Annotated in this window: 99 protein-coding genes (1 of these 99 running past the window's edge); 44 read left to right on the plus strand and 55 right to left on the minus strand. The window is 71.7% G+C overall.

The annotated features are described in order from the left end of the window. The 11 genes from ABFX54_RS10605 to ABFX54_RS10655 all read right to left on the minus strand — a co-directional run. On the minus strand, positions 1–1,068 hold a 1,068-nt coding region (locus ABFX54_RS10605), incomplete at its 3' end, for a DUF58 domain-containing protein (RefSeq protein WP_346103667.1). Next, the gene (locus ABFX54_RS10610) at positions 1,065–3,257 is read right to left on the minus strand and encodes an NHL repeat-containing protein (protein WP_346103669.1); all 2,193 of its coding nucleotides are present in this window, start codon (positions 3,255–3,257) and stop codon (positions 1,065–1,067) included. The genes ABFX54_RS10605 and ABFX54_RS10610, both read right to left, overlap by 4 nt. A 104-nt stretch (positions 3,258–3,361) precedes the next feature. Beyond that, positions 3,362–3,796 (minus strand): YbaB/EbfC family nucleoid-associated protein, encoded by a 435-nt coding sequence (locus tag ABFX54_RS10615; RefSeq protein WP_346103671.1) that lies wholly within the window; start codon positions 3,794–3,796, stop codon positions 3,362–3,364. An 85-nt stretch (positions 3,797–3,881) separates the two neighbouring features. Next, the gene (locus ABFX54_RS10620; protein WP_346103673.1) at positions 3,882–4,022 is read right to left on the minus strand and encodes a hypothetical protein; all 141 of its coding nucleotides are present in this window, start codon (positions 4,020–4,022) and stop codon (positions 3,882–3,884) included. A gap of 5 nt (positions 4,023–4,027) precedes the next feature. Continuing rightward, complete coding sequence (locus tag ABFX54_RS10625) at positions 4,028–4,804, minus strand: type II toxin-antitoxin system HipA family toxin (RefSeq protein WP_346103674.1); 777 nt, start codon at positions 4,802–4,804, stop codon at positions 4,028–4,030. A 176-nt stretch (positions 4,805–4,980) separates the two neighbouring features. After that, positions 4,981–5,697 carry a class I SAM-dependent methyltransferase gene (locus ABFX54_RS10630; RefSeq protein WP_346103676.1) on the minus strand — a complete coding sequence of 239 codons (717 nt, stop codon included), beginning with the start codon at positions 5,695–5,697 and terminating at the stop codon, positions 4,981–4,983. A 41-nt stretch (positions 5,698–5,738) separates the two neighbouring features. Next, positions 5,739–6,812 (minus strand): LacI family DNA-binding transcriptional regulator, encoded by a 1,074-nt coding sequence (locus tag ABFX54_RS10635; RefSeq protein ID WP_346103678.1) that lies wholly within the window; start codon positions 6,810–6,812, stop codon positions 5,739–5,741. 49 nt (positions 6,813–6,861) lie between these two features. Further along, positions 6,862–7,626 carry a cupin domain-containing protein gene (locus tag ABFX54_RS10640; protein ID WP_346103680.1) on the minus strand — a complete coding sequence of 255 codons (765 nt, stop codon included), beginning with the start codon at positions 7,624–7,626 and terminating at the stop codon, positions 6,862–6,864. Next, positions 7,623–8,525, minus strand: a complete 903-nt coding sequence (locus ABFX54_RS10645) for a DUF6807 domain-containing protein (protein ID WP_346103682.1) — start codon at positions 8,523–8,525, stop codon at positions 7,623–7,625. Before ABFX54_RS10645 ends, ABFX54_RS10640 begins: the two co-directional genes overlap by 4 nt. Continuing rightward, on the minus strand, positions 8,522–9,703 hold the full coding sequence (locus ABFX54_RS10650; RefSeq protein ID WP_346103684.1) for a Gfo/Idh/MocA family protein: 1,182 nt from the start codon (positions 9,701–9,703) through the stop codon (positions 8,522–8,524). Before ABFX54_RS10650 ends, ABFX54_RS10645 begins: the two co-directional genes overlap by 4 nt. A gap of 180 nt (positions 9,704–9,883) precedes the next feature. Continuing rightward, positions 9,884–10,915 (minus strand): LacI family DNA-binding transcriptional regulator, encoded by a 1,032-nt coding sequence (locus ABFX54_RS10655; protein ID WP_346103686.1) that lies wholly within the window; start codon positions 10,913–10,915, stop codon positions 9,884–9,886. A 238-nt stretch (positions 10,916–11,153) separates the two neighbouring features. Between ABFX54_RS10655 and ABFX54_RS10660 the strand changes: the two genes are divergently transcribed. Then, positions 11,154–11,585: a hypothetical protein gene (locus tag ABFX54_RS10660; protein ID WP_346103688.1), complete on the plus strand. Its 432-nt coding sequence runs from the start codon at positions 11,154–11,156 to the stop codon at positions 11,583–11,585. Positions 11,586–11,738: 153 nt separating this feature from the next. On the opposite strand, the gene ABFX54_RS10665 is transcribed toward ABFX54_RS10660, so the two are convergent. From ABFX54_RS10665 to ABFX54_RS10695, 7 genes are all read right to left on the minus strand, one after another. Then, positions 11,739–12,788, minus strand: coding sequence for a phosphotransferase enzyme family protein (locus ABFX54_RS10665; protein ID WP_346103690.1), 1,050 nt, complete (start codon positions 12,786–12,788; stop codon positions 11,739–11,741). A 105-nt stretch (positions 12,789–12,893) separates the two neighbouring features. Beyond that, a complete protein-coding gene (locus tag ABFX54_RS10670) occupies positions 12,894–14,111 on the minus strand; it encodes an amidohydrolase family protein (protein WP_346103692.1) in 1,218 nt (405 codons plus the stop codon). A 123-nt stretch (positions 14,112–14,234) separates the two neighbouring features. Further along, positions 14,235–17,135, minus strand: coding sequence for a M36 family metallopeptidase (locus ABFX54_RS10675; protein WP_346103694.1), 2,901 nt, complete (start codon positions 17,133–17,135; stop codon positions 14,235–14,237). 294 nt (positions 17,136–17,429) lie between these two features. Continuing rightward, entirely contained in the window at positions 17,430–18,380 is a 951-nt protein-coding gene (locus tag ABFX54_RS10680) for an ARPP-1 family domain-containing protein (protein WP_346103696.1), read from the minus strand. Next, on the minus strand, positions 18,377–19,738 hold the full coding sequence (locus ABFX54_RS10685) for a vWA domain-containing protein (protein WP_346103698.1): 1,362 nt from the start codon (positions 19,736–19,738) through the stop codon (positions 18,377–18,379). Before ABFX54_RS10685 ends, ABFX54_RS10680 begins: the two co-directional genes overlap by 4 nt. Positions 19,739–19,828: 90 nt before the next feature. Continuing rightward, entirely contained in the window at positions 19,829–20,254 is a 426-nt protein-coding gene (locus tag ABFX54_RS10690) for an NADPH-dependent FMN reductase (protein WP_346103700.1), read from the minus strand. Positions 20,255–20,486: 232 nt separating this feature from the next. Further along, on the minus strand, positions 20,487–20,636 hold the full coding sequence (locus ABFX54_RS10695) for a hypothetical protein (protein WP_346103702.1): 150 nt from the start codon (positions 20,634–20,636) through the stop codon (positions 20,487–20,489). A gap of 267 nt (positions 20,637–20,903) precedes the next feature. Between ABFX54_RS10695 and ABFX54_RS10700 the strand changes: the two genes are divergently transcribed. From ABFX54_RS10700 to ABFX54_RS10740, 9 genes are all read left to right on the plus strand, one after another. Next, positions 20,904–21,236 (plus strand): putative quinol monooxygenase, encoded by a 333-nt coding sequence (locus ABFX54_RS10700; protein ID WP_346103704.1) that lies wholly within the window; start codon positions 20,904–20,906, stop codon positions 21,234–21,236. A gap of 201 nt (positions 21,237–21,437) precedes the next feature. Continuing rightward, positions 21,438–22,694 carry an ROK family protein gene (locus ABFX54_RS10705; protein ID WP_346103706.1) on the plus strand — a complete coding sequence of 419 codons (1,257 nt, stop codon included), beginning with the start codon at positions 21,438–21,440 and terminating at the stop codon, positions 22,692–22,694. Beyond that, positions 22,691–23,500: an ABC transporter permease gene (locus ABFX54_RS10710; RefSeq protein ID WP_346103708.1), complete on the plus strand. Its 810-nt coding sequence runs from the start codon at positions 22,691–22,693 to the stop codon at positions 23,498–23,500. The genes ABFX54_RS10705 and ABFX54_RS10710 overlap by 4 nt, the downstream gene beginning before the upstream one ends. Then, positions 23,497–24,276: an ABC transporter ATP-binding protein gene (locus ABFX54_RS10715; protein WP_346103710.1), complete on the plus strand. Its 780-nt coding sequence runs from the start codon at positions 23,497–23,499 to the stop codon at positions 24,274–24,276. The genes ABFX54_RS10710 and ABFX54_RS10715 overlap by 4 nt, the downstream gene beginning before the upstream one ends. 30 nt (positions 24,277–24,306) lie before the next feature. Next, on the plus strand, positions 24,307–25,275 hold the full coding sequence (locus ABFX54_RS10720; protein ID WP_346103712.1) for an aliphatic sulfonate ABC transporter substrate-binding protein: 969 nt from the start codon (positions 24,307–24,309) through the stop codon (positions 25,273–25,275). Beyond that, positions 25,272–26,741 (plus strand): sulfatase family protein, encoded by a 1,470-nt coding sequence (locus tag ABFX54_RS10725; protein ID WP_346103714.1) that lies wholly within the window; start codon positions 25,272–25,274, stop codon positions 26,739–26,741. Before ABFX54_RS10720 ends, ABFX54_RS10725 begins: the two co-directional genes overlap by 4 nt. 146 nt (positions 26,742–26,887) lie before the next feature. Further along, complete coding sequence (locus ABFX54_RS10730; protein WP_346103715.1) at positions 26,888–27,844, plus strand: hypothetical protein; 957 nt, start codon at positions 26,888–26,890, stop codon at positions 27,842–27,844. A 2-nt stretch (positions 27,845–27,846) separates the two neighbouring features. Continuing rightward, entirely contained in the window at positions 27,847–28,161 is a 315-nt protein-coding gene (locus ABFX54_RS10735; protein ID WP_346103717.1) for a hypothetical protein, read from the plus strand. Between the two features lie 138 nt (positions 28,162–28,299). Then, positions 28,300–30,321, plus strand: a complete 2,022-nt coding sequence (locus ABFX54_RS10740) for a glycosyl hydrolase family 28-related protein (RefSeq protein WP_346103719.1) — start codon at positions 28,300–28,302, stop codon at positions 30,319–30,321. Positions 30,322–30,406: 85 nt separating this feature from the next. Here ABFX54_RS10740 and ABFX54_RS10745 read toward each other — a convergent pair whose 3' ends face one another. The 3 genes from ABFX54_RS10745 to ABFX54_RS10755 form a co-directional block, all read right to left on the minus strand. Continuing rightward, positions 30,407–31,273 (minus strand): fumarylacetoacetate hydrolase family protein, encoded by an 867-nt coding sequence (locus ABFX54_RS10745; RefSeq protein ID WP_346103721.1) that lies wholly within the window; start codon positions 31,271–31,273, stop codon positions 30,407–30,409. A gap of 115 nt (positions 31,274–31,388) precedes the next feature. Continuing rightward, complete coding sequence (locus tag ABFX54_RS10750) at positions 31,389–32,957, minus strand: multicopper oxidase family protein (protein ID WP_346103723.1); 1,569 nt, start codon at positions 32,955–32,957, stop codon at positions 31,389–31,391. Next, the gene (locus ABFX54_RS10755; protein WP_346103725.1) at positions 32,954–33,409 is read right to left on the minus strand and encodes a hypothetical protein; all 456 of its coding nucleotides are present in this window, start codon (positions 33,407–33,409) and stop codon (positions 32,954–32,956) included. The genes ABFX54_RS10750 and ABFX54_RS10755 overlap by 4 nt, the downstream gene beginning before the upstream one ends. A 152-nt stretch (positions 33,410–33,561) precedes the next feature. On the opposite strand from ABFX54_RS10755, the gene ABFX54_RS10760 reads away from it, so the two are divergent. The 5 genes from ABFX54_RS10760 to ABFX54_RS10780 all read left to right on the plus strand — a co-directional run bounded on the left by ABFX54_RS10760 (position 33,562) and on the right by ABFX54_RS10780 (position 42,162). After that, positions 33,562–34,800: a sensor histidine kinase gene (locus tag ABFX54_RS10760; RefSeq protein WP_346103727.1), complete on the plus strand. Its 1,239-nt coding sequence runs from the start codon at positions 33,562–33,564 to the stop codon at positions 34,798–34,800. Next, on the plus strand, positions 34,797–35,465 hold the full coding sequence (locus ABFX54_RS10765; protein WP_346103729.1) for a response regulator: 669 nt from the start codon (positions 34,797–34,799) through the stop codon (positions 35,463–35,465). Before ABFX54_RS10760 ends, ABFX54_RS10765 begins: the two co-directional genes overlap by 4 nt. A gap of 330 nt (positions 35,466–35,795) precedes the next feature. After that, positions 35,796–37,034, plus strand: coding sequence for a KAP family P-loop NTPase fold protein (locus tag ABFX54_RS10770; protein ID WP_346103731.1), 1,239 nt, complete (start codon positions 35,796–35,798; stop codon positions 37,032–37,034). 2 nt (positions 37,035–37,036) lie between these two features. Then, positions 37,037–37,996 (plus strand): hypothetical protein, encoded by a 960-nt coding sequence (locus ABFX54_RS10775; protein ID WP_346103733.1) that lies wholly within the window; start codon positions 37,037–37,039, stop codon positions 37,994–37,996. Then, complete coding sequence (locus ABFX54_RS10780; RefSeq protein ID WP_346103735.1) at positions 37,993–42,162, plus strand: nSTAND1 domain-containing NTPase; 4,170 nt, start codon at positions 37,993–37,995, stop codon at positions 42,160–42,162. The genes ABFX54_RS10775 and ABFX54_RS10780 overlap by 4 nt, the downstream gene beginning before the upstream one ends. A 30-nt stretch (positions 42,163–42,192) precedes the next feature. Here the strand turns inward: ABFX54_RS10780 and ABFX54_RS10785 are convergent, their stop codons facing one another. Then, positions 42,193–43,377 carry a L,D-transpeptidase gene (locus ABFX54_RS10785; protein WP_346103737.1) on the minus strand — a complete coding sequence of 395 codons (1,185 nt, stop codon included), beginning with the start codon at positions 43,375–43,377 and terminating at the stop codon, positions 42,193–42,195. A 163-nt stretch (positions 43,378–43,540) separates the two neighbouring features. On the opposite strand from ABFX54_RS10785, the gene ABFX54_RS10790 reads away from it, so the two are divergent. Both ABFX54_RS10790 and qcrB read left to right on the plus strand, forming a co-directional pair. Next, positions 43,541–44,191: a hypothetical protein gene (locus ABFX54_RS10790; protein ID WP_346103739.1), complete on the plus strand. Its 651-nt coding sequence runs from the start codon at positions 43,541–43,543 to the stop codon at positions 44,189–44,191. 91 nt (positions 44,192–44,282) lie between these two features. Beyond that, a complete protein-coding gene (qcrB, locus tag ABFX54_RS10795; RefSeq protein WP_346103741.1) occupies positions 44,283–45,800 on the plus strand; it encodes a cytochrome bc1 complex cytochrome b subunit in 1,518 nt (505 codons plus the stop codon). Between the two features lie 116 nt (positions 45,801–45,916). Here the strand turns inward: qcrB and ABFX54_RS10800 are convergent, their stop codons facing one another. The 4 genes from ABFX54_RS10800 to ABFX54_RS10815 all read right to left on the minus strand — a co-directional run bounded on the left by ABFX54_RS10800 (position 45,917) and on the right by ABFX54_RS10815 (position 51,247). After that, on the minus strand, positions 45,917–49,183 hold the full coding sequence (locus tag ABFX54_RS10800) for a glucodextranase DOMON-like domain-containing protein (RefSeq protein ID WP_346103742.1): 3,267 nt from the start codon (positions 49,181–49,183) through the stop codon (positions 45,917–45,919). Continuing rightward, positions 49,129–49,578 carry an MFS transporter gene (locus ABFX54_RS10805; RefSeq protein WP_346103744.1) on the minus strand — a complete coding sequence of 150 codons (450 nt, stop codon included), beginning with the start codon at positions 49,576–49,578 and terminating at the stop codon, positions 49,129–49,131. The genes ABFX54_RS10800 and ABFX54_RS10805 overlap by 55 nt, the downstream gene beginning before the upstream one ends. A gap of 8 nt (positions 49,579–49,586) precedes the next feature. After that, positions 49,587–50,534: an RNA-guided endonuclease InsQ/TnpB family protein gene (locus ABFX54_RS10810; protein ID WP_346103873.1), complete on the minus strand. Its 948-nt coding sequence runs from the start codon at positions 50,532–50,534 to the stop codon at positions 49,587–49,589. Between the two features lie 119 nt (positions 50,535–50,653). Further along, positions 50,654–51,247, minus strand: coding sequence for a TetR/AcrR family transcriptional regulator (locus ABFX54_RS10815; RefSeq protein WP_346103746.1), 594 nt, complete (start codon positions 51,245–51,247; stop codon positions 50,654–50,656). 95 nt (positions 51,248–51,342) lie between these two features. Here ABFX54_RS10815 and ABFX54_RS10820 point away from each other — a divergent pair, with 95 nt between their 5' ends. The 4 genes from ABFX54_RS10820 (at position 51,343) to ABFX54_RS10835 (ending at position 55,794) form a co-directional block, all read left to right on the plus strand. After that, entirely contained in the window at positions 51,343–52,089 is a 747-nt protein-coding gene (locus ABFX54_RS10820) for an SDR family NAD(P)-dependent oxidoreductase (RefSeq protein ID WP_346103747.1), read from the plus strand. Positions 52,090–52,251: 162 nt separating this feature from the next. After that, complete coding sequence (locus ABFX54_RS10825) at positions 52,252–53,256, plus strand: polysaccharide deacetylase family protein (RefSeq protein ID WP_346103749.1); 1,005 nt, start codon at positions 52,252–52,254, stop codon at positions 53,254–53,256. Positions 53,257–53,388: 132 nt separating this feature from the next. Beyond that, positions 53,389–54,045 carry a hypothetical protein gene (locus tag ABFX54_RS10830; RefSeq protein WP_346103750.1) on the plus strand — a complete coding sequence of 219 codons (657 nt, stop codon included), beginning with the start codon at positions 53,389–53,391 and terminating at the stop codon, positions 54,043–54,045. Between the two features lie 282 nt (positions 54,046–54,327). Continuing rightward, positions 54,328–55,794 carry a PepSY-associated TM helix domain-containing protein gene (locus ABFX54_RS10835; protein ID WP_346103751.1) on the plus strand — a complete coding sequence of 489 codons (1,467 nt, stop codon included), beginning with the start codon at positions 54,328–54,330 and terminating at the stop codon, positions 55,792–55,794. A gap of 141 nt (positions 55,795–55,935) precedes the next feature. On the opposite strand, the gene ABFX54_RS10840 is transcribed toward ABFX54_RS10835, so the two are convergent. Genes ABFX54_RS10840 through ABFX54_RS10860 form a run of 5 tightly spaced genes read right to left on the minus strand, consistent with a single transcriptional unit; the run spans position 55,936 to position 63,034 of the window. Beyond that, positions 55,936–58,713, minus strand: a complete 2,778-nt coding sequence (locus tag ABFX54_RS10840; RefSeq protein ID WP_346103752.1) for a DUF5682 family protein — start codon at positions 58,711–58,713, stop codon at positions 55,936–55,938. After that, on the minus strand, positions 58,710–59,825 hold the full coding sequence (locus ABFX54_RS10845) for an ATP-binding protein (protein ID WP_106235806.1): 1,116 nt from the start codon (positions 59,823–59,825) through the stop codon (positions 58,710–58,712). The genes ABFX54_RS10840 and ABFX54_RS10845 overlap by 4 nt, the downstream gene beginning before the upstream one ends. A 10-nt stretch (positions 59,826–59,835) precedes the next feature. Then, positions 59,836–61,161: a VWA domain-containing protein gene (locus ABFX54_RS10850; RefSeq protein WP_346103755.1), complete on the minus strand. Its 1,326-nt coding sequence runs from the start codon at positions 61,159–61,161 to the stop codon at positions 59,836–59,838. Beyond that, positions 61,158–62,543 (minus strand): hypothetical protein, encoded by a 1,386-nt coding sequence (locus ABFX54_RS10855; protein ID WP_346103757.1) that lies wholly within the window; start codon positions 62,541–62,543, stop codon positions 61,158–61,160. Before ABFX54_RS10855 ends, ABFX54_RS10850 begins: the two co-directional genes overlap by 4 nt. Further along, entirely contained in the window at positions 62,543–63,034 is a 492-nt protein-coding gene (locus ABFX54_RS10860) for a hypothetical protein (RefSeq protein ID WP_346103759.1), read from the minus strand. Before ABFX54_RS10860 ends, ABFX54_RS10855 begins: the two co-directional genes overlap by 1 nt. A 232-nt stretch (positions 63,035–63,266) precedes the next feature. On the opposite strand from ABFX54_RS10860, the gene ABFX54_RS10865 reads away from it, so the two are divergent. Further along, on the plus strand, positions 63,267–63,908 hold the full coding sequence (locus tag ABFX54_RS10865; protein ID WP_346103761.1) for a GntR family transcriptional regulator: 642 nt from the start codon (positions 63,267–63,269) through the stop codon (positions 63,906–63,908). A gap of 19 nt (positions 63,909–63,927) precedes the next feature. Here ABFX54_RS10865 and ABFX54_RS10870 read toward each other — a convergent pair whose 3' ends face one another. After that, on the minus strand, positions 63,928–64,731 hold the full coding sequence (locus tag ABFX54_RS10870) for an NAD(P)-dependent oxidoreductase (RefSeq protein WP_346103763.1): 804 nt from the start codon (positions 64,729–64,731) through the stop codon (positions 63,928–63,930). Positions 64,732–64,876: 145 nt separating this feature from the next. Here ABFX54_RS10870 and ABFX54_RS10875 point away from each other — a divergent pair, with 145 nt between their 5' ends. Genes ABFX54_RS10875 through ABFX54_RS10885 form a run of 3 tightly spaced genes read left to right on the plus strand, consistent with a single transcriptional unit; the run spans position 64,877 to position 67,427 of the window. Then, positions 64,877–65,620, plus strand: coding sequence for a PIG-L deacetylase family protein (locus ABFX54_RS10875; protein WP_346103764.1), 744 nt, complete (start codon positions 64,877–64,879; stop codon positions 65,618–65,620). Next, the gene (locus ABFX54_RS10880) at positions 65,617–66,315 is read left to right on the plus strand and encodes a 4-carboxy-4-hydroxy-2-oxoadipate aldolase/oxaloacetate decarboxylase (protein ID WP_346103766.1); all 699 of its coding nucleotides are present in this window, start codon (positions 65,617–65,619) and stop codon (positions 66,313–66,315) included. Before ABFX54_RS10875 ends, ABFX54_RS10880 begins: the two co-directional genes overlap by 4 nt. A gap of 44 nt (positions 66,316–66,359) precedes the next feature. Continuing rightward, positions 66,360–67,427, plus strand: coding sequence for a 4-oxalomesaconate tautomerase (locus tag ABFX54_RS10885; protein WP_346103768.1), 1,068 nt, complete (start codon positions 66,360–66,362; stop codon positions 67,425–67,427). 24 nt (positions 67,428–67,451) lie between these two features. Here ABFX54_RS10885 and ABFX54_RS10890 read toward each other — a convergent pair whose 3' ends face one another. The 3 genes from ABFX54_RS10890 to ABFX54_RS10900 form a co-directional block, all read right to left on the minus strand. Continuing rightward, the gene (locus ABFX54_RS10890) at positions 67,452–67,868 is read right to left on the minus strand and encodes a cupin domain-containing protein (protein WP_346103770.1); all 417 of its coding nucleotides are present in this window, start codon (positions 67,866–67,868) and stop codon (positions 67,452–67,454) included. Between the two features lie 11 nt (positions 67,869–67,879). Further along, complete coding sequence (locus ABFX54_RS10895; RefSeq protein ID WP_346103771.1) at positions 67,880–68,338, minus strand: phosphoenolpyruvate hydrolase family protein; 459 nt, start codon at positions 68,336–68,338, stop codon at positions 67,880–67,882. 113 nt (positions 68,339–68,451) lie between these two features. After that, positions 68,452–69,096 (minus strand): helix-turn-helix domain-containing protein, encoded by a 645-nt coding sequence (locus ABFX54_RS10900; RefSeq protein ID WP_346103773.1) that lies wholly within the window; start codon positions 69,094–69,096, stop codon positions 68,452–68,454. A 124-nt stretch (positions 69,097–69,220) separates the two neighbouring features. Between ABFX54_RS10900 and ABFX54_RS10905 the strand changes: the two genes are divergently transcribed. The 3 genes from ABFX54_RS10905 to ABFX54_RS10915 all read left to right on the plus strand — a co-directional run bounded on the left by ABFX54_RS10905 (position 69,221) and on the right by ABFX54_RS10915 (position 73,473). Continuing rightward, positions 69,221–70,687, plus strand: a complete 1,467-nt coding sequence (locus tag ABFX54_RS10905; RefSeq protein ID WP_346103774.1) for an NCS1 family nucleobase:cation symporter-1 — start codon at positions 69,221–69,223, stop codon at positions 70,685–70,687. Next, entirely contained in the window at positions 70,684–71,412 is a 729-nt protein-coding gene (locus ABFX54_RS10910; protein WP_346103775.1) for an aspartate/glutamate racemase family protein, read from the plus strand. The genes ABFX54_RS10905 and ABFX54_RS10910 overlap by 4 nt, the downstream gene beginning before the upstream one ends. Before the next feature lie 108 nt (positions 71,413–71,520). Continuing rightward, a complete protein-coding gene (locus ABFX54_RS10915; protein ID WP_346103777.1) occupies positions 71,521–73,473 on the plus strand; it encodes a glycosyl hydrolase family 18 protein in 1,953 nt (650 codons plus the stop codon). A gap of 105 nt (positions 73,474–73,578) precedes the next feature. Here ABFX54_RS10915 and ABFX54_RS10920 read toward each other — a convergent pair whose 3' ends face one another. Beyond that, positions 73,579–74,424: an aldo/keto reductase gene (locus ABFX54_RS10920; RefSeq protein WP_346103779.1), complete on the minus strand. Its 846-nt coding sequence runs from the start codon at positions 74,422–74,424 to the stop codon at positions 73,579–73,581. A 145-nt stretch (positions 74,425–74,569) separates the two neighbouring features. Between ABFX54_RS10920 and ABFX54_RS10925 the strand changes: the two genes are divergently transcribed. Next, positions 74,570–76,141: a M28 family metallopeptidase gene (locus ABFX54_RS10925; RefSeq protein WP_346103781.1), complete on the plus strand. Its 1,572-nt coding sequence runs from the start codon at positions 74,570–74,572 to the stop codon at positions 76,139–76,141. A gap of 94 nt (positions 76,142–76,235) precedes the next feature. Here ABFX54_RS10925 and ABFX54_RS10930 read toward each other — a convergent pair whose 3' ends face one another. The 5 genes from ABFX54_RS10930 to ABFX54_RS10950 are packed head-to-tail and all read right to left on the minus strand — an operon-like array spanning position 76,236 to position 81,604. Beyond that, complete coding sequence (locus ABFX54_RS10930; protein ID WP_346103782.1) at positions 76,236–77,597, minus strand: sulfatase family protein; 1,362 nt, start codon at positions 77,595–77,597, stop codon at positions 76,236–76,238. 22 nt (positions 77,598–77,619) lie between these two features. Next, positions 77,620–78,426 (minus strand): carbohydrate ABC transporter permease, encoded by an 807-nt coding sequence (locus tag ABFX54_RS10935; protein WP_346103784.1) that lies wholly within the window; start codon positions 78,424–78,426, stop codon positions 77,620–77,622. Next, on the minus strand, positions 78,426–79,325 hold the full coding sequence (locus ABFX54_RS10940; RefSeq protein WP_346103786.1) for a carbohydrate ABC transporter permease: 900 nt from the start codon (positions 79,323–79,325) through the stop codon (positions 78,426–78,428). The genes ABFX54_RS10935 and ABFX54_RS10940 overlap by 1 nt, the downstream gene beginning before the upstream one ends. Next, positions 79,322–80,587, minus strand: a complete 1,266-nt coding sequence (locus ABFX54_RS10945) for an ABC transporter substrate-binding protein (RefSeq protein WP_346103787.1) — start codon at positions 80,585–80,587, stop codon at positions 79,322–79,324. Before ABFX54_RS10945 ends, ABFX54_RS10940 begins: the two co-directional genes overlap by 4 nt. Before the next feature lie 15 nt (positions 80,588–80,602). Further along, the gene (locus ABFX54_RS10950) at positions 80,603–81,604 is read right to left on the minus strand and encodes a LacI family DNA-binding transcriptional regulator (protein ID WP_346103789.1); all 1,002 of its coding nucleotides are present in this window, start codon (positions 81,602–81,604) and stop codon (positions 80,603–80,605) included. Between the two features lie 334 nt (positions 81,605–81,938). Between ABFX54_RS10950 and ABFX54_RS10955 the strand changes: the two genes are divergently transcribed. The 4 genes from ABFX54_RS10955 to ABFX54_RS10970 all read left to right on the plus strand — a co-directional run bounded on the left by ABFX54_RS10955 (position 81,939) and on the right by ABFX54_RS10970 (position 86,937). Continuing rightward, positions 81,939–83,681, plus strand: a complete 1,743-nt coding sequence (locus tag ABFX54_RS10955; protein WP_346103791.1) for a multicopper oxidase family protein — start codon at positions 81,939–81,941, stop codon at positions 83,679–83,681. 166 nt (positions 83,682–83,847) lie between these two features. Then, on the plus strand, positions 83,848–84,786 hold the full coding sequence (locus ABFX54_RS10960; RefSeq protein WP_346103793.1) for a thermonuclease family protein: 939 nt from the start codon (positions 83,848–83,850) through the stop codon (positions 84,784–84,786). 76 nt (positions 84,787–84,862) lie between these two features. Further along, positions 84,863–85,459, plus strand: a complete 597-nt coding sequence (locus ABFX54_RS10965) for an SRPBCC family protein (protein ID WP_346103794.1) — start codon at positions 84,863–84,865, stop codon at positions 85,457–85,459. A 146-nt stretch (positions 85,460–85,605) separates the two neighbouring features. Continuing rightward, a complete protein-coding gene (locus tag ABFX54_RS10970) occupies positions 85,606–86,937 on the plus strand; it encodes a glycoside hydrolase family 30 protein (RefSeq protein ID WP_346103796.1) in 1,332 nt (443 codons plus the stop codon). A 29-nt stretch (positions 86,938–86,966) separates the two neighbouring features. Here ABFX54_RS10970 and ABFX54_RS10975 read toward each other — a convergent pair whose 3' ends face one another. The 4 genes from ABFX54_RS10975 to ABFX54_RS10990 all read right to left on the minus strand — a co-directional run bounded on the left by ABFX54_RS10975 (position 86,967) and on the right by ABFX54_RS10990 (position 91,191). After that, the gene (locus tag ABFX54_RS10975; RefSeq protein WP_346103797.1) at positions 86,967–87,782 is read right to left on the minus strand and encodes a carbohydrate ABC transporter permease; all 816 of its coding nucleotides are present in this window, start codon (positions 87,780–87,782) and stop codon (positions 86,967–86,969) included. Next, the gene (locus ABFX54_RS10980) at positions 87,775–88,734 is read right to left on the minus strand and encodes a carbohydrate ABC transporter permease (RefSeq protein ID WP_346103798.1); all 960 of its coding nucleotides are present in this window, start codon (positions 88,732–88,734) and stop codon (positions 87,775–87,777) included. Before ABFX54_RS10980 ends, ABFX54_RS10975 begins: the two co-directional genes overlap by 8 nt. 1 nt (position 88,735) lies before the next feature. Beyond that, the gene (locus ABFX54_RS10985; RefSeq protein WP_346103800.1) at positions 88,736–89,992 is read right to left on the minus strand and encodes an ABC transporter substrate-binding protein; all 1,257 of its coding nucleotides are present in this window, start codon (positions 89,990–89,992) and stop codon (positions 88,736–88,738) included. A gap of 71 nt (positions 89,993–90,063) precedes the next feature. Further along, positions 90,064–91,191 carry an ROK family transcriptional regulator gene (locus ABFX54_RS10990; RefSeq protein ID WP_346103802.1) on the minus strand — a complete coding sequence of 376 codons (1,128 nt, stop codon included), beginning with the start codon at positions 91,189–91,191 and terminating at the stop codon, positions 90,064–90,066. Between the two features lie 76 nt (positions 91,192–91,267). Between ABFX54_RS10990 and ABFX54_RS10995 the strand changes: the two genes are divergently transcribed. After that, a complete protein-coding gene (locus tag ABFX54_RS10995; RefSeq protein WP_346103803.1) occupies positions 91,268–92,515 on the plus strand; it encodes a Gfo/Idh/MocA family protein in 1,248 nt (415 codons plus the stop codon). On the opposite strand, the gene ABFX54_RS11000 is transcribed toward ABFX54_RS10995, so the two are convergent. The 3 genes from ABFX54_RS11000 to ABFX54_RS11010 are packed head-to-tail and all read right to left on the minus strand — an operon-like array spanning position 92,512 to position 95,952. Further along, on the minus strand, positions 92,512–93,621 hold the full coding sequence (locus ABFX54_RS11000) for a 5-methyltetrahydropteroyltriglutamate--homocysteine S-methyltransferase (RefSeq protein ID WP_346103805.1): 1,110 nt from the start codon (positions 93,619–93,621) through the stop codon (positions 92,512–92,514). The genes ABFX54_RS10995 and ABFX54_RS11000 overlap by 4 nt on opposite strands. Before the next feature lie 6 nt (positions 93,622–93,627). Next, the gene (locus ABFX54_RS11005) at positions 93,628–95,109 is read right to left on the minus strand and encodes an acyl-CoA synthetase (RefSeq protein ID WP_346103807.1); all 1,482 of its coding nucleotides are present in this window, start codon (positions 95,107–95,109) and stop codon (positions 93,628–93,630) included. 51 nt (positions 95,110–95,160) lie between these two features. Continuing rightward, a complete protein-coding gene (locus ABFX54_RS11010) occupies positions 95,161–95,952 on the minus strand; it encodes a PaaX family transcriptional regulator (protein WP_346103809.1) in 792 nt (263 codons plus the stop codon). A 107-nt stretch (positions 95,953–96,059) separates the two neighbouring features. Here ABFX54_RS11010 and ABFX54_RS11015 point away from each other — a divergent pair, with 107 nt between their 5' ends. From ABFX54_RS11015 to ABFX54_RS11035, 5 genes are read left to right on the plus strand one after another with little or no spacing between them, the layout of a single operon-like run. Beyond that, positions 96,060–97,253 (plus strand): ABC transporter substrate-binding protein, encoded by a 1,194-nt coding sequence (locus tag ABFX54_RS11015; RefSeq protein ID WP_346103810.1) that lies wholly within the window; start codon positions 96,060–96,062, stop codon positions 97,251–97,253. 3 nt (positions 97,254–97,256) lie between these two features. Continuing rightward, a complete protein-coding gene (locus tag ABFX54_RS11020) occupies positions 97,257–98,027 on the plus strand; it encodes an ABC transporter ATP-binding protein (protein WP_346103811.1) in 771 nt (256 codons plus the stop codon). Further along, positions 98,024–98,683 carry an ABC transporter ATP-binding protein gene (locus ABFX54_RS11025; RefSeq protein ID WP_346103813.1) on the plus strand — a complete coding sequence of 220 codons (660 nt, stop codon included), beginning with the start codon at positions 98,024–98,026 and terminating at the stop codon, positions 98,681–98,683. The genes ABFX54_RS11020 and ABFX54_RS11025 overlap by 4 nt, the downstream gene beginning before the upstream one ends. After that, positions 98,680–99,540: a branched-chain amino acid ABC transporter permease gene (locus ABFX54_RS11030; RefSeq protein WP_346103815.1), complete on the plus strand. Its 861-nt coding sequence runs from the start codon at positions 98,680–98,682 to the stop codon at positions 99,538–99,540. Before ABFX54_RS11025 ends, ABFX54_RS11030 begins: the two co-directional genes overlap by 4 nt. Further along, a complete protein-coding gene (locus ABFX54_RS11035) occupies positions 99,537–100,505 on the plus strand; it encodes a branched-chain amino acid ABC transporter permease (RefSeq protein ID WP_346103816.1) in 969 nt (322 codons plus the stop codon). The genes ABFX54_RS11030 and ABFX54_RS11035 overlap by 4 nt, the downstream gene beginning before the upstream one ends. On the opposite strand, the gene ABFX54_RS11040 is transcribed toward ABFX54_RS11035, so the two are convergent. Continuing rightward, on the minus strand, positions 100,473–101,213 hold the full coding sequence (locus ABFX54_RS11040) for a class I SAM-dependent methyltransferase (RefSeq protein WP_346103818.1): 741 nt from the start codon (positions 101,211–101,213) through the stop codon (positions 100,473–100,475). The genes ABFX54_RS11035 and ABFX54_RS11040 overlap by 33 nt on opposite strands. A 177-nt stretch (positions 101,214–101,390) precedes the next feature. On the opposite strand from ABFX54_RS11040, the gene ABFX54_RS11045 reads away from it, so the two are divergent. Continuing rightward, positions 101,391–102,731 carry a COG1361 family protein gene (locus ABFX54_RS11045; RefSeq protein ID WP_346103819.1) on the plus strand — a complete coding sequence of 447 codons (1,341 nt, stop codon included), beginning with the start codon at positions 101,391–101,393 and terminating at the stop codon, positions 102,729–102,731. Positions 102,732–102,757: 26 nt separating this feature from the next. Here ABFX54_RS11045 and ABFX54_RS11050 read toward each other — a convergent pair whose 3' ends face one another. Then, positions 102,758–103,207, minus strand: a complete 450-nt coding sequence (locus tag ABFX54_RS11050; protein ID WP_106236084.1) for an Lrp/AsnC family transcriptional regulator — start codon at positions 103,205–103,207, stop codon at positions 102,758–102,760. A 172-nt stretch (positions 103,208–103,379) separates the two neighbouring features. Here ABFX54_RS11050 and ABFX54_RS11055 point away from each other — a divergent pair, with 172 nt between their 5' ends. The 3 genes from ABFX54_RS11055 to ABFX54_RS11065 all read left to right on the plus strand — a co-directional run bounded on the left by ABFX54_RS11055 (position 103,380) and on the right by ABFX54_RS11065 (position 109,061). Next, positions 103,380–106,730 carry an indolepyruvate ferredoxin oxidoreductase family protein gene (locus ABFX54_RS11055; RefSeq protein ID WP_346103821.1) on the plus strand — a complete coding sequence of 1,117 codons (3,351 nt, stop codon included), beginning with the start codon at positions 103,380–103,382 and terminating at the stop codon, positions 106,728–106,730. Between the two features lie 142 nt (positions 106,731–106,872). Then, positions 106,873–108,012 carry an acyl-CoA dehydrogenase family protein gene (locus ABFX54_RS11060; protein WP_346103823.1) on the plus strand — a complete coding sequence of 380 codons (1,140 nt, stop codon included), beginning with the start codon at positions 106,873–106,875 and terminating at the stop codon, positions 108,010–108,012. 269 nt (positions 108,013–108,281) lie between these two features. Then, positions 108,282–109,061 carry a neutral zinc metallopeptidase gene (locus ABFX54_RS11065; RefSeq protein ID WP_346103825.1) on the plus strand — a complete coding sequence of 260 codons (780 nt, stop codon included), beginning with the start codon at positions 108,282–108,284 and terminating at the stop codon, positions 109,059–109,061. Between the two features lie 164 nt (positions 109,062–109,225). Here ABFX54_RS11065 and ABFX54_RS11070 read toward each other — a convergent pair whose 3' ends face one another. The 5 genes from ABFX54_RS11070 to ABFX54_RS11090 all read right to left on the minus strand — a co-directional run bounded on the left by ABFX54_RS11070 (position 109,226) and on the right by ABFX54_RS11090 (position 111,592). Continuing rightward, the gene (locus ABFX54_RS11070; RefSeq protein ID WP_346103827.1) at positions 109,226–109,852 is read right to left on the minus strand and encodes a hypothetical protein; all 627 of its coding nucleotides are present in this window, start codon (positions 109,850–109,852) and stop codon (positions 109,226–109,228) included. Then, a complete protein-coding gene (locus ABFX54_RS11075) occupies positions 109,849–110,016 on the minus strand; it encodes a hypothetical protein (RefSeq protein ID WP_346103829.1) in 168 nt (55 codons plus the stop codon). The genes ABFX54_RS11070 and ABFX54_RS11075 overlap by 4 nt, the downstream gene beginning before the upstream one ends. A gap of 223 nt (positions 110,017–110,239) precedes the next feature. After that, positions 110,240–110,521, minus strand: coding sequence for an antibiotic biosynthesis monooxygenase family protein (locus tag ABFX54_RS11080; protein ID WP_346103831.1), 282 nt, complete (start codon positions 110,519–110,521; stop codon positions 110,240–110,242). Then, positions 110,518–110,685, minus strand: coding sequence for an antibiotic biosynthesis monooxygenase family protein (locus ABFX54_RS11085; protein WP_346103832.1), 168 nt, complete (start codon positions 110,683–110,685; stop codon positions 110,518–110,520). The genes ABFX54_RS11080 and ABFX54_RS11085 overlap by 4 nt, the downstream gene beginning before the upstream one ends. Before the next feature lie 49 nt (positions 110,686–110,734). Continuing rightward, positions 110,735–111,592, minus strand: a complete 858-nt coding sequence (locus tag ABFX54_RS11090; RefSeq protein ID WP_346103834.1) for an SDR family oxidoreductase — start codon at positions 111,590–111,592, stop codon at positions 110,735–110,737. A 418-nt stretch (positions 111,593–112,010) separates the two neighbouring features. Between ABFX54_RS11090 and ABFX54_RS11095 the strand changes: the two genes are divergently transcribed. Next, a protein-coding gene (locus tag ABFX54_RS11095; protein ID WP_346103836.1) for a M20/M25/M40 family metallo-hydrolase crosses the window boundary here: on the plus strand, positions 112,011–113,327 show its 5' portion. 978 nt of this gene lie beyond the right edge of the window; only the first 1,317 of its 2,295 coding nucleotides appear in the window; the start codon lies at positions 112,011–112,013; its stop codon lies off the right edge, out of view.

A 113,327-nucleotide genomic window follows, 5' to 3' on the forward strand; every position in this document is an offset into this window, starting at 1 on the left:
CGCCGCCGCCCGCGGCACCCCGCCCGGCGACGCCGCCCCCACCCGGACGGACAGCACCTGGTCGGACCCCCGCCGCACCGCCGCCTCCCCCGCCCCAGCCGCGTACGTGCCGCTGACCAGCACCAGCGCCCCGCCCGCCCCCGCCTGCCTGAGCGCCCGGGCGGGCGGCTCGGCCGCGTCGGAAAGCTCCACCAGCGCCAGCCGGTCGAGCACCTCCTCATCCTCCCCCGTCCCGCCCCTGACGTGCACCAGCTCCCCGGCCCCGGTGAACACCCGCACCGGGAACCGGTCACGCGTCACCGCGCAGGCCGCCGACGCCGCCACGTCGACGGCCAGCTCGAACTCGTCGTCGCCCTCGTACGACGAGGTCCGGGTGTCGAGGACGGTGACGGTGGCCGGCAGGTTGACGTCGGTCAGCTCCTTGACCATGAGAATCCCGGTCCTGGCGGTGGACCGCCAGTGGACGTGACGCAGGTCGTCGCCGATGACGTACTCGCGCAGCCCGTTGAAGCTGCTCGTCCCGGCCGGCGCCGAGCGCGACGCCAGCCCGTCGAGGTGCCGCTGCCGCCCCGCGTGCAGCGGCGGCAGCGGGACGGTGCGGGGCCGGACGAGGAGCAGGTCGGCCCGCCCGTACGCGACCGAGCGGCGCGCGAGCCCGAACGGATCGCCCCGGTCCAGCAGCAGCGGCCCCACCGGCGTCTCCCCCCTGCGGCGCGTGGGCAGCCGGTACGACACCGTCCGCGCCGTGTTCCCGGCCAGCGCGGGCACCTCGACGGTCACGGTCGTGTCCCGGCACGTGTCCCTGGCGACCAGCCCCGAGCGCCGCCACCGGCCGGCGTTGCGCACGTGCAGCACGGCGATGGCCGGCTCCCCGCGCGTCACCTTCACGGGCGTCACCTCGCGCCGCACCTCCAGCGACGCCCCCATGAGCGTCCACAGCGCGCCGGCCCCCACTGCGGCGAGCCCGGCCACGGCCAGCACCGCCGCCTGGGCGTACCCGAACGGTGCCCCCGCCGCGTACACGAGCACCGAGAAGGCCGCCAGGCCCCAGCCCGCCCTGGTGATCACTCACACTCCCAGAGCGGGGCCGCGGGGAAGCCCCCCTTCGGGGTGTCCATGAGCACGTCGTTGAGCCAGCCGTTGCCGTTGGCGGACTCGACCTTGTTCCAGACGTCGCTGCTCATGCCCGTGTCGGTGTCGGTGAAGCTGGCGCCCTTCTGCTGGCAGAGCACGGTCATCGTGATGTACGCGCCCTTCGGGATCCGGCCCACCTCGGCGCCCGCGCTCGGCCCCGAGCGGATGAGCGTGTCGCGGTGGTCGTTGTTGGCGTTCCTGAACTGGGCGGACGGCGGGCGCAGCTCGGCGGTGGCCTCCGCGCGGTCCTGGCTCTCGCCGGCCTCGTTCTTGGCGCGCAGCGTCCAGGTGTAGGACTGGCCGTTCTTCAGGCCCGTCACCTCCGCGCTCGTCCCGTCGGGGGCGGTGGGGTGGGTGCCGGGGCCGTCCAGGAGGTACGTGACGCCGTCCTTGGCGTTCTCGGGCGGCGACCAGGTGAGGTCGGCGCCGTGGTTCTTGCCCTTGGCGGCGAAGCCGGCCGGGCTGCCGGGGGCAACGCAGGGACGTACCGGGATGGAGGGGGCCGATTCCACCTCGCCACCGGCGTACTGGGCGGCTACGCGGAACGTGTACTCCTGGCCGCAGCTGCCTCCCGTCACCCGGAACTGGAACGGGCCGTCGGCCCGGACCCGGTTCGGGCTGACGTCGGCCCCGCCGGGCGCGCCCTTGAGCGTGTAGCCGGTGACGTCGCCCTTGCCCGACGGCGTGAAGACGATCTCCATCCAGCCGGGCCCGGAGTTCGCGGTGACCGTGCCCGGCGGGTCGGGGGTGACCGTCGGGGTCGGGGTGGGCGTCCGCGTGGGCGTGGGGCTCTGGGTGGGCGTCTGGGTCGGGGTCGCGGTGACGGTGACGGTCGGCGCGGCGGTCCTCGTCTGTGTGGGTACGGATGTCTGTGTGGGTGCGGACGTCGGCACGGAGGTCGGCTGCCTGGTCGTGCGGGTCGGCACGGTCGTGGGCCGCACCACCGTGGGCCGCACCACCGTGGGCACGCTGGTGGGCACGGGCAGCGGCGTCGGGCTGTCCTTCTGGCCGAGCGCCTCGTCGTACTTGCCGACCCGGTGCCCCCTGCCGTCCTGCTCGATGACCAGGGCGGTCTCGCTGAACTGGTCGTTGACCCAGAGCAGCCCGTCCTTGACGAACACCTCCAGCGGCCCCGCCTTCCCCGTGACCACCTTGTCGGCCTCGAACCGTTTGGCCACGGTGTCGTACACGATGAGCTTGCCCGTGCTCTCGTCGGCGATGTAGACGCGCCGCCCGAGCGCCTGCGGCGCGCCGAGCTTGCCGCCCTTCACCGAGACCGTCGTCAGCGCGCCACTGGCGGTGTCGACGAGGACGAGCGCGCCCTGCTTGGGCGCCAGGAGCGGCACCACCTGGCTCTCGGCCACGGCGGGCACCCGCAGCCCCGCACTGCCGGCCTCGGTGACCGTGCTGGGCAGGCTCACCTGCAGCCGGGTGCCGGTCGCGCCGATCACCACGGCGCTGGCGGCGGCGGAGTTGGTGACCAGGGGGACGCCGTTCGCGATCGTCAGCGTGAGCGGGTCGCCGGGCTCGCCGACCGTGACCGCCTTGCCCTTCTGCGCGCCGGCCACCTGGACGAGCGTGCCCTCCTCCGGCACGGGCACCCAGAGCGTGCCGCTCTTGTCGATGCCCGCCTGCCCGAGCGGCGGCTTGAGCGTGATGGGGGCGCCGATCGTGTCCACGGTCAGCGGGTCGAGCTGCTGCACGGTGCCGCCGCGCGGGTCGATCCCGTACGCCTTGCCCGCGCCCATCACGATCTGCATGCCGCCCGCGCCGATCGTGCCGGTCTGCGCCACCTCCAGCTGAGTGGGGTCGATGCGGCTGACCTTGCCGGTGGACTCGTCGACGACGAGCACGTTGTCGCCGTCCTGCACCACCGTGAGCGCCTGACCGCCGGCGGAGGCCAGGTCCACCCGGCCGTCCACCTGCCCGGACAGGCCGTTGGCGTGCACCACCTCGCCGTTGAGCGCGCTGGCCAGCCACGCGCCGACGTCGGCGAGCTTGGGGCGCGCGCTGGAGACGCCCGTGCCCAGGAACAGGCCGGCTCCGACCAGCACGGCCGTCAGCACGCCCGCGACGATCCCCGCCGCCCGCCGCCCCGCCGCGCTCCGCCACCGAAAGGCCACCGATTCACATCCCGCGAGATCCCATGCGTATACGCGTCCGCGGACACACTAGGGCGGGTCACCCGGGTCCCGATGTTCCTTCAAATAACCTAGAAATATCCGGCTCAGCGCTCGTCTCGGCGCTGGTCATCGGCCTTCGGAAACCGCTCGGCGTTCGGGAGCCGCTCGGCCATCGACGCCTCGAAGGACTCCAGCATGGCGGCGAAGCGCGCCTCGTCGTCCACCACGCTCCCAGGTCCCGGGGACCCACCGGCCATGATCTCGTCCACCTTCCCGGCCACCTCGTCCTGAGCCTCCTGCGCCGCCCGCAACACCGCCTCGGCCAGCTTCCGGCTGTCCATGCTCAGGACGCGCGGCGAGAGTACGACGTCGATGAGCCGCCCCGAGGCCCCGGCCGTCACCCGCACCTGCCCGTCCGCCGCCTCACCCCGTCCGACGACCACGTCCAGCTCGTCCTTGAGCTGCTCGACGTGAGCCAGCATCTCCTCGGCCCGCGCGGTGATCCGTCCCAGGTCTTCCGGCTGAAATCCGCTCAACATACCTCCCGGCTCTCCTCCGGGGAGGGTAAGGGCCGAACACCTCACTTCGGAAAAAGTCGAAGCGTGCGGCTGGTGTCGGCCGTGCTCAGTGACCGCGTACGTCAGAGATCAGGGGAAGCGACCTCAGCCGCTGCTCGACGTGCGCGGCCACGAAGGAGGGGATGGTCGGCTCCGCCCTGACCTGTGGCCAGGTGTCGGCCATCGCCGCCACGGTGTCACGGACCACCTCGGTCACCTGGTCGGCTTCGAGATGGGCGCGCCGGGCGACGCGACGGCTACCTCTCTGACCTGCGCGAAATCCTCCTGATGCACCCGGCCTCCGGCGAGCCGGTCGAAGCGCCGCACCGCGAACACCATCTCATCGGGACGAACCAGGCCGTCGGGCAACCCGGTGAGATGCGTTCCTTCGATGAGCCGGATCTCCGGCACGTCGATCCCGACGAGCTTGGCCCAGGTCAAGATCGCGTGCTCGTTCGCGGGAACCTCGGGAAAGCGCCGGTCGGGGAGCTTGACGATCCAGTCGCCGCCTTGCCCCGACATCGGCAGGACCAGGCCTTTGCCCTCCCACCGCATGGAGAACTCCGCCTGCACTCCGGCCAGGGAGAACCGCACCATCCCCAGACCGTCATCATGCGGCTCGACGGCCGACTCCGGGATCACCGGAGTGTCGGATTCCAGCACCACCCGGACGTTTCCCGGCAGGTCCTCCCCGAGGTACAGGAGAACCTGGAAGTCGTGCGGGCTCGACCGGCCGAGCTCGCGTCCCACCAGGTTGCGCAATCCGCTGCCCTGCTCCGGCAGCGAGATGAAAACCTCGCGAGCCAAGTCGAAATAGACGCGGAAACGAGGGTCCACGGTATCGTCGCCGGCCGTCAAAGCACCTACCAGACTGGTGCCGCGTTGCTGACCGTCCACGACCCAGAAGGCGTCCCCGACCGCGTCCGCCTCGATCCGCAGATGACCGATCTCCACCGTTCCGGCAGGGGCGGGCCGCCGCCGGACGAGCACGTTTCCGATCGGGTGACCACGCAGGATGCTGTCGACCTTCGGCCGAGTCACTGCAGCCACCACGGTCTCCCCTCGCTCCTACCTTGTGGCTTTCGCCGCGGATCTCCGCTGCGTCTCGCCCGTGGCCGCCCGCGCCGTCAGCACGTGCGGCGTTGATCTTACGAGTACGTGAGCCGTCAGCGGGTGGCCAGCAGGGCGAAGCGGTGGGCTGTGGCTTGGAGGGGGTGGCCGTGTCGCATGGACTCGTGCAGGGCGCGGAGTCTGGGCTCGTACGTGTGGATGTCGAAGTCGGGCACCTGCCAGGGGATGACGCGCAGGAACAGGACGAGGACGCCGATGTCGTGGAACGTCGTGGTGAACGTGCCCTTCCGGCTCCATGTGACGTTCAGGTCGGTGGCGGCCTGGTCGAGGTTCCAGGAGCGGTCCTCGTGGGGTGGGGCGGCGAGGGCTGTGTTGATCTCCTCCAGGTCGCGGCCCCCGACCTGCTGGGTGAGGAACGTGCCGCCTGGGGTCAGGAGGCGGTGCAGTTCGTGGGGGTCGTACGACTCGTGCCGGTTGATGATCAGGTCGAAGGAGGCGTCGGGGAACGCGCGGGTGTCCTCGGCTACCTCTACTCCCAGGGGCTCCAGGCAGGTGCGGGCGAGAGGGAGGTTGGGCGGGTGGGCCTCCGTTGCCGCGGTGCGGGGTGGGAGCGGGGTCAGGGAGGACAGGAACTCGCCGCCTCCCGTTCCCAGGTCGAGCAGGGCGGAGGAGCGGGCGAGATGGTCGTGGACCAGGCCCTCGTAGTCCCATGGCAGGGTGCCGTCGTAGGTGACGCGGTCGCCGAAGACCGAGAAGTCCCAGCCTTCGAACGGCGTGGTCAGCGCCTCGTCGATCAGTGCTTCGTAGCGCATGGGGGCGATCATGCCCGGTGGATGCGGTGCCGTGCATCCGGTTATGGCGCGGGCTTCTGGGGTGTGCTGGCGCGGAGGGTCACCTGGGCCGGGAGGGGGACGTGGGCGGTCGTGTCGTCCGACAGGGCCAGGCGCATCGCGTTCAGGCCGGCCTCCCGCAGCGGCACGGCCACCGACGTGAGCGCCGGCACGACGTCCACCGCCGGGCCGATGTCGTCGAAGCCGGCCACCCCGATGTCCCGTCCCGGGAGCACGCCGGCCTCGCGAAAGGCGGCCAGCGCCCCCACCGCCATCACGTCGTTGACCGCGAACACCGCCTCCACGTCCCCGGCCCCCCGCTCCACCAGCCGCCGCGCCGCCTCGTAACCGCCGTCGCGGGTGAAGCCGGTCTCGAACGCCAGCGGCGCGGGCGTGCCGGACCCGTACAGGCCGGACAGGAAGCCCTCGTGCCGGTCACGGGACGTGCGCAGCGACGGCGCGGCGTGGAAGACGGCGAAGCGGCGGTAGCCGCGGGCGAGCAGCGCGCGGGCGAGCGCGGCCGAGCCGCCGCGGTCGTCGATGGTGACGGTGCCGAACGGCAGGTCCCGCTGGCTGATCAGCACCACCCGCCCGCCTGCCGTACGGTACTGGCTCAGCTCCTCGATGAGCGTGTCCCTGGTGGCGGTCCCCTCGATGCGGCTGCCGGTGACGATGATGATGCGCGGGCGCTGACCGCGCAGGGTTCTGACGATCTCCAGCTCGCGTTCCGGCGAGCCGTCGGCCACCGCCATGGTGACGATGAGGCCGGCCTCCGTCGCGGCCTGGGTGACGCCGGACGCGATGGAGGAGAAGTAGGGGTCGGCGACGTCGCGGACCACCAGTGCGACGGTCCTGGTCGAGCCCTTGGCGATGGCCTGGGCCGACAGGTGCGGCTCGTAGTCGAGCTTGGCGGCGGCCGCACGCACCCGGGCGACGTTCTCCGCTCTGACGTTGCGTGCGCTGCCGTTGAGTGCGCGGGAGGCGGTGGCGATGGAGACGCCCGCCTCCCTGGCGACGTCATGCAGGGTCGCCGCGACTACCGGCGCTGTGGGAGACGCCGGGGTTGTGGGAGGCGGCGGCTCTTCCATGGCGGTCATCTTGTCACCGCCGTCAGCGGTTCGCCTCCGGTTGCGGTGGTCTCGTCCGTCAACGAGACGGCGTGTGCACGATGGGGTGGGCGACGTCGTGGGCGCGCAGGTTGCCGCACATCCCCCACCGCTCGTCCGGCGGGCTCTCCATCAGCGCCGACTCCATGAGGTGCGCGCCGTCGCCGCGCTCCAGCGCGTCCAGGACCGCGGCCGTGCGGCCGGTCTCCGCCGCGACCGTGCTCTCCCAGATCTTCCGCCAGGCCGCGGCCTTGGGCCTGACCAGGGCGATCGCGCTGTCGTAGAACGTGCGCAGCGCCTCCGGACCGCCCTCGGTGAGGCGGTGGAAGCCCTCCACGGCCAGGTCCCTGCGCCGCCGTACCGCCTCCTCGACGCCGTCGGCGGGCAGGGTCGCGGCCTCGCGGTAGCGCTCCGGGTCCGCCACGATCTCGGGCGGGAACGTCATGACCGCGTCGCCGGCCTCGGGCAGGCCGGCGTTCGACATGACGACCACCACCTCCAGGCCGCCGTGGTTGACGGCCCGGTGGATGGTGCCGGGCGTGAACCACACGGTCGAGCCCGCGCTCAGCGCGGTCTCCCTGAGGCCGTGCGCGTCCAGCGTCTGCAGCGCGCCGTGGCCCGCGATCACCACGTACGCCTCCGTCGAGGCCGTGTGCAGGTGCGGGGTGCCGCCTTCCAGCCCGTCGGCGCACGCCCAGCCTGAATAGACCGTCAGCCGGCTGATCGACGTGCCGCCGGGAAAGGCCCCATGGCTGGACGCTTCTGGGGAGGAGGTGCTCCCGTGGGCGGCGCCGGGGGACGTCATCGCAACGCGTTCCTTCCGTGTTCCGCCAGCAGGGCCGTGCCCGCCTCGCCCCGGTCCCCGTCGGCGATGACGACCGCGTACCGGAAGCCGAGCGTCTCCCCGTCAGCCAGCGGCACCTCCTCGCTGAAGAACGGCGCGGGGTTGAGGCAGGCGAAGTTCTCGGTGCGGGCGAACCACTGCGGCGGATGCCGCGGATTGGCCGCGTCGTCCACCATGACGACGGTGGAGTGGCCGCCGCTCTCGTCGTGCCGGCCGCGGAAGCCGAACCACTCGGCGCGCCGCCCGCGCAGCTCGTCGCCGCCCGCCCCGTCGGGCGACTGGATGACGCCGTCGGTGAACGAGCGGGGGCCGCGCCAGAACAGGCCGCCGTAGCCGGCGTTCTCCCTGCCCTTGGTGGTCGGCGAGCCGAAGTCGATCGTGGCGCCGGACACGTTCGTCATGGCCGTCTCGAAGACCAGCGCCCAGGTCGCCTCGTCGATCAGGGTGACGGCGAGCGAGCGCCGCTCCTCGATGACCGGATCGCCGCTCTGCGCGGTCCAGTCGAGCGTGTGGCCGAGCTCGACCCGGTCGCCGGTGGCCGCCAGCGTGGTCATCTCGCGGTGGACGGCACTGCCGTTGTTGTCGCGCTGGACGTACCGGCCGTCGGTGTACGTGGGCCCGCCCCAGAAGTTGTGCTCGCCCACGTGCGGCAGCGACCAGGCGATGCCCTTGTGCCAGACGTGGTCGTGCGGCCGGTAGAGCGACACGAGCGCGCCGCCACGGGTGCGGATCGGGTGCAGGTACGGCTTGGGCGACTCCAGCACCGGCGTGTCCGGGCGATAGACGTAGGTGAACAGCTCGGTGGCGCCGGCGCTGACGGCGACCGACCGGCCGAGCTCGTGGGTGGCCCGCAACGTCACGTGGTCCTCCAGGGGGCGCCCGTGCCGTCCATGCGGTGGGCGAACGGGCTGTCTGCGGTGATCTGACCGGCCCGTACGCGTTCGCCGGTGAAGGCGGAGGCGTACAGGGCGGCGATGAACTCCATGGTCCTGCGGGCGTCGGCGGCCGTGACCGGCGGCGCCTGACCCTGGTCGAGCGCGTCGAGCACGGCCGTGAACCAGTCGCCGTGGCCGCTGGACCCGCTGCCTGGGTCGGCCTTCCACAGGGAGCTCACGCCGTCGTGGCCGGGGGCGGGGGTGACGGTCCAGTCGTCGTCGGTGTAGCCGTACAGGTGCTCGACCTCGACCGTGGCGCGTTCGAAGTCGAAGCGCAGCTCGGAGGTCTGTCTCGGGGACAGGACGGAGTTCACCACCGTCGCCGTCGCGCCACTCTCGAACGTCACCAGCGCCATCGACACGTCCTCGGTGTCCACCGGGCGGGCCTGGCGGGCGGCCACGGCGGTGACCTCGCGCCAGGGGCCGAGCACCGACAGCAGCAGGTCGAACTGGTGGATCCCGTGGCCCATCGTGGGCCCGCCGCCTTCCGACTCCCACGTGCCGCGCCACGGGACGGCGTAGTAGTCGTCGTCGCGGTACCACTGGGTCAGGCACGTGGCCAGCAGCGGGCGGCCCAGCTCGCCGGCCCGCGCCAGCCGCCGCAGCCGGACGGCGCCGGCGCCGAAGCGGTGCTGCAGGACGGTCGCGACGTGCCCGGCCGAGCGCCGCTCCGCCTCGATCAGGGTGTCGAACTCGGCGAGCGACAGCGTGGGCGGCTTCTCCACCAGCGCCGTCACCCCGGCCTCCAGGCAGGCCAGGGCCAGCGGGGCGTGCTGCTGGGGCGGGGTGCACAGGTGCGCGACGTCCAGCCGCTCCTCGCGCAGCAGCTCCTCGGCGCTCGCGTAGGCGTGCGGGATGCCGTACGTGGCGGCGAACTCGCGCGCCCGCCCGGCGTCCACGTCGGCCACGGCGACCAGCTCGGCCCGGCCACGCGAGGCGCCGCCGTTCGAGGCCCCGCCAGCCGAAGTGCCGTCGTCCGAGGCCCGGCCGTCTGAGGTCCCGCTGTCCAAGGTCCGCTCGGCCGAGGCCAGCACGGCTTTGGCGTGCGCGTGGGCGATCCCGCCGGTGCCGATGATGGCGGCCCGGTACGTGCGTTCAGGCATGTGTTCCTTCGCGATTCGGTGGGGGCCGGGCGCCGTCGATCTCGGCTCGGCGCTCGGGGACGAACGACGTGACCGGCCTGCTCCGGCGTCCGCCGGTCGGGCCGCACCTCTTCCGTACGCCACGGGAAAACGTATTCCGCAGTTTGCCCGCCCATGACCTGGAGCGTCAAGACACCCGCGTCACGGACGGGGCCGGACGCTGTCCCTGACGATCAGCCGTCCCTCCAGGACCAGCCGCCTGGCCGGCCCCCGCTCCCCCACCGCGAACCGGATCGCCTCGGCCCCCGCCCGCGCCAGCGGCAGCGCCACCGTCGTCAGCCGCGGCGTCACGTCGGAGGCGAGCGGGATGTCGTCGATCCCCGTCACCGAGACGTCCCCGGGCACGCTGAGACCGGCCGCGCGGAAGGCCGACATCGCGCCGATCGCGATGGCGTCGTTGCCGGCGAGCACCGCCTGCCTGCCGTCCATTCCCGCCTCGGCCAGCTCGCGCGCGGCGGCGAACCCGCCGTCCCTGCCGGCCCGGCAGGGCACGAGCTCGATGTCGCTCTCACGGACGCCTTCCGCGCGCAGGCCCGCCACGAATCCGGCCGCGCGGTCGCTCATGTTCCGCCGGTCACCCGCGCCCACGAAGATCGCCACCCGCCGGTGCCCGGCGCGCCCGACGAAGGCACCCATCGCGCGGGCGGCACCGGCGTTGTCGAAGGCGATCGTGTCGAACGTCAGGTCCGTCTCGCCGACGACCGTGACCCGGCCGCCCTCCCGTTCGTACGCGAGCAGCTCCTTCACCAGCCGGTCCTCCGCCGCGGCGGCCAGCAGCCGGTTGGAGGTGAGCACGAGGGCGCGCGGGCGCAGCGACCTCAGCACGCGGACGGTCTCCGACTGGCGCTCCGGATCGCCCATCGTGGACGACACCGTGACAAATGCCCCCTCGGTACGGGCCTCACGTTCCATCGCCGCCACCACCAGGCCCATGCTCGGGGTCGTGAGATCGTCGGCGACGAGCGCGATCGAGTCGCTGGCCCGGCGCATCGCCCTGGCCGAGACGTCCACCGTGTAGCGCAGGGCCGCCGCCGCGGCCAGCACGCGGGCCTGGAACTCAGGGGCGACCTTCCTGGCGCTGCCGCCGAGGACCCGGGACGCGGTGGCGACCGAGACGCCCGCCGCCGCGGCCACGTCGTGCAGCGTGACCGTGGGCCTGGCCGCGTGGGGCATCCGCTGCGTCCTCTCCTCAGGGGAACGACCGGCAAACGACCTACACCGCAGCGTAGCGCCTGCCACCCGCCTGAACCGACCCGTACGACGCGGCCGGTCGCGCGGTGGCCGGTCGAGCGGCGAGGTGTGTCGGCGGTCACTCTTGGTGTGTGGATTCCTCCGCGGTTGGGCGGCGCGGATCTCCGTACTGTCCTGTTTGCCGGACCACCCGGCAGCACCGACAGGGGAGGACATCCACATGCGTAAGCTCTTCGCGATCGCCGCCATAGCGGGCTCGACGGCCCTCACCGGCCTCGCCCTCGGCCCGGCCACCGCCCAGGCGAGCACCAGCGCCGCCACCGGCTCCGCGACGGCCACCGTCAGCAGCACCGCGGACTTCGGCAACTGGGGCAAGTACTTCTCCAGCGACCGCAAGGCCTACACCTTCGGCAAGACCTGGAAGTCGCACGGCAAGGTCTACACGAAGTGGTACGGCGTGGAGAAGCGCGGTGGCAAGAAGGGCTGGATCTGGTTCGAGTTCTACCAGAACGGCGGCTGGCACAAGTTCAACCGGTCCTGGGACGGCAAGACCGTCGGCAGCTGGAACGGCAAGGGGATCAAGAAGGTCTACACCTTCACCTGCTGGGGCGGCAAGTTCGACCACTGCGGCAGCAAGCACCGCATCTACTGAGCGTGATCTCCTGGCCCTGACCCACGGCGCCCGATCTTCTGCGCCGGATCTTCTGCGCCGGATCTTCTGGGCCGGATCCTCTCGGCCGGATCCTCTCGGCCGGATCCTCTCGGCCGGATCCTCTCGGCCCGACTTATCGGGCGTGATCCCAGGTCAGGCGAGCCCCCGGGCCCGGCGGTCGTCCGCCGGGCCCCGGCCCTGTTCCAGCGCCTCCAGCACGGCGGCCAGCTGGGCGGGGGCCGGCATGATGCGCAGCGCCTCGTCGATCTCGCGCTCCGCCCACGCGCGGTGCCGGGGCTCGGCATCCGGGTCGATCGCGATGCGCGTCTGGAGCAGCAGGAAGTTCAGCCGGGAGGCGACGAGCATGGAGAAGTCGGCCGGGCCGGCGATCCGGCCGGGCCCGCCCTCCCGCAGGTAGCCCCGGTACATGCGGCGCATGGCGTCCAGGTCGGGCGCCGGGTCGCAGAACCAGTCGAACAGGGCCATGGCCAGTTCCCGCCCCGGCTCGGCGGGGCCGAGGCGGTCCCAGTCCACGACCACGAGCGCGCCGCCTGGGCCGGCCAGGACGTTCTCCGGGTGCAGGTCGCGATGGCAGAGGATCAGAGCGGCCGGCTCGGGCGGGACGGCCACGGCACTCAACTCGGGCACCACGGCCAGCAGCTCCCGCAGCCGATCACCCCACGGAACATCCGCCGTGCTGAGGGCGAGCGCCCGTTCAGCGGCGCCGGCCTCGCCCGCCTCCCCCCGCCCCCACGCGCCGGCGGCGGGCGGGCGGTGGTACCAGGGGTCGGGGGCCTGGCCGTCGGGTTCGGTGGTGACGGCGGGTGCGCAGCGGTGCAGCCGGGCGAACAGCGCTCCCAGGTCCTCCGGGCTGGCCGGGGCCGCCGGGTCGAGCGGGCTCAGGTCGATCCAGTCGTACAGCCGCAGCCACGTCCCACCAGGCGTCTCGACCAGGTGGCGGCCGTCGCGGCTCGGGTGGCTCGCCGGGAGCCGCACCCCGTGCGCCGCCGCCCGCCCGGTGAAGGCGAGTTCGGCCGCGACCAGCGCCTCCGCCGGCGGCTCGCCGAAGATCTCCTTCAGCGCGTACGACGCCGTCCCCGTCTCCACCCGCCAGACCTGGCCCAGCGCGCCCCGCCGCCCCTCGGACACCACGACGCCGTCATCCCACCCGAACGCCGCCCGCGCGCACGCCATCAGGTCCATGCCCCCAGAGTGCCGCACGCACCCCGGCCGCCGCCCCCATCGCCGCCCCCATCGCCCCGGCCACCATCGCCCCGGCCACCATCGCCAGAGCCACCGCCGCCCCGATCACCCGTGCGACTGGCGTACGCCGGCCCGCCACACGTCCGCGATGGCCCTGGTCGCCGCGATGTCGGTGGTCGGGTCGCCGTCCACGAGCAGCAGGTCGGCCCGGAGCCCCGGCGCGATCCGGCCCCGGTCGGACAGGCCGAAGCAGCGCGCCGTGAGGCTGGTCGCCGCGCTCAGCGCCTGCTCGGGCGTCAGCCCGGCCTCGGTGAGCATGAGCAGTTCGTGGTGCAGACCCGCCCCGTGCACGGGCCCGAACGGCGTCGCGTCCGTTCCGGCGAGGAGCGGCACGCCCGCCCGCAGCAGCGCGGACGCCGCGTGCGAGGCGTTGACGACGCCCCGCGCGTGCATGGGGATGCCGGTGAACTCCCGGCTGAAGGTGGCCTTCGACCGCTCCGACATCCGCGCCGCGACGCGCGGGTCACGCAGCAGCTCGGCTCCGTAGGGGTCGCCTGAGACGGCCTCGATGTAGGTGATCGTGCTGGCCACGAACACGTCGTACGCGGCGACCCTGGCCGCCATGTCCTCGGCGCCCTCCTCGTCCACGTCCGTGTAGAGATGCGCCAGCCCGTCCACGCCGGCGTCCAGCGCGATCAGCGCCTCCCTGGCCGTCACGGTGTGGGCGATGACCTTGAGCCCGGCGGAGTGCCCGGCCTCCACCAGCACGGCGGCCAGCTCGGGGCTGATGACCGGCAGCCGCATGCCGGAGACCGCCCCGTCGTCCACGGCGATCTTCAGGTAGTCGGCGCCCTCGTCCACCCGCGCCGCCACGAACGCCTTGGCCTGGTCGGCGTCGGCGACCGTGTCGAGACCGGTGTCGCCGCCGAAGGCGCGCAGCACGTCCTCGGTCATGATCTGGGTCGGGTGCCCGCCTGGCGCGGTCGCGACCATGCCGGAGCTGCGCAGGTCGGCCACGTCGTCGCGCTCTGCGGCCAGGCGGCGCTGCACGGCCAGGGTGGGCGGCAGGTTGTTCATGTCCAGCTCGGTCGTGACGCCGAATTTCAGCGCCTCGGCCAGGTCGCCGTCGAAGGCGTGCGCGTGGGCGTCGATCAGGCCGGGCAGCAGCGTCTTGCCCGTGCCGTCCACCTCCGCGTCCACCTTCACGTCCGCCGGCACCGGCGCGTCCGGCTCCGCGATGCGGTCGCCGTCGACCAGGACGTCGGCGCCGGTCACGGTCCGCTCTCCGTCGAAGACCCGGACGTTTCTGATCAGAGTACGCATGCCTCTTCCCGTCGATAGTTCGATGCCTGACTAGCTTGCCCTCAGATAGTAAGACTTCTAACTATCAACCGCAAAAGAGGGCCCGCGCCCCGGTTCGGGACGCGGGCCGTACCGCGGAGCGGATCAGTGGGAGAAGGCCTGGAACTCGGCCGCCCTGACCTGGTCCCGCTGCGGGCTGGCCGTGGCGCAGTCCGTCGCGGAGTTCGGGTCGGCGTCCTGCTCACCGGCGTAGAGCGAGTTGCCGGTGCACTGCGTGCTGAGCGCGCGCAGCATCAGGTGCGTGGCGTTCGTGTCCTTGACGTCGAACGACTTGATCAGCATGTCGGCGCCCCTCGGCCTGGGCAGGGAGGCGTCGAACGCGTTCGTCCGGCTGGTGTGGATCTTCCGGAAACTGGCCGGGTCGGCGCAGTTCGCGCTGCAGGCCAGCACCTCGAACGAGCGCAGGCTGGAGAAGCGGTTCTGCGCGCCCGGGTCGGCCGGGTCGCCGACGTTCGGCCGGAGCAGGGCGCTGACCTGCACCCGGCGGATCTTGACCGGACTGTCGCCGGCCAGGTCCACCACGACCGACTTGCCCGCCGGCGCGCCGGTGAGCGAGGCCCAGTTCGTGGCCTCGGTGTCGTCGATCAGCCTGGCCTGGTTGACGCCGTCGCCCGTCGCCGCCGCCCCGTTCGCCGCCGAGGCGTGGTTGCGGGTCAGCGGGAGCGGCAGCGGCAGCTTCACGCCCGGGAGGACCGCGTACTTCAGCCGCTTGTGGCCGAAGCCGGCGCCGACGACGACGAAGTCGTACTGGCCGGGGGTCATCTCGACCGTGTCACCGAGCGGGGTGGCCGGGTCGGTGTCGGCCACGGGGACCACGCGGCCCTCGTAGTCGCCCACGTACAGCCGCAGCGCCGCGTCCTTCGCCTCGCCCAGGGGCTTGAGCTGCAGCGAGCCGTTCCTGCCCGCCGGGTTGACGAAGCTCGGCGTCGCGTCGGCGTCGTTCGCGCCGTTGCTCGCCGCGCCCTCGCCCAGGCCGTGCTCGGCGAACGCGCGCCACATGATGTCCTGGTTCGCGCCGCCGAAACGGATCGCGTCGGCCGCCAGCAGCGCGTCACGGTGGTCGACGTAGCTGACCGCGCCGGTCGCCATGAGCAGCAGCGCGTCGAACGAGAGCTGCGCCCAGCGCCGGTTGCCCGGGCACTTCTCGACCGGAGTCCGGCCGTCCGCGCACGCCTTCTGCTGCTTGGCCGAGCCCTGGCCGTACCGCTTGACGAAGGCCGCGCGCACGTCGAACTGCGTGGCCGACCAGATCTCGCCGTCCGCGTGCGGCTGGGTGCCGACGATGTCGTAGGCCAGGTCGCTGTAGTTGAGCGGCGACTTCGACATGTCGTAGTTCCTGATGCCGCGCCCCTTGTCGCCGGTGACGTAGCCGCCGGTGACGTACGGGGTCTGGCCCGAGGGGCGGAAGCCGTACTCGTAGAGGTACTCCGTGGCGAACAGGTCGGAGGTGCTCTCGTTCATGGCCCCGGGCTGGGTGCCGCTCCAGCCGGCGTTGGGCCCGCCGATCATGCGGCCCGAGATGGCGTGCGTGTACTCGTGCCCGATGACCGACATGTCGTAGTCGCCGTCCACGCACGGCGCGTAGAAGGAGCCGGCGATCGGCTGCCACAGGTACATGTTCGTGATCGGCGCGACCCCGTCGGGGCCGGTGATCTGGTTGGCGTTGTCGCGCACGGACAGCACCCGCGCGCCCGCCTGGGCGTTGCCCTGCTCGGGGTCGTTGCCGAGCCCGCCGCGCGTGCCGTTGTCCACCTGCATGTTCCAGGCGGTCTCGGTGAAGCCGAGCCGGTAGGACCAGTCGTGCATGCGGTTGTGCATGGCGTTGAGGTTGGCGATGGCGGCCTCAAGGTCGTTCTCGCCGGGCCGGTCGAGCTCCGCCGGGTCACACTTGGCCTTGTACCAGGCGTTCTTCCACGGGTAGGCGTAGTTCCTGCTCGGGGTGGCCACGTTGGAGCGGGTGCCGACCGAGAACGGGTCGCCGTTCGCCCGGTTCTCGAAGGTCTTGGCCGCGTTGCCGAGGCTGGTGTTCGTCGGCTCGTTCGTGGCGTGGTCCACGTCCCACGCCTTGCCCGTGCCCGGGTCGCCGCCGCTGACGTAGTCGCAGCCGGGGCCGGGCGCGTAGCACCAGGTCTGGCGGGTGTCCTTCGAGCTGTAGTCGTCGCGCGGGTTGGACGGGAACGCCTCCCAGTGCGGGTTCTCCGGGTCGAAGTGGTCGACCAGGTTCTCCCGGGTCAGGATCGCGCCGCTGACCGCGTCCACGTGCGTCGTGTACCCCGCCTCGGCGCCCTGCGCGCCGCCGATCAGGACCACCTGGAACGCGTTGTGCACGCCGTCGGGCGCCGGCACCGCCACCGGGGTGGCCTGCTTGGTGATCGCCGTGGCCAGGTCGATGCCGCCGTCGGCGGCCGCGATCTCCATGGCCCGCTCCGCGGTGATCGCGGCGGCCGGAGGCGCTTCCGTGCTGCGTGACAGCGTGGACGTCACGTGCCTGATCTGGCCGCCGGAGACGCCGACGGCGACGAGGCCGTCCACGCCGGCGGGCAGGTCGCCGAAGCGCTGGCGCAGCAGTACGGCCGCGCCCGCCCCGATCGGGTTGACCGCGACCGTCTCCAGGGCGTCCACGGACTCGGCCGTCAGCCCGAAGATGCTCTCGTTGTCCTTCAAGTAGGTCTTGGCGGCCTGGACGGGGTCGGAGCCCAGCCCCTCGGCCAGCGGCTTCGCGCTGACCACGGCGGCGGGGGTGCCGAGAGCGTTCCAGGTGATGCGCGCGTCCGGGGCCGCGCCGCGCCGGTTGGCCGCCGCCGGGGGCGGCACCCGGCCCTGGCGGTTGTCCACATCGGGTACGCCGTGGTTCTCCGCCTGGAAGTCGTGGACGACGGCGGCCTGCCCGCCGGGTTCTCCCCGGGCCGCCCCCGCTACGGGTAAAGCCGACGCTGTGAGCGCGGCGACGATGAGTGTGCTGCGTAACCAGGGCTTGGTCGACACGTTTTCCCTCCTGCGTGTCAGGGATGCGCAGCTTTCGCGCATCTCCCGACAGAGGTAACATCACCGACCCTGGCTGACAAGATCTTGTAAAACGAGAAATATCAGCGTATAAGCAGTTGAAAAGTGCGGGACAGGTGTCCGGCGCCTCGGCGACACGAAGAGTCGTCCATGCGACCATCCCTTACGTGGAATGAGGGTTTTTGCCGCCGCGCCCGGAGCAGTTCCCGCACTGATCATTCAACGCCGCCCCCGCGAGCGTCGCAACCGGTTTTACGCTGTGGCGAAGGCACCGGTTCACGCTGTGGCGAAGACGGAGGCGTACACCGGCCGCCCGTGCTCGGTGACCACCTGCCCGGCCAGCCCGTCGGCGGTGAGCGTGGACAGCCGCAGGTCGAGATAGCGCTCCTCCTCGGCCATCCGCACGTCGCGGGCCGGCCCCGGCATCCAGGACGCCACCTCGGCCAGCCGCACCGCCCGGTCGCGCGCCAGCTCGGCGCGCAGCTCGGCCAGGCTCTCCGCCTCGTACGGCCGCGCCTCCTCCGGCTCGGGCTCGGCCCGCCAGGCCGCCACTCCGTACGCGAAGCACACCAGAGCCGTCCACACCTCGGCGAAGTAGGCGGAGTCGGGCGCCAGCTCCAGCCCCGCGAACCGGTCACCGACGAAGAACAGCGCGCCGAGCTGCCCCGGCATCAGCTCCAGCCGGCTCTGGAACTGCGTCAGCGTGGCCCGCCTGCGCGACAGGATCTGCTCCAGGTGGCCCCTTCCCGGCAGCCCGCACGCGCGGTTGAGCTCGCTGATCTCGTCCCACAGTTTCGCGTAGTCGTGCTGCCCGCGCTTCACCAGCGCACTGGCGCGCAGCTCGGCCGGCAGCACGAAGAACCACTGGTCGCGGCCCTCCAGGTAGCCGCCCTGGGCGGCCTGGACGCAGCAGGCGTCGTCGAAGCGCCTGGTCTGCCCGGCGCCCAGCAGCGCCGAGGCGCACAGGGCGTGGTTCTGGGCGGCGTCCTGGATGTAGCCGATGTGCAGCGGCACGATCGCCACGCCCTCGCGGGCGCCGTTCGACAGCTCCACCTGGCCGTAGCCGACGACCCGCTTGAGCTTCAGCCCGGAGCGGGGCGGCACGATGCCGGGACGGGCCGGCCCGTAGACCGGCACCATGGTCAGCGCGCCCGCGCGCTGCGGGGTACCCGCCCGGTAGCCGCCCAGGTCGAGCGGCTCGGGCAGGAGTGAGGCAAGGCTTGTCATGTCCTTCCTCCTTCCAGTCGGCCGAGCATCGTCGCGCGGAGCCATTCCACGCCGGGCGCGCAGTGGGCGAACATCCACGCCAGCAGCCCGGCGAAGTCGTCCTGGTGCCAGAACGCCTGCCCGGGCAGGCCGGGCGCGGGTTCGCGCAGGGTCAGGTCGTGCCCCCTGGTGAACGCCGCCAGGCAGCGCACCACGGGCGTGGTGACGCCGGCGCGGGGCAGCGTGGCCGCCACCCGCGCCAGGTCGCCCGGCAGGTGGTTCTCGTAGCCGTCGGTGACGATCACCACCAGGTCGGGGCCGGTGCCGAGCGCGTCGAGCAGCCCGCCGGCCAGGTCGGCCGAGCCCATCGGGGCCCGCTCGCTCCCGCCGGTCTCGACGACCGTGAACCGGTCGCAGATCTCGGCCAGCACCAGCCGCAGCGCGACGGCCTGCGACATGACGGCCCACTCGCGCTCGCCGTACCCGCGCATGGAGCCGGACGTGTCCAGCACCATGGCCACGCTCGCGTCCAGCCCGGGCAGCCCGCGCGTCGCCGCCGCCACGTAGCCGGCCAGGGCCGGGCGCAGCTCGGCGGCCGGTCCTCCCTGGTAGAGGTGGACCAGCGTGGCGGCGATGTCGCCCCGGTTGGTGGGGGTGACGATCGGCGGGTACTCCCTGACCGGGTCGAGCGGCGCGGGCGCCTCCTGCGGGGCCGGCACGCCGTACGTGCCGGGGGCGTAGAGCGCGCGCAGCCGCTTGGTCGCGAGCACGGGGTCGGCGGTGAAGCGCAGCAGGCTCCTGCGCAGGTACCGGCCGCCGTCGCCACCGGCCGTTTCCGTGTTTTCGGCGGTTCGGGCGGTTCGGGCGGTTCCGGCAGCTTCGGCGGTTTCGGTGGCTTCGGCGATCAGGCGGGCGCAGGCGCGGGCGGTCGTCTTCCCGAGCGCGTGCTCGAAGCAGTCGACCAGCGCGGGACGGCGCGCCTCGATCAGCGTGTCCGCCTCCGGGTGCTCCAGGACGAACGCGACGACGGCCCGGGTGACGTGCTTGTGGTTGGCGCGCAGCCGCCGCAGCGCCAGCAGGGCGGTGAGCGCGTACGCGGGCGGCAGGCCGAACATGAGCGCCCTGGTGACCTTGGCCAGCGTGGCGCGGGTCCGCTCGTCCAGGCCGTCCTGCGTGGCGGCCAGCGTCCGCAGCAGCACGCGGGCGCGCTGCCACGGGAGCGCACCGGGCACCAGCGCGAGCAGCGCGTACCCCTCCGGGTCGCTCAGCTGGGCAGTCCGGTGGAGCTCCGCGTCGTCCCAGACCGGCTCGCCGCTCCTGGACAGAACCAGCGGAACGTCATGCGTCCGGAAATGCTGGAGAAGAGTTGGGGTGTCCACGAAATTCGAGTTTAGAAATGAAGATCGGGAAAAGAAACCGATTTTTCACCACGCCATTTACGGCCACTTACTCGAATAACGCGCGGACGACTATGCGCCGCTCCGGGAAACGGCGGCCACGTTCCTGAGTGCGCTGATCGCCCGCACCTGGGGCGCGATCCGGTCGGCCCAGGCCGCCACAGTCTCTTCCAGCCGGGAAAAGTCCGATTCCAGGAACGCCAGGCCCGGCGTGGGCACGCTCGCGCCCAGCTCCACCAGCAGCGGGCGCAGGTGCACCTCCACCGCCAGGGCGTGCTTGGCGTCCCCCATGACCAGCAGCGGCAGCGCCGCCGTGCCCGCCAGCGCCTGCGGGGGCAGCCGGTCGAGGAACGACTTGAGCAGGCCGGTGTAGGTGCCCTTGTAGGTCGGGCTGGCCACCACGAGCACGCTCGCCTCCCGTACCAGCTCCAGCGCCACCTCGACGCCGGGGTGGGCGCCGGGGGCGAGCAGGTGGGGTCCGAGCGCCGACAGATCCACCACCTCGTACGGCCGTCCAGCGTGCGGATCCGCGGCCCCCCGCCCCCGCGGACCCGCCCGCCCGCCGCCCCGTTCCCGGATGCCCCGTTCCCGGACGCGCCGTTCCCGGACGCGCCGAGCGGCGAACCGGGCTTGTCCGTCGTGAGGCGCAGGGCGACGGCGCGGGCCGCCTCGGTGGCCGCGGTCAGGGTCCTGGAGCCTTCGCGGGGGTTGCCGACCAGGGCGACCACGGTCATCGGGGCGCCGCCTCCTCACTCTCCACGACAGCACTCTCCACGACGGCGGGGAACAGCTCCTCCGCCTCGTCGTCCGGCAGGTCGTACCAGTGGACGTCGCCCTCGCGCGCGTCCGGCGCCGCGTACCGGCGTGTCGTCTCAGCCATGGCAGGCCCCCACCTTCCGTTCCCTCGCGACGAAGGCGATGGTTGAGCCGGTGTGCCGCCGGACGCGGGCGAGGGTCTCCTGCAGCCTCTCGCGCGTCCGCGCGTCCAGCCCGGCGAACGATTCGTCCCATGACAGCACACCGGAGTCCTCATGCGTACGAAGCTACGAGTCCCGCGCGACAAAGTCAACATTTCCTACATGAGATATAGAGAATTATCCGTCGCTAGGCTCGTCCGGTAACGCCGCCGATCAAGGGAGCCGATTCGATGATCTTCATCACCGCGAAGTTCCGCGCCCTGCCCGAATACGCCGAGCGCTGGGCCGAGATCACCGCCGAGTTCACCGCCGCGACCCGCGCCGAGCCGGGCTGCCTGTGGTTCGACTGGTCGCGCAGCCTCGACGACCCGGCAGAATACGTGCTGGTGGAGGCGTTCAGGGACGGTGAGGCGGGGGCGGCGCACGTCCAGTCGGCGCACTTCAAGCAGGCCCAGCAGACGCTGCCGCGGCACCTCGCGGAGACGCCCCGCATCGTCAACACCACCCTCGACCAGGACGGCTGGTCCGAGCTGGGCGAGATGGCGGTCCCCGAGCGCGACTGATCCCACCGCACCCGAGCCCGAGCCCGGCCCACGCGCCGCTCGGGCTCGGAGCCTCACAGAGCTCCCGTTACGCGAACGTTACGATCGTCGCAAACCGCCCTAGATTCCCCGTCATCCCAGCTCACAGCGCCCACGCCCGAGATGTAAATGTTTTTTCCGGGTTATTGACGAAAAAGCTCGGGCGTCGGCAGACTCAGCGTCATGGCACAACCCCATGGCCCCTTGTCGCAACTCCGGCGCGGGCACGAAGAGCTCGTGCTCGGGCTGCTGCGCAAGCACGGCCCGCTCAGCCGGGGCGAGCTGGGCAAGCACTGCGGGCTGTCCCGCACGACCCTCTACGACATCCTCGCGGAGCTGGTCGCCGAGGGCGCCGTCGTCACCGCCACCTCGCAGGACGCGCCGCGCGGACGCGGCAGGCCGGCCGAGACGCTGACCCTCAACCCGGACGCCGGGCAGGCCATCGGCATCGACTTCGCCCGCCGCGGGCTGCACGTGGCGGCCGTCAACGTGGCCCACGAGATCGTCGGCTCGGCCAGCGAGCCGCACGACGCCGACCTGCCGTGGGAGGAGCGGGTCGCGCTGGCCGAGCGGCTGGTCGGCTCGCTCACCGGGGCCGGCTCGGGGGCGCTGCGGCTGGGCGCGCTCTCCGCGATCGGCGTCGGCGTGGTCGGCGCCCAGGTCGAGGACCGCCGGGAACAGCACGGCGAGCACGGCCAACAGGACGAGCAGGACGAGCCGGACCCCGCGCCGCATCCCGCGCAACTGCTGCTGCGCCGGCGGTTCGGTGTCCCCGTGCTGCTCGACAACAACACCCGGCTGGCCGCGCTGGGCGAGGCCATCTGGGGCGCGGCCGCGGGCGGCCAGGACGTGCTCTACCTGCGCCTGTCCCACGGCGTCGGCGGCGGGCTGGTGGTCGGCGGATCGCTGCACCGCGGCGCGTACGGGCTGTCCGGCGAGTTCGGCCACATCACGGTCGAGCCTGGCGGCGCCCGCTGCGACTGCGGCGGCACCGGCTGCCTGGAGACGGTCGCGTCGATCAGGGCCGTGCTGGACGCCTACCGCGGCGCCGGCGGCCGGGCCGCGGACATCCCCGAGCTGGTCAAGGCCGTCAGGGCGGGCGAGACGGCCGCGCTGACCCTGCTCAGCGGGGTCGGCGCCAGGATCGGCGAGGTGCTCGCCGCCGTCTGCAACGCCATCGGCCCCAGCGTGATCGTGATCGGCGGCGAGCTCACGGAGACCGGCCCCGCGCTGATCGGCCCGATAGAGCGGGCGCTGCACGACCACGTCATGCCGGTCTCCCGGCACCGCGTGAGCCTGCGCCGCGCCACGCTCGGCGAGGTGGCCGGCGCTCTCGGCGGCATCGCCCTCGTCCTGCACGAATCCCCCTTGCTCTCCCGCTATCCGGCCGGGCCCGACCTGGCGGAGGTCCCCTCCATGACGCAAACGAGGCACCCATGACCCAGCTGACCGCGCTGGGCAAGTCGTCGCCGGCCCCGGTCGCGCGGCGCGGCCCCAGACGCTCGCGTCGCGCCGTCGCGCTCAACCTGATCGCGGTCGTCATCGGCCTGGCCGTCTGGACGCTGCTGGCCGGCATCGGCGTGCAGGGCCTGCCGGGGCCGGTGGAGGTGGCGGGCAAGGCCGCCGAGCTGCTCTCGGACGGCACCCTCCCGCTCGACGCCCTGGCCAGCCTGCGCAGGGTGCTGCTCGGCTTCCTGCTCGGCACGCTGCTGGCGGTCCCGATCGGCTTCCTGATGGGCTGGTACGCCACCGCGCGCGGTCTGCTGGAGCCGTACGTGCAGTTCTTCCGCACCATCCCGCCGCTGGCGATCATCCCGCTGGCCATCGTGCTCATGGGCATCGGCGAGGTGCCGAAGGTCTTCGTGATCTTCCTGGCGTCGTTCCTGTCCAGCGTCGTGGCCACGTTCCAGGGCGTGGTGGACGTGGACAGGACGCTGATCAACGCCGCCAGGGTGCTCGGCGCGTCCGACCGCACGATCTTCCTCAAGGTCGTGGTGCCGGCCTCGACGCCGTTCATCCTGGTCGGGATGCGGGTCGGGCTCGGCTCGGCCTGGGGCACGCTGGTCGCCGCCGAGCTGATCGCGGCCCAGGAGGGCCTGGGCTTCCGGATGCAGCAGGCCCAGCTCTACTACGACCTGTCCACGATCTTCGTGGGCCTGATCGCCATCGGCGTGCTCGGCCTGCTGATGGACCGGCTGCTGCTGCTCGCCGAGCGCCGCCTCACCGACTGGCAGGAGCGACGATGAACGCCAAGATCTCGTTCAGGGACGTGGTCAAGACCTACCCGATGAAGGACGGCACCTTCACGGCCCTGGACCACGTGTCGCTGGACATCGCCGACCGCGAGTTCGTCACGGTCGTGGGCCCGTCGGGGTGCGGTAAGAGCACGCTGATGAGCATGGCAGCCGGGCTGGTCGAGCCCAGCGCGGGCGAGACGCTGGTGGACGGCAGGCCCGTCACCGGCCCCGGCCCGGACCGGGGGGTGATCTTCCAGCAGTACGCGTTGTTCCCATGGCTGACCGTGCGCAAGAACGTCGAGTTCGGGCTGAAGCTCATGGAGCTGCCGGCCGAGGAGCGCAGGCGGCGGGCCAAGCGGGCGATCGAGCTGGTCGGGCTGTCCGACTTCGCCGACGCGCTGCCGAAGACGCTGTCCGGCGGGATGAAGCAGCGCTGCGCCATCGCCCGCGCGTACGCGGTGAACCCGCAGGTGCTGCTCATGGACGAGCCGTTCGGCGCCCTGGACGCGCTCACCCGGGTGCAGCTGCAGGACCAGCTGCTCGACACCTGGAGCCAGGACCAGCGCACGGTCATGTTCATCACCCACGACGTGGACGAGGCCGTCTACCTGGCCAGCCGGGTGATCGTGATGGCGGCCAGGCCCGGCCGCATCCAGCGGATCATCGACGTGGACCTGCCCTACCCGAGGACCGAGGAGATGCGGCTCTCGCCCGAGTTCGGGCGGATCCGCAACGAGGTCTGGCACGCCGTCTACCACCAGGCACCCGCCGCGTCAGCGGCCTGAACGACCCCCCCGAGAAAGGACTGATCCGCCATGCGTTCTCTTCGCCGCGCTCTGACGGCCGCCACGGCGGTGAGCCTGTTGACACTGTCCGTGACCGCCTGCTCCGACGACGGCTCCACGGTCAGGTTCGGCTACATCAGCGACTACAACGGCGCGAGCCTGCTCGCCATCGCCGACAAGCAGGGCCTGTGGGACAAGCAGGGCCTCACCCCCGAGATCAAGGTCTTCACCAACGGGCCGCTGCAGATCCAGGCGCTCGGCGCCGGCGACCTCGACTTCGGCTACATCGGCCCGGGCGCGATGTGGCTGCCCGCCACCGGCAAGGCCAAGGTCGTCGCGATCAACACGCTCGCCTACGCCGACCGCGTCATCGGCCGGCCCGGCATCAAGTCGATCCAGGACCTGAAGGGCAAGAAAGTCGGCGTGCCCGAGGGCACGTCCGGCGACATGGTGCTCAACCTGGCGTTGCAGAAGGCCGGCATGACGGTCAAGGACATCCAGAAGGTGCCGATGGACCCGGCCACCGTGGTCTCGGCGTTCGCGGCCGGGCAGATCGACGGGGCGGGCATCTGGTATCCGCTGATCGACAACATCAAGCGGCAGGTGCCGGACATGGTGGAGCTGGCCGGCACCAAGGAGTGGCCCGACAGCTCGTTCCCGACCGCGTTCGTGGGCGGCACGAAGGTGGACGACGCGCTCACCAGCAAGGTGATCAAGGTGCTGCAGGAGGCGAACGACTGGCGCGCCGCGCATCCCGAGGAGGCGATCACCGAGTCGGCCGCGCTGCTCAAGCTCGACCCGGCCAAGGTCAAGGCCGACGCGGCGAACGTCCAGACGATGACGACCGAGGACCTGGTCGCCAAGACCAAGGACGGCACCGTCGCCAGGTGGCTGAACAGCCTGGGCGACTTCTTCGTCAGCACCGGCCAGCTCAAGTCGAGGCCCGACCCCGCGACGTACTACACCGGCGATCTCTACACGAAGGCCTTCACGAAGTGAACCTGCTGTTCCTGATGACCGACCAGCACCGGGTCGACACCCTCGGCTGCTACGGCAACCCGCACGTCGCCACGCCGAACCTGGACCGGCTGGCCGCCACCGGCACCCGCTTCGACCGGTTCTACACGCCGACGGCCATCTGCACGCCGGCGCGGGCCAGCCTGCTCACCGGGCAGGCGCCGTTCCGGCACCGGCTGCTGGCGAACTACGAGCGCAACGTCGGCTACCTGGAGGACCTGCGGGAGGACGCGTTCACCTTCCCCGAGGCGCTGAAGGAGCGCGGCTACCAACTCGGGCTGATCGGCAAGTGGCACGGGGGCACCACGCGCAACGCCGCCTCGTACGGCTTCGACGGCCCCGACCTGCCCGGCTGGCACAACCCGGTCGACCACCCCGACTACCTGGCCTATCTGGAGGAGCGGGGGCTGCCGCCGTACCGGATCTCGGACCTGATCCGGGGCACCACGCCCAACGGCAACCAGGGCAACCTGCTGGCGGCGCGGCTGCACCAGCCGGTGGAGGCCACGTTCGAGCACTACCTGGCGACCAGGGCGATCGAGCACCTGGAGCGGTACGCGGCCGACGGGCGGCCGTTCTTCCTGGCCACCCACTTCTTCGGGCCGCATCTGCCGTACCTGCTGCCGGACGAGTACTTCGACATGTACGACCCCGAGTTGGTGGAGCTGCCGCCGTCGATCGCGGAGACGTTCGAGGGCAAGCCTCCGGTGCAGCGGAACTACAGCGCGCACTGGACGTTCGACACGATCCCGATCGAGGTCAGCCGCAAGCTGATCGCGGTCTACTGGGGTTACGTCACGCTCATCGATCAGCAGATAGGCCGCATCCTCGACCGCATGGACGAGCTGGGGCTGACCGATCGGACGTCGGTGTTCTTCACCTCCGACCACGGCGAGTTCACCGGCGCGCACCGGCTGCACGACAAGGGGCCGGCGATGTACGAGGACATCTACCGCATCGCCGGCGTCGTCCGGATCCCGGGTGCGCCGCCGCAGGTCAGGGACGAGTTCGTGTCGCTCACCGACTGCACGGCGACGATCCTGGAGCTGGCCGGCTGCGACACGGGGCCGGCCGTGGACAGCCGCAGCCTGGTGCCGCTGGTGCGCGGCGAACGCCCCGAGTGGCCGGGCGAGCTGCTCGCCGAGTATCACGGCCACCACTTCCCGTACCCGCAGCGCATGATCAGGGACGACCGCTACAAGCTCGTCGTCAACCCGGAGTCGGTCAACGAGCTGTACGACCTGCACACCGACCCGCACGAGCTGAGCAACCGGTACACCCATCCCGAGCTGGCTCCGGTCCGGCGGCGCATGATGCGGCGGCTGTACGACCTGCTGCGGGAACGCGGGGACAACTTCTACCACTGGATGACCCCGATGTACGACATCGGTGCCCTCGACTACGACCCCACGCTGAGCTCGTTCGAGAAGGAGAGCGCATCGGGATGAGCACGGGCGTCCGGAGACGCGGCTCGGCGCGGTCCGCTCGGTGCGTGATCTGAGGGCGGCGATTCCCGTTCTGTGAAACGCGTGTCGTGCGGCGCCTCTGATGTGCTTGACTCCCGCCTGGCAAATAACCCCCTCTGGGAGGGTTCATGGGGGAGTTCGTAGGGATCGACCCCCGCTGGGCACAAGAGCTGATCCGCCGGATGGAGGCGGGAAAGGGGGTCCTGGGCCGGACGCGACCCGGGCTGGACGCCGCCATCGCCGAGGCGGGCCAGGACTGGGCCGGTCACCGGGGCACCACGGCCATGCGCCGCGCCTGGGAGTTCTACCACGAGTCCCAGCAGGACCTGAAGTGGCGCGTCGACACGTTGGAGCAGCTTGTGCCGGTGCGGGAAAGAGGCATGCTCACCGGCACGTTCCCGTTCGGCAGCGAGACCGAGGCGGTGCTGGCCGCGGAACGGACCGCGCGCGCCGTCCTCCAGGCCCTGGACCGACCGGAGACCGGGGCTGAAGCGAGCGGCGAGGAGGCGGGCGGCGTGGTCGATCGAGCCTTGGCCGGAGCCGAGGGCAGGACCGGTGATCCCGCCTACGCGGCGGCGCTGCTGGCGGCCATCGGACCGGACGCCTTCACCCGCCTGCTGTCGGGCCACGCCGCCCCGGACAGCGACGGGCGGGTGCTGGCTGAGGCGTTCGCGAGTGCGGAGCGGACCGGGCGACTTGGGGACGAATGGTATGAGCTGGTGGACAGTGCCCCTCCCGGTGTCCTGACGAACCTGGTCACCCTCGCGGGACAGTCGGGCGCGATGCTGAACCGGGTGGCGACGGGCCTGCTCGGCCGGCCGCCCGCCCCCGGCTGGAGCCCGCGTGCGCTGGTGCGGGCGTACGAGGGCGATCCGCTGGCGTTCCAGCAACTGCTGGCCGAGCACCAGGACGAGGCCCGCGTCCTGCTGGACGCCGCGGCCGGCGACCCCGGCTGCGCGGAGCCGCTGGCGAGCGCGGTGCACGAGGCGCTTAAACCGGGCGCCGGCGTGGACGGGCTGCGGGAGCGGGCCTGGCGCACCGTCGTCCGCGGGCTCGGCGCGGCGCTGGAGATCGAGGACCGCTGAGCATGCTCACCAAGCACCAACTGCTGCGCGACGCGGCCGAGAAGGAGTCGCTCGCGGCTGCCTTCACCCGCTACGCGCGCGGGCTGGCGGACGCCTTCGAGGGGATCCCGGCCGAGCCCGCCGACTGCGAGCCGTATTGGAAGGGGCCCGCGGCGCAGCGGTTCCTCACGCGGGCGCGCTCGCTCCGCCGTGAGCTGGGCGAGCTGGAGGACTCGTGCCTGGCCACCGCCGAGAACCTGCGCGACCGCGCGGGACGGTTGCGTGAGGAGGCGGCGCAGTTCCGTCCCTCGTCCGAGAACGATCCGTGGGGCTGGTAGTTCGACGCAATTTCCGCAAGCCGCTTACATCATGGACGCAAGAATTTGAGGCGTCGTCGAAAGTAGTTCACAGGGTCTTGTCGAGGGGTGTGCGAGCGGCCTACTGTCGCCTCACCCCCCGAGAGAAACGAGGACGCGATGCGTCGCACCCTCACCGCGGCCGCCGTCGCCGCCCTGACCCTGGGTCTCACCAGCCCCGTCGCGGCCGGCCCGATCGCCGCCGAGTCCGCCGCCGAGTCCGCCGCCGAGTCCGCAGCGCCTGCGCCCGTCGTCACCCGGGCGGGACTCGATCCCGCCCTGGTCGCGGGCCGGGGTGCCCGGGTGGCCTTCGCCGAGCAGGAGGCGGAGAACGCGGCGACGAACGGCACCGTCATCGGGCCGGGCCGCGACGCGTACACGCTGCCCGCCGAGGCGTCGGGGCGCAGGGCGGTCCGGCTGGAGCCGGGCCGGCACGTGGAGTTCACCCTGCCGGCCAGGGCGAACGCGATCACCGTGCGCTACAGCATCCCCGACGCGCCCGGCGGAGGCGGCATCACCGCGCCGCTCGACGTCACGGTCAACGGCCGCGACCGCACCACGATGACGCTCACGTCGCAGTACGCCTGGCTCTACAACCAGTACCCGTTCTCCAACGATCCCGGCGCCGGCCTGCTGCATCCCGACTGGTGGATCACCGAGTGCTCGTGCGTGCCCGCCGCCACCACCCCGCCGCCCGTGATCCCCAAGCCGTTCCGGCCCAGCCACTTCTACGACGAGCAGCGGCTGCTGCTGAAGCGTGCGTACCGGGCGGGCGACAAGGTGCGGCTGACCGCCCCGGCCGGGAGCGCGGCCGCGTGGACGGTCATCGACCTGCTCGACTCCGAGCTCGTCGGCCCGCCCCGGGTCGAGCTGCTCGCGGCCAACATGCTGGCCTTCGGCGCCGACCCCACGGGCCGGCGGGACGCGGCCGGGGCGTTCGACCGGGCCATCGCCTTCGCCAAGCGCAAGCGGCTGAAGGTGTACGTGCCGCCGGGGACCTACCAGATCAACCGGCACATCATCGTCGACGACGTGACCATCACCGGCGCGGGCAGCTGGTACACGATCATCAAGGGCCGCGAGACCGCCCTGCCCGGCCCGGCCCCCGACGGCTCCACGCACACCGGCGTCGGTTTCTACGGCCGGGACGCCGCCGACGGCGGCAGCCGGAACGTGCACCTGTCGGGGTTCGCGATCGAGGGCGACGTGCGCGAGCGCATCGACACCGACCAGGTCAACGGCATCGGCGGCGCGATGAGCGACTCCACGATCGACGGCCTGCACCTGCGCCACACCAAGGTCGGCATGTGGTTCGACGGCCCGATGAGCAACGTGCGGATCACGAACAACGTCATCGTCGACCAGATCGCCGACGCGATCAACTTCCACACCGGCGTGACGAACTCGCTCGTGGCGGACAACTTCCTCCGCAACACCGGTGACGACGCCCTGGCCATGTGGTCGGAGAAGATCCAGAACACCGGCAACACGTTCGCCCGCAACACCGTGCAGAGCCCCGTGCTGGCCAACGGCATCGCCGTCTACGGCGGCGGCGACAACACGATCTCCGGCAACCTGATCGCCGACCCGGTCAGGGAGGGCAGCGCCCTCCAGGTGGGCTCCCGCTTCGGCGCGGAGCCGTTCACCGGCCGGCTCGACATCACCGGCAACACGACGGTCAGGTCCGGCACCTACGAGCTCAACTGGAACATCGGCCTGGGCGCCATCTGGTTCTACGCGCTGGAGCGGGACATCGCCGCCGACGTCCGGGTGACCGGCAACGACTTCCTCGACAACACCTACAACGCGATCATGCTGGTCAGCGAGTGGTCGGTGAAGGATCTGTACGCGATCACGAACGTGCGCTTCAAGGACATCCGGGTGGACGGCACCGGGACCTCCGTGGTCAGCGCCCGGGTGAAGGGGTCGGCCTCGTTCGAGAACGTCGACGCGCGCAACGTCGGGGCGGTCGGGGTGAACAACTGCGGCTCGTTCGGCTTCCCCGCCACCGGGTCGGAGTTCGCGCTGACGGATCGGGGCGGGAACGACGGGGGCTGGCTGGCGCCCTGGCTGCTGCCGAACACCATCACCTGCGACGACCGCCCGCCGGTGGCCCCGCCCCCGGCCCCGTCACCCTGGTGAGAGGCCACGTTCCCGTCACCGGAGGCGGGAGCCGCGTGAGCCGGCTCCCGCCCCGAACCGGGGCCGCCGGTGAACCGGCCCGCGCTCAGCTCATGGCGGCCAGGCCCTTGACCACGGTGGTGGTCAAGGTGCCGATCTCGCCGATGCCGATGCTCACCGTGTCGCCGTCCTGGAGCGTGAAGGGCAGGTCGGGCACCAGGCACGTCCCGGTGGCGAGCACCGCGCCGTCGGGGAAGGAGTCGGCGCGGAACAGGTAGCCGGCCAGGTCGTCGAGGCGCCGGTTGAGCTGGGAGGTGCTCGCCTTGCCGTCCCACACCGTCTCCCCCGCCCTGGCGATGCTCAGCGAGATGTCCAGCGCGTACGGGTCCGTGACCTCCCACGCGGGCCTGATCGCCGGCCCCACCGCGCACGCGCCCAGGTAGATCTTGGCCTGCGGCAGGTAGAGCGGGTTGACCCCTTCGATGGTGCGCGAGCTGACGTCGTCCACGACCGTGTAGCCGACGATCTCCCCGTGCGCGTTCAGCACCAGCCCGAGCTCCGGCTCCGGCACGTCGATGCCCGAGTCCTCGCGGACCGAGATGCGCCCGCCGTCGCCGGACACCTTCCACGCCACCGACTTGAAGAACAGCTCGGGCCGCTCGGCGTCGTAGACCAGCTCGTACACGTCGGCGGCCCGCTCGCTCTCCAGCACCCTGGCCTCGCGCGAGCGCCGGTAGGTGACACCGGCCGCCCACACCTCCATCCGCCCGTCCACGGGAGCCAGCCGCGGCACCGACCCGGACGGGTGCCGTGGCCCGTCCGCCTCCGCGCAGCGCCGGCGCAGCTCATCGGAGGACAAGCGGAGCAGCTCGCCCACGGTGGTGATCCCGGCCGGCTCCACCACCTGCTCGCCGTCATCGAACCCGACAGCGTCGGCGCCGGTCAGAGGGCTGGTGAACCGTACGATCTGCATGCCTGCTCCTAGCTCCATCAGACGAGGGGGGGTTGGTCATCCGATGAATAGTCCCCTATGGGATCAACTTAGTAGTTCGACGGGTTGATCGGGAGGGGCCCCTCGTCAGATCAGCTCAGATCACCTCGAAGTCGGCCATCATCGCCATGTCCTCGTGTTCGAGGTTGTGGCAGTGCAGCATGTACGTGCCGCGGTGGCCGTCGAAGCGGGCGAGCACGTCCACGACCTCGTACGGGCGCACGTCCACGGTGTCCTTCCAGCCCGCGTCCGTGGCGGCCGGCGACCGGCCGTTCCTGGCCAGCACCTGGAAGTGGGCCAGGTGCACGTGCACCGGATGGCGGAAGTCGCCGGTCAGCCGCCAGATCTCGGCGGTGCCCAGGCGGGGGCGGGCCAGCGGCACGCCGGGGCGGTAGCGCTGCCCGTTGATCGTCCACGCGCCGTCCGTCGCGCGGAAGTCGAAACGGCGGGTGGTCACGGGGCGCACCCGCCGCGGGGGACGGGACAGGACGGCCGGCACGGCGCTGTCGTCGGGCGCCCGCCGGGTGACGACGAAGCGCATGACGTTCCCGGCCGGCCCGTCGGCCAGGGCGTTGACCAGGGTGACGGCGGTGCCGACCGGGTAGGCGGAGAAGTCGACGACGACGTCGTACCGTTCGCCGGGAGAGATCGGGATCGCGTCGTGCGCCACCGGGGCGGCGAGCAGCCCGGAGTCGCTGCCGATCTGCGTGAACCGGCCGCCGGGGGTCAGCCGGAGCAGGAACCTGCGGGCGTTGGAGGCGTTCAGCAGGCGCAGGCGGTAGCGGGTGGCCGTGACCTCGGCGACCGGCCAGGGGGCGCCGTTCACCAGGATCACGTCCCCTTCGACCCCCTCCATGTAGTCACCGCCGAGCTTCCCCCAGCCGCCGGGCGGGCCATGCCGTCCGTGCCCGCCGTTCGCGCTGTGTTCGGGCGGCGGGCCGTGCCCGGTCGGCGGGGTGTCGAACGGCTGCGGGTAGTGGAACGAGCCGTCCTCCTCGAAGGCCCGGTCGCAGATCATCAGCGGCAGCTCCCGCTCGCCACGCGGCAGCGGCAGGGCGTCCTCCTCGTCGTCCCGCACCAGCGCCATCCCGGCCAGCCCCCGCCACACCTGCGGCGCGGTGAAGTCCATCCGGTGGTCGTGGTACCAGAGCGTGGCGGCGCGCTGGCCGACCGGGTAGCGGTACTCCTTGACCAGCGGGTGGTGCACCTCCCCGGGATGAGCCGGGCGGAGCGCGGAGCCGGCGGGCACGACGAGGTCGGTCGGGTAGCCGTCGGAGCCGGGCGGGGTGACGCCCCCGTGCAGGTGGGTGGAGGTGGGCACGGGCAGCTCGTTGCGCACCGCGACCGTGACGGGCTCCCCGCGCCGCAGCTCGAACGTGGGCCCGGGGAAGGTGCCGCCGTACCCCCACACCTCGGTACGCAGCCCTGGCAGGATCTCGGCCGCCGCCACCCGCTGCGTCACCTCGTACCGGCCGGGAGCCACCGGCCTGACCACGTCCGGGATCGGCAGCGGCACCGTGAACGGCTTGGGCAGCCGCGCCCCGCTCCGCAGCAGTTGCCCGGCCACCTCGGCCGTCGCCCGGCACCCGGCGACGCCCAACGAGGCCCCGCCCAGCACTCCCAGGAACGCCCGCCGCGAGAACCCTCCGGCCCCGACCCGGCTCATGCGCCACCCCCGGCATCGCTACGCCCGCCCGCAGCGCCACCGGCCCCCGCAGGCGCGGAGCGGCGGAACGCTCGCCACGCCCACGCGGTGAAGACGGCCGACAGCCCGAAGATGGCCATGCCGAGCGGGAAGTGCCCCGCGATGATCCGCGCCTGCCCCAGCCCCACCTGCGCCGTCTCCAGCGCCACGAGCCCCACGCCGGCCAGCGCCGGCCATCCGGGGCCGCGTCCCGGCCGCCACAGCAGCACGGCGGCCACCAGTTGCAGGTAGAGCAGCGCGTGCGTGTAGCCGGCGTTGTCGCGGTGCCAGGCCAGCAGATCGACGTCGCCGGTGACGAACAGCCCGGCGAGCGCCGCCTGGACGAGCACCCCGGCCAGGTGCCCGGTGGCCGTCACCCGCAACGACCAGACGATCCAGCCGCGCGGTCGCGGAACGGAGTTCGAGGAGGTCATGCCGGGAATGCTCCTCGGATCACCCCTCCGCCCACATCCCGCACCGGACGACTCTGTTCCGTACTCCCGGGGTCGTACGCGGGGCGCCGGGTACACGAAACGTACGCCCCCGGGATGACGCCCCGTCCGAGCCGGTCCCCTACCTTGGGTGCATGGACACCCGCGGGAAGGACGCGCTGATCGCGGCGGGCGCGCTGGCGGCGATCGTGGCGGGCACGTACGCGAACCTGTCGTGGTCGGGCCCGCAGGAGCGGCCGCTCGACCCGGCGGGCCTGGCGCTGATCGTGGTCGCGGCGTTGTCGCTGGCCTTCCGGCGCACCGCCCCGCTGGCGGCCGGGATCGTCGCGGCGGCCTCCGGGGTCGTGTACTACGCCGCCCACTACCCGGGTGTGTTCACCGCCGCGCCCGCGCTGGCCTCGATCTACACCCTCGTCGTGCTCGGCCGGCGCAAGGCGGCGATCTGGCTGGCGGCGGCGCTGGCCGTGTCGATGTACGGCCTCATGGCCCTGGCGCCCGAGGACCCGCCGCCGGGCAGCTGGATGGCACTGCTGAGCGGCTGGCTGGTGGCGATGGTGCTGGTGGGCGAGGTGACCAGGAGCGGCAGGGCGTACCTGCGGGCGGTGGAGCAGCGCGCGCAGGCGATGGAGCAGCGGGCGGAGGCCGTGGAGCAGCGGGCGCTGGAGGCCGAGCGCACGCGTGAGGAGGCGGCGCTGCGCCAGGCGGGTGAGGAGCGGCTGTGGATCGCGCAGGAGCTGCACGACTCGCTCACGCACAGCATCTCCGTGGTCAACGTGCAGACCGCCCTGGCCCTTGAGCTGCTGGAACGCCGGCCCGAGCGGGTCAGGGAGGCACTGCTGGCGATCAAGGAGTCGGGGCACGAGGCGATGAACGAGCTGCGTGCCACCCTCGGCGTGCTGCGTGCTCCCGAGGAGGTCGAGGCGGGGCTGTCCGGGCTGCCGCGCCTGGTCGCCAGGGCCGAGGGGGCGGGGCTGCGGGTGACGCACACCGTACGCGGCGTCCCGTACGCGCCGTCGCCCGAGGTCGATCGGGCCGCGTACCGGATCGCCCAGGAGGCGCTGACCAACGTGCTGCGGCACGCGGGCGCGGCGGCGGTCACGGTGAGCGTCGACTACACCCCCTCGGCGATCGTGCTGCGGGTGGAGAACGACGGCGAGCCCGGCGTGGCCGGGCCGGGGATGGGGCTGATCGGGATGCGCGAACGCGCGGTCGCCGCAGGCGGCTCACTGACGGCGGGCCCCGGCGAAACCGGCGGCTTCGCGGTACACGCGGAACTCCCCGGAGGACAGCCGGCCGAGCCGCACGGCCGGACCGGACGAGAGCCGGCCGAGCGCCACGCCCAGGTCCGCGCCCAGGCCGGGGAGGGGGCGTGATCCGGGTGCTGCTGGCCGACGACCAGCCGCTGATCAGGGCCGGCTTCAGGGCCCTGCTCGAACTCACCGACGACATCGCCGTGGTCGGCGAGGCGGGCGACGGCGCGCAGGCGGTGGCGCTGGCCGAGCGGCTGCGGCCGGACGTCGCGCTGCTCGACGTGCGCATGCCGCTGATGGACGGCATCCAGGCCACCCGCAGGATCGGCGCCACCCCGGAGCTGAACGACGTCCGCGTGGTGATCCTCACCAACTACGCCCTCGACGACTACGTCTTCGCCGCGCTGCGGGCCGGCGCCAGCGGCTTCCTGCTGAAGGACATCGAGCCGGGCGACCTGCTGCAGTCGGTGCGGGTGGCGGCCAGGGGCGAGGCGCTGCTGTCGCCGTCGGTGACGCGCCGCCTGATCGAGGAGTACGTGAGCACCCCGCCCCGCCCGGCGCTCTCCGCCCCGGGGCTCGACCGGCTGACCGGCCGCGAACGCGAGATCGTCGCCCTGGTCGGCAGGGGCCTGTCGAACGAGGAGATCGCCGAGCACCTGGTGATCAGCGGCGCCACCGCCAAGACCCACGTGAGCAGGTCGATGATCAAGCTCGGCGTCCGCGACCGGGCCCAGCTGGTCGTCTTCGCGTACGAGTCGGGCCTGGTGGTCCCGGGGGCGAGCGCCTGACCACCGAGCCGCGGAGGCTCAGAAGGCGAGCAGGAATTCGTAGCAGTCGAGCAGCCAGATCAGCAGCCACAGGGCGACGGCGGGCAGCCGGGCCGGCCCGCGCCACCTTCCGTCAGTCGGCACCTGATATCACAACGCCTTTCATGAACGGCGATGTCGTCCTCCCAGTCTGCGTCTTCATCGCCGCCGGCGCGCATTTCCCGCGCACCGGAGAACAGGCGAAGGAACGGGCGGCGCCCGACAAAGGATTTCCCGAATTCGCTCCTTCCCGGGAGCCGGTTTATATGCTCCGTTGCACAGCCGACCGCGCGAGCCCGCAAAGGAGCATTCATGGACAACGACATTCCGGTCCTGTCCGACGCTCCGGTCGGGCTGGAGCAGGACGAGCTGGGCTTCGGCCGCTACGTCGGCCCCCTGGTCCGGGTGATCACCGACGCGGCGACCGAGACCCCGTTCACGATCGGCGTGTACGGCCCCTGGGGTAGCGGGAAGTCGAGCCTGCTGCGCATGGTGGACCAGCGCCTGGCTGAAGATCATCCGGGCCGCACGATCAGGGTGCACTTCAACCCGTGGGTGCACCGGGGCGAGCCCCACCTGCTGCTGCCGCTGCTGCACGCGCTGCAGGACACCCTGGAGCAGGACGGACGCCACCGCCTGCGCGAGGCGGCGGGCCGGCTCGGCCACGTGATCGCCGGGCTGACCTCCGACACGCTGCTGCGCAAGGTCTCGGGCGGCGCGGTCACGCTCGACCGGATCGGCGAGCTGTCCAGACAGTACGCCGAACAGCGCGGCAAGGTGCACAGCGAGCTGCGCAACCTGCGGCGCACGCTGCAGGAGCAGGCCGACCGCGCCGCGGCCGACGGCGCCCGGCTGGTGATCTTCATCGACGACCTCGACCGCTGCCAGCCGCACGAGATCGTCGATCTCCTGGAGTCGGTCAAGCTGTTCCTCGATCTGCGCCACGTCGTCGTCATTCTGGCCGTCGCCAAGAATGTGGTCGATCAGGGCATTGCCGTGAAATATCGGGAATTCGGATTCGATGCCGCCCGAGTCGTGGAAATTGGCGACGAATATCTGGACAAGATTGTTCAGCTGCCGCTCACGCTGATGCCGATCGACCCCGGTTCCTTCCTCGACCGGCTGCCGCTGCCCGGCGCGCTGGCCGCGTACCGGGAACTGCTGGCCGGGATCGTCGCCCCCAACCCGCGCCGGATCAAGCGGGTGCTCAACACCTGCGCCGTCATGAGCGTCGTCGGCGGCCCGCCGCTGCGCGCCGACATCGTCATCAGGCTCGTCGTCCTGCGCGTCCAGAGCCCCGACCTGTACGACGCCATCGTGGCCCGCCCCCGCCTGGCCGCGGCCCTGGAGGACATGTACGCCGGGCGCCTGCCCCTCGACCGCCCCGACCGTCTCGTCGAACGCTACGGCCAGGCCGAGGCCGAACCGATGGCGGCGGCCGTACGCAGGTTCCACCGGTCGCAGGACTACCTCGGCGGCGTCTTCGGCGGCACGGCGTTCACGGAGGTGAAGGACGAGCTCCCCGGCTATCTCACGATGCTGGGCCGCTGACCATGTTGTCGGAGCCGCTGCGCTACGAGCTGTACGGGCTGCGCCACGGCAACCCGTACCGGATCGAGCCGCTGGACCCGCTGGCCCGCGCGGGCGACCGCTCGCTGCTGGTCGACATCGACGGGTTCGTCTCGACGGACGCGCTGCGGGCGTACCTGCGCCGGACCGTGGAGGCGGGCGAGTCGGCGTTCGTGGTGGTGAGCGGCCGTGACTACACCGGCCGTACGACGATCGCCAACCACGTGCTCGACGTCTACCGGCAGGTCAGCGAGCTCGACGACCGGCTGCTGGTCAGCCGGATCAAGGTGGGCCACAACCGCGACTTCGAGTGGGTGAAGGAGGCGATGGTGGAGCTGCAGAACGAGATCGAGGAGGCCGACCTGACGCTCTCCCCCGCGTTGACCGAGTCGCTCAACACGATCGAGGGCATCGACGAGGGCGTCTACCAGAGCCGCTATCGGGGGCTCGCCCGGCGGTTGCACGGGGAGCTGGCCGGGCAGGCCAGAGGACGGTGCTCGTTCGGGGTGGTGTTCGAGGGCCTGCGGCAGACGAGCCTGGTGGACGCGATGCGGAAGGTGTTCAAGAGCAGCCGGTCGATCGCGGTGTTCACGCACGGCGACTACAAGCACGCCAACACGCCCTCGTACGAGGAGCTGAGCCGGTTGGACGTCCATCTGATCAAGCTGGAGCCGCTGAAGGGCGAGCAGGTCCGCTGCCTGGCCGAGGAGCGCTGGCGGGCGGCCTCGGCGCTGCCGAGCCCGTTCCCGCCCGACAGCCTGGAGACGGCCTGGCCCGCGCCGACGCCGATCAAGTCGGTGGTCAAGACGCTGAGCCTGCTGCTGGACATCCGGCTCGGCTCGGCCGCCGACCACGGCCCCTGGCCGGACAACACCGAGCTGGAGATCCCGCACCGGTTCATGTTCTTCATGATCAGGATGCTGAACGAGCTGGGGGCGTCATGAGGACGGCCACCGGCAACCCGTTCCCCGCGCGCGGCACCATGAGCATGGAGGAGCAGGTCAGGGACGCCGACATCCTCGACGCCCAGATCACGGGGCCGACCGTCGAACTGCCCGCCGTGGCCGCCCTGACCGCGCTGGTCCGGCAGTACCTGGAGCATCCGTCCTGCGGGCAGGTGGCGTTCCTGCACGGCGAGCACGGCACCGGCAAGACCCACACGATCAGGTACGCGCTCGGCGGCGAGACCGGCGCGCTCCGGCTCTACGCCAAGGCCCAGGACGGCGACTTCCGTGCCCTCTACCAGCGGCTCATGAGCCAGGTGGGCCGCGACAGGCTGCGAGAGCTGAGCCGGGGCTTCCAGGCGGTGCTGGCCGGCGAGGAGGCGGGCCTGCGCCGGCCGCCCGATCCCGGGCGGGCGGAGCTGCTGTTCACGGAGCTGCTGGTGGAGCCGGGCGCGGTGCTGGAGGCGCAGGCCGACGAGCTGGGCCGGGTGACCGACGACGGGCAGGAGTTCCAGCGGGCGCTGACGTCGCTGCTGGAGCCCGCGATGGAGGAGGCGGCGTTCGCGTGGCTGGCCGGGCGGGAGATCACGCCGACGGACGCGGCGCGGCTGGGCGTGTCCGGCCCGATGACCGACCCCAACCAGTGCCGGCACGGGCTGCAGCTGCTGACCGCGCTGTGTGCCAGGGTCGGGCGGCCCGTGATCATCGTGGTGGACCAGTGCGAACGGCTCGTCCTCGGGCGGCCGTCGAACCTGGGAGTGCTGCACTCGCTGGTGGAGCGGGTCCCGCAGGAGGGCGGGATGCTGCTGCTGTCGGGGAGCGGGGCGGGGTGGGAGGCGCTGCCTGACGACCTGCGGCAGCGCTTCGGGGCCAACCACCTGGCGACGGGCGTGCTCAGCCCCGATCAGGCATTCGCCCTGCTCGGCGCGTACCTGCAACAGGCTCGCGTCACCGGTGCCCGGCCGGCCAGGTGGGGCGGCCGGCCGGGCGGTTCGGTCCTCTCCGGCGGTTCGGTCGGCTCGGGGGCTTCGGCCGGCTCGGGGAGCGGCGTCGGGCCGTTCACGGAGGAGGGGGTGCGGGCGCTGCTGCGGCTGAGCGGCGGCAACGTGCGGGCCTTCCTGCAGCTGGCCTGGCGGGCGTTCCGGCTGGCCACGGCGGGGGGTGAGCGTGGCACGATCGACGGCCGCTTCGCCGACCGCGTCCTCGGCACGGGAGCCGCCGCCCGGCGGGCCGCGGACCGGGCGGTGGAGGCGTGGCTGCTGGACGAGCGGGCCGGATACCGGCGCGACTGGCGGGACGGCGACGTCGCGGCCGACTACGCGGTCCTGTCGGCATCCGGACCCCGGCTGCTGGTGCGGATCGTGGACGCCGTCTTCACGGCACGGGAGGCGGCGGACCTGGCCGGCCTCATGGAACGGGTGCGGGCACGGGGCTGGCCGGCCAGGATCGTGCTGGTCGTCGCCGGATACGCCGCCCCCGAGGCGCTGGCGCTGCTGGAGCGGGCCGCCCACGAGGTCGTGGTGATGCGCGGAGACCGGGACCTGGACCGGCTGCGCGGGACGGTCAGGCCGCTGGTGCCCGACGCGGGCGAGGTGTTCGACGGGCTGCCCTATCCGGGCGCCGAGCCGTTCTCCGAACGGGACGCGAGGGTGTTCTTCGGCCGCGAGGATGCCGTCAGGGAACTGGCCGGTCTGCTGTCGGAGGCACGGGAGCCGGTGGTGGTGACCGGGCCCACCGGCGTGGGGGTCTCTTCGCTGGTCCGCGCCGGCCTCCTGCCCGCCCTGGCCGAGAACGGACCACGGGGCACGCGATGGCACGGCCTGGTCCTCACCCCCGGCACCGCCCCGCTGAACGAGCTCGCCGCGTCACTGGCCGGCCTGGTCGATGGCCTGGACACCGCGACCGTGCTCGCCTCACTCCGCGAACGCCCAGCAAGCGCCCGCTCGGTCGTCACCCAAGCCATCGCCGCCCTCCCGAGCACCGCCCCGCCAGGCAACCGACTCCCAGGCGACACGCCTCCAGGTGGCAGACTGCCGGGCGATGGCCGGCCGGGCAACGGACCGACGGGCAGGGGACTGCCTGGCGAGCTGCCGTCGGGTGGCGAGCCGTCCGGCCGCCAGGGGCTGGTGCTGGTTGTGGAGCGGTTCGAGGAGGTGCTGGCCGGGGCCGTGCCCGATGATCCCGACACGGCCGCGTTCGTCGCCGCGCTGCACGCCGTCGCCACCGGCCCGCAGGCAGCGCTGGTCGTGGTCGTGGTGAGCGCGCCGTTCGCCGGCCGGTGCGCGGCCTTCCCCGAGCTGACCGGCCCCACATACGTGGTCGGGCCGATGAGGCGCGGCGAGCTGCGGCGGGCGATCACCGGACCGGCGGAGGTGGCGGGGCTGGCACTGGAAGAGGGGCTGGTCGACGCGGTGCTCGACGACCTGCGCACCCCGCGCGGCGCGCCGGAGCCGGGCGCGCTGCCGCTGCTGGCCAGGGCGATGCGCACGACCTGGTTCCACCGCGACGGCCACCGGCTCACCCTGCGCGGTTACGCCCGGACGGGCGGCATCCGCAGGGCGGTGGTCGACGCCGCCGAGTCCGCCTACCTCGCGCTGGACGGCCCGCGCCAGGCCGTCGCCCGTACGGTGCTGCGCCGGCTGGCGGCGATCTCCCGCGACGGCCGGATCCTGCCCCGGCGGGCCACCCTCGAAGGGCTGCGGGCCGAGCACGCGGGCGCGCCCGGCGACTTCGACGCGGTGCTGCGAGCGCTGGCCGCCGCTCGGGTGGTCGTGGTGGACGCGGACGCGGTGCGGATGGCACACGGGTGCCTGGCCGAGGACTGGCCCCGGCTGCGGGAGTGGTTCGAGGAGGACCTGTCGGGCCAGATCCTGTACGACCAGTTGCTGGACGACGCCGCCGCCTGGATGGACAACCGGCGCAATCCGGCGTTCCTGTACCGGGGCACCAGGCTGGCCACGGTGATGAAGGCACGCGGGCGGTGGGAGGAGAGCGGCGAGCTGCCCCTGGACGACCGGGCCCGCCTCTTCCTCGAGGCCGGCGACCGGGCCCGCAGGAGGCGCAGGACGGTGCGCGGGACCGCGCTGCTGGCGTTGCTGGTGACGGTGCTGGTGGCGGGCCTCAACGTGGCCAGCCTGACCACGGCTGAGCGCCGGTTGCGGATCGTGCGGGACGACGAGGTGTCCCAGAGCCTCGCCGAGCAGAGCGCGCTGGTCAGCGATCCCGCGCTCTCGGCGCTGCTGGCCGCGCTGGCCTGGCGGGTCAGCCCCACCCCCGAGGCGCGTTCCGGGCTGCTGCGGGTGCTCGGCTGGCCGGCCAGGAGGTCGTCCTACCGCCTGGGCGAGCAGGCGCTGGCGCTGGCGTTCGACCGGGCGGGTGACATCGTCGCGGCCGAGGCGGGCAAGGACGGCGTCCGGCTCACCGGGGTGCAGGTCCGGCGTAAGCCGGCCAGGATCGGCGGCGCCGGCTCGGTGGCGGCGTTCAGTCCCGACGGGCGCACGCTGGTGGTCGGCGGCGGCGCGGGCGTGCGCGTCGTCGACCGCCGCTCCCTGGACGTGCGCGACCGCATCGCCACCCGCGCGAAGCCGTCGTCGCTGGCGCTCAGCCCCGACGGGCGCACGCTGGCGCTCGCCGTCGCCGGCGGGGTGCAGTTGGTGGATCTGGGCACGAAGGAGGTCTCGATGCGCCTGAACGACAACGAGCCCGTGCTCGCGTCGGCCTTCAGCCCCGACGGCAGGACGCTGGCGACCGGCAACGCGGCCGGCGTGGTGCGCCTGTGGCACGTCCGTGGCGGCGACCAGCCCAGCGCGGCGCTGCTCGGCCACGTGAACCCGGTCACCTCGCTGACCTTCAGCCCCGACGGCAGGACGCTGGCGACCGGCGGCGCGGACGCCACCGTCCGGCTCTGGGACCTGGCGAGCAACCGTGCGATCAGCGTCTCCCCCACCGGCGAGCGCAGGACGGTGACCGCGCTGGCCTTCGCCCTCGACGCCCGGACCCTGGCCGGCGCCGACGACGGGGGCCGCGTACGACTGTGGGACGTCGAACCGCCGGCCGACCTCGTCGGCGGGGCCTGCGCCCTCGCCCGCCGCGACCTCACGCCCGTGGAATGGGCGAAGTACGTCCCCGCCGAGGTCGAACGCCGCAAAGCCTGCCCTGCCCGCTGACGTCCGCGTGCCCGCGAAGCGGCGCGGCGTCTACCCGTTGATCGGCTTGCCCAGGGCGCTGCCCGCCAGCCACGCCTGCCACGACTTGGCCCACGGCGTCGGCCCGTTGCCGAAGCGCAGCTTCCTGGAGGTGCCGGTGACCTCGATGATGTCGCCGCGCTGGGTGAACTCGTAGAACCACCGGGCGTTGGCGGGGCTGGCGTTGACGCAGCCGTGACTGACGTTCGAGCTGCCCTGCGCGCCGGTGGACCAGGGGGCGGCGTGGAAGAAGGTGCCGCTGTAGGTCATCCGGACGTTCCACTTCGTCTTGATGCGGTACTCGCCCGGCTCGCCGATGGTGGCCGAGTCCATGACGATGTCGGCGGCCTTCTCCTGCGCGATCATGACGCCGGAGTAGCTGTCGTCACCGGGCCTGCCCAGGCTGACCGGGATGGTCTTCACGACCTCGCCGTCCTCGCGTACGACCGCCCGGTGCGTCTTCGCGTCGACCTTGGTGATGTGCTCAGGCCCGACGGTGAAGCTCAGCCTGCGGTCCTTCGTGCCCCACACGCCAGGACCCGCGCGCAGCCCGGCCAGGTGCGCCACGACCGTCACCTTCTGCCCGACCGGCCAGTACTCGCGCGGCCTGAACTGGACCTCACGGTCGCTCACCCAGCTCCACGCGCCCTCGACGGGCCGTGACATCGTGACGACCAGCGACCGCTCGACGGCGGCCCGCTCCTTCTGGCCGGGGATCGGCCGCGACAGCAGCAGCTGCACGGGCATCCCGACGCCCACCTTCTCGCCTTCGAGCGGCGACATGCCGCTCTCCAGCACCCGTCTCGGCTTGAGCGTGGTGAACGTGGAGCGCCCCGTCACCTGCTTGCCGTCGGTGCTGGTCGCCTGGGCGCTGACCGTGTACGCCGTCGAGGGCCGCAGCGGCCACCGGGGCCGCCACAGGCCGTCCGCGCCGACGGCGCCCTTGACCGGCCGCCCCCTGGCGTCGGCGACGGCCAGCGCACCCAGCTTGCCGCCGGTGACCTTGACGCCGATCGCGGTGTCGGGGGCGACCTTCTTCGTGCCGTCGGCGGGCGTGATCGCCAGCTTGGCCACCGGGGCGCTGACCTGCGGGGGCCGGTCCGGTGACCCGCCGCCCGACGAGGTGCATCCCGCGGTGACGAGCAGCGCCGCCGCGATGATGCTCGCGAGTGTCTCTCTGGTCCGGCCGTTCCGCATCCCTGATGCCTCCCGCGCCTGACATATAGGCAGTTATCCACATTAGTTCGTTATCGGAGATCCGGCGGACTCCTGCCCGTATCGGCTTCAGCCATGCGGACCGGGGGCGCGGCGCGTGTCAATGATCTTGATCCGGTGTTCGGCCGCCTACAATCATGGGCCGGTGGACTACTACCTGATCTCCCCGACGGCGGGCGACCCCTCGCCCGCGGCCCTCCTGGTGGAGGAGTTCGTCCTGTGCGACGACTACACGGCGGCCGGCATCGACGGCGCCGAGTGGCAACCGGAGATCGGTGCCTGGTCCGCCTCCGCGGAGCTGAGCCGGGCCATCAGGGCCGACAGCTCCCTGCGGGGGCGGGTGACCCCGGTGAGCAGGCAGGAGGCCAGCGCCGCCTTCGCCCGCCTCGGCGGCGGCGGGCTGCCGGAGGAGGCCGGGCTGCGCACCCTCTTCCAGGAGCGCCGGCACCTGCCGACCACGGCCCCGCTCAACCTCGGCTCCGGCTCGGGAGCGCGCCGCTACCGGATCCTGTTCGCCGGGGAGCTGGGCGAGGACGGCCTGGCCAACGCCCGCACGGCCCTGCGCCTCGAACCCACCGACCATCCCCGCGTGGTCGGCAAGGCCAGCGCCAGCGCCGGCGGCCACGGCTTCACCTGGGAGCTGCGCCGCATCGGCGCGGGCATCGCCTGGTGCGTGGACGTGACCGCGCGGCTCGGCTCCGGCCCGGTCACCGCGCTCGGGGCGCTGCTGCACCATCACCGGCAGGTGGTGCGCGAGCAGGGCCTCATCCCCGTCACGGTCGAGCGGTTCGCCTGAGCGGAAACATCACCGGCTGGTGAGTGTCACATTCGCGGCGTCTATCCCGTCTTGTTGCTGAAGGAGCAATCAAGTCGTATGCGGGGTAACGATGAAGGGCAGCTCACTGGCCGGAGCCTTGGACGACCGGCTCGGCGGAGCCGGATTCCTGAAGAAGGCGATGCGGAAGGTCTTTCCCGACCACTGGACGTTCCTGCTGGGCGAGATCGCACTGTACGCGTTCGTGGTCATCCTGCTCACGGGCGTCTTCCTGACGTTCTTCTTCAAGCCGTCCATGCAGGAGGTCGTCTACAACGGCAGCTACGTGCCGCTGCGCGGCGTGACGATGAGCGAGGCGTACGCGTCGTCGCTGGAGATCAGCTTCGAGGTGCGCGGCGGCCTGCTGATGCGGCAGATGCACCACTGGGCCACGCTCATCTTCCTGGCCGCGATCGTCGTGCACATGCTGCGCAACTTCTTCACCGGGGCCTTCCGCAAGCCGCGTGACCTCAACTGGCTGATCGGCGTGGCCCTGTTCGCACTGGTGCTGCTCAACGGACTGTTCGGCTACTCGCTGCCGGACGACCTGCTGTCCGGGGCCGGGCTGCGCATCCTGCACGGCGTGATCATCTCGGTGCCGCTGGTGGGCACGTACGTGGCGACGTTCCTGTTCGGCGGGGAGTTCCCCGGCGAGGACATCGTCTCCCGCCTCTACAGCCTGCACGTGCTGCTGATCCCCGCCCTGCTGCTCGTGCTGCTGCCGCTGCACGCGGTGATCCTGACGTGGCGGCAGACGCACACGCAGTTCCGGGCCAAGGGGCTGCGGAACGAGCAGGTGCGCGGCGCGCCGTTCTTCCCCGCGTTCCTGGCGAAGACGACGGTGTTCTTCCTGTGGGTGACCGGGGTGGTCGCGCTGCTCGCCACCGTGTTCCAGATCAACCCGATCTGGCTGTACGGGCCGTACCTGCCGAGCACGGTCAGCGCCGGCTCCCAGCCCGACTGGTACATGGGCTTCCTGGAGGGCGCGCTGCGGATCATGCCGCCGTGGGAGTTCACCGTCTTCGGCTCCACGGTGACGATGAGCGTGCTGATCCCCGCGCTCGGCGCGCCGGGCCTGCTGTTCACCGTGCTGGCGCTCTACCCGTTCGCCGAGCGGTGGATCACCCGCGACCACGCCGTGCACCACCTGCTCGACCGGCCGCGCGACGTGCCCAAGCGGGCGGGGCTCGGGGTCGCGGGGATCATGTACTACGGCGTGCTGTGGCTGGCCGGGGGCAACGACCTGATCGCCTCGAACTTCCACATCTCGCTCAACGCGACCACCTGGATCTTCCGCGTCCTCATCGTCGCCGGGCCTGTGCTGGGGTACGTCGTCACCCGGCGGATCTGCCTGGGGCTGCAGCTACGCGACCGGCACACCGTCGCGCACGGGGTGGAGACCGGGGTGATCGTCCGGGGGCCGGAGGGCGGCTTCACCGAGATCGAGCGGCCGGTGACCGAGGAGGAGTCGGCGGTGCTGGTGCCCGCGGCCCTGCCCGCGCTGCCGCCCACCCCGTCCGCCGACGGCGACGTGCCGCCCCCGGCCGGGGAACGCGTCCGCCGCACGCTCCAGCGCTCCTGGCCCGGCTGACCATCTGGGACCGGCCACCGGCGTTCCGGACCACCGGTCCCGTGAGACGCCCCCGGGCGGCAGTCCCGGCCGCCGCCCGGGGGCCAGGCCGGTCCCGGGCGGCGATCCCAGGCGGCTCAGGGCACGGTGACGGCGGGCACCTCGACCGGGCCCGCGAGCGGGTTCAGCACGTCGGCCTGTGACCGCCCGTCCGGTACGAGCACGTCGAGCGCCTTCGGCACCGTCCCTGGATCGACCGCGCACAGCGGATCCGTGCCGCCCTCCGCGCAGACCCCGAACTGGAACGGCTGCGGCGTGGCGGCGAACCCCCTGGCCTGGTCGGCGCTGAACCCGTCCTGCCCGGTGAGCACCACGGCGAAGCGCCACCCGGGCCCCGGCGTGCCGAAGACGGCCCTGGGCAGGGCGATCGTGATCGTCCGCGTCGTGCCGGAGGCGCGGACCGCGGCCCCGGCCCGCGCCACGCCGTCGGCCGTCACCCAGACGGGGGCGGCGAAGCCCTGCGCCTCCACCCGCTGCGTCCACGCGTCAGGCCCGGCGATGCGGTGGTTACGCTGCGGGAAGGCCGGATCCGTCGAGCGCGCGGCCACCGCCGGGTCCTGGGCGTACACGTCGAGGAGCTGGGCCCCCATCTGGTTGCCGAAGGTGGCGGTCAGGTCGCGCAGCCCGGCCCGCAGGTAGACGGTGGTGTCGTCGGTGATGACCTGGAATCTGCGCAGGTCGAACGCGCCGTCGTGGAAGTCGGCGGCCGTCGGGTAGGCGTACGTGCCCGGGCCGTCGTCGTCCCCTTCCGGATCGCTGACGTCGAGCACCGTCGTGGCGCCCGCGATGTCGCCGACGACCGAGCGCCGCGCGTAGGCGTTCCCGCCGTCCTGCGCGGCGGCCGTCACGGTGAGCACGACCTCCCCGAACGAGACCGGCGCCGCCACGCTGAAGGCGCCGTCGGAGCCCGCGCGAGCCGAGACCACCTGCGTCGGCGCGCCCGTGTCGACGGGCGTGGCGGCCACCTCGACCCGCGCGCCGGGCGCCGTGGTGCCCTCGACCTGCACGGACGTGCCGGCGACCGCGGTGCCGTCGGCCGGGGCGGTGACGGTCAGCGGGACGGTCCGCGGCATGGTCGCGTAACGCTCGCGGACGACGCCGGGCTGCTCGACCGGCCTGCTCGACCCGAGTGACAGGATCAGCCGCACGGCCTGCGCCTGCGCCCACGTCAGCGGGGAGGCCGAGCCCGCCGGGCCGCCGTCGCGGAAGCCGATCGAGGCCACGGCCGGATCGCGCCCGTACGGGGAGGCGGGCAGGTCCTGGTTCTCCCACGCCTGCTCGGGGATCAGGCCGGTGCCCGAGGCCATGGCGCGCATGGCCGTCAGCAGTGCGGAGGCGGTGCGCTGGTCGCGGGTCTGCAGCGCCTGCTCGGCCCGCTCACCGGCCAGCACCGGCCACACGTGCCCCGAGCCGGCGTTCCCGGTCGGCCATGGTTTGCCCGACGGCGCGCAGGAGGTGGGGTCGGGCTCGTGGCAGTCGCCGTAGCCGTCCTCGGTGCCGGGAGTGTCGGATCCGTACCGGTACCACCCGGGGCCGCGGGCGGTGTCGCGTTTGATCACCCGGTCCACGACAGGCAGGCCGGCCAGCACGTCCGGATCGCCGGGCGGCAGGATGCCGAGGCGGGTCAGCTCCAGGAAGCCCGCGTCCACCACCCGGCGCTGGTCCTCGGTGGGGCCGCCGTTGCCCAGGTTGTACGGCGCCGCCGCGTCCGGATCGCCGGTGCGCGACAGGCGCAGGAAGTAGCGCGGCGCGTACGGACCGGTCGTGGTGACCGTCCACGCCTTGACCGAGCGGGCGAAATGGTCGGCGGTCGACCGGTAGAGGGCGGCCCTGGCCCGGTCGCCCTGCCTCGCGGCGATCTCCCCCGCCGCGACCAGCCCGGCGATCTCGGCCGCGATCGTGGACGGCGAATAGCCCGACTGCTCCTCCCAGCGCTCCACCCCGAACGCGGGCCCGCGCGAGAGCACGAAGTCGGCCGCCGCCCGCACCCTCGGCCAGAGCTTGGCGTCGCCCGCCAGCCCCGCCTGATAGGCCATCAGCAGCGGATAGGCGGTCTCGTCGAGCTGGTCGCCGCCCGAGTCGGGGGCCGGCTCGCCGTTGAGCAGGGAGTTGCGCGGCAGCCGTCCGTCCGGCAGTTGCTGGCGCTCCAGCAGGAAACGGACGGTGTCGCGGGCGGTCGCCACGTCGCCGGCGGCGAGGAAGCCGGTGAACGCCTCGTACAGGTCGCGGGCGAACACCTCGCGGTAGGAGCCGAAGTAGATCGCCTTGCCCCCGACCAGTTCGCCCGCCGAGATCGCCTGGCCCCACGGGCTGGCCAGCGAGGCCACGACCGCGCCGGGGAACGTCTTGTCCTCGCTGGCCTTGAGCACGTTGGCCGACAGCCGGTAGAAGTCGCCGAGCGCGTTCGGCGGCCTGCGCAGCCCGGCGTCGTAGGCGGCCCAGCCGGACTCGTAGCGGGCGCGGGTGGCGTCGAACGAGCGGCCGGCCGCCTCGCCGGCGGTGCGCAGCGCGGCGGCCCTGGTGCGGCCGAAGCCGAGCGCGAACGTCACCTCGCCCCTGCCGTCGATGGGCAGGCGGGCGGTGGCGACCACGTTGCCGGCCGGGGCGTCGGTGTAGGGGGTGAGCCGGCGGTCCGTGTCGAGCTGGGCGGCGCCGTCGCCGGGAGTGCCGGCGTACGCGACGCTCGCCTCCGGCAGCCGGCGTTCGGCCCGCAGCGCCAGGTGGGTGGGCACGGCGTAGTCGCGGGCCGGGGCCGAGGTCTCGGTGGCGTCGTCCCAGATCACGGGCGCGCCGGTGGCGCCGTCGATCGTGCCGCTGTCGGCGCCGCCGTTCGGCCGGCCGCCGCCACCGTTGCCGTTGACGCTCGCGTCGAGCCGGACGTAGAGCCGCAGCGAGGCGGGCTGGAGCCGGGTGCGCACCACGACGGCGTCGCTTCCAGGATCGGTGACGTAGGTGGTGGTCAGGCGGTAGCGGCCGTTCCCGCTGACCGAGGTGATCGTGCAGGTCATGCCGGAGCGGTCGGTGCTCACCTGGTAGGTGGTGTCGCGGGCCTGCAGCTCGGTGAACGTCCTGCCGTCGGTGACGACGAACTGCATGGTCTCGACGTTGGTGTTGTCGATCGTCGGCTCGTACACGTCGGACAGGACGCCGCCCGCGACCGTGTACCAGACCTTGGAGGCCCGGCCGGTGGCGGTGCCCACACAGTCCTTCCTGGCCAGGCCGTAGTGGGAGCCCGCACCCGGCCCGCCCGGCGCGGGGGCCCGGGCGAGCACGGGCTCGACGGGGATCGTCACGAGGGTGGCGGTGACGAGCAGGGCAAGGACGGTGCGGCGGATCGCGAGCATGCCAGGGCTCCCCTCCCGACCCCGATGGAACGAGACAAGACCAGCCCCGGTCCCCTGTCAAGCCCGCACGCCGCCGTGTACCCGATCGCCGACCCGCTCGCCCGCACCTTCGCGGGGAACATCTCCACCAGCGCGGGCACGTTCGACGTCCCTATCACCGACACCAGCATCGCCGGCACCGACGTGCCAACCAGCGCCCCGCCCAGCCAGGAGCCCATGAGCCAGAACGCGGGCAGCGGCAGCACGAACCCCGAGCACGCCGCGATCAGCATCGGCCGCCGCCCGAACCGGTCGCCGGCCACGGCCGCGAAGACGCAGGCGACGCTGTAGGCGAGCATCGACACGACGTTCGTGAGCTGCGCCCGCGCCCTGGAGTAGCCCAGTTCCCCCGACATGTACGCGATCATGTAGCTACTACCCGACGGCGTTGGTGATGCTGTGACCTCCTCCCCGGCTTGAAGGCCGAGGGTTCTCCCGTCGCGTCGCGGTCAAGCGGCGCGCGGGGGTTGACGCTTCGCAGACCGGGTGAGGCTGAGGTCTCCACGTCCTGACACCGCAGGCCCCGCGGCGTTGTTGATGTTGATCGCGGCGTTGGCGTCGGCATGGCCGACCCGCACACGGGATTGACGCAGGCCGGCACGGTGCCGTTGCGGCTGGCCGGGTCGCGGTGCCCGCACCGGTGGCAGGTCTGTGAGGTACCCGGCGCGGGAACCTTCACGACCTGCCCGCCCCGGTCGGCGCTCTCGTACACGAGCAGGGTGACGGTCCGGCCCCACGCCTGGCCGCTGATCGACCGGTTCAGGCCCGCCTTCTGGGCGACGTTCCTGCCAGGGGCCTCGATGGTGCCCTTGGCTGATTCGACCATGTTGAGGATGGCGAGTTTCTCCACCTTGATCACAGAGAACGTGCCGACGAGTTCGGTGGTGGTCTGGTGCTGCCAGTCGACGGCTCTGCGCTCGGCTTTCGCGCGGAGCCGGGCGATCTGGTCGTAGGTGCGCTGTTCGCGTCCCGAGGGGCGGGTCTTGCTGGGCCGGGCCGCGCGCTGACGGGCCGGCTCCTTCTCCAGGCGGCGCAGGTGTTCGGCCTCACGGCCGGTGAGCCAGGGGCCGTGCTCACGCATGGTCCCATCCGACAGGGCCGGCGCGACCGTGACGCCCCGGTCGATCCCGACCTGCTCGCCCTGGTGCGGGGCAGCGGGCTGGACCAGAGTTTCGGCGCGGAACACGATGCTCCACCCGAACACGTCCTTGACCAGGCGGGCTCCGGCCACCTGCCCCGCGGGGAAGTTCTTCGCGACGCCGGGTAGGTCTTCGGTCCACTTAAACCGGACCCGGCCCACCATCGGGAGGATGAGCTGTCCGCGCGTCCGCGCGCGTTCGAGCTGTTAGGGACGTCCACGGACGAACGGACGGCCTTCGCCGAGGCGGCCCTGGCGGGGCTGCGCGAGGTCGGCCACACCTGAAGCGGGTTTCAGTCGCCGGACGGGTCCGGCAGGAGCTGGGCCGCGAGCGATCGTGCCGTGGCCAGGAGCGTGTCCGTGTCCATCCCGGTCCTGCTCATGAACACGAGCCCCTGCTGCGCGGCGAGCAGGGCCCGCGCCAGGGCGATCGGATCCGCGTCGGCCGGCAGGTCGCCCTCGCGCTGGGCGCGGGCGACGCAGCCGGCGATCAGCGCGGTGGACGTCTCGTAGGTGCGGTGGGCGTGGTCGAGGACGTCCTGATCGTGGTTGCCGAGCTCGCAGGTGCTGTTGGCCATCAGGCAGCCACGCCGTGTGCCGGCCGGGTCGTCGATCGGTGACTCGAAGAGCATGCGCAGGGCGTCCAGGGCCCGTGGCGTCTCGGCGAGGGCGCGGCGCAGGTAGCCATGGCTTTCCTCGGTGTAGCCGCGCAGCGTCCTGAGGAAGAGCTGACGTTTGTCACCGAAGGCCGCGTAAAGGCTGCCTTTGCCCAGGCCGCTGACCCGCATCAGGTCTTCGAGGGAGGTCTCGGCGTAACCGGCGTCCCAGAACTGATCACGGATCGCGTCGAGCACCTGTTTCTCGTCGAACGATCGCGGACGTGCCATGTGAACAGGATACGAGTTCTTGACCGCACGGTCCACCATCCTTATTGTGGACCGCACAGTCAATAACACCGTCGCTTGCGGAAAGGCGAAAGCACATGGGGAAGCTGGACAACAAAGTGGCCGTCGTGACCGGCGGATCGCGGGGGATCGGGGCGGCGTCGGCACTGGCGCTGGCCGACGAGGGAGCCGACGTCGCGATCAGCTACTCGTCCTCGGCGGATCGGGCCAAGGCCGTGGTCGCCGAGCTGGAGGCCAAGGGCGTCCGCGCGGCGGCCTTCCAGGCGGACCAGTCGGACCCGGCCAAGGCGGCGGGTCTGGTCCACAGCGTGGTTGAGCGGTTCGGCAGGCTGGACATTCTGGTCAACAACGCCGGCGTTGGCGTGGGCGTCCCGATCGACAGCGAACTCGCCGACGAGTCCGCCTTCGACCGCCAGCTCGCCGTCAACTACACCAGCGTGGTGGCCGCGATCCGGGCGGCGTTCCCACTGCTGCCCGACGGCGGGCGGATCATCAGCATCGGCTCGGGCGTGGGAACCCGGGTGGGCTTCATCGGGATGGCCGACTACGCCGGCACCAAGTCGGCCCTTGAGGGCTACAGCCAGGGCGCGGCGCGCGATCTGGCCCACCGGGGCATCACGGTCAACGTCATCCAGTCCGGGTTCATCGACACCGAGATGAACCCCGCCGACGGCCCGACCGCGCCCATCTTCCTGCCGACGACGGCGATGGGGCGCTACGGCAGGCCGGAGGAGATCGCCGCGGGCGTCGTCTTCCTCGCCGGCCCGCAGGCCAGCTACATCACCGGGGCGGTGCTGCGAATCGACGGCGGATACGGCGCCTAGCCCGGCCGCGACGCCGATGGCCTCCCCGGCCGCTTCATCCGGAAAGCGGCTTTCCGCGAACCAGGTGCGAACGGCGGCAGTCCAACACCTTGGAACGATCCTGGCACTCGCCGGGGTCGTCGCTCAGGGAGCGCACCGGGGGCGGTGCGCGAGGGGGCAAAAATGAACATCGGCACGAAGCCGCGCCCGCCCGCAGAGGCCGGGGCGCGACGGGGGACGGTCCGGCGGAGGCCGGCTCGGCAGGGGCCCGCACGACGGGGGACGGCGCGGCTGCTCGCCACGACCGCCCTGGTGACGGTGGCCTGCGGTCACCTGGCCACCACCCCGGCCCCGGCACCGGCCGCATCGGGAGCGCGGCCCACGTCCGGGACGGCACAAGCCACCGCCGGAGCGGCACGGACCACGCCCGGAGCGGCGCAGGCCGGGGCCGGGGTGGCGGCCGCGGCCTTATCGGTTACTGTGCGGGAGGCGTGGGCGAAGGCGACGGGGGCGGTGGAGGTGGTGGGGGCGGCCTCGCTGACGCCGGTGCTGGCCGCGATCAACGGCGCCACCGCCGAGCAGGCCAGGCCGGTCGACTGCCGCCGGGCCAAGTGCGTGGCGCTCACGTTCGACGACGGGCCGGGCAAGTACACGGACGCGCTGCTGCGCCACCTGGCCGCCTACCGGGCGCGGGCCACGTTCTTCGTCGTCGGCCAGAACGTCGCCGCGAGCCCGGGCGTCGTGCGCAGGACGTACGCGGCGGGGCACGAGATCGGCAGCCACACCTGGTCGCACCCGGACCTGACGAAGCTGTCCGCCGTCCGGGTGCGGTCGCAGCTCGCCCGCACCGACCAGGCGATCAAGGCGGCCATCGGGGTCCGGCCGAAACTCCTCCGGCCGCCGTACGGAGCCTTCAACACGGCCGTCCGCCTGCAGACGAGGCGGCCCATCGTGATGTGGAGCCTGGACACCCTGGACTGGCGCCTGCGCGACAGCGCCAAGGTGGCCCGCAAGACGCTGCGGTCGGTGCGGCCGGGCAGCGTCATCCTGTTCCACGACATCCACCCGTCGACGGTCCGGGCGATGCCACGGGTGCTGCGCGGCCTGTCCAAGCGCGGCTACCGCTTCGTCACCGTCAGTCAGCTCTACGGAGGCCACCCGCCCAGGCTGGTGTACGGCGCCCAGTGAGCAAACGGGATCCCACCTGCGGCTTCGATCCACCGGCCGCGCCGTGGGCGGGAGCTGGCCCGAAAGTTCGTCGCGTTCGGTGAACCGCACCCGCGAACCCGCCGTATCTGTCGGTGTGAGCGGTGAACGCGCATGAGCCCCGACCAGAAAGGACGCGGCACCGGCAGCAGGGACACCGCGCAGGCCGGCCGGCCCGGCCTGCGCGGGCTGCGGGCGGCGGTGTTCGCGGCCGTGTGCGTGCTCGCGGCCCTGGGCATGCACGTGCTGGCCGGAGGCCCGATCGCCGGTCTCGGGACCATGCTGGCGGCCACGGCGGTGACGGCGGCGGGCGCGTACGTGCTGGCCCGTCGCAGACGCTCCCCCGGCACGCTGCTCACCGCCTCCTTCGCCGCCCAGTACGGGATGCACCAGCTGTTCACGGCGGGTGAGGCCTCCCTTTCCTCCGTGCTGTCCTCCGGCGGCGCCGAGCACGACTCGCACCTGTTCGCCGGCCATCACGAGGACGGCCTGTTCGCCTGGGCGGGCATGGTGCTGGCCCACGCCCTGGTCGCGGCGGTGTCGGCGTGGTGGCTCGATCGCGGTGAGACGGCGCTGGCCGCGCTGCTGCTGTTGCTCGGCTGCTCGCTGCGTGAGCTGCTGTGGGCGCTGCTGATCGCCCGCGCCGCCGCGCCCCCGGCGCACTCCCGCATCGCCCGCCCGATCGCGACAGACCGGGCGAACGTCCGCGACTCCCAGGTGCTGGCCTGGGCTCTGTGCCGCAGGGGACCGCCCTGCCCGGGACTGGACTGACCCGACCTCCTCATCGGTGCCCGGCCGCATCTTCTCGCCGGGTACGTCCGTCGGCGGCGCAGGCACGAGCCGGTGTGCGCGCCGCACGGTTCCCCTGCCTGGATTCGGCGCATTTGCCGGCTCCGCGCGACCCCTGTCGCCCAGTTCCGGCGTGCCCGCCAGTTCCGCGCGGCCCTCTTGTCGCCCGGTTCCGGGGCATACGCCCCTTCCACGCGGTCCCCCCTTGCCCGATCTCGGCGTGCCCTCGTTCAGCCACGCGCGCCGGACGGAACGGAGCCCTTCATGACCTCGGTCGAAACACGTACGGAAGCCACCGCGCCCATCCCCTCGCCCCCGCCCACGTCGTCCGCCTCCCAGCGCTACCGGGTCGTCTGGCGCTGGCACTTCTACGCCGGCGTCTTCGTCGCCCCCGTCCTGCTGGTGCTGGCGGTCACCGGCTCGATCTACCTGTTCAAGGAGCCCTTCGAGGAGTGGCGCTACCAGGACGTACGCACGCTGGCCGAACCCGCCGCCAGCGCGCGTCCCCTGTCGGAGCAGATCGCCGCCGCCCAGCAGATACGTCCGGGCACGCCCGTCATGTCCGTCATCCCGCCCACGTCTCCCGATCGCACCACCCGCGTCATCCTCCAGGGCGCCGACACCGGCCCGTTCGCCCAGGGCATCTCGGTGTACGTGAATCCGGGCACGGCGCAGGTGGTCGGGGAGATCGACGACGCGGCCACGTTCATGCGCGTCGTGCGCACGATCCACGGCGAGCTGATGTCAGGGACGGTCGGTGACCGGGTGGTGGAGATCGCCGCCTGCTGGGCCCTGATCCTGGCCGCGACCGGCACGTACCTGTGGTGGGGCGGCCGGCGCAAGCGGGTCAAGGGGGCGCCGGTCAGGAAGGTGCGGACCGGTCGGGCGAAGCTGCGCCGGCTGCACGTCACGGCCGGGATCGGCGGAGGCGCGGTGGTCGTGTTCCTCGTGCTCTCCGGCCTGCCGTGGTCGGGCGTGTGGGGCGACGGGCTCCAGCGCATCCAGGACAGCACCGGCTCGACGGCCCCGAGCGCCGACGACTACCCCCACACCTCGACGCCGCTGTCCGGCGACCTGTCGGCCAACCCCGACGCCAAGGTGCCGTGGGCGGCCGAGCGGCTGCCCGTGCCTCCCTCCGACGACGCGCACGCCGGGCACGGCGCGACGCACGGCGGGCTGCAGCCGGGAGCGCTGCCCGTCGAGAACGCGCTGGCCGCCGCCAGGCCGGCGATCCGGAGGTGCCCGCCGAGCGAATGTGACGTCAAGGTCCTGCTGCCGGACGGCCCCAAGGGCGTCTACACGATCGTGACCGACCCGCGCCGCGACCCCGCCGACGCGCAGACCCTCCACGTCGACCAGTACAGCGGGAAGGTGCTGACCTCGTACGGCTGGGACGAGTACGGCGTGCTGGCCAAGGCCGTCGAGCAGGGCGTCGCGCTGCACGAGGGCCGCAGGTACGGCGTGGTGAACCTGCTGGTGATGCTGGGAGCCTGCCTGACGATCATCACGCTGGTGATCACCGGGACGTGGATGTGGTGGAAGCGCCGCCCGCGCGGCCGCGCCGGCGCCCCCGCCCGCGCCACGGACCGGCGCTCGGCCTACGGGGTGATGGTCATCATGGCGTTGCTGGGGCTGCTGTTCCCGCTGGCCGGGATGACGATGATCGTGGTGCTGCTGGTGGACTGGCTCCTGGTACGCCGGATCCCCAGGCTGTCCCGCGTCTTCGGCTGACGCCGCAGGCCGGCCTCCCGGGCTGACGGCTTCAGGCCCCGGGCAGCGGACAACCCCCAAAGCCCCTACCGGCCCGTCATGATGCCGGGCGCGGACCCGTCCGGAACGGGACCGCGCCCGGCGGTCGTGCGGTGCGGCGGGTCAGGAGAGCAGACCGGCCAGCGCCAGCGCCGCCTCCGGATGCCCGGCCAGCAGCGCGCCCACCTCGGGATTCCCGACCGGGCCGCCGTCGGCGCCGGGCGTGACCCACTCATCCGTACACCCGAGCACCCCGGCCACCGCGTCACACGCGGCCGGATGCGCCAGGAGCAGCTCCGCCACCGGCCCCGACGCCACCGGAGCGGCGCCGCCGGCGGCGGGCTTGGGACGGGCCTCCCAGGGCGGCGTCCAGGTGTCGGCGGCGGTCAGCGAGCCGGGGAACGTGCGCCCGGCCTCGCGGACCAGCACCGGCACCAGCTCCGCCGCCCCGTCGCGCAGCGTGGTGATCAGCTTGGGCAGCCAGGGCAGCAGCACGCCGTCGGGCAGCCGTCCGAACGCCTTGGAGATCACCTCCACCACGAACCCCGACAACTGCGGCACCGGCTCCATGGCCTGCACGAACCCGATGATGTACTGCGGGAACGACGGGATGACCAGCGGATTGGCCAGCAGGTCGTCGGCGCGGGAGCGCAGCTCGGCCAGCGGCAGCAGCCCGAGCTGGTGCCGGGCCGCCCACAGCAGCGCCACCTTGGCCGGCGCCTCCGGATGCGACTGCTGCACGGCCAGCTCCAGCTGGGCCCGGTCGCAGCCGAGCGCCAGCGCGAGGCTCTCCATCGAGAACAGGAACCCGAGCATGGCCGACACCTGCCGCACCCCGGTGTCGTCGTCCACGAAGGCCGTCGGCAGCAGGGTGCAGTAATGTGCGTATCCGCTGGTCGCGAACGCCTCGCACCAGGCGGGCAGCTCCGGCTCGGCCGTCCGGTAGTAGGCCATCAGCCGCCGGATCCGGCGCAGCACCTCCGGCGCGCCGTCCACGGTGCGCTCGGCCGCGAGCAGCTCCACCGCCCGCGCGCCGAGCTCGTCGGCGAAGCGCCGGCTGCCGAGGAACAGGATCGCGTCCTCGACCGCCGCCAGCGCGACGGCCGCGGTGGCCTTCTGGTCCCACACCGAGCGCCGCAGCCGCTGCTCCAGCACCTGCTCGATGGTGACGCCCTCGTAGCCGAGCTCGATGATCGAGCGCTGGTGTTTGCCGAACGACAGGTCCCAGCTCTCCTGGATCGAACGTTCGCCCAGCTTGCGCTCGCCCATGATGGGCCGTACCGCGTCGTCGGGCAGCAGGTGACGCAGCATCCACAGCAGGTCGGAGCAGGGCACCAGGTCGGGCTCCGCCTGCAGGTTGAGCAGCGCCCGCTGGATCGTGCGCTTCTCCAGGTCGAGCCCGAGCGGCGCGAGCCGGTCGTAGACGTTCCTGGCCAGCGGCGGCAGCGCGTCGTAGCCGACCTCGCCGACGCGGTCGCCGCCGAGCAGGATCTCGCACAGCCGCCGCACGTCGCGCCGCCCCGGCACGGAGTCCTTCTCGATGCAGGTGACGGCGGCGTCCTGGAAGTCGTACGGCGTCGGCCTGGCCCGGTTGCGCATGCCCGCCAGCAGGATCGCGGTCTCGTAGACCGCGATGGCGTCGGCGGTGCTGGCCAGGTAGCCGTTGCGCCGGGCCAGCCGGACGATGTCCACCGACCAGCCGAGCAGCTCGGCCTCGTCGAGCGCGTCGAGCGCCGGCGGGCTGGACAGGAACACGGTCAGCTTGTCGGCCACGTCACCCTGCGGGACGGGCGCGGGCAGCTTGGCCGGGCGCTTGCGCGCGCTCTTCTTCTGGCCCTGGAGCTGGAACGGGGTCAGCTTGCCCCGGGTGAGCGCCTTGGCCCAGGTCGCCGCCGCGATCGACACCGAGCCGGGGGCCAGCCCGAACTGCGCCTCGATGGCCGAGTGGCTGGACGGGATGAGGCCGTACAGCCACTTGGTCTCGGTGCGCGGGCTGATCTCGAACGGCGCCTCGGACCTGACGCCGAACTGCTCGACGTGGCTGGCGGCGTGGAAGGCGCCGCACACGTACAGGCAGTCGGCGGGGTCGGCACCCGAGGCGGACAGGTGCTCGCGCATCCTGGTCCACATGTAGCGCTCGCGGTCCTCGTCGACCGCCAGCCGGTCGCCGCCGGGGCCGAGCCGGCGGAACAGGCTGCCGATCAGCACCATGACCTGGCGGTAGGTGTCGTAGTCCGCCCCGGACAGGGGCTGCTCGACGTACTGGTCCCACCACTCCGACCAGTGGCGCACCTTGCCGTGGTGCAGCAGGTGCTCCTCCAGCTCGGCGAAGCGGGGGCGCAGGTCGCCGATCTCGACGCCGACCGCGTCGCCGTGCAGGCCCGCCTCCTCCTCCTTCTTGCCGGCGGCCTGCGGCTCCTCCCCGGGAGCCCACTGGAAGACGTGGTCGGTCGAGCGGTCCACCAGCACCAGCTCGACGCCCGGGGTCTCCAGCGCGTACGAGATGGCCTGGTATTCGGCGGACGCCTCCGTGATGGGCGCCACCACGCTGAGCGGCGCCCACGACTGCGGGAAGCCGTCGATGTCGGTCGCGAACGCCTGCAGCGCCACCGGCAGCCGGCAGTTGCGCAGCTCGGTCAGCAGCGGCTGCAGGTCCTCGCAGAGCTCCAGGTAGATGACCTTCGGCTGCTTCTCCCTGAGCCTGCGCACCATCGCCAGCGCCGAGGCCGGCGAATGGTGGCAGACCGGGAAGATCTCCAGCTCCTCGCGCAGCGCCCGGTCCACGTCGTCCACCAGGCCAGACAGGATGCCGGACACGGCGACGGGACCCTCGGCGAACTGCTCGGCCGCGCCGAGCAGCTGGTCGCGGAGCGAGCCGAAGGGGCTCGGCTGGCCGATCATGAGAGCGTGGCGATGGCCTCGCGGCCGCCCTCGAGGAACTCCGGCCACTCGCCGCCGTCCTTCTTGCTGCGCGGCTCGACCACCCCGTGCCAGTACTTGTTGAGGATCGCCAGGTCCTCGGGGCTGCGCCGGGCCAGCGAGCCGACCAGCGACCCGGCCAGCGTCTGCGCGCGCAGCACGCGGTCGCCGAAGAAGTGGCTGTGCAGGATGGCGTCCTCCAGCACGCCGATCTGCTCGGCCGTGGACAGCGCCGACTCCAGCTTGTCGTCGTCGCTGGTGGCCGAGGAGGCCGCCGAGCGCAGGTCGGCGAAGCTCTGCAGCAGGATGTCCAGCAGTGTGGGCGGCAGGTCCAGCTCGATCCGGTGCCTGCGCAGCAGCTCTTCGGTACGGAAGCGGACGATCTCCGCCTCGCTCTTCTTGTTCGTCACGACCGGGATGCGGACGAAGTTGAAGCGGCGCTTGAGCGCGGAGGACAGGTCGTTGACGCCCCGGTCGCGGCTGTTGGCGGTGGCGATGATGGAGAAGCCGGGCTGGGCGAAGACGATGTTGTCGTCGTCGAGTTCGGGGATGGAGACGTACTTCTCCGACAGGATCGAGATGAGCGCGTCCTGGACGTCGCTGGTGGAGCGGGTCAGCTCCTCGAAGCGGCCGATCACGCCGCCCTCCATCGCCGTCATGATCGGCGAGGGGATCATCGACTCGCGCGACTGCCCCTTGGCGATGACCATGGAGACGTTCCACGAGTATTTGATGTGGTCTTCCGTGGTGCCGGCGGTGCCCTGGACGACGAGCGTGGAGTTGCGGCAGATGGCCGCGGACAGCAGCTCGGCCAGCCAGCTCTTGCCGGTGCCCGGATCGCCGATCAGCAGCAGGCCCCGGTCGGAGGCCAGCGTCACGATGCTGCGCTCGACGAAGCTGCGGTCACCGAACCACTTCTGCGGGATCTCCCTGTCGATCCCGTCGGCGCGCTCGGAGCCGAGGACGAACATCCGGATCATGCGCGGGCTGAGCCGCCACGAGAACGGCTTGGGGCCGTCGTCGATCGACTCGAGGTAGTCGAGCTCCTCGGCGTACTTCACCTCTGCGGGGGCACGCAGCATATCGTCACTCATTCGCGGTCTCCTAGGCGAGGAAGTTCTTGAGCTCGAACACGAGCTTGCGGACATGGCCGGAGAGCACAGGCGTGCCCATGGCCTTGAGTTTCTGGCGGTACCACGGGTCGACGCTCTGACTGCCCGAGCTGTTGACCGAGCCGACGGGGATGAACTTGACCCCCGAGCGGTGGATCGCCTCGAAGTCGGTGATCAGTGAGCGGTTGTCGTAGAAGTCGGAGATCCACACCATCGCGGTGTTGCGCGGATCGGCGATCTTCGGTCTGGCCAGCGCCATCGCGACCGTGCCGTTGGTGCCGCCGCCCAGCGTGGTGCGCAGCAGCACCTCGAACGGGTCGCTCACCCACGGGGTCAGGTCGAGTGCCCTGGTGTCGTAGGCGATCAGGTGCACGTCGACCTTCGGCAGGCCGGCGAAGATCGAGGCCAGGATCGTGCAGTTGACCATGGCGTCCACCATCGAGCCCGACTGGTCGACGACCACGATCACGCGGGCCGGGGTGGTGCGGCGGGCGGTCTGCTTGTAGAAGAGCCGGTCAACGTAGAGCCGCTGGTCGTCGGGGCTCCAGTTGGTGAGGTTCTTCCAGATCGTCCGTTCGATGTCGAGGTTGCGGTAGACCCGCTTCGGCGGCACCGACCGGTCGATGACGCCCGCGCTGGCCTTCTCCACCTGGGTGCGCAGCACCTCGGCGACCTCGTCCACGAACCTGCGGATCAGCGCCTTGGCGTTGGCCAGTGCGACGCCCGACAGGTTGGACTTGTCGTGCAGGAGTTGCTCGATGAGCGACATGCTCGGCGTCAGCTGCTTGGCCAGGGCCGGATCGGCCAGCACCTCGCGCAGGCGCATGCGCTTGACCAGGTCGCCCTCCAGGCCGGCGAGGACCTTGGCCAGCTCTTCGTCGCCGACGCGGTGGCGCAGCCCGCCGGGCTCGCAGCCCATGCCGCGCTCGAACCAGCCCGCGTCCTGCTTCCAGCTCTGCAACTGGCTCGCGCTGACGTTGCCCGAGCCGGTCGCGAACACGTTGAGCAGCAGCTTGGAGACGAGGGCCGCGCGGCGGACCTCGTCGCCCTCCTCGTGCTCCCGCTCGGTCATCAGGCCGTCGAACTGTGCGGCCAGCTCGGGGAAGCGCTGCACCAGGTTGTCGACCGACACTCCTGGGTCGAGCAGCGCGGGCGGCAGGCCCAGCTCCCCGACGATGCCGACGCTGGCGTTCTCCAGCGAGGGCTGCTCGTCGGGGCTGAACAGCCGCGACAGCAGCCGCCAGTAGAGCACCTGGCGCTTGGTCTGGTCGGCGCTCTGCGCCTCGGGCGTCGCGGGAGTCGCTGTCGTCTCGGTCATTTCCGCAACAGCCGTCCCGCTCGTTCCCGCAGTACGGCGACCACGTCACCGTTCCTGGTCTCGGCCTTGGCCGCCTTCGGGTCGGTCGGGCCCTTGGCCCAGTCGCCGTTGTGCGCCGCGACCGGCTCCTTCTTGACCACCGACTGCACCGCGAGCGGCTGGAGCGACCACTGCCCGCCGTCCCAGCGCAGCAGGCCCACGCAGGCGGTGGAGGCCTTGAGCAGCGCGGGGGTGAGCGGGCCGCAGGACGGCAGCCGGTCGAGGTCGAACGCGAGCTTGCCGCCGCCCAGGGTCAGCGTGCGCCCGTCGGTCTTGTAGCCCTCGACGAAGACGGGCTCGGCGATGCGCACCGGATGGCGGTCGAGCGGCGTCACCGGCGCCGCCGTGGCCCCGCCGAGCTGGAGCCGGGCCGTGGCGAACGGGTCGGCCTCCGCGCCGGGACGGGCCCGGTCGTCGTGCCACACCAGGTCGCCGCCGGGCAGCAGCGGCATGTCGGTGATCTCCAAACTGCGGTGCTCGGCCAGCGCGGCCAGCAGCGCGGGGTGGCCGCCGAGCAGCCGCCACACGGTCGGGCCGACGATCGTGTCGACCTTGGCGGCGGCCACGCTCGTACGGACGAGCCTGGCGGGCGCGCCTCCTGACGGCTCCAGCACGGCGTGCACCTGGACGCGGACGACGGTCGCGTGCTCGTGCACGTCGGCGCCCAGGATCAGCAGCCGGCCCGACACCTGCTCGGAGCCGCCCGGCCACGGGCCCCGCTGCGCCAGCAGCATGGCGCGCGTCCACAGGTCGGCCCAGCGGCGGGCGGGCAGCCGGTCCATCGTGGCGATCGGGCTGGAGGCCCGCAGCTCTGTCGCCAGGCCGTCGAGCAGCACCGCCAGCCCGCGCAGGCCCGGCACGGCCAGCAGCGCCTCGATGGTCTGGTCGGCGGAGGCGACCAGGTCGTGATCGACGCCACGCCAGCCCACGATGGCCAGCTCGCGCAGCCAGATGCGGCACCCGGCGAGCAGGTTGGCCGGCGCCTCGCTCTCGCCCGCGACCGGCTCCCAGGCGGCACGGGTGCGGCCAAGCGCCGTGTCCAGGCGGGCGAGCAGCGCGTCGTGCACCGCGCCGAACAGCGCGGCCCGGCCGCCGGCCAGCGCCGCCAGATGCTCGTCCGCGACGGAGCCCGCGCTCACCTTCTCCACGGCCTCGCTCACGCGCCCGGCCAGCGGGGTGGCCACCAGCGCGCCGGCCAGCGCGGCCAGCGCCGCCGCCGGCTCCTCGCCGATCCTGGCGAACCCGTGGGTGAGCGCCGCGTCGAACCCCGCCACCACGTCGAGCGCCGCGCCGGCCCCCGCGGGGCCGTCAGCGATCAGCTCGCTCAGCTGTACGTCGAGCATCAGCGCACCGCCCCCGTCGCCGGGAACCAGTGGAGCTCGGTCAGCGGGTCGGTGCTGTCGGGCACCTCCAGGTAGGCCAGGTGGCGCAGGAACCGGCTGAACACGACGGCCGCCGGGGTGCGCTCGACGTGACCGTTGATGTGCTCCATCAGCCGCTCCCCCTCAGGGACCTCGACCCGCAGGTAACGGGCCACCCGGTCGAGCCCGTACTGCACGACCGCCTCGTCGGCCAGCGACCTGATGTGCTTGCACGCGTAACCGTGCAGCGCGCCGCACGGCCGGTTGTTGTTGGTGCTGCAGCTCAGCGCGTGATCACCGGCGCTGATCGACGAGACGTAGACCCGCTCGATGTCGGATCCGCTCGACACGACGCCCTGCAGCCGGCCGTCGGCCAGCTCGACGAAGGGCACTTTCGCGAGCTTGCGCGGCTCGACGGGTGGCACCACCCGGAGCACGCTGCGCTCTTCCCACGCGGCATTGTCCGCGTCCACGGCCTCAGAACCTCCCGCCCCTGCCGGCTCGCGGGCACGGGCGGACATGCCCGTGCTCTCCGCGACCGGCTGATCGAATGATCCGGGAACTTACTAGAGGGCACCGACAGATCGGGGCCAAACGATCAAAGCGCCAGGCCCGCGCGGCGACGGTCCTGGCCAGCACGACCACAGGTGGATTGTTCATAATATTGTCGAACCAGATCTGTCCGTACGGCACCGGGAGAACGTCGTGACCGCAGGGTCCCCGCAGGAGGAGACACTGACCGACCGGGTCAGGTCGGCCATACTCGACGGGGACTTCGTGCCCAACCAGCGGCTGGTCGAGGCCGACGTGTGCGAGCAGTTCGGCGCCGCGCGGGCGGCGGTGCGCGAGACGTTCAAGGAGCTCGCGGGGGAAGGTCTCGTCGAGATCCTGCGCAACAAGGGCGCCCGCGTCCGGGCGATCTCGCGCGAGGAGGCCGTCGAGATCACCGAGGTGCGGATGGTGCTGGAGGGCCTGTCCGCGGCCAAGGCCGCCGAGCGGGTCACGCCCGAGCAGGCCGCGCGGCTGCGCGAGATCGTGGGCGACATGCGGCAGGCCGTGACGGCCAACGACCTCGACCGCTATTCGGAGCTGAACGCCGCCCTGCACGCCGAGATCCGCGCCATCGCCGGGCACCGCACGTCGGCGGCGATCATCGAACGGCTGGGGGCGCAGGTGGTGCGGCACAAGTTCCGCCTGGCCCGGCAGCCGGGGCGGGCGGCGATCTCGCTGCCGCAGCACGAGCTGATCGTGGCGGCGATCGTGGCCCGCGATCCCGAGGCCGCGCAGACGGCCATGCAGCAGCACCTGCGCAGCGTCACCAAGGCTCTGGAAGCCGGCCCAACCTGACCCCCTTCCCAGGCAGCCGTTACGGTGCTTTGTCCGGGGTGGGTGGGACGCCGGCGCGGGTGGCGTGGTCGAGGGTCGCGGTGGTGGCCTCGGTCATGGTGGCGGGCACCCCGAGCTCCGTCAGCATCCGCGTGGCCGCCTCCATCTCGTGCACCCGCCGCACGCCGTGCTGCCCCGCTCCCTGAAGCAGCCGCACCATGAAAGCCTCGTCGGCGTTCTGCACGGTCTCCAGCAGATGCCCCCAGAACCACTCCCCCAGCCCGGCCGCCTCGGCCGCCCGCCGCGACTCGATGAGCAGGGCACTGAGCCCTTTCACCAGCACGCTGCGCAGCAGTTTGCGGGCCGCGGCGTCGCCGGGCGCGCCGCCGATCGCCGTCACGGTCACGCCGTACGCGCCGGCGAACGCGGCGAACCGCTCCGCCTGCTCCCCGCTGGCCAGGACCGGCGTGGCCAGGCCGCGCAGCGGGATCGGCGCCATGATCGCCCCGTCCACGACGGCCGCGCCGCCCGGCTCCAGCACCTCGGCCAGGCGCCGCTTGTCGCCGGGCGCGCCCGTGGACAGGTCGGCGTACAGGGCGCCGGGCTTGAGGTGGGGCAGCGACTCGGTGCCCGCCGTGAGACTGTCGGCCCCGGTGGTGACCGCGATGACGACGTCGGCCCCGCGTACGGCGGCGGCATTGGACGCGACCAGTTCACCGGACGCCGGTCCGCCGGGCGGGCAGGCCGGGTCGTACACGCGCAGCCGGACACGTCCGGCGAGTCCGGCGGCCAGGATGCGGCCGACCTCACCGTAGCCGAGCAGCGCGACCTGAGGGTCCTGCATGGACGTCCTTCCTGCTCCGACACTCCCTGTTGTTGACAATATTGTCCATATTCAGCCCAAGAATAGCGCCCAGAGTCGGCAGCTCCGCGTGGATTGCGAGCGAAAGTGTTGACAATCTCGCCGATCGGCTTTTAGCGTCGGCTGGGTGACCTCGGCAAAGACCTCATCCCGCACCCTTCTGGTGATCAGTGCCCACGCGGGCGACTTCGTCTGGCGCGCGGGCGGCGCGATAGCCCTCGCCACCAGCCGCGGCGAGCGCGCCAAGGTGGTCTGCCTCAGCTTCGGCGAACGCGGCGAGTCCGCCAAGGCGTGGCGGGCCGGCCGTACGCTCGACGAGATCAAGGCGATCCGCCGCGAGGAGGCGCAGAACGCCGCCGCGGCGCTGGGCGCGGAGATCGAGTTCTTCGACGCCGGCGACTACCCGCTGATCGAGAGCACCGAGCTGGTCGACCGGCTCGTCCGCGTCTACCGGGAGCTCGAACCCGACGTGGTGCTGACCCATCCGCTGGCCGACCCGTACAACGGCGACCATCCGGCGGCGGCCCGCATGGCGCTGCAGGCGCGCGTGCTGGCGCAGGCGGCCGGCTACGACGCGCCCGGCGCGCCGCTCGGCGCGCCACCGGTGTTCTTCTTCGAGCCGCACCAGCCCGAGCAGTGCGACTTCAAGCCGGACCTGCTGCTCGACATCACCCCGGTCTTCGACAGGAAGCGCAAGGCCATGGAGTGCCTGCCGGCCCAGCAGCACATGTGGGACTACTACACCGACCTGGCCAAGCGGCGCGGCGTGCAGCTCAAGCGCAACGCGGGGCCCAACCTGGGGCTGGCGCACGACACCATGGGCGAGGCGTACATGCGGCTCTACCCGCAGGTCACGGACGTGCTCGCATGAGGAACGTGGTCGTCACCGGCATCCCGCGGGCGTCCGTCGACCGCATCGACACCCTGGCCTCGTACGGCGTCGCGACCGTGCACGAGGCCCTCGGGCGCACCGGTTACCTCGGCCCCGGGCTGCGTCCCGCCTGGCCGGGCGCGCGGACCGGCGGCAACGCGGTCACCGTGGTGTGCTGGCCGGGCGACAACCTGATGATCCACGTCGCGGTCGAGCAGTGCCAGGAGGGCGATCTCCTGGTCGTCACCACGACGTCGCCGTGCACGGACGGCATGTTCGGCGAGCTGTTCGCGACCGCGCTGCGCCACCGCGGCGTGCGCGGCGTGGTGATCGACGCGGGCGTGCGCGACGTGGCGGAGCTGCGGGCGATGGGCTTTCCCGCGTGGAGCTCGGCGGTCAGCGCGCAGGGCACGGTGAAGGCGACGCCGGGCGCGGTCAACGTGCCGGTCACGATCGGCGGGCAGCTCGTCAGGCCCGGCGACCCGATCATCGCCGACGACGACGGGGTGCTCGTGTGTCCCCGGAAGGACCTTGAGCGGGGCATCGAAGCCTCCGCCGCGCGGGCCGCCAAGGAGGCGGCGACGCGGGAGGCGTTCGAGAAGGGCGAACTCGGCCTCGACCGGTACGGGCTGCGCGAACGCCTGCCCGGACTCGGCATCACGTACGTGAGCGCGGAGGAGTACGGCGGTGACTGATGGGGGCGGCCGATGACGACGACCGATCGCAGCGACGGATGACGGTGAGCGATGAGGGCGTGCCCTGCATGTTGATGCGGGGCGGCACCTCGAAGGGCGCCTACTTCCTGGCCTCCGACCTGCCCGCCGACCCGGCCGAGCGCGACGACCTGCTGCTGCGCGCCCTGGGCAGCCCCGACCCGCGCCAGATCGACGGCATCGGCGGCGCGCACCCGCTGACCAGCAAGGTCGCCGTGGTGTCACCGAGCGCCGACCCGTCGGCCGACCTCGACTACCTGTTCCTCCAGGTGGCCGTGGACGAGCCGGTGGTCTCGGCCGCGCAGAACTGCGGCAACCTGCTGGCCGGCGTCGGCCCGTTCGCCGTCGAGCGCGGGCTGGTCAAGCCGGGCGGCGAGCACACTGAGGTGCGCATCCGCCTGCTCAACTCCGGCGGCGCGGCCACCGCGAGCTTCCCCACGCCCGGCGGGCGCGTCGACTACCGGGGCGGCACCGCCATCTCCGGCGTGCCGGGGACTGCCGCCGCCGTCGTACTCGGGTTCGAGGACACCGCGGGCTCCGCCACCGGCGGCCTGCTGCCGACCGGACGCGAGGTGGACGTGATCGACGGCGTCGAGGTGACGTGCGTCGACAACGGCATGCCGGTCGTGGTGGCGGCGGCTGCGGACCTGGGGATCACCGGGTACGAGCCGCACGAGGACCTGGCCGCCGACGAGGGGCTGCGCGAGCGGGTGCAGTCGCTGCGCCTGCAGGCTGGGAAGCTCATGGGGCTCGGTGACGTGACGAGCCGGCCGGTGCCGAAGACCACGCTGGTGGCACCGCCCAGGGACGGCGGGGCGCTGTGCACCCGTACGTTCATCCCGCTCAGGCCGCACGCGGCGATCGGGGTGCTGGGCGCCATCAGCGTCGTGACGGGGGCGCTGCTGGGGCACGGGGTGGCGCGCCGCCACGCCCGGCTGCCGGCGGGCAGCCGGGTGGACGTCGAGCATCCCACCGGGCATCTGCAGGTGGAGGTGGAGCTCGACCTGTCCACGAGCCCGCCGACGGCGGTGCGGGCCGCGAACGTCCGCACCGCGCGCAAGCTCTTCGACGGCGCTCTCTTCCCCCGTTCCTGACCCGGCGCCCGCGCGCGCCGGGGCTCACGTCGCCGGGCCGACCGCCCAGGTGGGGTGCTCGCCGGGGGCCACTTCGACGAAGTCCGGCAGGTCGCGCAGCGCCTCCTCCTCACCGCCCGGCGTGTACGTGGCGATGATCCGCAGCGGCCGCCGGCCGGTGTTGAACGTCGAGTGCAGCGTCCCCATGGGGATCCAGACGGCGTCACCGGCCTTGACCGGGAACTCCGGGCCGTCTCCGACCGTCTGGCGCCCCTCCCCCTCGATGATGTGGAGGATCTCGTCGGAGTGGGGGTGCAGGCGGCGGTCGTGGCCCTTGTTCGGGTTGATCACCACCTCACCCAGCGTGGACGAGGCGCCGGGCACGCTGCCGGGCGTCACGTGCCATTTGATGGAGCCCCAGTCGAAGAGCATCGTGGGAACGGAGTCCGGTTCGCGGTGCATGTGACCCTTTCCTAGGCGGGCAGGCGTTCCATCGAGGAGGCGCCGGAGGTGCGCTCCTGGATGTAGCGGACGTCGTCGGGCTCGGCGATGGGGCCGCCGTGGCACAGGACGATGACGTCGGGGTTCACCGCGACGGCGGCGTCACGCATCTCCTGGACGCGGACGGCCGACTCGTCGAGGGTCAGCGCGGTCTTGGCGCCGATGCTGCCCTTGGCGGTCAGGCCCATGCGCGGCACCAGGATGTCGGCGCCCGCCCGCGCCATGGCCTCCGCCTGCTCGGCGGTGAACCCGTACGGGGCGATGAGCAGGCCCCGCTCGGCGGCCAGCCGGATCATCTCGATCTCCAGGCCGAACCCCATGCCGGTCTCCTCCAGGTTCGCCCGGAAGACGCCGTCGATGAGGCCGACGGTGGGGAAGTTCTGCATGCCGGCGAGGCCCATGGCGGCCAGTTGGTCGAGGAACCGCGGCATCAGCCGGAACGGGCCGGGCCGCAGACCCCGGCGAGCACGGGGGTGTCCCTGACCAGGCCGCGCCCGTGCGCGCTCCCCGTCCGCCGCTCCCACGAGCCGGCCGCCTCGAGCGGTCAGCGGGCGTGGACGATGAGCCAGGTCGCGACCGCCGTGACGGTGGCGGAGCGGTTGCCGATGCTGTGCGGCCGGTCGCACGGGAACGTGATCGAGTCGCCCACCCCCAGGGTGACCACCTCCGACTCGAACTCGATCGTCAGCTCCCCCGCCGTGACCGTCCCGACCTCGTACCCCTCGTGCCGCAGGAAGCTCCCGTGGGCGGTGGAGACCGCGTGCGGCGGGTACGTGGACTCGAAGAACTCGACGTCCGGCGTCGCCCCGGGCGACAGCCGGCGGAACGTCACCCCGCCGCCGAGCACGATCGGCGCCACCTCGCCGGCCCGCCGCACGGCCAGACCGGGCACGGACCCCGAAACAGCGGACCCCGAAACGGCGGCACCCGAGACAGCGGCACCCGAGACAGCGGACCCCAAGGCAGGCTCGTGCTCGTCGAAGACGGCCGACAGCGGCACGCCGATGGCGGCCGTGTAGGCGATCAGCCGGCTGACGGACGGCCGCATCGTCCCGCGCTCGATCTGGGACACCGCGCTGGCCGAGATGCCCAGCTCGCGGGCCACCGCCCGCAGCGACTTGCCCGACCCGGCGCGCAGCTCGCGCAGCCGCCGACCGAGACGTTCGCCGCCGAGCGCTTCCAGGTCCATGGGCCCCCATCGCCAACTGTTAACACGGACGCAATCAGCGCCCGGGTGTCCGGGCATACATTCGACCTAAGTGTTAAGCCATCACTTAACACTCCGGCGAACCCACCCCCCAAGGATGCCGCAGATGACACAACCCGCCACCACCACCACGTCCCCGCCGTCCTACGACCCCCGGCTCACCAACGAGGACCTGGCCCCGCTGAAGAAGCAGACCTGGTCGTCGTACAACATCTTCGCCTTCTGGATGTCCGACGTGCACAGCGTCGGCGGCTACGTGACCGCGGGCAGCCTGTTCGCGCTCGGCCTGGCCAGCTGGCAGGTGCTGTTCGCGCTGCTCGCGGGCATCGTCATCGTCAACGTCTTCTGCAACCTGGTGGCCAGGCCGAGCCAGGTGACCGGGGTGCCGTACCCGGTGATCAACCGCGCCGTCTTCGGCGTGCTGGGCGCGAACATCCCGGCCATCGTGCGCGGCGCCATCGCGATCGCCTGGTACGGCGTGCAGACGTACCTGGCCTCGCAGTCGCTCATCATCATCTTCCTGAAGTTCTGGCCCGCCACCGCGGCGCTGAACGAGCCGACCTTCCTCGGCCTGTCCGTGCTCGGCTACATCTGCTACGCCATCCTGTGGGTGGCGCAGGCGGCGGTGTTCTGGCGCGGCATGGACGCGATCCGGCGCTTCGTGGACTGGGCCGGACCCGCCGTGTACGTGGTCATGCTCGTGCTGGCCGGCTACCTGGTCAGCCAGGCGGGCTGGGAGAACATCAGCCTGGACCTCTCGCAGGGCGACAGCCTCGGGTTCGCCGAGTCGATCCCCGTGATGCTGAGCGCCATCGCCCTGGTGGTGTCGTACTTCTCGGGGCCGATGCTCAACTTCGGCGACTTCTCCCGGTACGGGCGCAGCTTCGAGGCCGTCAAGCGGGGCAACTTCCTCGGCCTGCCGGTCAACTTCCTGTTCTTCTCCCTGCTCACGGTGATCACGGCGTCGGCCACGGTGCCGGTCTTCGGCGAGCTGATCACCGACCCGATCCACACCGTGCAGCGCATCGACACGCCGTTCGCGATCCTGCTCGGCGGCCTGACGTTCGTCGTCGCGACCGTGGGCATCAACATCGTGGCGAACTTCATCTCACCGGCCTTCGACTTCTCCAACGTCAGCCCGCAGCGGATCAGCTGGCGCACCGGCGGGATGATCGCGGCGGTCGGCTCGGTGCTGCTCACGCCGTGGAACTGGTACGGCAACCCCGACGCCATCCACTACACGCTGGGCCTGCTGGGCGCGCTGATCGGGCCGCTGTTCGGCATCCTGATCGCCGGCTACTACGTCTGCGCCCGGCAGCGGGTGTCGGTGGACGAGCTGTTCACGATGGACCCGGGCGGGCGCTACTGGTTCAGCCGCGGCTACAACCCCAACGCGATCTGGGCCACGGTCGCGAGCGGCGGGCCCGCCATCGCGTCGGTGCTGGTACCGAAGCTGGTCACGGCGGTGGACGTGACCTGGATCGCCGACTACAGCTGGTTCATCGGCTGCGGGCTGGGCTTCGTGGCCATGATCGTCCTGGAGCGCCGCAACCCCAGGATCAACGCCGCATGACGCACCTCAAAGTGATCAACCCGAACACCGCCCTGGCCATGACCGACGCGATCGGTCGGTGCGCCAGGGCGGTGGCGTCCCCGGGGACCACCGTGACGGCCGTCAGCCCCTCCATGGGCCCGGAATCGATCGAGAGCCACTACGACGAGGCGCTGGCGGTGCCGGGGGTGCTGGCAGAGGTGGCGGCGGGCGAGCGGGACGGCGTGGACGCGTACGTGATCGCCTGCTTCGGCGACCCCGGCCTCGACGCCGCCAGGGAGCTGGCCACCGGCCCGGTGCTCGGGATCGCGGAGGCCGCCATGCACGCCGCCACCATGCTCGGCCGCGGCTTCAGCGTGGTGACGACCCTGTCCAGGACCGTGGGCCGGGCCTGGGACCTGGCCCACCGCTACGGCTTCGCCACCGCCTGCAAGGGCGTGCACGCCTGCGACATCCCGGTCCTCGACCTGGAGCGTCCCGACGCCCGAGCGGCGGTGATCCGGCTCTGCGCCGAGGCGGTCGAGCGGGACGGCAGCGACGCGGTGGTGCTGGGGTGCGCGGGCATGGCCGACTTCTGCGCCGAGGTGTCGCGGGCGACGTCGGTGCCGGTGATCGACGGTGTCAGCGTGGCCACCCGGTTCGCCGAGTCGCTGGTGGCGCTCGGCCTGCGGACCAGCACCCGCGGCGAGTACGCGCCCCCGCCCAGGAAGCGATACTCCGGCTTACTGCGCGACTTCACATATTGACGGCATCCCAGACAGGAACTACGGTCGGTCTCATAACTTAAAGGAAACTTTCCTAATAGTTGGCATCCTTCACCCCCCTCACACCCCCCAACCGGATGTCGGAGCGTCATGAGACACAAGATCCTGAGCAAGCTCCTCGCGGTGCTGGCGGCGCTGGCACTTCCCCTCACGGCCCTGGCCGCCGCGCCGCCGCAGGCGCTGGCCTCCGCCCAGGCCGTCTTCGCCGACTGGGCGGCGTGGACGGCCTACTCGGCGGGCACGCGCGTCACGTACAACGGCGTCGAGTACGAGTGCGTCCAGAGCCACACCTCCCAGCCCGGCTGGGAGCCCCCGAACGTCCCGGCCCTGTGGCGGCCCACGGGCGGAGGCGGCGACACCACGGCGCCGTCCGTGCCCGGCAACCTGCGCTCGACGGGCGTCACCAACAACAGCGTGGCCCTGGCCTGGAACGCCTCCACCGACAACGTCGCCGTCACCGGCTACGAGGTCTACCGAGGCGGCACCCTCGTCACCACCGTCACCGGCACCACCTACACCAACACCGGCCTGAACGCCGCCACCAGCTACACCTTCACCGTCCGCGCCCGCGACGCCGCCGGCAACCGCTCCGGCGAAAGCAACAGCGTCAGCGCCACCACCACGGGCGGCGGAGGCGGCGACACCACGGCGCCCTCCGTGCCAGGCAACCTGCGCTCGACGGGCGTCACCAACAACAGCGTGGCCCTGGCCTGGAACGCCTCCACCGACAACGTCGCCGTCACCGGCTACGAGGTCTACCGAGGCGGCACCCTCGTCACCACCGTCACCGGCACCACCTACACCAACACCGGCCTGAACGCCGCCACCAGCTACACCTTCACCGTCCGCGCCCGCGACGCCGCCGGCAACCGCTCCGGCGAAAGCAACAGCGTCAACGCCACCACCACGGGCGGCGGAGGCGGCGGGGGCAACAAGGTCCTCGGCTACTTCGTGCAGTGGGGCGTCTACCAGCGCGGCTACCACGTCAAGAACATCGACACCAGCGGCTCGGCGGCCAAGCTCACCCACATCAACTACGCCTTCGGCAACGTGCAGAACGGCCAGTGCACGATCGGCGACAGCTACGCCGACTACGACCGCTTCTACCAGGCGAACGAGAGCGTGGACGGCGTCGCCGACACCTGGGACGCGGGCGCGCTGCGCGGCAGCTTCAACCAGCTGCGCAAGCTCAAGCAGAAGTACCCCCACCTGAAGGTGCTGTTCTCCTTCGGCGGCTGGACCTGGTCCGGCGGCTTCGGCCAGGCGGCCCAGAACCCGGCGGCCTTCGCCAACTCCTGCTACAACCTGCTGGAGGACCCGCGCTGGGCGGACGTGTTCGACGGCATCGACATCGACTGGGAGTACCCGAACGCCTGCGGCCTGACCTGCGACAGCAGCGGCCCGGCCGCGTTCAGGAACGTCATGTCGGCGCTGCGCTCGCGCTTCGGCTCCAACTACCTGGTCACCGCCGCGATCACCGCCGACGGCACCAGCGGCGGCAAGATCGACGCGGCCGACTACGGCGGCGCGGCCCAGTACCTCGACTGGTACAACGTCATGACTTATGACTACTTCGGGGCTTTCGCCCCGCAGGGCCCGACGGCTCCGCACTCGCCGCTGACCTCGTACAGCGGCATCCCGACCCCGAACTTCTACTCCGACGCCGCGATCCAGAAGCTCAAGAGCAAGGGCGTGCCGGCGAGCAAGCTGCTGCTCGGGATCGGCTTCTACGGCCGCGGCTGGGCCGGGGTCTCGCAGGCCGCGCCGGGCGGCTCGGCCTCCGGGCCGGCGCCGGGTACGTGGGAGCAGGGCATCGAGGACTACAAGGTGCTCAAGACGCGCTGCCCGGCCACCGGCACGGTCGGCGGGACGGCGTACGCGTACTGCGGCAACCAGTGGTGGAGCTACGACACGCCGGCCACCATCGGCGGCAAGATGAGCTACTCGAAGAACCAGGGCCTCGGCGGCGCGTTCTTCTGGGAGCTCAGCGGCGACACCACGAACGCCGAACTGCTCACGGCCATGAGGAACGGCCTGGGCTGACCGGATGTACCGTTCGGCCGGCCACGAGCCGGCCGAACGGCGGCACCGGCCGAACGGCCGGTCGAATATGCGGGCCGGCCCTCCGTCCGGGGAGGGCCGGCCCGCTCAGCCCAGCTCGCGCAGTTGCTCGTCCGTCAGTGTCACGGTCGAGGCGCCCAGGTTCTCCTCCAGGTGCGCGATCGACGAGGTGCCGGGGATCGGCGCGACCACCGGCGAACGGGCCAGCAGCCAGGCCAGCGCGACCTGCGAAGGCGTAGCCCCCACCGCCTTGGCGACATGCTCGACGGGGCTGCCGGACCCGGCCAGCGCCCCCTTGGCGACCGGGCTGTAGGGGATGAACACGATCCCCTCCCGCTCGCAGTGCTCCAGCACGTCCTCGGAGTCGCGCAGGGTGAGGTTGTAGCGGTTCTGCACGCTGGCGATGCCGACGACGCGCCGCGCCCGTTCCAGCACCTCGACGGTCACCTCCGACAGCCCGATGTCGGCGATCTTGCCCTCGTCGCGCAGTGCCTTCAGCTCGCCCACCTGGTCCTCCAGCGGCACCCGCGGATCCACCCGGTGCAGTTGCAGCAGGCCGAGCCGCTCGGCGCCGAGCCGGCGCAGGCTCATCTCGACCTCCTGCCGCAGGTATTCTGGCCGCCCCACCGGATGCCACTGGCCCGGCCCCGTGCGCACGAACCCGGCCTTCGTCGCGATCAGCAGGTCCTCCGGGTACGGGTGCAGCGCCTCGCGGATGAGCTCCTCGTTGACGTAGGGCCCGTACGAGTCGGCGGTGTCGATGAAGTTCACGCCCAGCTCGACCACCCGGCGCAGCACCCTGACGGCCTCGTCGTGATCACGCGGCGGCCCCCAGACGCCGGGCCCGGTGAGACTCATGGCCCCGTAGCCGAGGCGGTGCACGGTCTTGCCGCCGAGGGCGACGGTGCCGGTGGACGAGAGGGCGATGGACATGCGGTTCCCCGTTTCGAGTGCGACGTTCCAGGTCCGTGATGCAACGGATACGCGGTCAATCTTCCCTATCACCCCGCGGATGAATACGTTTCGGGGGCACGTGCGCATTTTGACCCGATTCACCGTCCACGTTCGAGGAGCAAGCATGCGTTCCCGCTTACGCAAGGGCGTGCTCGGCGCTATCACCGCCGCCGCCGTGGCCCTGTCGCCCCTGGCCATCGCCTCCCCCGCCGACGCCCAAGGCCCCGGACACGGGCACGGGCACGGGCACGGACCCAAGGACGCCGTGGACAAGCTGGTCAAGGCGGTCTCCGGCAAGAACGTCAAGAAGCACCTGAAGGCGTTCCAGGCCATCGCCTCCGCGAACGACAACACCCGCGTCTCAGGGACGCGCGGCTTCGACCGCTCCCGCGACTACGTGGCGGGCAAACTGCGCCACGCCGGGTACGACGTGACGATCCAGCCCTTCGAGTTCACCTTCGAGGGCTACATCACGCCGCCCGTGCTGCAGAAGACCAACGGGACGCCCAAGTCGTACACGTACGGGTTCTTCAGCGACTACGTCGCGATGGTGGACTCGCCCGCCGGCGGCGTCACCGGCGCCGTCCAGGGCGTGGACCTCGTGCTGCCGCCTGGAGCGCCGAACTCCTCGACCTCGGGGTGCGAGGCGAGCGACTTCGCCGGGTTCACCGCCGGCAACGTCGCGCTCATGCAGCGCGGCACCTGCAACTTCCGCGTCAAGGTGGACAACGCCATGACCGCCGGCGCCTCCGCCGCCATCGTCTTCAACGAGGGGCAGGACGGCCGTACGGAGGTCGACCTCAACCCGACGCTGGGCGGGCCCGGCGTGACGATCCCGTCGTTCTTCACCAGCTTCGCCGTCGGCCAGGAGCTGGCCGCGGCCGGCAGCACGGTCAAGATGAACTGGGACCCGATCGTGGAGACCAGGACCACCTACAACGTGATCGCGCAGAGCAGGAAGGGCGACCCGGACAACGTCGTCATGCTCGGCGCGCACCTGGACAGCGTCCAGGAGGGGCCCGGCATCAACGACAACGGCTCGGGCAGCGCCGGCACCCTGGAGGTCGCGCTGCAGATGGCCAAGGTCAAGCCGAAGAACCAGCTGCGCTTCGCCTTCTGGGGCGCCGAGGAGTTCGGCCTGCTCGGCTCGCAGCACTACGTGGACTCGCTGACGCAGGAGCAGCGGGACAAGATCACGCTGTACCTGAACTTCGACATGATCGGCTCGCCCAACTACACGTTCGGCATCTACGACGGCGACGGTGACGCCTTCGGCACCGCCGGGCCGCCCGGATCCGACGTGATCGAGGAGGACTTCGAGAAGTTCTTCGCCAGGCGCGGGCAGCCCTTCACGGCGACGGCGTTCACCGGGCGCTCCGACTACGGGCCGTTCATCGCGGTCGGCATCCCGTCGGGCGGCCTGTTCACCGGGGCCGAGGTGCGCAAGACCGAGGAGGAGGCGGCGATCTTCGGCGGCACGGCCGGCCTCCCGCTCGATCCCTGCTACCACAGCGCCTGCGACACGATCAAGAATGTCAACGACAAGGCGCTGGACGTGAACTCCGACGCCATCGCGACCCTCGCGGGCCGCTACGCCTTCGACACCGGCACGATCGGCACCACCCCGCCGGCGCCGACGGCGCGCAGCGGCGACGCCCGGACCCACACCCACGGGCCCGCGATCTCCGCGAGCTGACCCCCGGCGGCCCCGCGCCTCCCCATCCGAAGGCGCGGGGCCCGCTTGTTCGCGCGGGCCCCGGCGGGCACTTGTCAGTGGTGTACGGCGGCCGTCAGGGGCGGGGCTGGTGGCCGAAGCGGACCGGTTTCGGGCCGCGCAGCCGTACCTCCGGATCGGGCATCGCCTGCTCCCGCCCCGCCCGCGCCACGGCCGGCTCGACGACCGGCTCCGCCTCGCCCGCCGCCACGATCCGCCGCACCAGCCGCTCCCGCAGCCCGGCCGCGACCTCGGCGTGCGAGCCGTACCCCGCCAGGTTGACCAGCTCGTACGGATCGTGCTCCAGGTCGTAGAGCGCCTGCTCCCGGTAGCGGTCGGCGGCAGGAACGTCCCACGGATCGGCGCCCTCGGCGACGGCGTAGTACTTCCACCGCGACGTACGGATGCCGCGCCCCACCTCCGACTCGCTCACCTGGAAGAAGACCTCTTCGGGCCACTCGGCGCGTGAGTCGCGCACCAGCGGCAGGAACGAGCGGCCCTGCATCTCCTCGGGCACGTCAAGACCGGCGGCGTCCAGCAGCGTCGGCGGCAGGTCGAGCGTGCTGACCGGCCGGCCGATCGCGCCACCGCCGTCGAAGCCGGGCCCGCGCAGCGCCAGCGGCACCCGCAGAGAGGCGTCGTGGCAGGAGCGCTTGTACTCGCCGTTGCGGGTCTTGAAGTGGTTGCCGTGGTCGGAGGTGTAGGCCACGATCGTGTCGTCCAGCAGGTCCATGCTGCGCAGCGCGTCGAGCAGCCGGCCGAGCCCTTCGTCCAGGCGTCTGACCTGGCCCAGGTAGCCGCCCACGTGCCGGTGCGCGGTGCCGCCGAGCGCGGCCAGGTCCGGCGGCATCCAGCGGCCCTGGTAGCGCTCCTCGTAGCCGTCGGGGGCCGGGTAGTCGTCCGTCTCGTTCTGGTGATGCGGCTCCAGCAGCGACAGGAAGAGGTAGAAAGGCTCGCCTGCGTGATCGGCGACGAAGCGCACGGCCGCGTCGAACAGCGCGTCGGAGCGGTAGCCGGGCAGCAGGACGGGCTCGTTCGCCTCGTCGTAGACGATCGTCCGGTAGGCGTCGGAGGTGTGCTCAAGCGCGTTGGCCCCGAGCCACGACCGGTAGCCGCCGCGCCGCTCCTCGGGCACCGGCTCGGTGCCGGCCAGGTGCCACTTGCCGATGTAGCCGGTGGCGTAGCCGGCCGCGCCGAAGTGGTGCGCCAGCGTGCGCTCCTCCGGCGGCAGGACGCGGCCGTTGCGGTGCACGCCGGTCGTGGTCGGGTAGCGGCCGGTCTGCAGGGCCGCGCGGGCGGGCGCGCACACCGGCTGCGGAGTGATCGCCACCGTGGCCTGGGTGCCGTGCCTGGCCATCCGGTCGAGGTTCGGGGTGAAGGGACCGACGGTGTCCCACCGCTGCTGGTCGGTGAAGACGACGATCACGTTCGGACGCAAGAGTGAAGGCTCCTTGTGTGAGTTACTTGAGGCCGGTCAGGGCGATGCCGCGGACGAAGTACCGCTGGGTGAGGACGAACAGGACGGCCGTGGGGACGAAGAGGATCACCGAGCCGGCCGCCGTGAGGTGCCACAGCGTGAAGTACTCCTGGTTGAACAGGGTGAGCCCGACCGGGATGGTACGCATCTCGGGCGTGCTGGTGGCGACCAGCGGCCAGAGGAACTCGTTCCACTGGAAGACGAACGTGAACAGCCCGAGCACGGCCAGCGCCGGCCGCGTCTGCGGCAGGATGACGCTGCGGTAGATCCGCAGCTCGGAGGCGCCGTCGATGCGGGCCGCGCTGATCAGGTCGTCGGGGATGGGCTGGATGAACTGCCGCATCAGGAAGATGCCGAACGCGTCCATGAGGAACGGGGTGATCAGCCCCTGGTACGTGTCGAGCCACCCCAGGTTGGCCATCAGCACGTACAGCGGGATCATCCGCACGAAGAACGGCACCATCAGCGTGGCCAGCAGCGCCACGAACAACGTGTTGCGCAGCGGGAAGCGGAACTTGGCGAAGACGTACCCGACGAGCGGATCGAACAGCAGGTGCGCCAGCGTGATGCAGCCGGCCACGACCAGGCTGTTGACGATGAAGTTCCCGAACGGCGCGCGGACGAACAGCTCGGCGTAGTTGCCCCACTGCGGCGAGTCCGGCCACAGGACGGCGTCGGCCGACAGCGTCTCGGCCTCCGTCTGGAGCGACAGCGAGACCATGTAGAGCAGCGGCAGCACCGTGACCAGGCAGGCCAGGCCGAGCAGGGTGTAGAGCAGCGGCCTGCGCATCAGTACGTGACCTCCCCGCGCCGCCCCGCCCTGAGCTGGACCAGGGTGAACGCCACGATCACGATCAGCAGCAGCACCGACTGAGCCGAGGAGTAGCCGAAGTCCCTGGTGCGGAAGGCGACGTTGAAGATGTGGAAGACCGACAGGTCGGTGGCGTCGCCCGGCCCGCCGCCGGTGATGATGTACGCCTGCCCGAACGCCTGCAGCCCCGAGATGACCGCCATCACCGACACGAACAGCGTGGTCGGGGCGAGCAGCGGCAGCGTGATCCGCCAGAAGCGGCGCCAGGCGTCGGCCCCGTCGATCTCGGCGGCCTCGTGGTAGGTCTCGGGGATGCCCTGCAGCCCGGCCAGGAACAGCACCATCGTGTAGCCGACGCTCTGCCAGAGGGTGACGGCGGCGATCGTGAGCAGCGGCGCGGTGTTGAGCCAGGTCTGTCCCGGCAGCCCCATCGCGCCCAGCACCCGGTTCAGCACGCCGAGGTCGGGGTCGAGGATGTTGCGCCACAGCAGGCCGACGATGGCCACGGAGGTCAGGTACGGCACCAGCAGCAGCACCCGGAACACCACCCGGCCCCTGAGCGGCTGGTCGATCGCCATGGCCAGGGCCAGCCCGAGCACGATCGAGCCGATCACCACCATCACCGCGAAACCGGCCGTGATCAGGAACGAGTGCCGGACGGCCGGATCGGACAGGGCCTGACCGTAGTTGCCCAGGCCCGCCCACTGGTCGGCCATCGGGCCCGTGCGGAAGCCGGTGGCCACCACGTTGCCGATCGGCAGGTAGAAGAAGGCGGCGAAGAACAGGATCGCGGGCAGCAGGAACAGGTAGGCGGTCCTGGCGTACCGGCCTTGCAGCGTGCGGGGCGCTGTAAGGCTTCGCAGGGTGCGGGGGCTCACTTCAGGAAGCCCTCGGCGTTCGCGGCGAACCTGCGCAGCGTCTCGTCAGCCGGCCGGTTCTGGATGAGCACCTGCTGGTACATGACCTTCAGCTCCTCCTCCCACTTGCCCAGCTTGCCGGTCAGGCGTACCTGCTGGGAGGAGTCCTTGGCGCCCGGGAGCGCGTCGGCGAAGACCTTGAGCGCCGCGTCCGAGCGCACCTCGGGCAGCTCGGCCCAGGAGACGCGCGGCATGAGCATGCCGGTCTCCTTGGTGGCGGCCTGTTCGACGTCGAGCGCGGTGATGCGCTTGATGAAGTCCCACGACAGGTCGGGCCTGGTCGCCTTGGCGGGCACGAACATGCTGACGCCGGCCGCCTGCGTGGCCGCCACCTTGTGCTTGAGCGGCGGCGCGACGCCCAGGTCGATGTCCGGGCTGGTCTTCCTGATCGGCTCCAGGTCCCAGGGGCCGGTGAGAATCATGGCCGCGCGCCCGGCGGAGAACAGCTTCTGCGGGCCCGAGTAGTCGGTGCCCGACACCGGCACGGGGGCGACCTTGTGCTTGTGCACCAGGTCGGCCTGGAACCGCAGGGCGGCGACCGCGTCCTCGATCGGGGTCATCACCTTGCCGGTCTGCGGGTCGTACGGGGTGACGCCGGCCTGCACCATCCACGGCCACAGGTAGGTGTAGTCCTGGTTGAGCGCGACGCCGTGGACGCCGTCCTTGGTCAGCTTCTTGGCCGCGTCGAGGAACTCCTCCCAGGTGGCGGGCACCTCCACGCCCGCGTCGCGGAGCATCGCCTTGTTGTAGAGCAGCGTGTTGCAGGTCAGGTGCAGCTGCACCCCGTACACCTTGCCCTGGTAGGAGTTGCGCTCGACCGTCACCGGCTGCCAGTCGGAGGGGAAGCCCATCGCGGCGCCGTCGCGGTCGACGTAGTCCTGCAGCGAGCGGGCGTTGCCGGAGATGGCGAACTCCTGCACCCACCCGCCGGGCTCCTCCACCAGGTCGGGAACGGTCCCGGAGGCGAAGTCGGCCAGCAGCCTGGTCCGCAGGTCGGGCCACTGGTACTTCTGCAGGTTGACCTTGACCTTGTTGGCCTGCTCGAACTCGGCGATCACCTTGCGGTAGGCCTGGTAGTCGTGGCCGGCGTTCCAGTAGACGGTGAAGGTGCCGGGCGCGGCGCTCTGCGTGGTGGGCGCTCCCGCGCAGGACGCCAGCACCGGCACGGCGGCGGCCGCCCCGGCGAGGCGGAACAGGTCACGGCGTGAGGGGTGGGGATGCATCTCGGGGTTTCCCTTCTAGGACGAGCCCCGCCGGATGAAGGTCCACGAACGGACGATCTCGCGGGCGGGCGGCGGCTCCTCGGCCTGGAGGCGGTCGAAGAGCAGGCGTACGACGTCGGTGTAGTCGTGCCGGAGCGGGCCGACGGTGCTGAGCGGCGGATTGCTGATGAGACCCTCGTCGATGTTGCCCGCGCCGACGATCGCGACGTCCTGTGGCACGCTCAGCCCCAGGTCCCTGGCCGCCCAGATGGCGCTGATCGCCGCCCGGTCGGAGGCGGCGAAGATCGCGTCGGGCCGGTCGGGCGAGCTCAGCAGATCGGTCGCCGTCTGGTACGCCGAGACGCGGTCGTCCGCGCCCCCGGTGACGATCCGCTCCTCGACGCCGTGCCGGTCGAGGGCCGTGGTGTAGCCGAGCAGCCGCCCGGCGGGCTTGTCGCGGTAGACCTCGTGCCGGTGCGCCATGAACGCGACGCGCCGGCGCCCGCCGGCCAGCAGGTGCCCGACCGCCTCCGCGGTCGCCTCGGCCTCGGGGGTGCGGACGACGTCGCAGCCTTCGAGCCCGCTCTCGTTGCTCATCACCACCATCGGCAGCCCGGTGGCGGCCAGGCCGGAGAGCAGGTCGCGGGTGAGGTGGTCGCCGACGAGGTTGATCAGCACGCCGTCGGCGATGCCGCCGCGCAGCACCTCGACCGCGGCCTTCGCGCGGGCCTCGGAGTAGACGGACAGCGACACCACGGAGTAGCCCCGCGCGTCGGCCATCTCGTGCAGGTCCGTGGCGAGGCGCTCGTCGCTCGGCACGCCGCCGAACGAGCTGAGCACCAGGCAGACCCGCTGGGTGCGGCGCTTGCGCAGGCTCCTGGCGGCCTGGTTGGGGGTGTAGCCGAGCTGTCTGGCGGCGTCGAGCACCCGCTGCCTGGTCTCGGCGGCGACCGGACGGTCCTTGCCGCTGAGCACGTAGGAGACGGTCGCCACTGACACGTTCGCCAGTTCGGCCACTTGTCGCGCTGTTGGTCTCATGTTAGTCGAATAACCTAGCATTCCCTATAGGACATTAGGGTAATTTCGGAGGCTGGATCTCGGCGGGCAGGTCAGCGCGTGGGGGATGTCACTCCTTGGCTCGCGACCGATGTGAATCGATTAACACCGTATGCCGCACCCTCCGCCCGGATCAAGAGCCGATTCCGGACGAGCGTCACCGGCCGGGGGCGGAGGCGGCCCGCGTGCCACTGAAGCGTGGCGCGCGGATTTCTTGATCACTCTCGGTTACCTTGCCAGGTGGATGGGGGGATCTGTTGTGAATGGTTCGGCACGCGCGCGGGGTCCGGTTTCTCGCAGGTTGTTCGTCACCGGCATGTTCGCCGCCCTGGGCGCCACACCGGCCGCCGCAGGGGCGGCCACCGGGGGAGTCGAGAGCGTCGGGGGCGTCAAGGGCGTCGGCGGCGTCGGCGGCGTCGGCAGGGTGGCGCGGCCGCCGCGCGGGGTGACGTTGCGGGCGCGCCCCGCGTCGGTCTCGCTGGGGCGGCGTACCGTCTCCACCTGGGCGTACGGCGAGTCGTTGCCCGGGCCGCGCATCGACGCCACCGCCGGCGGCGTCGTCAGGGCCAGGCTCGTCAACGACCTGCCCGCGCCGACCACCGTGCACTGGCACGGGATCAGGATCGACCCCCGGATGGACGGCGCCCCCGGCTACACCCAGCAGCCGACCCGGCCTGGCGGCACGTTCGACTACGTCTTCGAGGTGCCCGACCCGGGCACGTACTTCTACCACTCGCACGTCGGCATGCAGAACGACCGCGGCCTGTACGGGCCGCTGATCGTCGAGGACCCGCGCGAGCCGCTCGGGTACGACGAGGAGTTCACGGTCCTGCTCGACGACTGGCTCGACGGCGTCTCGGGCACACCAGACGACGCGCTGCGCCGGCTGAACGCCAGCACCGAGCACGACGACACGCTGCGCAGCGACCTGCTGGGCGGGGTCGTGGGCGAGCTGCGCCATCCGTACCACCTGGTCAACGGCCGCACGCCGGACGCGCCCGCGGTCTTCATCAGCCGTCCGGGGCGGCTCGTCCGGTTCCGGGTGATCAACGCGGCCGCCGACACCCCGTTCCGGGTGGCGCTCGGCGGTCACCGCATCGCCATCACCCACACCGACGGCTTCCCGTGCCGGCCGGTCACCGTGGACACGTTCCTCATCGGCATGGGCGAGCGGTACGACTTCCTCGTCCGGCTGGGGCCGGGGGCGTTCCCGCTGGTGGCGGAGGCGGAGGGCAAGCGGGCGCGGGCGTTCGCCGTCGTCCGTACGACGAAGCTCGCCTCCACCCCGAACAGGAACGTCCGGCTGCCCGAGCTGAACGGCCGCATCCTCACCTACGCCGACCTGGAGGCCCGCGACTCCGACGAGCTCCCGCGCCCCGCAAGGAGGGTGACCGTGACGCTCGGCATGCGGCCGTCGGGCAACGAGTGGACGATGAACGACCGGCTCGCGAACGACCCGATGCGGCTGCGCGTGGAGCGGGGCGAGACGATCAGGATCGTCCTGGACAACCAGTCGCCGATGTGGCACCCGATGCACCTGCACGGCCACACCTTCCAGTTGCGCGGCACGGGGTGGGGCGGGCCGCGCAAGGACACGGTGAACGTCAAGCCGCGCGAGCGCCTGAACATCGACGTCCAGGCCGACAATCCCGGCGAGTGGATGTTCCACTGCCACAACCTGTACCACCAGGAACAGGGCATGATGGGCACCTTCGGCTACGGCCCCCAACCCCCCGGCCTCGGCCACAGCACCCACGGCAACCAAGGCGGCCAAGGCGGCCAAGGCAGTCGGAGCGACCGCGGCGGTCGCGGCGGCAATGGCACCCCTGCCGGTCACGCCGGCCAGGGCGTTCACGGCGGCCGAGCCGGTCACGGCGGCCAGGACACTCGCGGCGGTCGCGATGGGGATGGCGGCCACGCCGGTCGCGGTGGCGACGGTGGTCGCGGCGATGGCGCGCGGGGCGGTCAAGGCGGTGCCGGCAGTCATGGCGCGAGCCGGCCCGACAAGCCGGCCGAGCGTCCCACATCCCGCCGTCACCGGCGCGAAGCCGACCACTGAGCCGCCGCAACCGGCGCGAAGGCGGCAGATGAGCCGCCGACATCCCCGCCCCCGGCTCCCCCCGCACCGGCGATCCGCCGGACTGTCCATGGACCGCAGCCTTCCGGCGGGTTACGCTCCGCTGGCGACCTGTCGGGGGACGAACCGATACCGATGGGGGGCCATCATGACGTACACCCTGATCCGCGGCAGCTTCGTGATCCGGTATCCGGACCGGCCGCGTCAGGGCCCCGAGCCCGACGGCGACACCGTCAAGTTCCTGCCCGACACGCCCGCCCTGGTCGAGGCGCTGCCACGACGCTCCGGCCGGCCGGCGGCGCTCACCGCGCGCGGTGTCTCCGCGCGGCTGGAGGCGATCGACGCCCTGGAGACGCACTTCGCGGAGAGCCACCAGGAGGAGGACGGCGCCTACGCGGCCCGCGACGAGCTGCTGCGGCTGCTCGGCTTCACGAACGTGACCTTCTGGGAGGACCTGCCCAACAGGGTGCGCTCGGCCGACCAGGACTCCCTGCGCGGCCACGTGCTCTCCAACGGCATCGACGCCAACGGCCGCATGATCGCGTTCTGCTACGCCGGGGACCATCCGGACCCGGACGGGACCAGCGTGTTCGTGAACGTCCCGCTGGCCGATCGTTCCGTGAACGCGCAGTTGCTGGCCGCCGGGCACGCCTACCCGGCGTTCTACGCGACGTTGCCCGCGGACCTGCGCACGCACCTCGCGGAGGTGTCGCGGACGGCCAGGCGCAAGGGCTCGGGGCTGTGGCCGCGCTCGGACGCCGACCCGGAGGGCGCGGCCATCGTGCGGGACCTGGCGGAGCTGGAACGGCTGGTGATGTGGCCGAAGCTGTTCCGGCGCATCGTGCCGTACCTGGCGGCGGGGTTCACGACCTTCGACGGCTTCGACGGCTGGCTGCGCGCGGACCCGGTCAACCGGGACGACGAGCTGTTCCTCATCCCGAAGCTGGAGCGGGGCAACCTGCACGACGTCGTCATCGGGGCTGGGGCCGGGATCCAGCTCACGATGTGGCCGGAGGACTTCATCATCAGTCCGGACCCGCCCGCACCGGGCACGCCCGTCACCCCGTCACCGGACGCGCTCCCCTGACGGGGGTCTACCGGGTTGATCCGGCGCGGGACCCGTCGGAGACTGGGCGTTCCGACAGCCGACCGAAGGAGTCCGTATGTTCTCGCTCGTGCCGCGCTCGGTGTTCAGGCTCGCGGCCGGAGCGGCGGCAGGCTACCTGTTCGCACTCCGGCCCTGGCAACTGCGCTGGGGCGCCGACGACCGCGAGGTCCACGCGGAGATGCCCGGCGACGACCTGGCCGGCCGCGCGCAGTACCAGGCCACCCGCGCGATCACGGTGGCGGCTCCGCCGGCCGGCGTCTGGCCCTGGCTGATCGAGCTCGGCGGCCATCGCCCCGGCGCCGCACCCGACCGGCCCGCCGCCGGCGCCACCGGGGAGGAGGCCGCCGGCCAGGGGCTCAAGGTCGGTGACGTGCTGCTCGGCCGGAACGACGGCAGCGCGTTCATCGTGGAGCAGCTCGACCCGCCGCACACGCTCGTCCTGGCCATGCGCGGCGACGACGCCACCACCACCTGCTCCATCTCCCTGCGCGAGGTGGACGGCGCGACCCGGATGATCTTCCGCACCCGCGTCCGCGCCGAGCCGGGCGTGCGTGGCACCACCTACCTGGCGACGACGGACCTCGGCGACTTCCTCACCACGCGCCGCCAGATGCTGGCCATCAAGGAACGCGCCGAGTCCACGCACCACTAGACGGCGAGCCCGGAGAAGGCCCTCGGGGCGGCCCGGCCGCCAAGCCGCACTTGACGGCGCTTATTGACGGGGGCGCCTTCGCGAGTTTACGGTTCCGGCGATCGGCGAAATGTATCGGTCACGACCCCGAAACTTTCGGAGGCGCCATGTTACGAGGACTCGTCGCCATCTCGCTGCTCGGCCTGCCCGCCGTGCACGCCACACCCCCCGCCGGCCCGCCGGCCATCACCGTGAACGAGCGCGTCCGGCACCAGGAGATCGACGGCTTCGGCATCTCCCAGGCCTTCCGCCGCAACGAACTGCTCGCCGCCCTGTCGCCCGCCCAGCAGCGGGAGGTGCTCGACCTGTGGTTCGACCGCACCAAGGGAGCCGGGCTGAGCATCCTGCGGCTCGGCATCGGCTCCTCCCCCGCCGGCAGCCCGTACGACCACATGGTGTCGATCCAGCCCGAGAACCCCGGCGGCCCCGACGCCCCGCCGAAATACGTGTGGGACGGCGACGACAACAGCCAGGTCTGGGTGGCCAAGGAGGCCAAGCGGTACGGCGTCGAACGGTTCTTCGCCGACGCCTGGAGCGCCCCCGGCTACATGAAGGACAACGGCGACGACAAGAACGGCGGCACCCTCCTGCCCGAATGGCGCCGCGCGTACGCGGACTACCTGGTCGCCTACACGAAGTTCTACCGCCGCGAGGGCATCAAGATCACCGACCTGGGGTTCACGAACGAGCCCGACTGGACGGCCACGTACGCCTCCATGCGCTTCACCCCCGAGCAGGCCGCCGAGTTCGTGAAAGTCCTCGGCCCGATCGCCAAGGACGTCAAGCTGACCTGCTGCGACTCCTTCGGCTGGAGCGAGTCGAAGGCGTACACGGCGGCGATCGAGGCCGACCCCGAGGCCCGCCGCTGGGTGAAGACGCACACGGGCCACACCTACGCCAGCCCGGTGGACGGCCCGCTGCCGACGGCCAGGAAGACCTGGATGTCGGAGTGGAACCCCAACGGCACCACCTGGAACGAGAACTGGGACGACGGCAGCGGCTACGACGGCCTGACCATCGCCCAGGCCGTGCACGACGCGCTCACGCTGGGCCAGGTCAGCGCGTACGTCTACTGGCTGGGCGGCTCGCGCGGCGCGACCAGGGCGCTGCTGCAGCTCGACGACGAGGCCAAGCAGTACCACGTGTCGAAGCGGCTGTGGGCGCTGGCCGGCTACAGCAGGTTCATCCGTCCCGGCGCGGTGCGGCTGGAGGCGTCGGCGGCTGATCCGGCGGTGAAAGTTTCAGCGTTCCGCAACCGTGACGGCTCGCGGGTGGTCGTGGCACTCAACACCGGCACCGCTCCCGTCACGTGGCAGGGCGTGCGCGGCCGGACGGCGGCGTACGTGACCGACGAGACCCGTTCGCTGTCACCCGCCCCGATCAAGGGCCGCACGGTGACGCTGCCACCGCGGGCCCTGACCACGATCGTCACCAGGTGACCGCGCGCCCACACCGAGCGGAGCCCGGCTCAGCCCTTGCTGCCGGTGTGGGCGACGCCCTGGATGAACTGCCGTTGCAGGAAGACGAAGACGGCGATCACGGGCAGCGAGGCGATCAGCGAGCCGGCCATCAGCACGGGATAGTCGGTCTGGTACTGCCCCTGGAGCGCCGCCAGCCCCGCCGACAGCGTCATCTTCTCCGGATCGGTGTTGACCACCAGCGGCCAGAACAGGTCGTTCCACGCCCACAGCAGGGTCAGAATCCCCAGCGCGATCAGCCCTGGACGGGCCAGCGGCAGCATGACCGACCAGTAGATGCGCACGGGGCCGGCCCCGTCGAGCCGGGCCGCCTCCTCGATCTCGCGCGGCAGGGCGAGGAAGAACTGCCGCAGCAGGAACACCCCGAACGCGCTGAACAGGCCGGGCACGATGATCGCCTGGAGGCTGTTGAGCCAGCCGAGCGAGGACATGATCTGATACTGCGGGATCACGAACAGCTGCGGCGGCACCATGAGCACCGACAGGAAGACGCCGAACAGCAGGTTCCGGCCGGGAAAGCGCAGCCGGGCGAAGGCGTAGGCGGCCATCGAGCAGAACAGCACCTGCCCGGTCACCCGGCCCGCCGCCATGATCACGGTGTTGAGGAACTGCTCGCCGAACGGCAGCAGGTCGAAGACCTTGCCGTAGTTGTCCCAGCGGCCCTCGGGCAGGAACGTCGGCGGCACCGCGGTGGCGCTGCTGAGCGTCTTGAGCGAGGTGATGATCTGCCAGGCGAACGGCGCCACCATCAGCAGCGACGAGATGGTGAGGATGGCGTGCACGCCCAGCGGGCGGCGCTCAGACATAGTGCACCCACTTGCGCTGGAGGCGGAACTGCGCGACCGTCAGCGCCGCGATGAGCACGAGCAGCGCGATCACGATGGCGGCGGCGTAACCGCGGTCGTTGGTGACGAAGGCCCGCTCGTAGAAGAGCTGCACGACGGTCTGCAGCCGCGAGTACGCCGGGTTGGCCCGCGCCGACTGGCCGGACCCGGTCATCACGAAGACCAGGTCGAAGAGCTGCAGCGAACCGATCACGGACACGATCGAGATGAAGAACGCGGTCGGCGACAACATCGGCAGCGTGATCTTGAAGAACTGGCGGACGCGGCCTGCGCCGTCCATGGAGGCGGCCTCGTACAGCTCCTTGGGGATGCCCTGCATGCCGGCCAGGAAGATGATCAGGTTGTAGCCGACGCTGCTCCAGATGCCGACCACGACCAGGGCGTACATGGCGGTGCCCGGGTCGGCGATCCAGTTGGGCCCGTCGATGCCGGCCACCGAGAGCACCTGGTTGACCAGGCCGTAGTCGCCGTTGTAGAGCCAGCGCCAGAGCATCGCGACCGCGACCGGCATGGTGACCACCGGCAGGAAGAACGCCGTGCGGTAGACGCTCACCCCGCGCAGCCCCGGCCGGTTGATCAGCGCGGCGAACACGATGGCGACGGGGATCCCGAGCAGGCCGAGCACGGTGTACATGAGGGTGTTGAGCACCGCCCGGCCGACCTCGGGGTCGGCGAACAGCCGCGTGTAGTTCTCCAGGCCGACCCAGGTGTGCCCGCCGAACGCGCCCCACTCGGTGAAGGAGAAGTAGACGGTCTGCAGGACGGGCCACAGGTAGAAGACGGCCAAGCCGAGGCCGGTGGGGGCGATGAACGCGTACCCCCACAGGGCCTCGGTGCGCGGCCCGCGCCGCTTCGCCGCGTGGGCGGCCCCCGTGGACGAGCGCGGGGGCCGCGTTCCGGCGGTGGTGGTCACGTCACTCCTTGGCCAGCAGGTCGTTCATGCCGGCCGCGAGGTCCGCGGCGGCCTTCTCGACCGGCACCTCGCCGGTCCACGCCTTGGTGAGGTGGGTGAGCTCGGCCTCCTGCCAGGCGGCGGTGTTCTTGGACACGGGGTACGGCACCGCGTACGAGACCGCGTCGAGGAACGTCTGCAGCTTCCACTCGGGGTGGGCGGCCACCCAGTCGTTCTGGGTGCCGTTGTAGGCCGGGATCGGGCCCTTCTTGCCGAGGATGTCGGCGGCCGGCTTGGAGCCGAGGAACTTGACGAACTCCAGCGCCTCGGCCGGGTGCTCGGTCTTGGCCGACACCACGTTGGCGACGCCGTGGATGATCGTGGCCTGCTTCTCGCCCTTGGGCAGCGGGGCGACGTCGACCTTGTCCTTGGTGTAGTCGTTCTTGCCGAACTCGGCCACGTTCCAGGACCCGCCCCAGTACATCGCCAGCTTGCCGGCCTCGAAGAGCTGCAGCGGCGCGGTGTCGGTCATGGTCTTGAGATCGGGCGACTGCTTGGCGGCGATGAGGTCGGTCCAGAACTTCAGGCCCGCGATCGTCTTGGGGTCGTCGTAGCCTGACTTCTTGCCGTCGGGCGAGATCACGTGGCCGCCGGCCTGGTAGATGGTGTTGTACTGATATTCCTGGAAACTGGTCAGCTCGGCCCCGACGGCGTAGACGCCCTTGGCGGGGTCGGTGACCTTGGCCGCGGTCTCCTTGAAGTCGGCCCAGGTCCAGTCGTCGGCCGGATACTTCACCTTGGCCTGGTCGAAGAGCGTCTTGTTGTACCAGACGCCGACGGTGTCCATGTCCTTGGGCAGGCCGTACAGCTTGCCCTCGTAGGTGTAGAGGTCCACCAGCGCCTTGGGGTAGACCGAGGTGTCGACCTGCTCCTCGATCGGCTTGATCACGCCGTTGGAGGCGTAGAGCTGGAAGTTGGGGCCGTTCATCCAGAAGACGTCGGGCGCGGCGCCGCCGGTGACGGCGGCCTTCATCTTCGTCCAGTAGTCGGCCCAGGGCGTGAGCTGGACGTTGACGGTGACGTTCGGGTGCGTCTTGGCGAACTCCGCGGCCAGTTCCTGCATGACCGCCTGCTGGGTGGCGTCCCAGACGCCGTAGGACAGCGTCACCTTTTCTCCGGGCTGCGCGTCCGTGCCGCCGGCCTGCTCACCGCCGCCGCAGGCGGAGGCGAGCAGTGCCGCGCAGAGGAGGGCCGCACCGCTCCGTGCCGACTTCCACATCTCCCAGTCCTCTCCTAGAACGTGGGAGTAATGATGGAGTCCAGTGAAATAGTTGGCAAGAGCTGAGCGTGTTACAGATGGCTCACGAGCGGGCTGCGGCCGTCGAGCACCCGGTCCTCGACGTCGTCGAGCGCCAGCCGGACGGCGCCGAGCACCACGGCCTCGTCGCCCAGCGCCGACATGCGCACCTCGGGGGTACGGATGCACCAGCGGTCCAGCTCCCGCTTGAGCGGCTCGATGAGCACGTCGGCCGAGCGCGAGTAGCCGCCGCCGACCACGACCATCTGCGGATCCAGCGTCAGGACCAGCGCGGACGCCCCGAGCGCGAGGTCCTTGACGTAGCGGCGCACGGCCGCGACCGCCGCCTTGTCGCCCTCCCGCGCGGCGGCGAACACGTCGCCGGCCTCGCCGCTGGCGGCCACCAGGTGCTCCTGGGCGCGGATCCAGCCGAGCACCGGCAGCGCCCCGATCTCGCCGGAGGCGTTGGCGAAACCCCTGTGCAGCTTGCCGTCGATGATCAGACCGGCTCCTGTCCGCAACCCGGCCAGCAGGAACACCAGGTCCTTGGCGTAGCGGGCCACGCCGCGCCAGCACTCGGCCAGGGCGGCGAGCTTGCCGTCGTTCTCGACCAGCACCGGGGCGGGGCACATCCGGCGTACGTGGGCGGCCAGGTCGACGCCGGTCCACTCGGGCAGCGCGTCCGACAGCAGCACCCGGCCCGCGCCGTCCACCAGGCCGGTGGTGCCGACGCCCGAGGCCCACACGTCGCCGCCGGTCAGCCCGGCGCCCTCCAGGCACTCCGCGACCGCCCGGTCCACCGCCGCCAGGCGTTCGAGCCGGCCCATCTCGGGCGTCACCGCGACCCGCGCGCTGTGCAGCACCTCGCCGTCGAGGTCGGCGACCACCGCGCGGATCTTGTGCCCGCCGATGTCCACGCCGAGCACCCGGCCCGCCTCGGACCTGAACCGATAGCGCCTGGCCGGGCGGCCGACCCCGCCCGCCGTGGCGCCCGCCTCGGCGACCCAGCCCTTCTGCAGCAGCTCGCGCACCACGTCCTCGGTCGACGCGCGTGACAGCCCCGTGCTCCTGGCCACCTCGGTCAGCGTGAGCGACGAGCTGCCCTGCAACACCCTGATCACGGCCTGCGCGTTGAGCTGCCGCAGCCTGGACAGGTCGCCGCCGGTCACATCCCCGGCCATCGGCCCCCCTTGCTGTCAGCTATCCAGAACCGAATAATGATGCTCTCCATGATATTTGTTCGGGGGGAAGGTTCCAATGACTGAGGTGACTCTAGCCGTCGTCGGCGGCGGCCTGCGAGGGCTGACGTACGCGCGCCGCGCGCACGCGACGGGAGCCGGGCGGGTGGTCGCCGTGGCGGAGCCCGATCCCGTGCGGCGGGCGGCGTTCGCGGCCGAGTTCGGGATCGCGCCCGAGCGGGTGCACGAGGGCTGGAAGGACCTGGCGGCGGCCGGCCGGCTGGCGGACGCGGCCGTCATCGCCACGCAGGACCGGATGCACACCGACCCCGCCGTGACGCTGGCCGGCCTCGGTTACCACATCCTCCTGGAGAAGCCGATGGCCACGGAGGAGCCGGAGGCGGCCGCCATCGCCGCGGCGGCCGTGCGCAACGGCATCATGCTGGCGGTCTGCCACGTGCTGCGCTACACGCCGTACACGCGGGTGGTGAAGGACCTGCTGGACGAGGGCCGGATCGGCCGGCTGGTCAGCGTGCAGCACCTGGAGCCGGTCGGCTGGTGGCACCAGGCGCACTCGTTCGTCCGCGGCCACTGGCGGCGCGCGGACACCTCGGCGCCGATGCTGCTGGCCAAGGCCTGCCACGACGTGGACTGGCTGGTGCACCTGTTCGGCCGGCCGCCGGTCCGGGTGTCGTCGTTCGGCTCCCTGTCGCACTTCCGCGCCGAGGAGCGGCCCGCCGCCGCGGCCGACCGGTGCCTGGACTGCCCGCTGGAGCCGTCGTGCCCGTACTCGGCGCCGCGGCTCTATCTGGGCTGCCTCGGTGACCCCGAGAGCGAGTTCTGGCCGCTCGGGGCCGTCACGCCTGGGCGCACCGAGGCCGACGTGCTGGAGGCGCTGCGCACCGGCCCGTACGGACGCTGCGTGTACGCCTGCGACAACGACGTGGTCGATCACCAGGAGGTGATGATGGAGTTCGACGACGGCGGCACGTGCTCGTTCACGATGAGCGCGTTCACCCCGATGGAGCACCGCCGCACCCGCCTGTTCGGCACCCACGGCTACATCGAGGGCGACGGCGGCACCCTGCGGGTGGTGGACTTCCGCACCGGGGAGGAGGAGACCGTCACCGTCGCCGAGGCCGGCGGCCCGTCGGCGGCCGACGGGCACGGGGGCGGCGACGAGGGGCTCACCGACGCCTTCCTCGCCGCCGTCGCCTCGGGCGACGCCACGCTGCTGCGCTCGGACGCGGAGCAGAGCCTGATGACGCACCGCGTCGTCTGGGCCGCCGAACGCGCGCGCCTCAGCGGCACGGTGGTGACGCTCTAAGCACTGCCCCACACCTCCTGAGCGGTCTCGACGATGAGGCGGAGCTTGGCGAACTGCTCGTCGGCGGTGAGCTCGTTGCCCTCCAGCGTCGAGGAGAACCCGCACTGCGGCGACAGGCAGAGCTGGTCGAGGTCGACGAACTTGGCCGCCTCGTCGATCCGCCGCTTGAGCGTGTCCTTCGACTCCAGCTCGCCGCGCTTGGTCGTGACCAGGCCGAGCACGACCATCTTGCCGGGCGGCACGTAGCGCAGCGGCTCGAAGCCGCCCGAGCGCTCGTCGTCGAACTCCAGGAAGAACCCGTCCACGTTCAGCTCGCCGAACAGCGCCTCGGCCACGAAGTCGTAGCCGCCGGCGGCGGCCCACGAGGAGCGGAAGTTGCCCCGGCACATGTGCGTGGTGATCGTCATGCCGGCCGGCTTGGCGGCGAGCGCCGCGTTGATCTGCTTGATGTAACGCAGGTGCATGTGCTCGGCGTCGTCGCCGCGCTCGCTCAGCTCCGCGCGCTGCGCCGGGTCGTTCAGATAGGCCAGGCTCGTGTCGTCGAACTGCAGGTACGTGCAGCCCAGCGCGCCGATCCTGCGGACCTGCTCGGCGTAGGCGGCGCTGAGATCCCGCCAGAACTCCTCCACGTCGGGGTAGACGCCGGGGTCGATGGCGGCGGGGCCGCCGCGGTAGTGCACCATGCTCGGCGACGGGATGGTCAGCTTGGGCGTCACCCCCGGCTCCACCGTGTCGCGCAGGAACGCGAAGTCGTCGGCGAAGATCGGCTCGTTCAGCCGGATCCGGTCGTGCACCCGCAGGGCGGCCGGGGTGAACTCGATGTCGCCCTGCTCGTTGTGGAAACGCACCGTGATCTGCTCGTCGGAGGCCTGGCCGATGCCGCCGAGCTGGTAGATGAAGTCCATGTGCCAGGACGCCCGGCGGAACTCCCCGTCCGTGGCGCTCTGCAGGCCCGCCTCACGCTGGCCGCGGACGACCGCCCTGATCGCCTCGTCCTCCACCTCGCGCAGCGCCTCGCCGGTGCGGGTCTGCCGGGCGCGCAGCAGTTCCGGGGGGCGGAGCAGGCTTCCGACGTGGTCGGCACGGAAGGGCGGTGAGGTACGCATGGGCGATCATCCTCCGTAGAGCTCTCTCAGCGGGGCCTTGAGCAGCTTGCCCGCCGCGTTCTTAGGCAGTTCAGCCACGAATTCAACATATTTCGGGATCTTGTAGCGGGCCAGGCGGCCGTCCAGGTGCTTCAGCAGTTCCTCCGGCGCGGCCGTGGCGCCGGGGCGCGGCACCACGAGGGCCTTGCCCACCTCGCCCCACTTCTGGTCGGGCACCCCGATCACCGCGCACTCGGCCACCGCGGCGTGCTCGTACAGGGCGCCCTCCACCTCGGCGGGGTAGACGTTCTCGCCGCCGGAGATGATCACGTCCTTGATCCGGTCGGAGATCCGCACGTAGCCGTCCTCGTCGGCGACGCCGACGTCGCCGGAGCGGAACCAGCCGTCGGCCGACAGCACCTCGGCGCTCGCCTCGGGCCGCCGCCAGTAGCCGGGCATGACGTTGGGGCCCCGCACGTAGAGCTCGCCCGGCTCGCCGGGCCTGGCGGGCGAGCCGTCGGGGGCGACCAGCCGCACGTCGGAGAAGAAGTGCGGCACGCCGGCCGTGCCGACCTTCTCGACGGAACGCTCGGCGCCCAGGAAGAGCGCGCCCGGCGCGGCCTCCGTCATGCCGTAGCCCTGGAGGAACAGCAGCCCGCGCTCCTGGTAGGTCCTGATCAGCGGCTCGGGCACGGGCGCGCCCCCGCACAGCAGGTGCCGCAGGCTCGACAGGTCGGCCTTGTCCCAGCGCGGCGAACGGGCGAGGAAGCCGAACATCGACGGCACCCCGAACATCACCGTCACCCGTTCCGACTCGATCAGGTCGAACGTGCGCTCCACGTCGAACGACGGCTCCAGGACGACCCGCCCGCCCTTGAGCACGCTCGGCACCAGCGTCTGGGCCAGCGCCGCGATGTGGAACAGCGGCGCGCTGATCAGCACCACCTCGTCGTGCGCCAGCGGCACGTCCACGAGCAGGTTGAAGGTGTTCCAGGTGAGGTTGCCGTGGGTGAGCATGGCGCCCTTGGGATGGCCCGTGGTGCCCGAGGTGTACATGATCAGGCACACGTCGTCGTGGCCCACGGGCTCGTCGACGGGCTCGGGCGACCCCGACGCCAGCAGCGTCTCGTAGTCGCGGGCGGGCAGGTGCCGTCCCGGCAGTCCGTCGCCGTCGCGTTCCTCGCCCAGCACGAGGACCGACGGCTCGGCGTCCTGGAGGACGTAACGCAGCTCGGGCGGGGCCAGCCGGGTGTTGAGCGGCACGAACACGGCCCCCAGCAGCCCCGCCGCGAAGAACGTCTCCACCGCCGAGGGCTGGTTGACGCCGAGGAAGGCGACGCGGTCGCCGCGCCGCACCCCGAAGCTCGCGGCCAGCGCGCAGGCCAGCCGGTTCACGCGTTCGCACAGCTCGCGGTAGGTGTGATCGCGCCCCCGGTACGACAGCGCGACCCGCTCCGGCGTCATACGTGCCCTGCGCGCGGGCCACGACCCCATCCCCTGATTCCGCATCGGCACTCCTCCGCGCTCAAGCCCTCAAGTTAGGCCACTATCCGATCGCTGTCACCGTTCTGCCCAAGTTTCATCGGGCACGGTGTCGAGGAGCCCCGCCACCACCCGCGCCGCCTCCGGCCGGAACCGCTCGTGCAGCGTGTGGCACACCCGCTGCGCCTTCTCGGCCGGCCAGTCGTGCGGCAGGTGCCGCAGCGGCAGCCGCGGATCGGTCCTGATGATCTCCAGCCAGTCGGTGAGCAGCGTCAGCGACCTGGCCAGGTCGTCGGGGGCGTCGGGCGCCGGATCGGCCTGGTCCCAGCGGCGCAGGAAGTCGCGATAGCGGGCGCCCAGCCCGGCCAGGTCGTAGGCGTCGGCGACCAGGGCCTGCATGTCCGTCGGCGAGCGCGGCTCGGCGGAGAAGACCCGGACGTTCGCGCCCAGGTCGTCGATCACGCCGGCCGCGTCCACCTCGCCGGGAGCGATCCACAGCCCGTTCCGCAGCGGGCCGAACCCGGCCCAGATCAGCCGGGAGCGCAGCTCGTGCCGCTGCCGCTGCCAGGACTCGGGCAGCGAGAAGCCGATCAGCGTCCACCGGTCCTCGTCGGCGTCGTTGACCACGCCGCTGTGCCAGATGCGCCGCTCGCCGTTCTTCAGCACCTCGGCGCTGGTCGGGGTGAGGCCGAAGTACATGCGCCGGCCCGATCGCTGCCGGCGCAGCAGGCCGCGCCGCACCATCCGGGTCAGCGTCGAGCGGGTGGCCTCCTCCGAGATGCCGACCCGGGCGAACGCCTCGATGAAACTGCCCGACGAGACACAGACCCCGCGGCCGTATACGTGGTCCCCGAGGAAGGTCAGAATCACCGACTGAGGCCTCATAACAGCTTGTCTCCCGAAATTCGGCACTCTATTGACAGCCGTAATGTACATGCCTACATTCGGGGCCACATCGCCCCGCCCAGGAGGTCCTGATGCGCCGGCTTCTCCCGTCCCTGGCCTGCCTGCTGCTGGCCGTGACCGCCTGCGGAGGAGGCGGAGGCGAGCAGGGCTCCGGCGCCGCCGACCCGATCAAGGTGGGCCTGCTCGTCTCCCTGACCGGCAACTACACCCCGCTCGGCAGCGAGGACAAGAAGGCCGTCGAGCTGGCGGTCGAGCAGGTCAACGCCCAGGGCGGGCTGCTGGGCCGCAAGGTCGAGCTGGTCACCCGCGACGACAAGACCGCCCCCGACCAGGGCATCGTGGCCTACAACCAGATCAAGGGCGAGATCGACGCGCTGATCGGCCCGGTGTTCTCCAACTCGGCGCTGGCGGTCGAGCCGCTCGCGCAGCGCGACAAGATGCCGTACCTGTCGCTGGCGCCGGCGCAGGAGCAGGTCGAGCCGATCAAGTCCTACATCTTCGTCACCCCCGCCCTGTCCAGCATGTACGCCGAGCGCTTCCTGCAGTACATCCAGGCCCAGGGCATCAAGACGATCGCGGTCGGCTGGGACTCCAAGAGCGCCTACTCGGTCTCCGGTCACAAGGCGATGGTGGCCCTGGCGGCCAAGTACGGCGTGACGATCGCCGTGGACGAGCCGTACGAGACGACCACCTCCGACTTCAGCCCCATGTTCACCCACGTGCGCGACTCCAAGGCCGAGGCCCTGGTGTTCTGGGGCTCGGGCGCGCCCGGCGTGACGGCGGCCAAGCAGTACGTGGCCTCCGGGCTGAAGACGCCGCTGTTCCTGACCGCGTCGCAGGCGAGCAAGCTGTGGCTGGAGCCGATGGGCGCCGCGGCCGAGGGCATGACCGTGCAGAGCGCCATCGGCGTGGTGGGCGACCACCTGCCGGAGGGCAAGCAGAAGCAGGTCATCGACCAGATGGCCAAGCCGTACCAGGAGAAACACGGCTATCCGCCCCCGCAGTTCGCCCAGGACGGCTACAGCGCCTCGCTGCTGCTGTTCGAGGCCATCAGGAAGGCGAACAGCACCGACAAGACCAAGATCCAGCAGGCGCTGGAGAGCATGGACCTGATCACGCCCAACGGCCGCTTCCGCTACTCCGCCACCGACCACTCCGGCCTGTCGCCCGAGTACATCTCGGTCAACACGGTGAAGAACGGCCAGTTCGTCCCGACGGAGTGGGCCAAGGAGCAGCTCACCAAGACCGTCAACGCGGCGGGGTGAGGTGTGCCGGACGAAAGCGCGCTCTCGGTCAGTGGGGTCTCCCGGAGCTTCGGGGGCGTCTACGCCGTCCGCGACGTCTCACTGAGCGTCGCGGACGGCGAAGTCTGCGGGGTGATCGGCCCGAACGGGGCCGGCAAGTCCACCCTGTTCAACCTGATCACCGGGCATCTGGCGGCCGACCACGGCCGGATCACGTTCCTCGGGCACCGGGTGGACCGGCTCGCGCCGCACCGGCGGGCCCGCCTCGGCATGTCGATCGTCTTCCAGGCGGCCCGCGTGTTCCGCGGCATGACGGTCAGGGAGAACGTCATGGTGGGCTCGCACGGGCGCACCAAGGCGGGGTTCGTCTCCGCGGCGCTGCGGCTGCCGCGGCACCGGCTCGCCGAGCGCGAGAACGCGGCCGAGGCCGACGCCGCGCTCGAACGCGTGGGGCTGGCCGAATGGGCGGACCGGCCCGCCGACCGGCTCCCGATCGGCCAGCAGCGGGCCCTGCAGCTGGCCCGCGCCCTGTGCGCCCGGCCCCGCCTGCTGCTGCTCGACGAGCCCGCCTCCGGGCTGCGCGGCGAGGAACGCGAACGGCTGGCGACGCTGGTGGAGGAGCTGCGGGCGAGCGGGCTGACGATCCTGCTGGTCGAGCACGACGTGGCGTTCGTGACCCGGCTCGCCGACCGCGTCGTGGTGCTCGACCTGGGCCAGGTGATCGCCGACGGCCCGCCCGCCGAGATCCGCGCCGATCCCCTGGTGCTGGCCGCCTACCTCGGACAGGCCTCATGATCGAGGTCCAGGACCTGGTGGTCTCGTACGGCACCGCGACCGCGCTCGACCACCTCACGCTCACGGTCGGCGACGGCGAGATGGTGGCCCTGCTCGGCCCGAACGGCGCCGGCAAGTCCACCCTGGCCAACACGCTGGCCGGCCTGATCACCCCCGCCTCGGGCACGGTGCGGATCGGCGGGCGGCTCGCGCTCATCCCCGAGGGCCGCCAGCTCTTCCCCGACCTGTCCGTCGCCGACAACCTCGCCCTCGGCGGCTGGCGCTCGGGCCTGCGCGACCCCTCCCCCGTCTACGAGCTGCTGCCCCGGCTGGCCGAGCTGGCGGGGCGGCGGGCGGGCGTGCTGTCCGGCGGCGAGCAGCAGATGGTGGCGTTCGGGCGGGCGATGATGTCGCGCCCCGAGGCGCTGGTGGTGGACGAGCTGTCGCTCGGGCTCGCCCCCAACGTCACCGCCGACCTGGCCGCGCACCTGGCCGAGCTGAACCGGTCCCAGGGGCTGACGGTGCTGCTCATCGAGCAGAACGCGCGGCTGGCGTTCGAGCTGTGCTCGCGGGCGTACGTGCTGGAGTCCGGGCGGCTGGTGACCGAGGGGCCTTGCGCCGAGCTGGCCGGGGACCCGCGAGTGGCGGCCGCTTATCTGGGCGGTGCGGTCACATGAGCGCTTTCCTGACGTATCTCCTCAACGGCCTGGCAGTCGGCTGCGCCATCGCCCTCATCGCCAGCGGCCTGGTCACCATCCACCGCGTCACGGGCGTGGTGAACTTCGCCCAGGGCACGTTCGCCGTCGTCGCAGGGCTCTGCACCTCCTCCCTGCTCGGGCTCGGCTTCCCGCACGGGCTGAGCGAGCTGGCCGCCGTGCTCGCGGCGGCGGTGGCGGGCCTGCTGACCGGGCTGGCCGCCATCGGCAAGCCCGGCACCACGCCGCTCGCCTCGCTGATCGTCACGCTCGGGGTGGGCGTGCTCGCGTACGCCGTGGAGATCGTCCTGTGGGGCGACCAGCCGCGCTCGGCCCCCGGGCTGGCCGGCTCGGTGACCGTCGCGGGGGCCCACATCCAGACGCAGCACCTGCTCGTCATCGGTGTCACGGCGGCCACGTTCGTGCTGCTCGCGCTCTTCTTCGGCCGCACCTACCTGGGCAAGGCGCTGACAGCGTGCGCCTCCAACCCCTACGCCGCCCGCGTCGTCGGCATCGACGTCCGCAAGATGGGGCTGCTGGCGTTCGCGCTGGGCGGGCTGCTCGGCGGCATCGCCGGGGTGCTGGTGACGCCGCTGCGGCCGATCTCGTTCGACACGGACGTGACGCTCATCGTCAACGGCTTCGCCGCCGCCGTCTTCGGCGCGCTCACCCGGCCGGTGATCGCGCTCTTCGGCGCGCTGCTGCTCGGCGTGGCCGAGACCATGGCCGCCGGGTACGGCTACGGCTCCCACCAGCTGGAGGTGGCGCTCGGCCTGATGATCATCGTCATGATCGTGCAGGCCGGTCGCCGCTCCGCCATCTCGGAGGAGACGGTATGACCAGGTATGTCAAACCGGCCGCCGTCCTCCTGGTCGCCGCCGTCACCCTCGTGCTCCCCGCGACGCTCGACGACAGCGCGCTGGCCGTCTACATCCTGCTCGGCCTGGCCGCCATCGTCACGGCCGGGGTCTCCCTGCTCATGGGATACGCCGGCCAGGTCTCGCTCGGGCAGGGCGCCTTCTACGCCATCGGCGCCTACACCGCCGCGCTCCTGTCGCTCGGCGGCGTGCCCCCGCTGGCCGGCCTGCTCGCCGCCCCCGTGGCCGCGGCCGTCTTCGCCCTCGTCATCGGCACGCCGCTGCTCCGCCTGCGCGGCCACCATCTGGCCTTCGCCACGCTCGCCATGCAGCTCATCCTGCTGTCGCTGGCCGGGCAGCTGGAGTTCACCGGCGGCGACATCGGGCTGCAGGCGATCCCGCAGTTCAGCGTGGGCTCGTTCGAGGCCGACGGGGCGGCGGCGTACGCGTACCTGACCTGGGCCGGGCTGGCGCTGGTCATGCTGATCACGCACAACGTGATCTCCTCCCGCCCCGGCCGCGCGCTGCGCGCGCTGGCCACCAGCGAGACGGCCGCCGCCTCCTCGGGCATCCCGGTGGGCCGCTACAAGCTGGTGGTCTTCGCCCTGTCCGCCACCTTCGCCGGGCTCGCCGGGGGCATCTACTGCTTCTACACCGGGTACGTCGCGCCCGGGTCCTTCCCCGTGCTCATCTCCATCCAGTACATCGTGATGGCGGTGGTCGGCGGGCTGGGGACGATCTGGGGCGCCGTCGTCGGGGCCACCGCGATCACCCTGCTGGTGCAGGGGCTGGACCGGCTGGCGTCGCTGCCGGGGATGCCGACGTACGCGCCGAGCGTGCTGTCGTACGCGGTGTACGCGCTGGTGCTCATCGTGGTGGTGCTCTTCATGCCGCGCGGCCTGGTGCCGGCCCTGTCACGCCGTCCGGACCGGAAGCCGCGCCGCTGAGCTCCTGACGCATCTCATGACGAGGAAGACGGGGTGCCTGGCCGCCTCCGGTCGGCGCGCCGCCCAGACCGGGTCCGGCTCGGGCTCGGCCAGCTCGTCCAGCCACAGCTCGTGGCGGCGGAACGTGTTGACGTACGTCGCCAGCGTCCGGTGGTTGGCGCCCACCTGTCGGCGCAGCGACGACTGCTCACCGTCGGCCCGCCACCAGCCCTCGGCCTGGTAGCTCGCGTGGGCGGGCCAGGAGCCCGAGACGCCGGGGCCGCCGGGGAAGCACGGGTGCAGGATCGAGCAGGCGAAGAGCCCTCCCGGGCGCAGCGCCGCAGCCGCGGCGGCGACCGCGCCGTCCAGATCGTCGATGTCGGACAGGCCGAAAGCGCACGCCACCGCGTCGAACGTGCCCAGCTCACGCAGCCGGCCGTCGGCGGTGACGTCGGCGTGCAGGTAACGCACGCCGAGCGGGGCCGCGCGCTCGGCGGCCTCGGCCTTGCCGATCAGGGCGGCCGAGATGTCGGCCCCCACGACCTCGGCGCCCCTGCGGGCCAGCTCGCGGCTGATCCGGCCGTGCCCGCAGGCGAGCTCCAGCACCCGGCGGCCCGCGATCGGCTCCAGGAGGGCCAGCAGGCGCAGTGAGGCCGGGTCGTCGATGGTGTCGCTCCAGCCGGACGCGTAGAAGTCGGCGATCTCGTCGTAACGCGCGACGCCCTCCATGGCTCTCACGGTACGCGTGCGGTCCCCGGCCGGAGGAGAGCTGTTCGTCCAGCGCTGAACCCGGCGGGCAAAGATCACGTCATGGGGGCGCATGATTGCGGTCTGACCGGCCTTTTGCCCGTCCGGAGGGAGGAGGATCGGCCCCGGGCCGAGCACGTACGACGTCGGGGGTAGGACATGGGCACGCCCAGATTCGGGGCGATCACCGCACTGGCCGCGCTGGCCGCCACTTTCTGGCCGGCCCCGGTCACAGCGGTGGCCCCACGGCCGCCCGCCCCCGTCGCCGACGACTCCCGGCCGCTCTGGCCTTCCGTCCGCGACCCGCGCGAACCTGGACCGTCCTCCATCCGCGAGCCGCGCCACCCTGGGCCGCCCTCGGCCCGTGACTCGCGGCGGGCCGGTGAGGCGGGGAACTCCGGGCGTTCTGCCGCCGACCTGGCCGTGCCACCGCCGCCGCCGGACAGGAACGCGATCCTGCGCGTCACCGACGTCCTCACCCCCGACCCCCCGATCGCCGGCGCGGCCGCCGTCTACGCCGTGACCGTGACGAACACCGGTGACCGCGACGCCGACGACGTCCTCGTCACCGGCCTGCTCGACCAGGACCTCGCCCTCGGCCTGCTCCCCGCCGACTGCTCCGCGACCGGCCACACCGTCGTCTGCGGCGGCTCCGGCCTGACGATCGCGCCTGGCCGCGAGATCACGTACGAGATCCCGGTCACGGCCGGCCCCGAGCTCCCCGACGGCACGAACCTCACCAACCGCGCCTACGTCACCTCCCCGAACGCGACCGCCGACGAGGCCCAGCTCATCGTCCAGGCGCGCTCCGTGGCCGAGGTCGAGATCGTCAAGCACGCCCCGGCCACGGCGCCCGCCGGCAACCACGTCGCCTACCGGCTGACGGTCGTCAACCACGGCCCGTCGCAGGCGGTGGACGTCACCGTGCAGGATCATCCCGGCGGCGACGGCGCCACGATCGGGGAGCGGCCCGCCGAATGCCCCGCCACGGGGCCGGCCCTCATCTGTCCGCTCGGCGAGCTGGCCCCGAACGAGCGCAGGACGTTCACCTACACCGTCATTCCGGGCATCTCCGGACTGATCGAGAGCTGCGCCACCGTGCACACCGGTGGGCGCGAGGAGAACACGGCGGACAACCGTTCCTGCGCCGGCACCGCCGTCATCGGCGCCGCGCCGTCACCGGACCCCACACCCCCCACCGGCGAAATCGCGGAGGAGGAGACGGGCGACGGGGCGGCGCGCGGCCGCGAGCACCATGATCGCGAGGAGCACAAGCAGGCCGGGCCGATCGGGTCCGAGATCGCCGAAGGCCAGGGCGAGCCGATGGCCCCCGCCGCCGGTGCCGAGGTGCCGCCCCCCGCGCACCACCGGACCCAGTCCCTCCCTCTGACCGGCGCGTCGCTCTGGATGCTCGGCCTGGGCGTCGCCGTGCTGCTCGCGATCGGCCTGCTCGTACGCTCGTTCTCCCGCCGCGACCCGCACCCCGGGCGAACCCGCTGACCTGCTCAGGGCACCTCACGGAGCTCTCAGGGGACCGGCGCGTCCCTGGTCCACGAACCGAGCACCAGCAGCGTCTTCGTCCCCGTGACGTCCCCGGCCCGGCGCAGCCGGTCGATGACCTTCTGCAGGTGCCCCAGGTCCCGCACCCGTACGTGGATCAGCGCGTCCGGATCACCGGCGATGGTGAAGACGGCCTGCACCTCGGCCACGTCCGCCGCGGTGCGGATGATCTCGCTGACCGGCGTCGTGCCCGGATAGCGCAGCTCGGTGAACGCCTCGATCCCCCACCCGAGCTTGGCGTAGTCGATCTGCACCGAGAAGCCGGTGATCACCCCGAGCTCGCGCAGCCGGTCCACCCGCCGCTTGACCGCCGCCACCGACAGCCCGATCCGCTCGGCCATCTCGGAGAACGTCCTGCGCCCGTCCTCCCGCAGCAGCCGCAGCACATGGTGATCGATCTCGTCGATCTCAGGCACGGAGAACGCCTCCTTCGGGCGCAAACAAATCGAGCCGGACACCCCGTCAGCTCATATTGTTTGCGTTTTCGACCTACTTTCTCATCTAATACTTGCGCACATCCTGCCCGGGTTGCTGTGCTGAGAATCTCACGTAAGCGCCCAGCACGTACGACAGCCAGGAGGTTCGAGCGTGAGCGAGACTCCCGCCCCCGTATCGCTCGACGACAAGTACACCTCGTCCGACGGCCGGGTGCTCATCTCCGGCATCCAGGCCCTGATCCGCCTGACGCTGGAGCAGCGCCGCCTCGACGAGGCCCGCGGGCTGGACACCCGCGTGTTCGTCTCCGGCTACCAGGGCTCGCCGCTGGCGGGCGTCGACCTGGAGATGGGCCGGGCGAAGCCGTACCTGGACGAGGCGGGCGTGGTGTTCCAGGCCGGGCTGAACGAGGAGCTGGCCGCCACTGCGGTGGCCGGCACCCAGCTGCTCGGCCAGGTCCCCGGCCGCAGGCACCAGGGCGTCACCGGCTTCTGGTACGGCAAGAACCCCGGCCTCGACCGCGCCGCCGACGCCATCAGGCACGCCAACGTGGCCGGCACCGCGCCGCTCGGCGGCGCGGTGGCGTGGATCGGAGACGACCCCGGCTGCAAGTCCTCCACGCTGCCCAGCTCGTGCGAGCCCATGTGCCAGAGCCTGTCGCTGCCGCTGCTCGCGCCCTCCTCCGTGACCGAGATCATCGAGTACGGGCTGCACGCGGTGGCCATGTCGCGGGCCACCGGCCTGTGGGTGGGCCTGAAGATCGTCGCGGACATCGCCGACGCCTCGGCCACCGTCGACCTCGGCCCGCTGCGCGCCGGCATCCCCGTTCCCGGGCAGGAGTCCAGGGGCCCCTCCCCCATCCTGCTCGGCGCCGCCGCCCTGGACGCCGAGCACGACCTGCTCACCCGCCGCCTCGACCTGGCCCGCGCCTACGCCCGCGCGCACGGCCTCAACCGGATCATGTCCGGCGCCGGCAACACCACCCTGGGCGTTCTGGCCTCGGGCGCCACGTACGCCATCGTCGAGCGGGCGCTGTCCGACCTCGGCCTCGACGAGGCGGCCCGCGACGAGCTGGGCCTGCGCCTGATCAGGCTGGCGATGCCGTTCCCGATCGACGCCGCCGAGCTGGCCGCCATGACCTCCGGCCTGGACAAGGTACTGGTGGTCGAGGACAAGGTGCCGTTCCTGGAAGGGCAGCTCAAGCAGGCCCTGTACGGCGGCGAGCGCGCCCCCGCCGTCGTGGGCCGCGAGCTGCTGACCGCCAGGGGCACGCTCAGCGCCGAGGACGTGGCCAAGGCCATCGCCACCTGCCTCGGTCTCACTCCTCCGCGCCGGGAACGCCGGCGCGGCCTGCTCCCGGTCGTCGCCGCCCGCACCCCGTACTTCTGCTCCGGCTGCCCGCACAACACCTCCACCCGCACCGCGGACGACACGCTGGTAGGCGTCGGCATCGGCTGCCACGCGATGATCGCGCTGGACGGGCACGGGCGCGGCACCCAGGTCGGCATCACCCAGATGGGCGGCGAGGGCGCCCAGTGGATCGGGCTGGCGCCGTTCACCGAGGACCGGCATTTCGTGCAGAACATCGGCGACGGCACCTACCACCACTCCGGCTCCCTGGCGATCAGGGCCGCCGTCGCGGCGGGGGTGACGATGACGTACAAACTGCTCTACAACGACGCCGTGGCCATGACCGGCGGGCAGCGCGCCGAGGGGCGGCTGGACGTGCCCGCGCTCGCCGAGGAGCTGGCCGTCGAGGGCGTCCGCAAGATCGTGATCACCACGCCCGAGCCGGAGACGTACCGCGGGGTGCGGCTCGCGCCGATCGCCTCCGTACGGCACCGCGACGACCTGCCCGAGGTCGAGAAGGAGCTGGCCGCGGCCGGCGGCGTGACCGTGCTCATCCACGACGACCGCTGCGCCGCCGAGGAGCGGCGGCTGCGCAAGCGCGGCAAAGTGCCCGTGGCCGCCGAGAAGGTGCTGATCAACGAGCGGGTCTGTGAGGGCTGCGGCGACTGCGGGGACGTCTCGACGTGCCTGTCCGTGCAGCCGGTCGAGACCGAGTACGGCCGCAAGACCCGCATCCATCAGGCGTCCTGCAACACTGATTTGAGCTGCCTCAAGGGCGACTGCCCTTCGTTCCTCCTGATCGAACCGGGCACCAGCAAGCCGCGGCCGACCCCGCCACCCCTCCCCGTCGAGCTCACCGACCCCGTGACCCAGCATGGGGACGAGGTACTGGTCAGAATGCCCGGCATCGGCGGCACCGGCGTCGTCACCGTCTCCCAGATCCTGCAGATGGCCGCCCATCTCGACGGCCTGCACGCCGCCGGGATCGAACAGACCGGGCTCGCGCAGAAGGGCGGCCCCGTGGTCAGCGACGTGCGGCTCTCCAAGCGCCCGCTTGTCGGCTCCGTACGCGCCTCGCGGGGGGGCGCCGACGTGATCATCGGCTTCGACGTGCTCGGCGCGGCCGCCGACGCCACCCTCGCCGTGGCCTCCCCCGAACGCACCGTCGCCGTGCTCGACACCGCCGTCGTCCCCACCGCCGCCATGGTGACCGGCCGCGTGCCGGTGCCGGGCCACGCCGACGCGGTCACGCGGGTGGCCTCGGCCACCAAGGAGCAGCTCTGCGTGGACGCCCACGCCCTGTCCGAGGCGCTGTTCGGCGACCACATGCCGGCCAACCTGCTGCTGCTCGGGGCCGCGTACCAGCGAGGCTGCCTGCCCGTCGGCGCCGACGCGATCGAGCGTGCCATCACCCTCAACCGGGCCTCTGTCGAGCAGAACCTGGCCGCCTTCCGCTGGGGGCGGGCCGCCGTGGCCGACCCGGAGGCCGTCCGCCGGGCGGCGCTGCCCGGCTCGGAGCCGGAGGCGCCCCAGGAGCTGGAGGAGCTCGTGGCCACCCGGGTCGCCGACCTGACGGGCTACCAGAACGCGACCTACGCCCGTACGTACGCCGGCGACGTCCGCCACGTGACCGCGCTGGCCGTCGAACGCGCGGGCGCCGAGCCCGGCGCCGCCATCGCCACGGCCTACGCCCGCGGCCTGCACAAACTGATGGCCTACAAGGACGAGTACGAGGTCGCGCGCCTCCACCTCGACCCCGCCGAGGTCGCGCGGCGCGAGCGCGAGTTCGGCGCGGACGCCGTCGTGTCGGTGCTGCTGCACCCGCCGGTGCTGCGCGCGATGGGCATGAAGCGTAAGATCCGCCTGCGCCGCTCGGCCGGCGTCCTGTTCCGCGGCCTGCGGGCGGCGCGGGTGCTGCGCGGAACCGCGTTCGACGTATTCGGCCGCGCGGAGGTGCGGCGGGTCGAACGCGAACTGGTCACCGAGTACCGCACCATGATCCACACCGCCCTGACCCGTCTCAACCCCGGCAACGCGGCGGCGGTCGAGGAACTCGCGGGGCTGCCGGAGCTGATCCGGGGGTACGAGGACATCAAGCTCGCCCGCGTGGCGGAGTTCCGCGACCGCGCGAAGAAGACTCTGGAAACCCTGTGAGGCCCCAGCGCACGGACGAAGACCAGCCATCAGTCCAGAACGACTAGCTTCCCCAAGAGACCAGAACAGTTGCCCTTCAACCAGAACAGTTGACGTTTCACCTCAGAACAGGTGACATTGACCGCCACCAGGAGCTCGAACAGTGACAGTTGACCGGCTGCTGCCCTCCCAGGACGCCAAGGACCTCATCGACCTGACCAGGGAGATCGCCGACAAGGAACTGGCGCGCCGGGTGGACGAGCACGAACGGGCGGAGACGTACCCCGAGGGCCTGTTCGCCACGCTGGGCGCGGCGGGCCTGCTCGGCCTGCCCTACCCGGAGGAGCACGGCGGGGGCGGGCAGCCGTACGAGGTGTACCTCCAGGTCATCGAGGAGCTGGCGATGCGCTGGGCCGCCGTCGCGGTGGCGACCAGCGTGCACACGCTGGCCTGCTTCCCGGTGGCGACGTACGGCACGCCCGAGCAGCAGGAACGCTGGCTGCCCGACCTCCTGGCCGGCCGCCTCATCGGCGGCTACAGCCTCTCGGAGCCCCAGGCCGGCTCCGACGCCGGCGCGCTGACCTGCAAGGCGGAACGGGTCGAGAGCGGTTACCGGATCACCGGCAACAAGGCGTGGATCACCCATGGCGGCATCGCCGACTTCTACGCCCTGTTCGCCCGCACGGGCGAGGGCTCCCGTGGCATCTCCTGCTTCCTCGCCCCGGGTGCCGCCGACGGCCTGACGTTCGGCCGCCCGGAGGAGAAGATGGGCCTGCACGCCATCCCCACGACCAGCGCCCACTGGGACGGGGCCATCCTGGACGCCGACCGCCTGATCGGCGAGGAGGGCCAGGGCCTGCAGATCGCGTTCAGCGCCCTCGACTCGGGCCGCCTCGGCATCGCCGCCTGCGCGACCGGCCTGGCCCAGGCGGCCCTGGACGAGGCGGTGGCGTACGCGAAGGAACGCCAGACGTTCGGCAAGAAGATCATCGACCACCAGGGCCTCGGCTTCCTCCTGGCCGACATGGCCGCCGGCGTCGACACTGCCCGCGCCACCTACCTGGACGCGGCCCGCCGCCGTGACGCCGGCCTCCCGTACAGCCGCCAGGCCAGCGTCGCGAAACTGGTGGCCACGGACACGGCGATGAAGGTGACGACGGACGCGGTGCAGGTTTTGGGTGGGTACGGGTACACGCGGGAGTTCCGGGTGGAGCGGTACATGCGCGAGGCCAAGATCATGCAGATCTTCGAGGGCACCAACCAGATCCAGCGCTTGGTGATCAGCCGTCACCTGGCCAAGTGATTCATCAACGGCGTTTCCGTAGGTGAATGCGTACACACGAATGAACGCGCCCCCTGCTCTGTTGACAGCGCTGGGGTCGCGTTCCGGCTCCTGACGGAACCCCTGCGACCCAAGCTCGGATCCGACCGTCGACGTCCAGCGATACTGGAAGGCGTCCAGGCGTAGGAACACGTCAAGCCCGGATTGCGCCTGCGTCGCAGCACACGGAGATGCGCCTCTTCGCGAGGGGTTCGGCTGAGTGGCAACCCCCCATCCCTAAGATGCCGATCATGCGTCTTACCAGCCTCATCGCCGCATCCGCGATCATTTGCCTGGTGTTATCCGGTATCGCACGGCCGGCATCCGCGTACCCCATAAACGATCAGATACTTACGGCGAACACGCTGTACCGCACGGGCAAACTGCCCCAGGACAAGTGCCCGGAACGCGCGATCGAGCCGAACGACATCGCCGCTGCCAAGCGGTACCTGACCGCAGTGGTGACCTGTCTCAACCGGTCGTGGGGCGCCCACTTCAAACAAGCGGGACTGCCCTTCGCCGAGGCCAAGATCGGATTCATCGCCAAGCCACGCAAGTATTGCGGAGTCCCCTGGGGTGAGGCCGTGGCCAGGTACTGCGGCGCCGAGCGGCGCCTGCTCGTGCAACTGAAGCGCTCCATACTGGATGATCCCTCCGACCTGTTCCTGTTCGCGCTGGCTGCCCACGAGTACGGGCACCACGTGCAGAACCTCACCGGCATCCGGGACGCTTTCGATCGCCACGCTTACCGGAACAAGAGCGAACTGGACCAGCAAAGCCGCCGCAAAGAGCTGCAAGCGGAGTGCCTGGGTGGAGTGTTCATCGGCAGCGTCTGGGACTCCCTGAGGGGACGCGGCAAAGATGACTGGAAGATCTTGGTGAAGCTCGCACGGCTTAGCGGGGACGAAGGATTCCGGGTCCGCTCCCACGGCAAGGGGCGCAACATCGCCTCTTGGCTCGACAAGGGCTTTCGCGCCAGGTCCCCGCAAGCCTGCAACACATGGACGGCCTCCTCGTCCAGCGTCTCTTGACCCTTCATCAAGCCCTCGACGGAACCGCATTTGGCCGACGACCTACCTCCTACGCAGGGTCCGCCGTGCTACGGCCGTCAGGAAGCGAGGTTTCGCTGTCTTCGGACTGGATCCTGAATGAGCAGTGTCCACTCCGAAGATAGCCTCCGCCTAAAGCCGTGCGATCAGGCGTCTGTCAGCCGCCGCCGTTTGCCGTGCCGCAGTTGCTCGCCCAGCGCCCTCAGCCTGTCCAGGCTGCCCTCCCCTGGATCGCTCGCGGCCACGTCGAACAGGTAAGACTTGAACAGTGCTTCAGCGTCGCCCGACATGTGAAGCTGAGTGAGCGTTTCATCACAGAAAAGTGCCGCATGACGCGTACTGACATCGTCACCAGAAGCGGCCAACCCCTTCTCCGCCTCGTTCAGCAGCTTTCCGACTGCCTGGTGCGACATCCCCAGCAGGTAACCGATATCGCGGTGAACATAACCTCTTCGCGCCAGATCAGCCACCGTCGTCTGCGTCGCCTCGGCGGCCTTCTGCCTGACGAGGGTCGCCGCGAGGCGGGTAACCAGCGTGGCCTCCAGTTCTGCGGCCACTTCGTCGTCGGCCACGGTCAACTCGAACTCGGCGCCGATCTCAGAGAGGTCCACATCCAGCATGGTGACCACCAGGTCGCGCGCCATCTCCTCAGCCTGCTCCAAACGCTTCACCTGGGTGTGGTAACTCCGCCTGAGGCCGGGTCCGGAGACGGTCAAAGCCCACCAGCCATCACTCCTGCTGGCGGTGATGGTGTAAGTCTGGCGCTTGTTCACTGCTCCCCCTGCTCCTTCGCGGCCTCAGCAAGGATGTTCTCCCAGTTCTCCAGGATTCCTCTCGCCGTACGCTCGTTGACCTCCGAATGGCGAGGCACAGGCATCGCCTCCGAGCCGGCATACCACTTGGTGTGGTTACCGCCCTCGGTTGAACGAACGGACACGCCATACTCCTTGGCTAGTTTGCGCATCCGTCGCTCCAGATCCCGCTTCCTCATCATCACTTTAGGCTATCGAGGTTGCCGCAATCAAGGCAACTTAGGTTTCAGGATGAGTGCCGTGCTCGCGCGGCGGGCCAGGGATAGTGGTGATGGCCGGGCTCGTGGATCAACCGGTCAGAACGTGGCCCCAGCCCAGGCGTGTGACTGTGGTCGTTCGGGGTCGTGGTCAGCCGGCGTTGGCCGGTGGGGTGGCGTGGCCGGCGTATTCGGGGAGTTCGGCGACCAGGATGGCGATGTCGGGGACGGTGGCGTAGCGGCGGCGTGGCGGCGGCGTGGCGGCGGCGTGGCGGCGGTGGATTTCGGCGATCTTGGTGCCGATCTCCGGGTCCGGGTCGTCGGTGATGTCGAACGAGGCGAACCTGTCGACCAGCGGCAGCCCGTTGCGGTCCACCTCGAGGTGGGCCGGGTGGTTCATCATCTCCGCGTAGCCTTCGAGGTCCTCGATCACGAGATGGCGCCGTATTCATAGTCCCCGCCGAAGTCGGGGCCGACGACGTGTGACTTGATGGCCGGGATGGCTCGGGCGGCCTCGCGCACGCTTTCCAGGGCCGCCTGCCGGTCCGCCTCCGAGACGCCGGGCTCGGGGGTGAAACGGATGCAGTGGTAGATCATCGAGCCTTTCCTTGCGGCTGGTGCCGGTCCTGGGTGCCGGTCGCGGGCGTCACGCCGGGCGGAACGCGGGGGCGAAGTCGCGGGCGAAGTCGGTGATGTCGCGCGCGGGGCGTCCGGTGAGATCGGGTACGGACGTGTGCACCTCGGCGGCCTCGCCCCTGGCGTAGTGGGCGTAGTCCTCGACCAGGCCGTCGAGCTGCCAGGGCGGAAGGATCCCGGTCAGCGCGGCGGTGAACTGGTCGGCGGATGTGTCATGGAAGGCGATGTCCCGTCCGGTGGCCGCGGAGAGCGCCTGGGCGATCTGGCCGTGGGTCACGGCGCGGGGCCCGGTCAGGGTGTAGATCCGGCCGGTGTGCCCCGTACCGGTCAGGACGACCGCGGCCGTGTCCGCGATGTCCCTGGTGTCGATCGCGCTGACGGCGGCGTCGCCGATGGGCGCGCCGAACCAGCCCTGCGCGATGGTGCCGGCGAATCCGAGCAGTGCCTGCAGATAGAGGTTGGGGCGCAGCACGGTGTGGTCGAGGCCGATCCGCTGGAGGTGTGCTTCGACTTCGGCGTGCCAGCGCAGGAACCGCACCGGCGAGTCGGCGCGGGCCGCGTACTGGGAGAGCAGCACGAGCCGGTTCAGGCCCGCGTCGCGGGCGGCGTCGGCGAACAGGATCTGGAGGGCGGCGGCGTCCGGCGCGGAGGGGCTGTTGAGGAACGCCGCGTCGACGCCTTTCAGCGCGGCGGTGACCGATGCCCGGTCGCGCAGGTCGGCGACGACGTTCTGGACGCCGGGGATCGGACGGCCGGGGTTGCGGATCATGGCACGGACGGTGGCGCCGCGAGACCGCAGGGCGGGGATCAAGGCGGATCCGACGGTTCCGGTCGCTCCGGTGACGAGGACGGTGGGGCTGTTCATCATGGTGTTCCTTTCTGGGGTTTTCGTCGGGGTCTGTCCTCGGCAGGGTTGTGATGCCGGGTCAGCGCGTCCTCGGCGGGGGTAGTGGTCTCGAGATCACTGCTCCGTTTGGTGATAGCTTCTAACTTCACTGAGCATCTATTACAACTGCGTGCTATGTCAAGAGATGCTTGAAGTGCTTGCCGTACGTGGAAGATCCGTCGCGGACGCGGCATGGACGGCATCGAGGCCGGGATGGTCGGCCTGATCCGCTCTCTCAGTGATGCACCGAGCGCCTAGGTCCCGCTGGGCTGCGGAATCGACGGCCTTCGCCACGTTCCCGGCCTCATGCCACTTGCAGAACTTTTTATGCAGGATTTTTTCTGCAATACTCCCCGTGGTGATCCCCCGACAGCGGGGCGCCAGCTTGGGAGCGTACGAAATGACATCACCCGAAAAGCGGCACCCGACGGGACGGCGTGCACGCGTCACCGGCCTCATCGCCCTGTGCGTGCTCGTGCTGATCGGCATCGCCGCGATCAGGGACATCACCCCCACCGCGGTGAGCCCCGCCGACGCCCCCGACCAGACGTTCAGCGCAGCGCGCGCCTTCACCCAGGTCGAACGCATCGCCGTCGCTCCGCACCCTGTCGGCACGGCCGAGCACGCCCGGGTCCGGGACTACCTGGTCGGCGAACTACGACGGCTGGGCCTGAAGCCGGAGGTGCAGGAGGCGGTGGGCGTCGCACCCCGCAGCGAACCAGGCGAACCCGTCACCGCCGGGCGCGTCTACAACATCGTCACGGTCATACCCGGGACCGCTCCCACCGGCCGGATCTTCGTCACCGCCCACTACGACTCCGTCCCCGAAGGCCCCGGCGCCAACGACGACGGAGCCGGCACGGCCAGCGCCATCGAGACGGCCAGAGCACTGGTCGCGGACGGGACCCGGCTGCGCAACGACGTCGTCTTCCTCATCACCGACGCCGAGGAGACGGGGCTGCTGGGATCGGAGGCGTTCGTCAAGGAGCACCCGCTCGCCCAAGGGCCGAACGTGGTGCTCAACAACGAGGCCCGCGGCTCCAAAGGGCCGGTGCTCATGCTCCGCAGCACCGAGCCGAACGCCGGCCTGATCTCCGCATTCGGATCGGCGGCTCCCATGCCGGTGGCCGACTCCGTGTACGCCGAGCTCATGAAACTGCTCAACAACGACACCGACTTCACCGCCTTCAAGCCGGGCGGAATGGCCGTCCTCGACTCCGCGTACGCCAACGCCGGCACCCTCTACCACAACATCCTCGACGACCCCGCCCACGTCGACCTCGCCGCACTCCAGCAGATGGGCGACAACACGCTCGCCCTCGTACGCTCCTTCGGCACCGCCGACGTCGCGCAACTGACCACCAGGAGGGACAACCTGGTCTACTTCAACCTCCCACCCGGCCTGCTGATCCGCTACCCCGCCTGGACCGCCGCCGGCCTGGCCGCCCTCGCCCTGCTGGCGACACTGACCCTGATCCTCCTGACCCGCCGCCGCGACATCGTCACGCTACGGCGCACCCTCCTCGGCACCGCGCTCGCCCTGATCCCCATCGCAGCCGGGACAGGCATCGGCATCTACTTCTGGGACCTGCTCAAAGCGTTCCGCCCCGAACTCAACGGCACCGCCACCACCACGCCCTACCGTCCCGAACTGCTGTGGCTCGCCGTCCTGACCCTCGCGACGACCCTCCTGATCACCTGGTACGCCCTGCTCCGC

The sequence above is a fragment of the Nonomuraea maheshkhaliensis genome (genome assembly GCF_039529435.1).
In the GTDB taxonomy this organism is placed as follows: domain Bacteria; phylum Actinomycetota; class Actinomycetes; order Streptosporangiales; family Streptosporangiaceae; genus Nonomuraea; species Nonomuraea maheshkhaliensis.

What these genes read in the sequence shown, in the direction of transcription:
- ABFX54_RS10615 (WP_346103671.1), bottom strand. Translation starts at nt 3,796, where the DNA reads ATGTTGAGCGGATTTCAGCCGGAAGACCTGGGACGGATCACCGCGCGG.
- ABFX54_RS10630 (WP_346103676.1), bottom strand. Translation starts at nt 5,697, where the DNA reads ATGCGCTACGAAGCACTGATCGACGAGGCGCTGACCACGCCGTTCGAA.
- ABFX54_RS10635 (WP_346103678.1), bottom strand. Translation starts at nt 6,812, where the DNA reads ATGACCGCCATGGAAGAGCCGCCGCCTCCCACAACCCCGGCGTCTCCC.
- ABFX54_RS10640 (WP_346103680.1), bottom strand. Translation starts at nt 7,626, where the DNA reads ATGACGTCCCCCGGCGCCGCCCACGGGAGCACCTCCTCCCCAGAAGCG.
- ABFX54_RS10650 (WP_346103684.1), bottom strand. Translation starts at nt 9,703, where the DNA reads ATGCCTGAACGCACGTACCGGGCCGCCATCATCGGCACCGGCGGGATC.
- ABFX54_RS10655 (WP_346103686.1), bottom strand. Translation starts at nt 10,915, where the DNA reads ATGCCCCACGCGGCCAGGCCCACGGTCACGCTGCACGACGTGGCCGCG.
- ABFX54_RS10660 (WP_346103688.1), top strand. Translation starts at nt 11,154, where the DNA reads ATGCGTAAGCTCTTCGCGATCGCCGCCATAGCGGGCTCGACGGCCCTC.
- ABFX54_RS10665 (WP_346103690.1), bottom strand. Translation starts at nt 12,788, where the DNA reads ATGGACCTGATGGCGTGCGCGCGGGCGGCGTTCGGGTGGGATGACGGC.
- ABFX54_RS10670 (WP_346103692.1), bottom strand. Translation starts at nt 14,111, where the DNA reads ATGCGTACTCTGATCAGAAACGTCCGGGTCTTCGACGGAGAGCGGACC.
- ABFX54_RS10680 (WP_346103696.1), bottom strand. Translation starts at nt 18,380, where the DNA reads ATGACAAGCCTTGCCTCACTCCTGCCCGAGCCGCTCGACCTGGGCGGC.
- ABFX54_RS10695 (WP_346103702.1), bottom strand. Translation starts at nt 20,636, where the DNA reads ATGGCTGAGACGACACGCCGGTACGCGGCGCCGGACGCGCGCGAGGGC.
- ABFX54_RS10700 (WP_346103704.1), top strand. Translation starts at nt 20,904, where the DNA reads ATGATCTTCATCACCGCGAAGTTCCGCGCCCTGCCCGAATACGCCGAG.
- ABFX54_RS10705 (WP_346103706.1), top strand. Translation starts at nt 21,438, where the DNA reads ATGGCACAACCCCATGGCCCCTTGTCGCAACTCCGGCGCGGGCACGAA.
- ABFX54_RS10710 (WP_346103708.1), top strand. Translation starts at nt 22,691, where the DNA reads ATGACCCAGCTGACCGCGCTGGGCAAGTCGTCGCCGGCCCCGGTCGCG.
- ABFX54_RS10715 (WP_346103710.1), top strand. Translation starts at nt 23,497, where the DNA reads ATGAACGCCAAGATCTCGTTCAGGGACGTGGTCAAGACCTACCCGATG.
- ABFX54_RS10720 (WP_346103712.1), top strand. Translation starts at nt 24,307, where the DNA reads ATGCGTTCTCTTCGCCGCGCTCTGACGGCCGCCACGGCGGTGAGCCTG.
- ABFX54_RS10730 (WP_346103715.1), top strand. Translation starts at nt 26,888, where the DNA reads ATGGGGGAGTTCGTAGGGATCGACCCCCGCTGGGCACAAGAGCTGATC.
- ABFX54_RS10735 (WP_346103717.1), top strand. Translation starts at nt 27,847, where the DNA reads ATGCTCACCAAGCACCAACTGCTGCGCGACGCGGCCGAGAAGGAGTCG.
- ABFX54_RS10740 (WP_346103719.1), top strand. Translation starts at nt 28,300, where the DNA reads ATGCGTCGCACCCTCACCGCGGCCGCCGTCGCCGCCCTGACCCTGGGT.
- ABFX54_RS10745 (WP_346103721.1), bottom strand. Translation starts at nt 31,273, where the DNA reads ATGCAGATCGTACGGTTCACCAGCCCTCTGACCGGCGCCGACGCTGTC.
- ABFX54_RS10750 (WP_346103723.1), bottom strand. Translation starts at nt 32,957, where the DNA reads ATGAGCCGGGTCGGGGCCGGAGGGTTCTCGCGGCGGGCGTTCCTGGGA.
- ABFX54_RS10755 (WP_346103725.1), bottom strand. Translation starts at nt 33,409, where the DNA reads ATGACCTCCTCGAACTCCGTTCCGCGACCGCGCGGCTGGATCGTCTGG.
- ABFX54_RS10760 (WP_346103727.1), top strand. Translation starts at nt 33,562, where the DNA reads ATGGACACCCGCGGGAAGGACGCGCTGATCGCGGCGGGCGCGCTGGCG.
- ABFX54_RS10770 (WP_346103731.1), top strand. Translation starts at nt 35,796, where the DNA reads ATGGACAACGACATTCCGGTCCTGTCCGACGCTCCGGTCGGGCTGGAG.
- ABFX54_RS10775 (WP_346103733.1), top strand. Translation starts at nt 37,037, where the DNA reads ATGTTGTCGGAGCCGCTGCGCTACGAGCTGTACGGGCTGCGCCACGGC.
- ABFX54_RS10780 (WP_346103735.1), top strand. Translation starts at nt 37,993, where the DNA reads ATGAGGACGGCCACCGGCAACCCGTTCCCCGCGCGCGGCACCATGAGC.
- ABFX54_RS10785 (WP_346103737.1), bottom strand. Translation starts at nt 43,377, where the DNA reads ATGCGGAACGGCCGGACCAGAGAGACACTCGCGAGCATCATCGCGGCG.
- qcrB (WP_346103741.1), top strand. Translation starts at nt 44,283, where the DNA reads ATGAAGGGCAGCTCACTGGCCGGAGCCTTGGACGACCGGCTCGGCGGA.
- ABFX54_RS10800 (WP_346103742.1), bottom strand. Translation starts at nt 49,183, where the DNA reads ATGCTCGCGATCCGCCGCACCGTCCTTGCCCTGCTCGTCACCGCCACC.
- ABFX54_RS10805 (WP_346103744.1), bottom strand. Translation starts at nt 49,578, where the DNA reads ATGTCGGGGGAACTGGGCTACTCCAGGGCGCGGGCGCAGCTCACGAAC.
- ABFX54_RS10815 (WP_346103746.1), bottom strand. Translation starts at nt 51,247, where the DNA reads ATGGCACGTCCGCGATCGTTCGACGAGAAACAGGTGCTCGACGCGATC.
- ABFX54_RS10820 (WP_346103747.1), top strand. Translation starts at nt 51,343, where the DNA reads ATGGGGAAGCTGGACAACAAAGTGGCCGTCGTGACCGGCGGATCGCGG.
- ABFX54_RS10825 (WP_346103749.1), top strand. Translation starts at nt 52,252, where the DNA reads ATGAACATCGGCACGAAGCCGCGCCCGCCCGCAGAGGCCGGGGCGCGA.
- ABFX54_RS10830 (WP_346103750.1), top strand. Translation starts at nt 53,389, where the DNA reads ATGAGCCCCGACCAGAAAGGACGCGGCACCGGCAGCAGGGACACCGCG.
- ABFX54_RS10835 (WP_346103751.1), top strand. Translation starts at nt 54,328, where the DNA reads ATGACCTCGGTCGAAACACGTACGGAAGCCACCGCGCCCATCCCCTCG.
- ABFX54_RS10840 (WP_346103752.1), bottom strand. Translation starts at nt 58,713, where the DNA reads ATGATCGGCCAGCCGAGCCCCTTCGGCTCGCTCCGCGACCAGCTGCTC.
- ABFX54_RS10845 (WP_106235806.1), bottom strand. Translation starts at nt 59,825, where the DNA reads ATGAGTGACGATATGCTGCGTGCCCCCGCAGAGGTGAAGTACGCCGAG.
- ABFX54_RS10850 (WP_346103755.1), bottom strand. Translation starts at nt 61,161, where the DNA reads ATGACCGAGACGACAGCGACTCCCGCGACGCCCGAGGCGCAGAGCGCC.
- ABFX54_RS10855 (WP_346103757.1), bottom strand. Translation starts at nt 62,543, where the DNA reads ATGCTCGACGTACAGCTGAGCGAGCTGATCGCTGACGGCCCCGCGGGG.
- ABFX54_RS10870 (WP_346103763.1), bottom strand. Translation starts at nt 64,731, where the DNA reads ATGCAGGACCCTCAGGTCGCGCTGCTCGGCTACGGTGAGGTCGGCCGC.
- ABFX54_RS10880 (WP_346103766.1), top strand. Translation starts at nt 65,617, where the DNA reads ATGAGGAACGTGGTCGTCACCGGCATCCCGCGGGCGTCCGTCGACCGC.
- ABFX54_RS10890 (WP_346103770.1), bottom strand. Translation starts at nt 67,868, where the DNA reads ATGCACCGCGAACCGGACTCCGTTCCCACGATGCTCTTCGACTGGGGC.
- ABFX54_RS10895 (WP_346103771.1), bottom strand. Translation starts at nt 68,338, where the DNA reads ATGCCGCGGTTCCTCGACCAACTGGCCGCCATGGGCCTCGCCGGCATG.
- ABFX54_RS10900 (WP_346103773.1), bottom strand. Translation starts at nt 69,096, where the DNA reads ATGGACCTGGAAGCGCTCGGCGGCGAACGTCTCGGTCGGCGGCTGCGC.
- ABFX54_RS10905 (WP_346103774.1), top strand. Translation starts at nt 69,221, where the DNA reads ATGACACAACCCGCCACCACCACCACGTCCCCGCCGTCCTACGACCCC.
- ABFX54_RS10910 (WP_346103775.1), top strand. Translation starts at nt 70,684, where the DNA reads ATGACGCACCTCAAAGTGATCAACCCGAACACCGCCCTGGCCATGACC.
- ABFX54_RS10915 (WP_346103777.1), top strand. Translation starts at nt 71,521, where the DNA reads ATGAGACACAAGATCCTGAGCAAGCTCCTCGCGGTGCTGGCGGCGCTG.
- ABFX54_RS10920 (WP_346103779.1), bottom strand. Translation starts at nt 74,424, where the DNA reads ATGTCCATCGCCCTCTCGTCCACCGGCACCGTCGCCCTCGGCGGCAAG.
- ABFX54_RS10925 (WP_346103781.1), top strand. Translation starts at nt 74,570, where the DNA reads ATGCGTTCCCGCTTACGCAAGGGCGTGCTCGGCGCTATCACCGCCGCC.
- ABFX54_RS10935 (WP_346103784.1), bottom strand. Translation starts at nt 78,426, where the DNA reads ATGCGCAGGCCGCTGCTCTACACCCTGCTCGGCCTGGCCTGCCTGGTC.
- ABFX54_RS10945 (WP_346103787.1), bottom strand. Translation starts at nt 80,587, where the DNA reads ATGCATCCCCACCCCTCACGCCGTGACCTGTTCCGCCTCGCCGGGGCG.
- ABFX54_RS10950 (WP_346103789.1), bottom strand. Translation starts at nt 81,604, where the DNA reads ATGAGACCAACAGCGCGACAAGTGGCCGAACTGGCGAACGTGTCAGTG.
- ABFX54_RS10955 (WP_346103791.1), top strand. Translation starts at nt 81,939, where the DNA reads ATGTTCGCCGCCCTGGGCGCCACACCGGCCGCCGCAGGGGCGGCCACC.
- ABFX54_RS10960 (WP_346103793.1), top strand. Translation starts at nt 83,848, where the DNA reads ATGACGTACACCCTGATCCGCGGCAGCTTCGTGATCCGGTATCCGGAC.
- ABFX54_RS10965 (WP_346103794.1), top strand. Translation starts at nt 84,863, where the DNA reads ATGTTCTCGCTCGTGCCGCGCTCGGTGTTCAGGCTCGCGGCCGGAGCG.
- ABFX54_RS10970 (WP_346103796.1), top strand. Translation starts at nt 85,606, where the DNA reads ATGTTACGAGGACTCGTCGCCATCTCGCTGCTCGGCCTGCCCGCCGTG.
- ABFX54_RS10975 (WP_346103797.1), bottom strand. Translation starts at nt 87,782, where the DNA reads ATGTCTGAGCGCCGCCCGCTGGGCGTGCACGCCATCCTCACCATCTCG.
- ABFX54_RS10985 (WP_346103800.1), bottom strand. Translation starts at nt 89,992, where the DNA reads ATGTGGAAGTCGGCACGGAGCGGTGCGGCCCTCCTCTGCGCGGCACTG.
- ABFX54_RS10990 (WP_346103802.1), bottom strand. Translation starts at nt 91,191, where the DNA reads ATGGCCGGGGATGTGACCGGCGGCGACCTGTCCAGGCTGCGGCAGCTC.
- ABFX54_RS10995 (WP_346103803.1), top strand. Translation starts at nt 91,268, where the DNA reads ATGACTGAGGTGACTCTAGCCGTCGTCGGCGGCGGCCTGCGAGGGCTG.
- ABFX54_RS11000 (WP_346103805.1), bottom strand. Translation starts at nt 93,621, where the DNA reads ATGCGTACCTCACCGCCCTTCCGTGCCGACCACGTCGGAAGCCTGCTC.
- ABFX54_RS11005 (WP_346103807.1), bottom strand. Translation starts at nt 95,109, where the DNA reads ATGCGGAATCAGGGGATGGGGTCGTGGCCCGCGCGCAGGGCACGTATG.
- ABFX54_RS11015 (WP_346103810.1), top strand. Translation starts at nt 96,060, where the DNA reads ATGCGCCGGCTTCTCCCGTCCCTGGCCTGCCTGCTGCTGGCCGTGACC.
- ABFX54_RS11025 (WP_346103813.1), top strand. Translation starts at nt 98,024, where the DNA reads ATGATCGAGGTCCAGGACCTGGTGGTCTCGTACGGCACCGCGACCGCG.
- ABFX54_RS11030 (WP_346103815.1), top strand. Translation starts at nt 98,680, where the DNA reads ATGAGCGCTTTCCTGACGTATCTCCTCAACGGCCTGGCAGTCGGCTGC.
- ABFX54_RS11035 (WP_346103816.1), top strand. Translation starts at nt 99,537, where the DNA reads ATGACCAGGTATGTCAAACCGGCCGCCGTCCTCCTGGTCGCCGCCGTC.
- ABFX54_RS11040 (WP_346103818.1), bottom strand. Translation starts at nt 101,213, where the DNA reads ATGGAGGGCGTCGCGCGTTACGACGAGATCGCCGACTTCTACGCGTCC.
- ABFX54_RS11045 (WP_346103819.1), top strand. Translation starts at nt 101,391, where the DNA reads ATGGGCACGCCCAGATTCGGGGCGATCACCGCACTGGCCGCGCTGGCC.
- ABFX54_RS11065 (WP_346103825.1), top strand. Translation starts at nt 108,282, where the DNA reads ATGCGTCTTACCAGCCTCATCGCCGCATCCGCGATCATTTGCCTGGTG.
- ABFX54_RS11085 (WP_346103832.1), bottom strand. Translation starts at nt 110,685, where the DNA reads ATGATCTACCACTGCATCCGTTTCACCCCCGAGCCCGGCGTCTCGGAG.
- ABFX54_RS11090 (WP_346103834.1), bottom strand. Translation starts at nt 111,592, where the DNA reads ATGATGAACAGCCCCACCGTCCTCGTCACCGGAGCGACCGGAACCGTC.